This is a genomic window from Terasakiella sediminum (assembly GCF_033100395.1).
In the GTDB taxonomy this organism is placed as follows: Bacteria; Pseudomonadota; Alphaproteobacteria; order Rhodospirillales; family Terasakiellaceae; genus Terasakiella.
Window position 1 is genome coordinate 1 of sequence record NZ_JAWLVJ010000018.1, and the last position, 98,396, is coordinate 98,396.

Below are 98,396 nucleotides of genomic sequence, written 5' to 3' on the forward strand. Positions count from 1 at the left end.
AGCTTTGCGAGAAGGTGATATTGGCCTGGCGCAGATATTTACAAAGGGCGCGCAGCAACATCACCGGCCAGGGCTTGATGCCTGCCTGAATGACCAGACGGTTAAACCCGTCATTCTCCACAACCCCGTTCCAGACTTGACGGAAGGTTTCCTGAAAACTTTCACGAATGGCAGACAGATCAATCCCGTCACCTGTGGCTGTCACCAACCCAAAGTCATGGATCATAATGAGATCGACATCGGCATTTTCCGGCCGGATGGGATAAGGATGTTCATCCATCACCCGCAAGCCCATATTCTCCAGCATCGGCAGAACATGGGATAGCGGCACCGCACCACTGGGGTGGTACAGCTTGAAACGCACCACATTTTCAGAAGCTTCGATGGGGCGGTACAAGCTCAGCTGAAGTTCCCCGGTACGAACAACCTCATCCAGCTTGGCAATGTCAGAAACCGCAATCGCTGCGTTGTTGCCTTCGATATAGCCGGATGGAAAAGCGTTTGCATAGCGCCGGAACNTCATCCAGCTTGGCAATGTCAGAAACCGCAATCGCTGCGTTGTTGCCTTCGATATAGCCGGATGGAAAAGCGTTTGCATAGCGCCGGAACTGCTCCAGCCCCTTTTCCTCACCATTACTTGTGACCAACTGGTCCCGCAACTGATCCGACCAATTACGCGCCGCTTCGATTAGGAGGGTTTCAATTTCAAAGATATCGACGTTCTTTTTGCGTTTGCCGGGTGTTGAGACAATTACATGCAGGCGTGCTAGCGGGGCATCGCCGATTTGTGTGTAGAATGCCAGCACTTCGCCATTGTAGGCCTGTTCCAGAATACCCTGCATGGTGCGGCGCAGGCGGGTGGTCAGGCTGTCACGCGGGATATAGATCAGGCAGGAGACAAAGCGGGAGAAATCATCTTCGCGGATGAATAGCGCCACGCGCTGACGTTCCTGCAGATGTAGGATGCCCATGCACATATCAAAGAGGGCTTCATCACTGATCTGGAAAAGTTCATCACGCGGGAAGGTGTCAACAATATGGGCAAGTGCTTTGCGATTATGGCTGCCCGGTGCGAAACCTGCATGTTCCATAATCTTTGCACATTTCAGACGCATCAACGGAATGTCACGTGGCGCACGGCTGTAAGCGGCCGAGGTAAAGAGGCCGATAAAGATACGCTGGCCGATTGTTTTACCTTTGGCGCCATAGCGTTTGACGCAGATGACATCCATATAGACCGGACGGTGAACCGTGGATTTGAAGGATGATTTCACCACCATCAGCGGTTCAGCATCTTCAACGAACTTACCTTTGTCAGAAGCCGGGCTGGTCGCCAGTGAACAAATCTCATCTAAAATTTCAGACTTGGGCGTACTTAAAATACCAAGCGCACTGTCGGCAACGGGGACAACCGACTTTCCTTTCAGGTCAAAATCACATGCCCCCAACAGGGTGAAGTGATCATCATGAATCCACTGCATGAAATCACAGACTTCAATGGCGTCTTTGGATTTGGGCGCGGGTTGTTTTTTAGCCAGTTCGTTGACTGTGTTCTGGGCAAGTGTACGCATGTCCATCCAGTCACGCACTGCGGCGTTGCCATCTTCCAGGCAAAGGTTCAGACGTTCAATCAGTTCGTTTAATTGATCACCGCTGGATTGACGGTTCACCAGAAACAGCATGTAAGATTCTGCCTGACAACTGTCACCCCAAGATTTTGGGGCCTTTTGACCTTCATCCAGCGTATCCACCAAACGGCCTTTCTCATCGCGGCACAGTTTGATAACCGGGTGAATGGTCAGATAGATGGTCATATCCTGTTCGACCAGTTCTGATGCGATGGAATCCACCAGGAAGGGACGATCCGGTGTGCAGACTTCAACAACGGTATGGTCAGATTGCCAACCGTGTTCTTCAAGGTTGGGGTTGTAGACCCGAACCAGACTTTCCCCCTCGTTACGTTTTGCGGCAAACCGCCAGAACGCGAGGGCTGAGCCATAAATTTCTTCTTCCGCACGATTGATTAAATCCTGCGGGGGTACTTTTGCAAAAAACTGTTTGACGAATTTTTCTGCACTAGGCGCATCGGCCTTTGGCAAACGCTCGTTAATTAACTTAGCAACGCGTTTGATCAGATCAGCTTTTTGCTGTTCTGATTTCGAAAGCATTTTATTCATGCCTATCATCCCTGTTTCGCCCCAATTTTTGGGGTCGTTAACCATGAGGAAATTTTCTCCTCTCTAAAATGGTGAGGAGAAATTGCCTAACATTCAAGTAAATACACGCATTTTGTTGAAATATAGTAAAGATTCTGGTCTTACCACTTTTTTGGGGGAGGGAAATACCGTATTTCTACTTAATTCAGGAAAAAGACCCAGACGTCGAAATCCCTTATGCCTAAGACAGGAACGAATCGGTTTTCATGGCTGATAAACTCCTGAAATATGCAGTAGCCATCGACCCTGTTTCCAAGTATTGTCGCGGCAAAATTTCTTGTGAGCTTAAACTGAAAATTTGATGCGTATTCTGTTCATCACATCAACGCGAATTGGCGATGCGGTCTTATCGACCGGGATTTTGGATCATCTGATCAAAACCCACCCGAACGCCAAATTCACCATTGCCTGTGGACCCGTGGCAGCGCCCTTGTTTGAAGCGACCCCGCAGGTTGAACGCATCCATATCATGACCAAGAAAAAACGATCTATGCATTGGATCGATCTGTGGAAGGCTTGTGGCTTTACCTGGTGGTATCGCGTGATTGACCTTAGGAACGGTCCCATCACCTATCTGTTCCCGACGTTTCGCGGGCGTCATCTGCATCATGATGACAAATCCCTGCACCGCGTTGAGCTGTTTTCAAAGCTGATGAAACTGGAAGAGTCCAAAGGGCCCGTTCTTTGGACCAATGACAAGCATGAAAATGCTGCGGATGAACTGTTGCCAAAGGGCGAGAAGATCCTCGCCATCGGCCCAACAGCCAACTGGCATGGCAAGACCTGGCGCGCGGAATATTTTCTGGAACTGGCTTTACGTTTAACGTCCGAGGATGGACCTTTTCCCAAGGCGAAGATTGCTTTGTTTGGTCACATATCGGAACGTGAACCGGCAAAATTTCTGATCGATAATTTGCCCGAAGATCAGAAGATCGACCTGATCGGTGAACTTGACCTGCCAACCGTTTTTGCCTGTATCAAACGCTGCCAGTTCTATGTAGGTAATGACAGCGGGTTGATGCATATGGCGTGCGCGAGCGGCATCCCGACCCTGGGGCTGTTTGGCCCGACACAGGAAAAGCTCTATGCGCCCTGGGGGGAGCATTGTGCCACGGTACGTACCAAAATTCCGTTTCTTGATCTCTTTTGTGAAAATTTCGATCATGAAAAAACCGACAGTTTGTTGGACAGTCTGAGCGTGGATATGGCATATGAAGGGGCATGCCAGTTGTGGGACAAAGTAAATGATCGACCTTAAAGCCAAATTTGACGAATTTTCCAGCAGCATTCAGTTCCAGGATTTCTCACTGGAAATGATCCTTCTGCTTGGTCTGGGCAGCAGCATCTTCCTCCTGCTGTTACTTAAAGGTGCCTTCATCAGTTTCAGACGCACCGATGAGCGCGTCGCAAAAGAATTTGATCCCGAAGAAGAGGATTAAAAAAAGGGCGGGTATAGTACCATTCCATTTTCCAGACGCAGGAAGTTTTTAAATGGTGCTTCAATTATAGAATCTAGTTTGACGAGCCAATCGTACTACAATATCTTAGGTATACCCAAAGGTTGTTTTTAAAGGTCGTTTATCGTTGGAAAACGCATCAGATGATGATGAGGTAAAAACTGTTTCGCCAGAACGTGTAGAAGCAGCAAAACGAGGCATTTTGTATGTTTTGGGTCATTATGCTACTTTTTTAATTGCCTCGGTTTTAGGAGTTTTCCCTGCGTATCTTTTTAACGTGTTTTTTCAAGAAACCCGAGAGTTAACCTTTGCTACATATATCGTTTACTTTATATCTTCTGCTTTAATATTTATGCCTATTGATTACTGGTTGTTGTCTAAAGCAGAAGGCAGTCATGATGATCAAAAATCAACACAGCTTGAAAAAGAGTGAGTTTTAATTTTTTTTACCCATTAGGCTTATCTGTACAGATTGAAAACATTTAGGAATGTTGATTAAGACAGTAATTCTATCTTGGTTCATATCAGTAAGATGTCGATAGGTATTCTAAAAATCGCGCAGGAAAAAAGGAAACAGAATAAGCTGCTTCCTCTACAAAATTCCCGCACATATGGAAAATGGGACGGTTTAGAACCAGCCCCTTTATTTGTGTGATAGCTTAACGCTTCATCATCTCAATCATTTTTTCCACCGCGACCATATGTTCATCTGAATTGTGACACATGCCCTGGAAACAGGCGCAGAGATCAAGGAAGTCCGGCAGTTCCATACGTTGCCCCATCTTCATCAGACGTTTGGTAAAGCGCAGAGCCTGTGGTGGTTTGGCAGCCATTTGTTTGGCAAGGTCTTGTGCGCGTTCCATCAATTGATCCGGTTTCACCACATCCAGCACAACGCCGATTTCTTTGGCCTCAGCTGCCCCGATCACGCGCCCAGTAAAGGTCAGTTCCGCTGCTTTCTGGTATCCGATCAGGCGTTGCAGAAAGTATGCGCCACCATCACCCGGGATGATGCCCAGATTGACAAAGGTCTCCCCGAACTTGGCTTTGGATGAGGCAATGCGGATATCGCACATGTTCGCCACATCAAATCCCGCCCCCACAGCCGGGCCATTCACAGCAGCGATGATCGGGACCTCGCATTTGTTGATGGCAAGCGGGATGCGTTGAATGCCCTGGCGGTATCGGGTCTGGACTTCTTCCACATCGCCTGCAAAATCGCCTGCACGGTCCTGCATATCCTTGACGTTGCCGCCTGCACTGAAGGCGGCCCCATCGCCCGTCATGATCAGAACGCTGACGTCATCCTTGGCCTTATTTACCCAGTTGATGGTGTCGATAATATCGTCGATCAGGGCGGTGCCTGTCAGGGCATTTCGCACATCGTTGCGCATAAAGGTCAGGGTCGCGACTTTATTGTCCAGCGTCAGATCAGCATCTGAAAGGGTGGGCAGGTCGATCATGTGGGGGCTCCGATTCAAAAAAAATGCGGACACATTCTAGGGGGAAATGTCCGCATTTGAGTTTACTTACACCTCTAGGGAGTGCAAGGATCTTTCACATGATCTTTATACATAATGTTCGGGTTTCGAACATGATAAGAATTGTAAAGAAATGTTATGCAGGTAGCATTTCGCCAGCCTGTTTCTCTACAGCTTTTGGATCAGCGGAAAGACCGGCTTGCATTTCAAGGGCAACCGGGTCGGGGAAGACGTCTTCAACGCCATTTTCAACACCATCAAAGACTGCCTGAACAACGGCAGAAGGCGCGGTTTTATCCATGGGGAAGTCAGCCGCCATGTCTGTATCGACGGGCCCCGGATAAACGCCAGTGACTTGTGTGTTCTGTGCGGCGAGTTCAGCACGGATGCCTTGCGTTAGGGAATGAACCGCGGCTTTTGATGCGCTATAGGTACCGAGTACTGGGAAGTTCACGATTGAGGCAACAGAGGCCAGGTTCACAATCGCACCGCCACCATTGTTTTTAAGGGTCGGTGCAAAGGCACGCACCATGTTGAGGACACCAAAATAGTTGGTTTCCATTTCAGCGCGGGCAGACGAGATATCGTTTGCGGCAAGCAGGCCTGTGAAACCTGCGATCCCTGCGTTGTTGATCAATAGTTCGACATCTGTCAGGTCTTTTGCGATCTGGTTGATGTTGTCTTCGTTGGTGACATCCAGCTGAACGGCGATGACTTTGCCGTCAGCTTCTTCAACCAGGTCTTTCAACTGATCTGTGTTGCGTGCGGTTGCATAGACTTTGGTTGCGCCTGCCTTGATCAATTCCTGAACAAATGCACGGCCGATACCGCGGTTGGCGCCTGTGACGAGAGCTGTCTTATTTTGAATCTTACTCATGATATTTCCTGTTATTGGAGGGGGAAGATAATTAAATACCGATTGGTATTAAAATACGCGCTTGTTTCTGTCTGTCAAGCTGTTAAAATACCGATCGGTACTTTTTATTGCTTGGATAAAGAAAATGGCACGCGGACGCCCCCGTAAAATTGATCCGGAAATCGTTTTGGATAAAGCGATGTATGTGTTCTGGGAACGTGGATTTGAAGCCACATCGATGAATGACATTTCGGCAGAAACTGGTATGGCAAAGCCTGGGCTTTACGCAAATTTTGGCGATAAGGAACAGCTCTATTGTGCCACGCTGAAACATTATAACGCGAAATTCGGCTCCCAACCCGCCCGGGCACTGATGGCTGGTAAAGGCAGTCTGCGCGGAAGTCTTGAGTTGTTTTTGAAAACCACAGCGGATTTCGTTTTGGATTCTAAGCAACCCGGCGGGTGTTTTGTGGTGAACAACAATGTGGAATGCGCCAACAGCCATCCTGCAATCACCGAGATTAATCAGGATTTTGACGAACAATTGCGTGGTGTTTTTATCGAGCGTTTTGAGAAAGCAAAGGCAGATGGGGACCTTCCACAAGAGGCTGATATTTCCAGAACTGTTGACTTTTTCATCGGTCAAACGGTGGCTTTGGGGGTATTGGCAAAGCGCGGCTATGACAAAAAAGCCCTCTATAATCTGATTGAAATCGCCCTTTCCACATTACCGAAATGAGTGGGTTGACAGGCAAGTTCAAATATTGATATTAATAATCATTATCAATTGAGGAGCTTATCCTATGAAACCGACAACCTATTTTGATCCGGTCCAAACCTATGGATCAGCCAATGATACGACAGACCTTTGTCTTCTTGGGATTCTCTTTAATGATGCGCGCACGATCAAGGGATTGATTGCCGCTGTGCGCCAATTGGGTACCCAAAGCTGGCACCCCACTGCAGATGTAATTTCCATTGCCTTGGAACGACTGATCAAGGTCGGTCATGTGGTGAGCCTGCAGGCGGGGAACGACACCTATTATTCGATCACGGGGCACGGGATTAAGCAATTCTTTGTCTTGATGAAACGTCCATTGGGTTCCGGGTCCATGACGACGCAGAACACACTGGCGTTAAAATCCGCTTTTTTGGAAATCATCCCGACCAGAGTGCAGCGTCAAACCATTCAGGAACTGATCGATTATTATTCTTGCAAACTGAATTGCCTGAAAAAAGATTGCGAGAATTGTTTCTTTTACACGACCCGTCAGAAATTAAGTCAGGACCAGCAGATTAATGAGATCAGAACGGAATTGAATTGGCTGCAGGGATTAACGCATCAGTTGCCTAGTCAGAGCGCGCACTAAAAGTCCAAATCCGTGTAATGGCGTGCCGGCTGCAGGCCGGAGACTGTGTCTTTCAGAATTTCGCGCATGGAAGGGCGTGATTTAAAGCGCGCGTACCAATCGTGCGCACCGGGATGATCTGCCCAGGGAACGTCACCCAGGTAATCGACTGCAGAGATATGGGCCGCTGCCGTTATATCGGCCAAGGATAACTCACTACCTGCCAGCCAGTTACGTTGTTCAGTCAGGTAAGCGATATAATCCAGATGGTAGCGGATGTTCTGCTTGCCTGCGCGAATGGCGGTGGAATTGGGCGTGGCTTTACCGAAGAAGCGTTTCTGGATTTTTTCGCCTACCAGATTCTTGGTGACTTCCTGTCCAAATTTGCGGTCAAACCAGGCCATCAGGCGGCGTACTTCGGCGCGCATTTCAGCGGTATTTCCCAAGAAGTTGGTCTCTGGATAAACTTCTTCGAGATATTCGCAAATGGTGTGTTCATCCCACAGGGGCTTGCCTTCCGGTTCTACAAGGACGGGGACCTCACAGGCCGGGTTGAGCGCAAGGAAAGTTTCCCGGCGTTCCCAGATGGGTTCAATCTGGCAGGTGAAATCGAGCTTCTTTTCTGCAAGAAGCAATCTGATTTTCCGACTGGCCGGATCAAAGGGGAGGTGATAAAGGCGTCTCATGGCGTCCCGATAGAAAGGATAATGCACTGCACAAGAGCATCAGATAGCCTGTTTTGGCACATTTGAAAAGACAAAAAAAAGAGCGGAAAGTTCAAAAACTTTCCGCCCAAGTCTTGGTTAGGGATGAATACCGTTGCAGGTATTCAAGGGATTGAATGATCGTCCCTGATCAAACAATCCCGACAAACAAGTCACGAGAGACTGTAACTTGCTTTTCGGATGCCCCGCCTCGATCAACTCAGAACAGGGCAAATTCCTTTTAGGCAGACTTCTTGGCAGCCACTTCGTTGGTGACCGGAATCTCAAGCTTGTCGAGCATTTCCTTCGGTACAACCTGCCAGATCTTGCCTTTCTCCATTTCCCAATCCTGCAACAGGGTCTGGGCGAATTGAGAATGTGTTTCTTTCACGTGTTCCTTGATCAGACCTTTGAGCAGGTCTTCATAATGGTCAACTTCAACACGTTGCCAGACGACGTTTTCAGGGTTCACACGGTGTTCGAATGTACCGTCCACGTCATAGACAAAGGCCATGCCGCCTGTGAAACCAGCACCGAAGTTGGCACCGACATCACCCAGAACAACAACCGTACCGCCCGTCATATACTCACAACCGTTGGACCCGATGCCTTCGACAACTGCTGTCGCACCAGAGTTACGAACCGCAAAACGTTCACCACCCTGGCCGGATGCAAACAGCTTACCCGCTGTGGCACCATAGAGGCATGTGTTACCGACAATGGTGTTTTCGTTGGATTTCAGCGGGCTGGAAACCATTGGGCGAACCACGATGGTACCACCGGACAGACCTTTACCGACATAATCGTTGGCATCGCCAAAGATTTCCAGTTTCAGACCCTGTACGATAAAGGCACCCAAAGAGTTACCAGCAGAACCACGCATACGAACGGTGAGGTGATCCGGCTCCAGACCTGTCATCCCGTACTGACGGGTGATGATGGAGCTGGTGGACGTCCCCACAGAACGGTGTGTGTTTTTAACTGTGTAGAACAGTTGCATCTTCTCACCACCGTGCAGCGCGTTTTTCGCATCTTTGATGATTTGCGCATCCAGCGTATCCGGCACAGGGTTACGTTCTGTCAGTGTGCAGAAACGTGGTGTATCGCCTGTATCGGCTTGGGCCAGAAGCGGGTTCAAATCAAGGTCATCAAGGTTTTCACGACCACGGCCAACCTGTGTTAACAGGTCACAACGACCGATGACGTCTTCGAGTTTTTCATAACCGAGAGAAGCCAGAATTTCTGTGACTTCTTCCGCGATGAAGGTGAAGAGGTTCACAACCTTGGCCGCAGAACCTGTGAATTTCTTGCGCAGATCAGGATCTTGCGTACAGACACCCACCGGACATGTGTTGGAGTGACACTGACGCACCATGATACAACCCATGGCGATCAGGGACGTTGTCCCGATGCCGAATTCTTCAGCACCCAGCATGGCAGCGATGACAACATCACGACCTGTGCGGAAACCACCGTCTGTGCGTAGCTTGATGCGGTGACGCAGTTTGTTGAGTGTCAGAACCTGGTTAACTTCGGACAGACCCATTTCCCATGGCAGACCCGCATATTTGATGGAGGATTGAGGCGATGCCCCTGTCCCGCCGTCATAGCCGGAAATATGGATGGTATCTGCACCAGCTTTTGCAACACCTGCCGCAATCGTCCCGACACCGGAACGGGCAACGAGTTTCACACAAACGCGCGCATCCGGGTTGATCTGCTTGAGGTCATAGATCAGCTGAGCCAGATCCTCAATGGAATAAATGTCGTGGTGCGGTGGTGGTGAAATCAGGGTCACGCCTGGTGTGGAGTGACGCAGCTTGGCGATCTCAAGGGTAACCTTGAAGCCTGGCAGCTGACCACCTTCACCCGGTTTTGCACCTTGGGCGACTTTAATTTCAAGTTCCTGACAGTTGTTCAGATATTCCGCTGTCACACCGAAACGACCAGACGCAACCTGCTTGACGGCAGAATTGGCATTGTCACCGTTCTTGCGTGGTTTGAAACGTTCGCGATCTTCCCCACCTTCACCGGAGTTGGATTTCGCACCGATGCGGTTCATGGCAATCGCCAGTGTTTCGTGGGCTTCACGAGACAGCGCACCCACAGAAATCGCTGGCGCACAGAGGCGACGACGGATTTCAGTGATGGATTCCACTTTATCGATGGAGATCGCATCACGATCTGAGGCGAAGTCCAGCAGATCGCGCAGCATCATGGGTTTGCGGTTGTTTACGCCATCGGCATATTCACGGTATTTGGAATAGCTTTCTGTCGCAACCGCATCCTGCAGCTTGTGGATCAGCAATGGATCATGTGCGTGACGTTCGCCATTTGCACGGTAGCGGTAGAAACCGCCCTGTGCCAGTGGCTTGTCTTCTTCAAAGGCGCGATCATGCATTTCCATGATCTTGTCCTGCAGACCTTTCAGACCAATACCGGAGATACGTGACTGCATGCCCGGGAAGAATTCTGCAACAACAGAACGCGACAGACCCACAGATTCAAACGCATAGCCACCACGGTAGGAGCTGATAACACCGATACCCATTTTGGACATGGTTTTCAAAAGGCCTTTGTTGATGCCTTTTTTGTAGTTTTCAACAGCTGTTTCGAAACTGATGTCACCGTAGATGCCGCGGGCATGTTGTTCAGCAATGGCTTCTTCCGTCATATAGGCGTTAACGGTTGTTGCACCCACACCGATCAGAACGGCGTAATATTGAACGTCCAGTGCTTCCGCAGAACGCACGTTCAGCGATGTGAAGGTACGCAGTTGCTGGCGAACCAGATAGCTGTGAACCGCACCAGCGGCCAAAATCATCGGGATCGGGGCTTTGGCTTTGGAAATATGTTCATCCGTCAGAACGATATGTTTCTTACCACCGCGAACAGACATTTCTGCTTCGTGACGGATACGTTCGATGGACTCACGCAGTGTTTCTTTTTCTGGCTGGAAGGTACAATCCAGTTCAACCACATCATCCGCGAGATATTTCTTCAGCGCGTGGAATTCAGTTGAATTCAAAACAGGTGTTTCAAGCTGAACCACTTCGCACTGATCCGGACCTTCATCCAGAACGTTGCCGAGGTTCGACAAACGGGTGCGCAAAGACATCACACGTGTTTCACGCAATGAGTCAATCGGCGGGTTGGTTACTTGCGAGAAGGCCTGACGGAAGAAGTGGTGCAGACCACGGTACTGATCAGACAGAACAGCCTGTGGGGTATCGTCACCCATGGACCCTGTTGCTTCCTGGCCTGTTTCAACAAGCGGACGCAGGATCAGTTCCATATCTTCTTCGGTAAAGCCAAACAGCTGTTGCTGGCGGCGCAGTTCTTCCACAGGGGGGTTAACCGGCTTTGGCGCATCGGCTTTAAGGATTTCGTCAACCTTGACGATGTTTTTCACCCATTCGCCATATGGTTTGCGCTCAGCCGTCCAGTCTTTCAGTTCTTTATCGTGGAAGAACTGACCTTCGCGCAGATCAACACCGATCATGCCGCCTGGGCGTACGTGACCTTTTTCAACGACTTTGCTTTCGTCGATTTCTGACATACCAGTTTCAGAACCAACCAGCAGAATGCCGTCACCTGTGATGGTGTAACGCAAGGGGCGCAGACCGTTACGGTCCAGACCAGCCACAATCCAGCGACCATCTGTCCCACAGATCGCAGCCGGGCCATCCCATGGCTCCATCACAGAGTTGGAATAGGCAAACAGGTCTTCATGCGGCTTTGGCATTAGTGCGTTTTGACCGATGGATTCTGGAACCATCAAAGCTTTAACAGCCGGGGCCGGACGACCGGCACGCACCAGAACTTCCCAAACGGCATCCAATGCAGCGGAGTCAGAAGCCCCGTTCGGGATCAGCGGTTTGATATCTTCGATATTGCCGCCAAAGACCGGGGACGCCATGCATGTTTCATGGGCTTTGGTCCAGTTGATGTTCCCTGTAACCGTGTTGATCTCACCGTTGTGGGCGATCATACGGAAAGGCTGGGCCAGCTTCCATTCCGGGAAGGTGTTTGTGGAATAACGCTGGTGATAGATCGCAAAGTTTGAAACGAACAGCTCGTCATTCAGGTCTGGGTAGAATTCTGTGATTTCGCCGGCCATGAACATCCCTTTATAGATGACAGAACGACAAGACAGAGAACAGAAATAGAATTCAGTCAGATTTTCAGACAGACACTGGTTTTCAATACGACGGCGAATGACATAGAGGTCATTTTCAAACTCGTCGTTTGTTTTATGCAGCGTGTTGGCAATCATGATCTGTTCGATTTCCGGGCGCGTCGCGTTGGCTTTTTCACCAATCACTTCGATATTTACCGGAACCTGACGCCAGCCATAGATGCGGTAACCGAATTTCAGAACTTCAGCTTCCACGATACAGCGGCAACGTTCCTGTGCACCGAAATCTGTTTTTGGCAGGAAGACCTGACCAACCGCAATGGCGTTTTCTTCCGGTTCGTGACCTGTGCGACGGATGTGACGCTTGAAGAATTCCTGCGGGATTTGCACGTGGATACCGGCGCCGTCCCCTGTTTTGCCGTCGGCGTCTACCGCACCACGGTGATCAAGGGCGCGTGTCGCCTGGAACGCGTGTCGCAAAACTTCACGGTTTGGCTTACCATCGATGGAAGCCACAAGGCCGACACCACAGTTGTCACGTTCCAGGTTTGGATCGTACATGCCATTTTCAGCCAGGAACTGTGCGGCTTTTTGATAGTCTGATACGTAATTATTAGTCATTTTTATACTCATGCCCCCTTATTCAGCAGCGACGCCTGCGCGCAGCTGTGCACGGAGGTATTTATGAATTTCATCGGATGCTTCGCGTGCATCATTGATACAGCTGACGACCAGTGACGCACCGCGTTCAATATCACCTGCGGCAAAAACGCCGTCCAGGTTGGTCATCCATGTGTCTTCATCCACTTCAACTGTGCCCCAGCGGCTGACAGCCAGATCTGGTTCACCAAACAGTGTTGGAATGTCTTCTGGCTCGAAACCAAGCGCTTCGATCACGATATCGCAATCAAGCTCAAACTCAGAACCTTCGATCTCTTTGACGCTCTGACGGCCAGACCCATCCGGAACGCCCAGGTGCATTGAAATAGCTTCCAGCTTCTGAACCTTGCCCAGACCTTTAAAGGATTTTGGCGCTGACAGCCATTGGAAGTCCACACCTTCGCCTTCAGCATTTTTTACTTCCTGCTGAGAACCCGGCATGTTGGCACGGTCACGACGATAGAGACATTTAACAGATTTCGCACCTTGGCGGATGGATGTGCGCACACAGTCCATGGCCGTGTCACCACCGCCGATAACCACAACGTTTTTGCCTTCTGCATTCAGCGTGCCGTTATCAAAAGCTTCTACGTCATCGCCGAAGCCTTTTTTGTTACTTGCGGTCAGGAAATACATGGCCGGGAAGATGTTTTCCAGGTCTGATCCCGGAACATCCAGTTTGCGACCCGCATAGACACCTGTACAGATGATGACAGCGTCATGCTTTTCACGCAGTTCTTTAAGCGTTGCATCTTTGCCCACTTCGAAGTTCAGGTGGAACTGAACGCCACCGTCTTCCAGAAGCTTGTGACGACGCTCAACGATATCTTTTTCCAGCTTGAAGCCCGGGATACCATAAACCAGCAGGCCGCCGACACGGTCGCTGCGCTCATAAACATGGACTTCATAGCCTTTGCGACGCAGACGGTCAGCAGCAGCGATACCTGCTGGGCCGGAACCGATGATGCCAACGCTTTGGCCCAGTTCAGCCAGCGGCTGTGGTGGTTTCACCCAACCCTGATCCCAGGCGTTGTCGGTGATGAATTTTTCGATAGACCCGATGGTCACAGCGTTATGTTCGGACTGTTCCAGAACACAGAGGCCTTCACACAAACGGTCTTGCGGACAGATACGGCCACAGATTTCCGGCAGTGTGTTTGTTTCCTGAGATACCTGATAGGCATCTTCCAGACGGCCCGCAGCCACAAGGCGCAGCCAGTCAGGGATGTTGTTGCTTACAGGACAGGCAACGGAACAATAAGGAATGCCACATTGTTCACAACGTGACGCTTGTTCTTGTGCTTTCTCAATGGTGAAGCGCGCGTAAATTTCGTTGAAGTCTTCTTTGCGCTCTTCGGCAGTGCGTTTGTCGGGGTAGTCCTGCCCGATATTGACGAACTGCATCATTTTCTCAGCCATCTTTGTCTCTCCAATCCCTCTTTATTAAAAGAGTAACTTTTATTCTTAAGAGCCGGAGCGCTATATTTTGAAGCGCATCACAGCAGCGCGCCTTTCCCCATGAAAGGTGCGGTGAGGTTGATATGAGGGATTACGACGCAGAAATCAAGGAAAAAACGATAATTAGGTCAACTAAGCTGACCTATATTGAAAAAAACTTGAGGGAACAGAGGTTTTCGGCGGGGCGGTTTTTGTGTGCGACTGCGGAAACTAGTACCGAAAATGTACTATTTTAACTTTTGGGCCTCGAATCCTATCGTGTTATACAGAATGCAATTAAGAAATACAGTCTCACAGGGATTTCAAAAACGTGACTGAGCTCCATATTCTCGTCCTCGCACTCGTTCAGGGGATCACCGAATTTCTACCTATCAGTTCTTCCGGCCACCTCGTCCTCGTCCCCGTCTTTGGTGGATGGGAAGATCAGGGCCTGTTGATGGATGTGGCGGTTCATGTGGGCACGCTTGGCGCAGTCATGATCTATTTCTGGCGCGACCTCTGGAACATGTTTCGCGGTATCCTGCGTTTCACCAAAGGCAAACGCGACCCCGGTGCCAAACTTGCCGCCCTCGTGGTGCTTGGCACATTACCCGTGATTGCAGCCGGGTACTTTCTTAATAAGTATATCGGCCCGGAATTGCGCACGGTCGAAGTCATCGGCTGGACCACGCTGGGTTTTGGCTTTCTCTTATATATGTCCGACAAAATGGGCCTGACCATCCGCCGGGTTGAACATACCGGGATTATGGATGCCCTCATCATCGGTTGTGCCCAATGCCTCGCGCTCATTCCGGGAACGTCGCGCTCCGGCATCACCATCACGGCCGCGCGCTTCTTGGGATATGAAAGACTGGACGCCGCCCGCTTCTCCATGCTTCTCTCCATCCCCGCGATTTTGGGTGCCGGAACTTTGAAGGGGCTGGAGCTTTATGAAGCCGGAAACGTGCAGCTTACGAATGATGCCATGAGTGCAGCGGGCCTGGCTTTCGTCGCGGCTTTCATTGCGATTGCCATCATGATGGCGTGGCTGAAGCGTGCTTCGTTTACACCGTTCTTTATCTACAGATTGGTGCTCGGCGGTGGGCTTTTGTACTACGCTTATTATATGTAACTTCGTCATGCCGCGCTTGTTGCGGCATAATGGGGGAAGCCAGAGCTCCTGCCATTTCCCATTGTCCCGCAACTCGTGCGGGATGACGGTGTTTTGTTTAGTCGACCACCCGGACAGTCACCCTCACCATATCTCCCGCATCAATCTTTTCCTTCTTCCTGACATCCGCTTTGATCGGCAGTAAATAACTGTCCGACTCTTTAGAGGGAAAGACCGAGGTTTTCCACACGGTCTCGCCAATCGTCACGGAAACCCGCACGCTGCCGAAACCAGCTTTTCTCTCCCGTGTGAAACTGATCTGTGCCGCATCGTCCACAGGAAGTGTCACAAAATACCATGCCGCTTTTTCGGATTGCCATCGCCAGAGTTCAGCATCAAAGGTGAAGTTGAGATCGATCATTTGAGGTAGGTTTCAAGTTTGTCTTTCAGGTCAGCAGGCAAGGGCAGGGAGGTTTCATTTTTGGTATCCGCCCAGACCAGCACATTTTCAATGGTAGAAAAACAGGTGCCGTTGGTAAAGAGCCCTTGTTCCAGAACGACAGAGGAATTTCCGATGCGGCGCACGACGGTGCCGATCTTCACTGTGCCTGGATAATAAGCGGCAGCGAGGAAATTGACGGTCAGTTTGGCGATGACCCAACCGACGCCCGAACCGGACGTGCAGCCTGGGTCGAGATGTTCCAGAAAATCGACCCGGCCGCTTTCGGAATAGGTTGCGAATTTGACGTTGTTGACGTGATTGAGACGATCCAGATCGGCAAAGCGGATAACCTCGTCGGTCCAATAGGGGAAGGTCTCCGGATTTGTCAGGTCGATTTCAGTCATTGTTGGGTATCCTACATGTTTCATTTGAAATCTTTTTAGCAGATAGTGCGCTTAAGTGTATAGGTTCCAAAAAAGAGGGCTAAGATATTTTGAAACTTGGTTTCTCGAAAAAACTGACCAAATTGTACATTATTAGTGCGTTTTGTGGCTGGTCAAACCAGACGTTTTGAGCTAGTGTCCGGCCAAACGATTTCAATTTCATGACAACGCCGGAGACGAGACGTGAAGTCTATTAAACCTGTAATCATTTCTGGACGCGAAGTTCACCCTATTATCGAGGGGGGCAAAGGTGTCGCAGTCTCTAACGGGCGCAGCGCTGGCGCGTTTGCCGCAGCCGGCTGCGTTGGGACATTCTCCGGTGTGAACGCTGACTCTTACGATGACGCAGGCAACCCGATCCCGCAGGTTTATAAATCCAAAACCCGTAAAGAACGTTTTGAAGAACTGATCGCCTATGCCATCGAAGGCGGCATCGCTCAGGCGCGCATCGCCCATGAAGGATCCAACGGTCAGGGCCGTATCCACATGAATACCCTGTGGGAAGCTGGCGGGACCGAACGTATCATCCATGGTGTGCTTGAAGGCGCCAAGGGTCTGATCCACGGTGTAACCTGTGGGGCAGGGATGCCATATAAAATGGCCGAACTGGCATCAGCCTATAATGTCTATTATTACCCGATTGTGTCTTCCATGCGTGCGTTCCGCGCGCTGTGGAAGCGTTCATATTCCAAACATGCTGATCTCCTGGGTGGTGTGGTTTATGAAGATCCATGGAAAGCGGGTGGCCACAACGGTCTGTCAAATGCAGAACGTCATGATGAACCACAGGATCCATACCCACGGGTGGCTGAAATCCGTAAATTCATGAATTCCGTTGGTCTGAACGATGTGCCTGTGATTATGGCCGGTGGTGTCTGGTATCTGCGTGACTGGGAACAGTGGCTGGATAATCCAGAGATTGGCCCGGTGGCTTTCCAGTATGGGTCGCGTCCATTGCTGACACAGGAAAGCCCGATCCCGGATACATGGAAACAACGCCTGTTGAACCTGGTTGAAGGTGATGTGACGCTGAATAAATACAGCCCGACAGGGTTCTATTCTTCCCAGCTGAACAACGACTTCCTGAAAGAACTGGGCGAGCGCGCAGGTCGTCAGGTTCCGTTCTCCCGCAAGGCAACCGAAGAGCTGACAGGTGAAGTCAAAGTGGGTGCACGCGGTCGTTCCATCTTTGTGCCTGCTGATAAACAGGCAGATGTGGAAGGCTGGATTGGCGCAGGCTATACAGAAGGCATGCGTACACCGGACGACACCATGATCTTTGTCACCCCTGATCGTGCGCAGGAGATTCTGGCGGATCAGGCAGGCTGCATGGGCTGTCTGTCACAATGTGCCTTCTCTAATTGGGCAGATAACGAAGAAAATACAACGGGCCGTCTGGCGGACCCACGTTCGTTCTGTATCCAGAAAACACTGCAGGATATTGCCCATGGCGGGTCGGTTGAAAACAACCTGGCTTTCGCAGGACACAACGCTTTCAAGTTTGCAGGTGATCCACTTTTCCAATCTGGTCGTGAAGGCAAATTCCCAACTGTGGCACAATTGGTTGAGCAGATTTTGACGGGTGACTGAAGAAAAATCGCCAAAGTTTGACCTAAGTCAATTTTAATTATAGGGTTTTCTGACATATTCAGCGCAAAGTTTAAACGTTCTAATTAAAAACTAATCAAACGCTTCGTTGAATAAATGCTTGTAGTTAGGTGACCCAAATGGAAAAAGTACGCCCTTTCAGCCACGCACTGGACCGCTTACGCGATGCTGGCCTTCGTCCCACACGCCAACGTCTGGCGCTTGCGAAACTGTTGTTTGATGATTGCGATCGTCACATTACAGCCGAACAGCTCCATTCAGAAGCACTGGCTGGTAACATCCGTGTTTCTCTGGCAACTGTTTACAACACGCTGCATCAGTTTACTGCTGCGGGTCTGCTGCGCGAAATCGTTGTAGATGCGGGTCGTTCTTACTTTGATACAAACACAACAATCCATCATCATTTCTTTGATGAAAGCACTGGGATGTTGTCGGATGTTCCGGAAGGTCAGTTGCAGGTGAGCGGCATGCCAACACCACCAACTGGATCGGAAATTGAAAGTGTTAACGTCGTGGTGCGTATTCGCGCTGCGTCATAATTCGATCGAGCTGTCTCTTTCGAATTATAAAGCCGGGTTCTGGGGGGGATCCGGCTTTTTTCTTTTTTTGGGTTATTCGCTCTTGGGCGTGACTTCCATGCGCTGCAGGTTCAGCCGCGCGGTTTCTGCCGTGTCGCTTAATGGGTCAATCCCGATCACATCCAGCCAGTCGGTGCGGGCTTTTTCATCGCTGCCTTCGATGCGATAAAGCATCCCGCGTTCCAGCAGGGCTTCGGGGTGACTGGGATCAAGCGCGACAGCCTTTTTGATATCGCTCATGGCCTGATCAAATTTTTCTGTCAGGCGATAAATGGTGCCGCGAAAGATCAGCGCATCCACATTCAGATCATCCAAAGCAAGTGCCTTATCCAGATCACGTAAGGCATCGTCAAAGGCGTTTTGTGCACTGCGCATCTGAGCGCGATCCACATAAAAGTCAGCAACCGTTCCATCCAGGTCAATGGCCGTAGTCAGCACAGCACGGGCGCGATCAACCTCGTTTGCTAAAAACCAGCCTTGCGCGGCCTGGGCGAGAATCTGGGCTTTAAATTCTTTGGGTTTACGTGAAATATCAGCGAGCTTTTCCAGACGATCTGCGCCTGTGGCATAGCGTTTCATATTGATAAGGGCGGTTGCGATGCAATGTTCTGCTGCTTCTCCGCCGCCATAACTTTTCCAGGCCAGGCCCGCGTCAAAGGCTTCATCCGGAGCTTCGCGCACCAACGTCATGCAGGCTTCATACTGGTGCGCATGGTTGATGGTTTTGGCTTCCAGCACAGAAGGGGTGGTTAAAAGTGCAATTGCGACTAGAAATCCCTGACGTTTCACCTTAAATCCTTTAGACTCAATAGATATTTAATTTTGGGCGTTTGGGTAGATGAACACACTCTTTGTTTTTGGTCTAGGATATTCCGCATCTTTTTTCGCAAAGCAGGCGCTGGCCAAAGGCTGGCGGGTGACGGGCACCATGCGTGAAGTTCAGCAGATCGATGGGATCGAGGTTTTTTCCTTTGATGGGGAAAAACATTTTGAAGATTTCGCAGGGCGTCTGAAAGACGTCACCCATGTGCTGCACTCCATCCCGCCCCACAAAGAAACAGGCGATTGTGTTTATAATCTGCATCGAAAACACCTGGCCCGTCTGGAGAATCTGAAATGGATGGGTTATCTGTCCACCACCGGGGTCTATGGCAATGCCGATGGCGCGATGGTCGATGAAGATCATGAACGCAATCCTGGCAGTGCCCGATCGTGTGCCAGAAAAGCGGCTGAAGATGGCTGGCTGGGGACAGGCCTGCCCGTGCATCTGTTCCGTCTGGCCGGTATCTATGGGCCGGGCAGTTCCATGTTTGATCAGATCAGAAAAGGCCGCGCGCGTGCCATTGATAAACCGGGGCATGTGTTCTCGCGTATTCACCGTGAAGACATCGCGGGTGTGCTTTGGGCATCGATTAACAAGCCCAATCCACCCAGGGCCTATAACGTCTGTGACGATGATCCGTGTGAACCGATCCGCGTTCTGGAATATGCCAGCCAGCTGATGGGGCGCGATATGCCTGTTGTGAAAAGCTTTGAAGAAGCCGCAAAAGAAATGTCACCCATGGCCTTGACGTTCTGGCAGGACAACAAGCGCGTGGATAACAGCCGGATGAAGAATGAGTTGGGCTATCAGTTAAAATACCCGACCTTCAAAGCCGGGCTTGATGCCATCTGGGCAGAGGAAGAAGGCGCATGACCATGGATGCGATCTATATTCTTGGCATGATGGGGACGGCTGTTTTTGCCCTGTCTGGTGCCATGGCAGCGGCCCGTCAGGAACTTGATATTTTTGGTTTCATCATTGTTGCCCTTGCCCCGGCCATTGGTGGCGGTACCGTGCGCGATTTGTTGCTGAATGCAGACGGTGTTTTCTGGATGAAGGATTTGAATTACATCTACGTCTGTATCGCAGTCGCTGTGGTGTCATTTTTCCAAGTACACAGACTGGATGGTAAACGTTATCAGTTGCTCACCTGGGCAGATGCGTTTGGACTGGCGCTCTTTACAGTTGCTGGAACGCAGGCTGCGGTGACCTATGACCTCCATCCGGTCACCTGCGTTATTATGGGCATGATCACGGGCACCTTTGGCGGCATGATCCGCGACATTATCTGTAACGAAGTACCGTTTTTGCTGCAAAAAGAAATCTATGCCTTGGCGGCCATTGCGGGCAGTTGCGCTTACTTGTTGTTGATTGAACTGGGGCTGGATGAACAAGGGGCCATGACCATCGGCATTGCGACAACGTTCGTGGTGCGTGGTCTTGCAATTGCACTGCGTTGGAGCCTGCCGCAATATCGCCCGAAGAAATCAGATTAGGTTTGGTTCAGGTCGATTTTGGCCTTGATATAGGGGAGGTGCTTTTTAAAAAAGCGCTCCCCCCATGCGGAAAATCCGTTCTTCTGATAAAAGCCAAGCGCTTCTTCACGCGCATCGCACCATAGTGTCTTGTAAGACGTGTGGCGCAAGTGATCCTGCATGCCCTGCAACATCTTGCTGCCGATCCCTTGGCTTTGATATGCAGGCAGGATGGCAAATTTGCGCAGTCTGATTTTGTCCACACCATCGGGGAAGAGGGAGGCAACAGCGATGAGTTGGCCGCCAACCAATCCGCCAAAATGAAGGGCTGTGTCGTCTTCTGACAACATGCAGGCTTCAATGGGAAGGTCCGGCCACAAGACCTGATGACGGATGTCATAGGTGTCTTGTGCGTTTATTTTCTGAAAGGAAAAGCTCATTCCATTGGTTTGCGTGCAGAAAGGGCCGCACTTAGGGTGCCATCATCCAGATAATCCAGTTCGCCGCCTACAGGGACGCCATGGGCAAGGCCGGAAATGGTGACGTCGCAATTTTCCAGACAGTCTGCGATATAATGGGCGGTGGTTTGGCCGTCCACGGTTGCGCTGGTCGCCAGGATAACTTCTTTGATCTCCGGCTGTTCGGCCCGGTTGACCAAGGTATCGATCTTCAGGTCTTCCGGTCCAATACCATCAAGGGCAGAAAGGGTGCCGCCCAGCACGTGATAGCGCCCTTTATAGGTATTGGATCGTTCCAACGCCCAGAGGTCGGAGACATCTTGCACCACACAGATGGTGCTGTCGTCACGTTTGGGGTCCGTGCAGATGGTGCAGGGATCAAGTGCATCCAGATTGCCGCAAATCGAACAGGTCTTCACATTCTGATCCACGCGCGTCAGTGCCTGGGTCAGGGGTGTCATCAAAACCTCTTTCTTTTTCACCAGATGCAGGGCCGCTCTGCGTGCAGAGCGCGGACCCAGACCTGGCAGCTTGGAAAGAAGCTGGATCAGTTGTTCGATTTCCGGTGCAGCCAAGAAACTGTATTCCGCTTTGGTGCGGAATCTCCTTTAAAAGATCCCGGCCTTCGCCGGGACACACAATTAAAATGGCAGGGACATACCAGGGGGCAGTTGCATGCCGCCTGTGATTTCGCTCATGCGTTTGTTGACCTCGGCTTCCATTTTGGATTTTGCATCTGCCATCGCTGCAACGATCAGGTCTTCCAGAACTTCTTTATCTTCCGGATCAACAAGCGATGGATCAATGTCGATTTTCTTGAGATCAGCTTTACCTGAAATCACAACATTCACCATGCCGCCACCAGATGTGCCATAGATTTCCAGTTCATTCAGGCCGTCCTGAAATTCCTGCATCTTGGATTGCATCTTCTGCGCTTGTTGCATCATTTTAGCCATGTTTTTCATGGGACTTACTCTTCTCCGTCATTATGGTCGGGATCACCGGGTGTTGCTTCGATCTGAATGGCAGCGTCCGTTTGATCCAGTTTGATTTCATGTACTTTTTCAACAACACTTCCGGGGAAACTGGTGAGAATTTCGTTCACCAGCGGGTGTTGGGAAACTTCCTGTTTGCGTTTGGCAACTTCTTCATCGCGCACCTGGGCAAGAGTAATGTCCCCGGCAGCGTGGCGCGAGACACCAACCGCCCAGGTGCGATTGGTGTGGGTATCCAGAAACTTTTTGAGGTTCCCTGCCAATGTGTCAGGCGCATGGTCACCGGGGCGAAATTCGATCTTGCCCGGTTCGAACGAGACCAGATGCAGGTTATGCATCAGGTTTGTTTTCAGGACGATGTCGCGTTTTTCGTCTGTCAGATCGACGACTTCTTTAAAAGTCTGCGGGTCGGCCTTGATTTCCTGTTGGGTCTGGACCTGCACGTTGGGCTGGGTCAGCCCGCCATTGACCACGCGCATGGCCGTTGGCGCGCTATTGGGCACGTTACCCCCGCCGCCCATGGTCGGGGCACCGACGGCCTGCGCCATCTGACCACCGCCACCACCGGATGGCACACTACCGCCCGGACCGCCCGAAGGCGCAGGCGGGTTGTTCTGCATCATCTTGATGGCGTCTTCCGGTGTCGGCATATCGGCCACATAACACAGGCGGATAATGACCATCTCGGCAGCTTGCTGCGGATGCGGTGCGTTGCGCACTTCGCCCAGACCTTTCATCAAAATCTGATAAGCACGCGCCAGTACGGACATGGCGAGTGTGTCTGACATTTCCTTGCCGCGCACTCGCTCCATTTCTGAAACAACAGCATTTTGCGCTGCATCCGGCACGACCTTAACCCGGGTCAGCCAGTGCGTCAGTTCCAGCAGGTCCTGCAGGACCACACTGGGGTCTGCCCCTGCGGCATAAAGGGTATCCATGACGGCGAGGGCTGCGGCCGCATCACCTTTCATGATGGCATCAAACAGGTCAAACGTGCGGCCACGGTCGGCCAGACCCAACATATCGCGCACCTGTTCTTCGCCCACTTCACCATGGCAATGGGCAATGGCCTGATCCAGCAGGCTGAGACCGTCACGCACAGACCCGTCTGCGGCACGTGCAATCATAGCAAGTGCACTGTCATCAACCTTGGCACCTTCTTTTTGCGCCACGTTGTTGAAGTGACTGGCCAGAAGGTCCTGATCAATGCGACGTAGATCAAAACGTTGGCAGCGTGACAGCACGGTCACAGGGACTTTACGAATTTCGGTCGTTGCGAAAATGAATTTCACGTGTGCAGGCGGTTCTTCCAGTGTTTTCAACAGCGCGTTAAACGCACCTTTGGACAGCATGTGCACTTCGTCAATGATGTAGATTTTATAGCGTGCAGACGTTGGGCGATAGCGCACCGATTCGATCACTTCACGGATGTCATCCACACCGGTTCTGGATGCCGCATCCATTTCGATCACATCAACATGACGGTCCTGGGCGATGGCGACACATTGTTCACAGACACCACAGGGCGTGATGGTTTCTGTACCCTGACCGTCTTCGCCTACACAGTTGAGTGCACGCGCCACCAGACGGGCTGTTGTTGTCTTACCGACACCTCGGACTCCGGTCAGCATAAAGGCTTGCGCCAGACGGCCGGATTCAATGGCGTTGGAAAGGGTGCGAACCATGGCATCCTGACCGATGAGTTCTTCAAAGGTCGAGGGACGGTATTTTCGGGCGAGGACGCGATAAGCGCCTTGATCTTCGGTGTCGGTCATGCTGGCCAAATGTGATTAGAATCTTGTTGGTCACAAGTTAGCAGGGCTGAGCGCGACATGCCAGTGGGGATGTGAAAAAAGAAGGGGGAGATTGTGCCTGGCTGGGAGGCATTACCTTTCGGCCAAGCTGCGCATGGCCTTTCGGTTTTCGATCAAACTGCGTTTGATCTTAGGTGAGAGGTTGAATACGACCCGAGCCGGTAAACTCGTTACGGCTGCTTCCTTCCGGACCTGACCGGGTTGGCGAGGAGCTCGTCCGCACCAACCTCTCAAGTGCGTCTTCTATACCTTGAAGACGTTGACTTCAAGGGAAAAGTGACCGTAGCATAACGAAGAAAAAGAAATCCAAATCAAGGATACCTAAAAAATGGTTGATGCCGTCGAAATCTATATCTGTAAAAAAGGTCAGAAAGTCGAAGAAGGACAGATGGTTATGTCCAATGATATCGACTGTAAGGAAGCGGCCGAAGAAGATGCCATCAAACGCTGTAAGGTCGTGACTTCCATTGAACGTATCGTCTATTATGATGTGTCCATGGGCGGCTTTAAAGTGCTTTATTCCTACACCAATCCCAACTGCAAGGAAATGAAGGGTGCAGGTCAGCGTCGCACGGGCGGCGGTGGGCCGATGCCTAAGAAAAAGAAAAAAGCCCCGGCTAAAAAGCAAGGGCTTTGGCAAAAGGTCAAAAAGACGTTTGGCGGCTGACTATTTTACAATAAAGACACCAAATGTGCCATTAATTGTGCCGAACCCCCAAGGGGCGAAGTGCCAGCGATCTGCCATGAATCCAGGTGACGCGTCTTCAAATTCGTATTTGCCTTCTTTGACAGGGACGAACTTAAGGGTCCGTTCGCCTTTGGCAGGAACGACAAAAGAAACCAGAAGCGGTTTTTGCATGCCGGATGCATCATCAATATCGGTGTTTTTAGCGCTGAGTTTCAGGACGCTGGAACTTTCGAAGAAATCGACCGCACGAAAAGAGATGGCTTCTGCATCCTTGTTGACGATTTTCAGTTTGTACGGCGTTTCGCGTTTCAGATGAACCACCATAGGGGTGAATTCACGTTCTTCAACGTTAAGCGTGATCTCTCTGGCCGCGTCCCAGTTGGCTTTGGCGGCGATTTCACCTGATGCGTCTTCATAAGAGGTGCTGCCGTCAAAAAGGCCTATGTTGATAATGGGGGAAGGGCCAGTTGTGATATCAAGATTAGCACAGGCACTGAGCCCGAGTGCTGCAACAATAGCCACCCCAAAACGAAATTTCATAATCTTTGCCCTAATCCCTTGTTCGCGCACATAAACGCCCCTAGGTTAACAATCTGGTGGATACTCTATCGTCAGAAAGTTAAGGCTACAATAATTTCTTAGGAAAAAAGGCGTTTTTTGGATGTCATTTGCATCAAGTGAGCTCTATTACTCAACATCTTTGGTTGATCGTCGTTCCATTGATCGGCCAAATGAGGAGAAAGTCCATCAGGCACTGGTGTCGGAATATGCACGATTCGTCATCCTGTCTGAGAGCCGGAACTTGTTTGAAATTGTTGCAGGCAAGTATCTGCCTGTCTTTTTGAACTTTCTGGAAGTACAAGACTATATCGCTGATCATCCTTGGGCCTATCTGGGGCATTATGATGAAAAGCACTTGTTTGTTCTGGATGCAACAGCCCTTAAAGATCAAGTGTTTACTGATGAAATTCGCCCTGAAAGCTGTTTTGAAGATTTAAGACGGGCAGGCCCGTTGCAGCAACGCACCGAAGCGTCGCAACTGGCCTATGGACGCGGGTTGATGTACTGGCATCAACGTCATCAGTTTTGTGGCGTGTGCGGATCACCCACTGCAATGCGCGATGCCGGGCATGTGCGGCACTGTCTCAACCCGGAGTGTGGTGTTGATCATTTTCCCCGAACCGACCCGGCGGTGATTATGCTGATCCATCACGGCGATAAATGTTTGCTCGGTCATCATAACCGATTGAAGGAGGGGATGTATTCCACATTGGCCGGATTCGTTGAGCCGGGGGAAACCCTGGAAGATGCCGTGCGCCGCGAAGTGATGGAAGAAGCAGGCATCAAGGTGGGCAAAGTGACTTATGCAGGATCGCAGCCCTGGCCGTTCCCGACCGCCTTGATGGTTGGCTTTTATGGGGAAGCAGAAACGACAGATATCTCGTTTCTGGATGACGAACTGGAAGATGCCCAATGGTTCAGCCGCGATGAGCTGAGGAATTTCAAGGAAATAGGCAAAAGCCTGCCCAGCCATGACAGTATCGCGCGCAATCTGATTGAAAAATGGCTTGTGGATTAAAGCGGGGTGAACTGCTGGGCGGCTGTTTCTTTGATCACATCGGCCATAGCCTGTGCGGCACGCGTCAGTGGATAATCCTTTGACCAGACGAGGCTGGAAATCCGTTCAATCTTCGGATCAACGAGCGGCAGGGCGATGAGGCGATCCGCTTCGATATGGGATGTGCAGGCTTCATAAGACAAGATGGTGCTGCCAAGCCCGCGACAAACCAGTTCGGTATGAACCACCAGCGATTCAGCTTCCACCACCACATTCAGGGAAGCGCCGATTTTGCTTGCCTGCTTTTCGATCATATCACGCAGGCCATGTTTGGGGCCGGGCAGGATGAAGGGTTCATTGAGTGCTTCCTGCAGTGTGATCTTGTTGCGCCCCTCCCATCGGTTTTCTGGTTTGGTGATAAAGAACAGGTTTTCTGACCAGAGCGGCTGGGCGCGCAATAGCGGACTGACGTTTCCTTCAAACAGAATCCCAATATCCAGACGACCATCCAGCAGACTGTCCTGCAAAGCACCGCTGAGCAACTGGGTGACGCGCAGTTTCACATTTGGATAATCGCTGTGAAACCTCTCCACAATCGGGCCTGCCAAAACGGTGCCGACACTGGGTGGCAGACCTAAGCGAACCTCACCTGTGACTTCCCCTGCAAAGGTGGTCATGTCCATTTTAAGCCGTTCCATTCCTTCGGCCAGAATGCGCGCACGTGGGATCATACGGTGCCCTGCTTCGCTTAAAATCACGCCCCGGCCCGTGCGGATAAATAACGGCACGCCCGTATCTTCTTCCAGCAGGCGGATTTGTCGGCTAAGTGCAGGCTGGGTCACATTCAGCCGTTTTGCAGCTTTGGAAAGAGAGCCTGTTTCGGCCACATGCAGGAAGGTTCGCAGTTGTTTCAGGTCCATGTTGCACCATAGTTATAACAATATTTTATATCTTTTAGAATAATATTGAATTTGGCTTATGTCATGGAAAAGCGTAAGACTGGCCGTAGATTTACTGAAAGTGATCTTATGAGCGACCAACACACATCAGACCCTACAGCGATTATTTTCGTCTTCCTGGCGACGGTTGCGCTGGCCTTTAAAGGGGTATTTGCCAAGTTTGCCTATCTGGCGGACATGAGCGTTGATGCGTTGTTGTTGTTGCGTTTTGGGATTGCAGCGCCGTTGTTCTGGGTTGGTGTTTATGTGCTGGCACGAAAATCCGCGTCTCTGAGCTGGGCACAATGGAAGGCCTGCAGCTTTGCTGGTCTGATGTTTTTCTTTGCGACCTATTGTGATTTTACCGCCATTTCCAAAATCGGTGTCAGTGTATCGCGTTTGATCCTCTTTACCTTCCCCATGATCGTGATGCTGATTAATGCGGTTTTATCCAAACGTATGCCGAGCTTGCATCAATGGATCGTGTTTGCGGTGACTTACTTTGGTATCCTGCTGGTCATGGCACCAACCGGGATGGACGCACTGGACGGGTTTGACTGGAATGGCGCGGCCTGGGCCTTAGGGTCAGCGGTAACCTATGCGGTCTATCTGGTGAGTTCCCAAGAGATCATGAAGTCTATCGGATCGGTGCGTTTTACCGCAGCATCCGGTACCATCACCCTGGCAGTCATGCTGGCGGTGATCCCCATCAGTGCCGCATCCGGCAGTCTGATCTTTCCGACAGATGGTGTGTTCTGGGGGGCACTGATTGCTATTTTCTGCACCGTCTTGCCGTTCTTTATGTTGTTTGAAGGGATCAAACGCTGCGGGGCAACGCAGGCCAGCCTGATCACCTTGTCCGGTCCGATCCTGACGGTGATTGCCGCCTGGTTGATCCTGGATGAAACTTTAAGCTCTATTCAGATTGTCGGTGCGGTGATTACAATCGCGGGTGTCAGCAGTCTGAAAGCAGCCTGGCTGGTCAATTCAATACGTAAAATCTTTTCCAGGGAAAAGATGCTGAAATCCTTCTAGGCTTACAGAGAAAAAGCCGGATGAAAAACATCCGGCCTTTTAAAGGTAATCTATTGTTATGATTACATGTTTGGATAGTTCGGGCCACCCATGCCTTCTGGTGTTGTCCAGTTGATGTTCTGGGTTGGATCCTTGATATCACAGGTTTTGCAGTGCAGGCAGTTGGCGAAGTTGATTTGTAGTTTAACATCATCACCTTCGCCGACATATTCATAAACACCAGCTGGGCAGAATCGGACTTCGGGGCCAGCATATTTTGCCCAGTTGGTCGAAACTGGAACACTGTCATCCAGAAGTTTCAAATGGCACGGCTGGCTTTCTTCATGTGCTGTGTTTGAAATAAACACAGAAGACAGTTTATCAAAGCTGATCTTGCCATCCGGTTTGGGATAGTCGATCTTTGGCTGACTGGCCGCTGGTTTCAGTGCATCGTGATCTGTGTGCGGATATTTCAGCGTCCATGGTTCACGTCCACCTGTCAGATAGGTCGTGAAACCGGAATACATCAGACCACCGAAGAAACCCCATTTAGCAAAGCTTGGGCGGATGTTGCGCACTTTGTAAAGTTCATCCCAGATGTAAGATGCTTTGATGTTGGCGCTATATTGTGTTGGTTCAACCGGCGCGTCTTCCTGCATACAGAGATCGAAGATGGCGTTGGCCGCTTCGATACCGGATTGCATGGCGTTGTGTGTCCCTTTGATTTTCGGAACGTTCAGGAAGCCAGCCCCACAGCCTGTCAGACAGCCGCCCGGGAAAGTCAGTTTTGGCAGAGACTGGAACCCGCCTTCGGCCAGTGCACGTGCACCGTAAGACACACGACGACCGCCTTCAAAGGTTTTGCGAATTTCAGGATGTGTCTTGAAACGCTGGAATTCATCAAACGGGGACAGGTGTGGGTTTTGGTAATCCAGACCCACAACAAAACCAACGGCAACCTGATTGTTGTCCAGGTGATACAGGAAAGATCCGCCGTATGTTTTTGTGTCCAGTGGCCAGCCTGTGGTGTGGATGATCTTGCCTTCGGAATGCTTTTCAGGTTCGATTTCCCACAGCTCTTTAATGCCGATCCCATAAGTCTGGTGGTCTGCATCTTTTCGCAGGTCAAACTTTTCCATCAGTTCTTTGGTCAGGGACCCGCGCACACCTTCTGAGAAGATGGTGTATTTGGCGTGCAGTTCCACACCGGGTTCAAAGTTCGGACCTTCGGAGCCATCTTTTTCACGACCCATGTCCCCTGTCGCGATCCCTTTAACGGAACCATCTTCGCGATAGAGCACTTCGCAAGCCGCAAAGCCGGGGTAGACTTCCACGCCCATTTCTTCGGCCTGTTCACCCAGCCAGCGACAGACGTTACCCAACGACACAATATAGTTACCTTTGTTGTGCATCTGTGGCGGGGTTGGCAGTTTTCTGGACCCGGTTTCTGTCAGGAAAAGGAAGCTGTCTTCTTTGGCTTCAACGGTCAGCGGTGCGCCCTTCTCTTTCCAGTCCGGGAAGAGTTTGCTTAGAGGACCTGTTTCAATGACAGCACCGGACAGGATATGGGCGCCGATTTCGGATCCTTTTTCCACGACACAGACAGTTAGTTCTTTTTCATTTTCCTGTGCGAGTTGGCTTAGCTTGATGGCCGCAGACAGACCAGATGGTCCACCCCCTACGATCACCACATCAAATTCCATGGATTCACGTTCCATAGTCCGGCTTCCTTCCTAAATATTTCCAGTAGTATTGTTCATGTTGCGAACATTATTATCACTTTTATGCGTCGCAACATAGAAAAAATGCACAAACTTGTGAACCTTTCTGTTCAAATAAAACGAACTTTGCTAGTTATTCAGCATGAATGAGCAGTCAAACACCACTTATAACGATCCTTTTGACCCCGTCGCCCTGCTGAAATGGTATGTGGAGATGGGCGTGGACGAATGTATCACGGACGAATCCATCGACCGTTACGCCCTATCTGCAGAAATGCTGGCGAAAAAACAAGCTGCCCAATCCGCACCCGCTCCGCAAGGCAAGCCGATGGGGCAGCAGCAAGCCGCACCTCAGCCTCAGCAGGTTAAGGCCACCGATGAAATGGTGCAGCAGGCCGTATCCATGGCGGGCAAGGCGGAAAATATCGATCAGTTAAAAGAAGCCGTTATGGCCTTTGAAGGCTGCCATCTCAAAAAGACGGCGATGAACACGGTCTTTTCCGATGGTAATCCAAAGGCTGAGATCATGTTTATCGGCGAAGCTCCGGGCACAGAAGAAGACCGTGTGGGCACACCTTTTGTCGGGCCGAACGGGGAATTGCTGGATAAGATGTTGCAGTCCTGCGGGCTGGAAAAAGAAATTGGCGATCGATCCAATGTCTATCTGACCAACGTCCTGTTTTGGCGACCACCAGGCAACCGTCCGCCGACCTTAAGTGAGATTGCGGTCTGTCTACCGTTTGTGGAACGTCACATTGAATTGGTGGATCCGAAAGTCGTCGTCTTGTTGGGGGGCGCAGCGGCCAAAGCGGTGTTGGGCCATCACGAAGGGATATCACGTTTGCGCGGGCGCTGGTTTGATCATGCATCGCCCAAGTTGTCTCGCCCGGTGCAGGCAACGGCGCTGTTTCATCCTGCTTATTTGTTACGTTCGCCTGCACAAAAAAGACGGGCCTGGGGGGATTTGTTAAAGATCGTTGAAAAACTTCAATCTTTATAAAAGCCGCAGATTCTTGCGGTTTTTGTAAAAATGTATTACTTTGTTGCAGTTGCGTTGTAAAAACTGAACAGCCTTTTGAATCAGATCCTTAGGGCTGTTTTTTAATTTAACGCTATATATAGTGTATGAAGATAGATTTGCTTAATAGATATGGTATTTGACTTTACGAAATGGATAGCGGCTTTTGCCTTGGGGGCTATCCTGATCAGCACGACACCGTCGGTTGCAGATGATGTCCAACTGGCCTCTTTGCCGGATGGGGGTGAACTGTCACTGGACCTGCCAGAAGTGCTGGATGACAAGAACCTCGCGCTCTATAAGCAGATTTTCGAGGTGCAGGAACGTGGTCGCTGGAAAAAGGCGGATAAGCTGATCAAGCAACTGACAGACCAGACCTTGATGGGCCATGTGCAGGCGCAACGCTATCTTCATCCGACCAAATACCGTTCACGCTATAAAGAACTACGCCGCTGGTTGGTGAAATATCACGACCACCCGCAGGCCAAACGCATCTATGATCTGGCGAAGAAACGCCGCCCGAAAAATGCCCTTAACCCGAAGCGCCCCTCTGGGCAATATCTCAGTGGGTCGGGCTATGATGCAACGGGGCACGCCTCCAAGGTCTATGCACCGCGCAAACGTTTAAGCAAAGCCAAGGCACGCAAGGCGGCTGGCTATACCCGCAAGATGCGCTACTACACCCGCAAGGGCTGGACCAAATCGGTCAAACGCTTGCTGCGTACAAAAGAAGTGCATCAACTTTTGCATCGTGGACAAATAGATCAGGCACGTACTTGGCTGGCGGCTGGTTATTATGCCGATGGGCGTGACCAATGGGCCTATGACTGGGCACAAAAAGCGGTCAAGCGATCTGGCAAATATATCCCGACGGCACATTGGGTCGCGGGTCTTGCATCCTGGCGCATGGGCAAACGCGAACAGGCGGCCCATCATTTTAAACATGTGACAGAATCAAAATATTCATCTGACTGGATGGTGTCAGCAGGTTCTTACTGGGCCGCACGGGCTTACTTGCTGGAGCGTAAACCTGAACAGGTGAATTACTGGCTGGCGAAGGCTGCCGAACATCCGCGCACTTTTTATGGGTTGCTGGCAAACCGCGCGCTGGGGTATGAGGCTGTCTTTGACTGGACCTATCCTGAAATTGATGCAGATGAACTGGCTGACCTGACCACCCATAAACCGGGTCGTCGTGCGCTTGCCTTGTTGCAGTTGGGGCAGGATGAAACGGCTGAAAAAGAATTCCGCAAAGCCTACAGCAAGGCAGATGTGGACGGGCGCAAAGCTATGTTGGCCATTGCCATGCGCAGCAATATGCCGTCTTTCAGCATGCGATTGGCATCACAATTGGCGCGTTCTGGCGTGGATGTGCCGGACGGCGCGCTTTATCCACTGCCGAAATGGCAGCCAAAAGCTGGTTTTAAGGTGGACCGGGCTTTGATCTTTGCCTTGATGCGTCAGGAGTCAGGTTTTAACCCCAAGGCAAAATCTTATGCTGGGGCCAAAGGGCTGATGCAACTGATGCCGGGTACCGCAAGTTTTGTGGCGCGCGATCGTCGTATGCGTTGGAGTAAAAAACTGTTTGAGCCGGAAACCAATATTCATCTTGGTCAGAATTACATCAATATGCTGTTGGAAGAAAAGTACATCGGTGGTGATCTTTTTCATCTGACCGCCGCCTGGAATGGTGGGCCGGGGAATCTGAATAAATGGAAGCGTGGGGTCAAACATGAAGATGATCCACTTTTGTTTATCGAAAGTATTCCATCGCGTGAAACCCGGATTTTCATTGAACGGGTGCTGACAAATTTCTGGGTCTATCGTGACCGGATGGGACAGGAAGCGCCAACACTTGACGCCATCGCGTCCGGAACCTGGCCGATGTATGAAAGTCAGGACAAACATTCTGTCGAACTGGCAAAAAATTAAGCTCCATTGATTGGGCAGACTAAAGGGTGATTGACCATCCTCAATTTCTGTTCCATCTAATGTGTCTAGGTTTGCCTGACTGTTTATATAAGAGGAAGTTTCATGTCCAAGATCGAAGGGGAACGCGAGTTCCAGTCTCTGAATATCGCTATTATCACTGTGTCTGATACCCGCACCTTTGAAAATGACAAGTCGGGCGATACGCTGGTCGGTCGTATTGAAGGGGCAGGGCACAAAGTTTATGAACGTCTGATCCTGAAGGATGAGGCCGATGCCATCGCAGACCAACTGCGCGCCTGGGCGGATAATTCAGAAGTGGACGTTGTCATCACGACAGGTGGCACAGGTGTGACCGGTCGTGATGTAACGCCGGAAGCTTTCAAGCAGGTGATCGAAAAAGAAATTCCGGGCTTTGGTGAAATTTTCCGCATGCTGTCTTATCAGAAAATCAAAGCTTCCACCATTCAGTCACGTGCGATGGCGGGTGTGGTGAATGCGACATATATGTTTGCTTTGCCCGGTTCCAGCGGGGCGGTGAAAGACGCTTGGGATGACATCCTGGAGCATCAGCTGGATGCACGCACACGTCCGTGTAACTTTGTTGAACTGATGCCACGTTTGAACGAACATTTACGTTAATTTCTAGTGCTTCGCTGTATTATTTTGAAATATTCAAGTTCTTGCAATTAAGCAGGAAATTCATGATGATAGGGTATGTCAGTACATCGTCATGAAAGTAATGCGGGTGGCAAATCCCCATTGGGGGAAGATATGTCAAAGCTGCAGGCCATTTTGGAAAAAGGGCCTGCCATTCTGTATCATTGCCAATCTTACTGGGAATTTGATTTTATCAGTCCCAACGTAACTGATCTTCTTGGCTGGTCTCAGCAGGATTTGATGGATCGTGCCTTTTTTATGGGAGAGATCGTTCATCCTGATGATGTGGAACGTGTCCGCCTGGAAATCCCGAAACTATTTGAAACAGATCAGCATGTGCTGGAATATCGCCTGCGCACCAAGGCTGGGGACTATATCTGGATTCGGGATGAAGTGCGTCATATTGTGGGCGTGGAAGAATGTTCAGAAGGGTTCGTCGGTCAAATTAGTGATAATGCCAAACGTAAGGCGGCTGCCCTGTCGCTGACGGAAAGTGAACTGAAGTACCGGGCAATCTTTGAAACTGTGCTTGAAGGGGTCATCACCATTGACTGGCGCGGGATCATTCAGGATGTCAACCACGCAGCTGTGGAAATTTTTGGCTATAGCCCAGAAGAGATTATTGGCAAAAATGTATCGGTTTTAATGCCCAAACCGTATGCTCAGGAACATGATGGTTATTTGGCAAATTACCATAAGACACATCGCACAAAAGTGATCGGGGTTGGGCGATCGGTCAGTGGAAAGCGTAAAAATGGGGAGGTGTTTGACATGCACCTTTCTGTCAGCGAACTGGACCTGCCAACGGGGAAATGTTTTGTCGGTTGTGTGCGCGATACATCTATGCGCACCCAGGCAGAGCAGGCCCTTCGTACCAGTCAAGAACGTCTGCGCATGAGCCAACAAGTCGGCAAGATCGGCACCTGGGACTGGCATTTGGTGGATGACGTCCTTTATTGGTCCGATCAGGTGCCTCCCTTGTTGGGCTTAGCCGTCAATCAATCGGAAGTGCGCGGTGAACGGCTGGTGGACTGGGTCCATCCCGATGATCTGGCGCGTGTAAAAGCAGCTGTTCATGACTGTATTAAGAATGGCACTGAATTTAAGCAGGAACATCGCGTGCGCTGGCCGGATGGCACGGTACGCTGGGTTCTTGAACATGGCAATATCATTCAGGACGACGCAGGCCAACCTGTTAGAATGATTGGTGTTATTCTGGATATGACAGAAACCAAAACCCGTGAAGACGAATTGCGGGTGGCACGTGAAAATGCGGATCAGGCAAATAAAGCCAAGTCAGAGTTTTTATCAAAAATGAGCCACGAATTACGCACGCCCTTAAATGCGATATTGGGGTTTGCGCAATTATTGGGTATCAGCCGCAAACATGCTTTGTCAGATCGACAGCAGACGCAGGTCGATCAGATCGTTCAGGCCGGGCATCATCTGCTGGAATTGATCAACGAAATTCTGGACCTTTCCCGTATCGAAGCGGGACGTTTGAACCTGAATTTGGAAAATATCTCTTTGCAATCCGTTGTAGATGACTGTCTGCCGCTGGTGGAAACGTTGGCACGGGAACAAAAGGTTCATCTGAATTGTGAAGGCGATATGGAGGTGCAGCTTTGTGTGGACCGTACCCGTCTGAAGCAGGTTTTGCTGAACCTGCTTTCCAATGCCATCAAATATAACAAAGAGGACGGACATGTCTGGCTGGACGTTCGTCGGAAAGGTCAGGGCGTGATCCGGATTTCCGTGCGTGATGACGGGATCGGTATTGGAGAAGAATATCAGGATGAATTGTTTAAACCGTTTCATCGCCTGGGCGCAGAAGTGGGTGATGTTGAAGGTACCGGGGTCGGCCTGACCCTGACCAAGCAACTGGTTGAAATTATGGGCGGGATCATCGACTTTGAAAGCCAGCAGGGACATGGTTCGCGGTTCTGGATTGAACTGCATGTGGCAGATGGTGCTGTTGAGGAACCCATGATTGCTGAAAATTTCGCCCTAAAGGAACAGAAAAAATTGCTCTATCTCAATGATCATTCTGATAATGTGGATATGATGTCACAACTTGTCCGGATGGTGGATGGGGTGGAGCTTGTGTTGAAAAAAGAATGGCTGAACTGGAAAGCCGTACTGGAAGAAATTGAACCGGATGTTCTGGTTCTGGATGTGCGAATGGATCGTTTGGACAATTTATCTGTCGTCCAATCCATAAAAGAAGATGAAAAATACAAAAAAATCCCAATTTTGGGGGTAAGCAGTGAAACAGATCAGGGAGTCGTCATGAAGGCTGAAGAGGCTGGGGTTGATGAATGTTTTATAAAACCTTTGAATCTCTCTTCATTTGTTGAAAAACTGAAAGCCTTGTAAGACGGAAAGAAAAATAATGGTCAAAGATTTACGTCAGTCTAAAATTCTGGTGGTGGATGATAAACCGGCAAATGTGTTGTTGCTGGAACAGTTTCTGGAAGAAGAAGGCTATGAAAATGTCATCTCAACCACGGACTCACGCGAAGTTGTTAATCTGTATGTGACTGAAAAAGTCGATATGATCCTGCTGGATATCCGTATGCCTTATATGGACGGTATCCAGGTTATGGAAGCTTTGAAAGAAGTTATCGGGCCAGATGACTATCTGCCGATTCTGGTGCTGACGGCACAAACGGATATGGAAACCCGCCAGAAAGCCTTGGCAATGGGGGCACGTGACTTTTTGACTAAACCGTTTCAGCCTTGGGAAGTTTTTCAACGTATCCACAACCTGCTGGAAACCCGCTGTTTCTATATGTCGCAGCGCAGCCGGGCCAATATTCTGGCTGATGAAGTTTTTAAACGCACACAGGAAATTCAGGAAACCCAGCTGGAAGTGGTGCGCCGTCTGGGGCGCGCGGGCGAATATCGCGATAACGAAACCGGTGCCCATGTGGTACGGATGAGTAAAAGCTGTGAGCTGCTGGCGCTAAAAGCCGGGCAGGATCGGTTGTTTGCGGAACTGATCTTACAAGCCAGCCCCATGCATGACGTGGGCAAGATTGGTATTCCGGATAATATTCTTTTGAAACCCGGGCGTCTGACGCCAGAGGAACGGGGGGTGATGGAAACCCATGTGGAAATCGGGGTGGATATTATTGGTAAGTTTGATAGCCCGATGTTGGGGATGGCGCGTCAAATCGCAGCCACGCACCATGAAAAATGGGACGGTTCGGGTTATCCAAAGAAATTAAAAGGCGAAGATATTCCTTTGGCGGGACGAATTGCCGCCATTTGTGATGTTTTTGATGCGCTGACGTCCGAACGTCCCTATAAAGAGGCTTGGCCGCTGGAAAAAGCTGTCAATTTCCTTCAGGATAATGCAGGATCACATTTCGATCCTACTCTCATTAAATTATTTATTGAAATCATTCCTGATGTTGTTGCCTTGCGTGAAAAACATCCGGATGAGGAAGAATAAGGACATCCCCCCAGATGAATTTTAAAGCTGTTATGCTGGCATGTGTCGTTGCGGTTGGTTTTACGTCGGCGCAGTCTGTGCAGGCCAATGATGAATTTCGTCATACGATCCGTATTGTCGGGTCTTCTACAGTCTTTCCGTTCGCAGCCTTTGTCGCAGAAAAATTTTATCGCAAAAATGGTCAGCAGTCCCCGGTTGTGGAATCCACCGGTTCCGGTGGCGGGATCAAGATGTTTTGCGGCGGCGTCGGGACCAATCATCCTGACATTGTTAATGCATCACGCCGCATGAAGGTGTCTGAACTGCGCCTGTGTGCTAACAACAATGTTAGCGCGATCACTGAAGTGATGATCGGCTGGGATGGGATCGTTTTGGCGACAGCGAAAAACGGCAAAACCTTTAATGTGACCCGCAGACAGCTTTGGAAAGCCTTGGCCAAACGTCTTCCATTTGATGGTCAGCTGGTGGAAAATCCGCATAAGCTTTGGTCTCATGTGGATAGTGATCTGCCCGATAGCCCAATCCAGGTCTTTGGTCCGCCTCCAACATCAGGCACGCGCGATGTATTTGTGGAAGAAGTCATGGCAAAGGGGTGTCGCGGCTCTGACTATATTGAAAATCTGGATGAAGAAAAACGCAAAGTTATCTGCGGTGAAATGCGCGAAGACGGTGTCTATGTGGAAGCTGGTGAAGATGACGACCTGATCGTGCGCCGTCTCAACAACAATCCAAAAGCCGTCGGGATCATGGGCTATAATGCGGTGGAACGCCGTTCTGCCTATATCAAGGCGATGAGTATTGATGGGATCGAAGCTACCTTTGAATCCATTCAGGACGGGGTGTATCCATTGGCGCGTCCCTTGTTCCTGTATGTGAAGGATGAGCATCTGCAAATCCTGCCCAGTATCAAGGTTTTTCTGGCCGAATTTACCAGCGAGACGGCGATTGGTGACGAAGGTTATTTGGTCGATAAAGGTCTGATCCCGTTGTTGGACAGTAAAGGTCTGTCGGTCAAGGCCCAGGTGACCAAACTACAGACACAGTAAATCGTCAGGATTTCTGTTTCGGTGGATGTGCTTTCTGGGCTTGTTCCCACAGGCCCAGCTTTTTAAGATGTTTCGCGATGGCAGAGCCTGCAACGGCAATCCCTTCTGAGGTGCCTTTTTTAGTGGTGGCGACGTGAATATAGGCAATTTTGATCTCCCCATTTTCTGCTTTATAGAAAATGGGTGAGCCTGAATCACCGCTGACCGCATCACAGGTATGAACGATGATGTTGAGCATCCGGTTGTAGGATTTCATCGGGCATTTTTGGTTTACACTCAGGATATGGGCTTTGTCCTGGCTATATCCAGCCTGCACAAAATTGGTCTTTTGCTGGATTAATTTTTTAAAAAGGGTCTTGCCCACGGGGGCAAGAGCAATGGTTCCTACCAGTTTGCTCATATCCTTATCGACTTCGATTAGGACCCAGTCCTTGGCGGCCACGGATAGAGTTGTGCCTCTTTTGGGGTTGTAGGTGGGGGAGAGGTGAAACTTTACCCCTTTGGCGTGATCAATAAAGCTGCCACGACGATACCCGGCCAGAAAGTGAATAGTGTGTGGTTTTAAAAAAACTTTGCGTTTTTTGTTCCAGACACAGTGCGCGGCAGTCAATACCAGTTTTGGTGCAATCAGCGTACCGGTGCAAAATCCGCCGATTTCTTTGTTGATCCGACCGATGGCGCTCCAGGGGTATTTGTATTTTTCAATCAGGATGCGGTCATCTTTACCCTTAATGCCGCGAAGTTTTGGTTTATCGACGGCTGAAGCTGTGCTGATGGAAAAGGCAAGAAGGACAAGAGCTAGAAAAAATCGCACGATAAAATACCTAAGTATGTGAAGACAGGTCAGTAATGGTCGGCTTATCACCGCACAAAGGGCATCCCGCATCGCGTTTGACTTTCACGTTGCGAAATTCATTGTGAAGCGCATCATAGATCATAAGTGTACCGGACATGGATTGTCCAACACCCATTACTTCTTTTAAGACTTCGGTTGCCTGCAAAGACCCCATGGTCCCGCAGATAGCCCCCAACACACCAGCTTCGGAACAGGTCGGCACCTGGCCTTCTGGCGGGGCTTCGCGGAAGATGCAGCGATAGCACGGCTTGTCATCGCCTTCTTCATGAGCCTTATAGGTGGAAAGCTGACCGTCAAAACGCAGAATAGCGGCGGAGACCAATGTCTTTTTTGCAAGATAACAGGCATCGTTCAGCAAAAAGCGCGTGGCAAAGTTATCCGTGCCGTCAGCCACCACATCATAATCCTTGATAATGTCCATGATATTGTCAGCATTCAGGCGGGTCTGATAGGTGGTGATGTCCAGATGCGGGTTAATCCCCAAAAGCCGTTCTTTAGCGCTTTCTACCTTGGGCACATCAATGGTTTGTGTGGTATGGATGATCTGGCGCTGCAGATTGGACAGGTCCACCACATCGTCATCTATGATGCCAATTTTTCCGATCCCGGCGGCTGCCAGATACATTAGAACCGGGGCACCTAATCCGCCTGCACCGACTACGAGAACACGCGCGTTCAAAAGTTTTGCCTGACCATCACCGCCAACTTCGGGCAGCAGGATGTGGCGCGCGTAACGGTTGAGTTGTTCTTCTGTGAAATCCATTGGTCTGACCCTGTTTATTCGATTGCATTCTTGTCCCACAGTGGGCGGGTTTCTGCAAGTTATCAAGCTGGAAAAAAGTCTAGGTCTTGTTTTATCCGTAATAATCCTTAAGTGTGAATACAGTTTTATTAATTGGGTGGTTTAATTAATTTGCTAGTCTCAATTGTTTGCGATAAGAACAATAAATGTGCCTAAAAATTGAACTATTGCATAAATATTACAAGCTATTATGCCAAAGGTAAGATTTTTGGAATAGGATAAAAAATAAATACGCTGTGCTGTCATATAATTTGCATAAAAATTAAGCAAAGGTGGTGGATAACGAGATGCTGAGAAACATTGAAATTGCAAAAAAGCTGCCCATTGTTATGGTGGCGCTGATGGTTATGACTGGGGTTTTGCTCAGTTCCATCATTCTATTTAAAGTTAATTCCGGGTTTGATGAGGCTGCAAAAAGCAAGTTGGTCTCGATGGTTGCGGCTCGCAAATCGGAATTGTCCAATTACCTGAATATCATCCGCAGTGATCTGAAGGTTCAGTCCCATAACCCCGTGGTGGCTGAAGCGCTGGATGAATTTCAGGCGGCCTGGGCGTTGGTGGAAGGTGACAAGCTTTTAAGTCTGCAAAAAACCTATATCACTGACAACCTCAACCCGCTGGGTGAAAAACACAAGCTGACGGCAGGTGATACGGGTTCGGCTTATGATAAGGCCCATAAAAGGTTCCATCCTTATTTTCGCACACTTTTGGAAGAACGTGCTTACTACGATATTTTCCTGATCGATAAGGAAGGCAACGTAATTTATAGCGTCTTTAAGGAACTGGATTACGCAACCAACCTGAATACGGGGAAATGGGCTGATACGGATCTTGCCAACGTCTATAAAGATGTGATGAAGAACGCCAAGCTGGATTACACTACCTTTAAAGATTTCCGCCCCTATGCACCAAGTTATGATGCGCCAGCGAGTTTCCTTGGCATGCCTGTCTTTGATGATGCAGGTGGCTTCCATGGTGTCCTGATTTATCAAATGCCAATTGGCGAGATCAACCGCATCATGCAGGCTGCAGAAGGTATGGGCGAAAGTGGGGAAACCTATATCGTTGGTAAAGACAATATGATGCGCAGTGATTCGCGTTTTTCTGAAGAAAGCACTATTTTGAAAACCAAGGTCACCGGGGCAACTGTTGATGGCGCACTGGATGGCAAGACAGGTGTGGAAGTCGTAGCTGATTATCGTAACATTGATGTGGTTTCTGCCTATACGCCGCTGGATTTTCTTTCCACCCGCTGGGCTATTCTGGCAGAGGTTGATCTGTCTGAAGCCATGCAGACATCAAACAGTGTGCGCAACATCAGTATCGTGATCGTACTTGTGGTATCTGTCATTGGGGTCGGGATTGCCTTGATGTTTGCCAAGTCCATTACTGCGCCCATGAAACGCATCATCGCAGCCATGGATGTGCTGGCAACGGGCGATACCACGGTCGAAATTCCCCATAATGATTATGGTGACGAGATCGGAACCATTGCACGTTCTTTGCAGGTCTTTAAAGAAAACAGGATCAAGGCAGATGATCTGCAGGCCCGCCAAATCGCGCGACAGGAAGAACGGGCAAAACGGGTCGAAGTCGTTGACAGTCTGATCAATGTGTTCCGCGATGAAGTGACTGAAGCCTTGGATGTGATGAAAGATCAGGCCACCGGGCTTGAACAGAATTCACAGGCCATGTCAGCAACATGTGAACAAACGTCCAAACAGGCAACAGCTGTTGCCGCAGCGTCTGATCAGGCAGCCGCCAATGTGGAAACGGTTGCCGGGGCGGCAGAAGAACTTTCTGCCTCTGTTTCTGAGATTAATGTTCAGATCGATGAGAGTTCGCGTATTACAGAAGAAGCCCGTAACAAGGTCGAAGATGCCAATGAACTGGTTAACAGTTTGAACGAGACCGTGTCGCGCATTGGCGAAGTGGTTAAGCTGATCAATGATATTGCTGAACAAACCAACCTTCTGGCTTTGAACGCCACCATCGAAGCGGCGCGTGCAGGCGATGCCGGCAAAGGCTTTGCGGTTGTGGCATCTGAAGTGAAAAACCTTGCCAACCAGACAGGCCGGGCCACCGAAGAAATCTCTGCCCAGATTAATGCGGTTCAGGCGCGCACCAGCGATGCGGTTTCTGCCATTCATGAAATTTCAGATGTGGTGAACCGCGTCAGTGCGATTTCCGGTTCCATCGTGACCGCACTGGAAGAACAAAGCGCGGCAACCATGGAGATTTCGCGCAATGTGCAGGAAGCCTCACGTGGTACACATGAGGTTTCATCCAACATCACCGGGGTCAGTCAGGCAGCAGATGATGCCGGGCATTCCGCAAGCGATGTTCTTGATTCAGCCAAAAAAGTGAATGAACAGACCATCACGCTGCGCGAAAAAGTGGATGTGTTCCTGACCAACGTGCAGGCGGCTTAAGAACCGCTTTCTCGTTTCTCAGTATAAAAAAGCCCTTCAGCCAGTTTGGCCGAAGGGCTTTTTAGTCTTCGCTTTTTATTGACGCGTAGGGTGATGCGCTTTAGTCACCGACAATGCCGTCAAACAGGGCTGTGGACAGGTAACGTTCCGCAAAGGAAGGCAAAACCACCACGATGTTTTTACCTGCAAATTCGTCACGTTGGCCAAGCTCAATCGCTGCAGCAAGGGCCGCACCGGAAGAAATACCAACCGGAACACCATCTGTGTGAGCAACTTGACGAGACGTGGCAAATGCTGTTTCGTTCCCGATTTTCAGCACTTCATCAATTACACCTGTGTTCAGGATATCCGGGATAAAGCCAGCACCGATGCCCTGAATTTTGTGGGGACCTGGGACGCCACCGGAAAGGACCGGGCTGTCTTCTGGTTCTACGGCGATCACTTTGATGTCAGGGCGTTGTTCTTTTAACGCACCACCAGCACCTGTGATGGTTCCGCCTGTGCCAACGCCGCTCACGAAAGCAGCGACTTCACCGTTGGTGTCTGTCAGGATTTCGTGTGCTGTTGTACGGGTGTGGATCGCCGGGTTGGCTTCGTTTTTAAACTGCTGTGGCATAAAGGCATCAGGCAGTTCCTTGATCAGTTCTTCAGCGCGTGCAATCGCACCGGACATGCCTTTGGCTGCCGGGGTCAGTTCCAGTTCCGCACCCAGAAGCGCCAGCATTTTGCGGCGTTCTTTGGACATGCTTTCCGGCATGGTCAGGATCAGGCGGTAGCCGCGTGACGCACAAACGAATGCCAATGCGATCCCTGTGTTGCCAGATGTTGGCTCAACCAATACAGTGCCTTGTTTGATCTTGCCCGCTTTTTCAGCAGCTTCGATCATGGCAAAACCGATACGGTCTTTTACAGAGGCAAGCGGGTTGAAAAATTCACATTTACCGAGAATGTTGGCCTTCACACCATGTGCTTTTGCCAGACCGGACAGATTAACCAAAGGCGTTGCACCGATGGTGTCGATGATGCTGTCATAGATTTTGCCGCGTGTCGGCGCGTCGGATGTAGATTGTTCAGACATGTCCACTCTCTTTGTACGGATATTGTTTGTTAATTAGGTAAATTCTATCTACTAAAATGTATGGAACCGCTGAAAGGGCTTGTCAACAGAGAAAGAATAAATGGCAGGGAAATTGGGAAAAATTTACACCTGCCAGTCGTAATATGGGAAATTAGATGGTGAAATCCAGGTTCTGACGCCCTTCGCTGACCAGCCCTGCCTGATTGGCACGGGTGCAAAGATCATCAATGCTGACTTCATCCAGTTCGACCATCAGCTTTTCCTGCATTTCGGTCCAGACCGGGCGCACAACCTTGTGGCCGAGCTCTGAACCCGCTGGATCATTTAGCGGATCTTCTGCGGTTTCCATCTTGCGAACGATGCGAACGATTTCGCCAACGGTAATGCGGCGACGTTCACGTGCCAGACGGTATCCCCCACGGGGGCCGCGTACGCCAACCAGAACGCCGGCGCGGACCAGTTGTTGCAGGCCTTGTTCCAGGTACCGGCGCGGGATGCCTTGGCGGCGGGTGATTTCGCGGCTTTGGACAGGTTGTCCGCCGCTGTGGTATGCGATATCCAGCACAGCTTCAATCGCAAAAAGCATTTTCTTGGAAAGTCGTAACATGAGGGGGTCCTTGCCTTATAAGCGGGTTATTTTTTGTTTAAGCCTGTTGATCCAAAACCGCCTGCGCCACGTTCTGTGTCAGGTAGGCTATCGGTTTTCACCCAGGAAATGGTTGTGACTGGGGCAACAACCATCTGGGCAATGCGCATGCCGCGCTCAATTTCAAAAGCATCTTCACCCAAGTTGACCAGAATAACCCCGACTTCGCCGCGGTAATCTGCATCAATGGTGCCCGGTGCATTGGCAACGGTAACGCCATGTTTGGCCGCAAGGCCGGAACGGGGCCGTACTTGCGCTTCATATCCTACAGGCAGTGCGATGGAGAGACCCGTTGGCACAATCGCGCGCTTGCCGGGTTCCAGTGTCAAAGGTGTATCAATCGCGGCCATCAGATCCATACCGGCGGCATGTTCGGTGGCGTAATGGGGCAGGTCCATATCTGCGCCATGGGGCAATTGAACGACACTTACATCTACAGTGCTCATGCTTTTTCTTCTTTCAAATGTTCTGCAATTTGTTCTGCCAGTTTTTTGGCAACGTCTGATTTTGTCAGTTTTGGCCAGTCCACGCATTGATCATTCGCAATGAAATGAACCGTATTGTCATTGCCGCCAAAGGTCCCGGCGGCGGGTGACACATCATTCGCGATGATCCAGTCGCATTGCTTGCGCGCCCGTTTGGCGGTGGCATGCTCTATGACTTTTTCCGTTTCAGCCGCAAAGCCAACCACAAGGGTTGGACGCTGATCTGGATGTTGGCTAAGGGTTGCCAGAATGTCCGGGTTTTCTGCCAGTTTCAGATCCGGCATATCGCCAGAACCATCTTTCTTCAGCTTCTGGTCAGCCTCAATATCCACGCGCCAGTCCGCAACAGCTGCCGCACAGACAGCAATGTCAACGGGCAGGGCAGTTTCGCAAGCGGCCAGCATGTCACGCGCCGATTCAATATTCACCACATTGACCCCATCCGGGTCCGGCTGTTGTGTGGGGCCGGAAACGAGCGTCACATCGGCACCAAGGGCAGCCAGCTGGGCAGCGATGGCATGACCCTGTTTGCCCGATGATCTGTTTGCGATATAGCGCACTGGATCAATCGGTTCATGGGTCGGCCCACTGGTGACCAGGGCTTTCTTGCCTTTAAGCGGGCCGTCCTGGTCAAAGAATTTACTGACGGCAGCGACAATGTCCATCGGGTCCGACATACGGCCAAAGCCATATTCCCCACAGGCCATATCGCCTTCATCGGGGCCAATCATGGTGACGCCGCGATCTTTCAGCGTTGCCACATTGGCCTGGGTTGCCGGATGGTCCCACATGCGCACATTCATGGCAGGCGCCATCATTACGGGCTTGTCGGTTGCCAGCAAGGTGGTGGAGGCCAGATCCGTTGCCAGACCATTGGCTGCTTTTGCCATGATATTGGCGGTGGCTGGAGCAACGACCACAAGGTCGGCACTGCGTGACAGTTGGATATGACCCATTTCAGATTCGTCATCCAGATCGAACAGGTCATCATAGACCTTATCGCCACAGACGGCAGACAGGGCCAACGGGGTTACAAATTCTGATCCTGATTTGGTCAGAATGCAGCGCACTTCGATGCCGCGTTCGCGCAGGCGTCGCACCAGCTCGGGCGTTTTATAGGCGGCGATACCACCAGTGATGATGAGGAGTATTCTTTTCTTCTTATACACGATGGGTTCCAGATCGTAGTACGCATAAAATTTGTACATAACCTACGCATAGCTGTGTTGCAGTGCAAGCAAATAAGTAGGTTTATTCAATAAAAAAGCCTAAAGCACTGATTTTATTATACGAAGATATATAAGAAATTAGAAATGTGCGGTGAACCCACCATCAATTGTAAGCACTTGCCCGGTCATATAGCTGGCGGCACTTGATGCCAGGAACACGCAGGCCCCGCCAATTTCTTCTGGTTTGCCCCAGCGTTGTAAGGACGTGCGTCCTTCCAGAAAGGCTTTGATATCCGGGTTATCGACCATGGCTGCATTGGCTTCGGTCGCGAAATAGCCCGGCGCAATGGCATTTACATTGATGCCGCGCGGACCCAGTTCAGCGGCTAATGCGCGCGTCAGTCCGGTCAGCCCAGCCTTGCTTGCCGTATAAATCGCATCACCTGCCCGCGCAATATCACCCGCGATAGAGGTGACATTAATAATACGTCCGCCTTTGTTCATTTTATTGACGGCCAGACGGGATAGCTCGAACGGGGCAATCAGGTTACTGGACAGCAGATTTTCCACGTCCTTGATGGCGAATTCATCAATGGTACGACGATCACGCCCACCAACGTTATTGACCAGAATGTCCAGTTCGCTGATGCCGTTGAAAATATCGCCCAGACGATCTGTCTGGCTGACATCAAAGATACGTGGTGTTGCGTTTGGGAGGTTTTTGCAGGCTTTGATGAGCGCAGTTTCATCGCGCCCGTTGAGATAGACGTGAGCGCCCGCTTCACTTAAAGCCTTTGCCATTTCATAGCCGAGACCACGTGTAGCCCCTGTAACAAGGGCAGTTTTACCGGAGAGATTGAAAGCCTGGGTCATGATCTAACTTCCTGTCATTCCTGCGCAGGCAGGAATCTGTTTTCATGAGATCCCTGCCTTCGCAGGGATGACGTTTAGTTTATATATTCAACCACCAAAGCCACGGCCAAACCAGCGGCAATCACCCAGCCGAGCCAGCCAAAGCCTATACGGCCATTGCCATTTCTGCGACCCGTATCCAGTTTCAGTCCGTTCTTGGAAACATCATCCAGTGTCTCTTCAATATTGGCGATGATGCGGGGCAGGCGCATGACGGTGTCACGTGTTTCTGTGGCTGCTGCTTTAACACGTGCCTGTGGACCCAAATTCTCGCGCATCCATTTTTCAATGAAGGGCTCTGCCAGGAACCACATGTTCACATTCGGGTTCAGGTTACGCCCAACCCCTTCGGCGATCAGCATGGTTTTTTGCAGTTGGATTAGTTGTGGCTGCGTTTCCATGGAGAAATATTCGGTCACTTCGAACAGTTGAGCGAGTAAACGAGCCATGGAAATTTCATTCTGCGGCAGGCCCATGATCGGTTCTGCAATGGATCGGGCGGCTTGAGTGAACAGTTCCACTGACTGGTTCATGGGGACCCATCCGGCCTCGAAATGCACATCGGCCACACCTTTGTAATCCCGTGTGATAAAAGCCAGCAGTAATTGGCCCAGATGGCGTTGCGTGGTGTAGTCCAATCGGCCCGTAATGCCGAAGTCAACAGCCGCCACCCGGCCATCATCCATCACAAACATATTGCCGGGATGCAGGTCTGCGTGGAAGAAACCGTCACGGAAAACCATGTTGAAAAAGGCGGTGGAGGCATGTTCTAGAATTGTATTCGGGTTATGGCCCGCATCAATCAGTTTTTGTGGTTCATCAACGTTTAGCCCATGGATACGTTCCAGCACCATGACGCGCTTGGCACAATAAGGCCATTTGACTTCGGGGATGTAGAAATAGTCATCATCCTTGAAGTTTTCGCGCATCTCATCAGCAGCGGCCGCTTCAAAGCGCAGGTCCATTTCAAAACGAACGGTATCTTCCAGCGTCTTGACCGATTCCACCATTTTCAGGCGTTGCAGATCGGGACGTGCACGTTCCACCCATTCTGCAATGGTTTCCATCAGGCGGAAGTCGGCCTTGAAATCGCGGCGGATATTTGGGCGTAGAACTTTGACAGCCACTTCTTCGCCATCCACCGTCTTGGCAAAATGCACTTGTGCGATGGAGGCCGCGGCGACCGCTTCGTCATCAAATTCAGAAAAGAACTGTTCAATCGGACCGCCCAGGTCTTCTTCAATAATGCGGCGCGCTTCACGACCGGAAAATGGTGGCAGGCGATCCTGCAATTCGGTCAGGTCTTCGGCAATTTCTTCGCCCATCACATCAGGTCGGGTGGAAAGGGCCTGTCCCAGTTTAATCGCTGTGGGACCAAGGTCATGAAGGGCGCGGGCCAGTCGCTGACCCGGGCGCATCTTTTTAACACCGCGCGCACGGCCCACCGGGATTAATCGGGCCAGAAGTACAATACCGGGGGCAATGCCCATACGTTCAAACATGAACAATACGTCATAGCGCGCAAGTGTAAGTGCCACACTTAACAGACGTTTCAGGATGGTGAGTGATCGCAACATCAGATGTTCCATCCTGTATGAATGGCGGCGATCCCCCCTGTGAGGTTGCGGTAGCTTACATTTTCAAAGCCCGCTTCACGGATCATTTGTGCAAATTTTTCCTGCGGCGGGAATTTGCGGATGCTTTCGGCCAGATACTGGTAAGAATCGCGATCTTTTGCCACAACCGCCCCAATTTCCGGCAGCAGTTTGAAGGAATAAAGGTCGTAGATTTTATCCAGCACTGGCATCACGACTTCAGAAAATTCCAGACACATAAAACGACCGCCCGGTTTCAGCGTGCGTTTGGCATCACGAAGGGCAGCTGGGATGTCGGTGACGTTACGGATACAGAAAGCAATGGTGTAGGCATCCATGGTGCCATCGGGAACCGGAAGCTTTTCAGCATTCCCGCACAGCCAGCTCAGACCTTGTAAGCGATTGGCGTCAATGGCACGGGCGCGCCCGACTTTTAACATTTCGTGGTTAATGTCGGTGACGGTGACATGGCAGTTGCCGCCTTTTTTGGCCACCCGGTCCTGAATGCGAAAAGCGATGTCCCCTGTGCCGCCACCCACATCCAGCGTGTTCCAGCCGTTTTGCGGGTTCAGCCAATCGACCATCTGATTTTTCCAGAGACGGTGAATGCCTGCACTCATCAGGTCATTCATAATGTCGTAGCTGGAAGCAACGCTATCGAAAACGCCGCGAACCATTTTTGCTTTATCGTCTTTTGCAACCGTGCGAAAACCGAAATGTGTCGTATCTTTATCGGACATGGCCTAAATTCTTTCTTGTAAGAGTTGCCAGAAAATAGCCTAAGCTGTTTCATTAGGCTAGCCCTAAAGGAGATGAACTTGCCCGAATTGCCCGAAGTCGAAACTGTGCGTCTTGGATTGCTGCCTGCCCTGAATGGTCAGGTGATTACCGATGTGATTGTGCGCCGTCGTGATCTGCGCACACCCGTTCCCGAAGATTTTGAAGATAGGGTGATTAATCAGAAGGTTTTGGGCCTTGATCGTCGATCCAAATATGTGCTGGTGCATCTGGAAAGCGGGGAAACCATCATCATCCATCTGGGCATGTCAGGTCGAATCCGCATTGAAGAGGGTAACCCGCCTGAACCGGACAAGCATGACCATATTGAATTCATTACGCAGAATCGCAAATGTATCCGTTTTGGCGATCCGCGTCGCTTTGGCTTTGTTGATCTGATCGAACCGGACGGGATCGAGATTTATCCGGCGATTGAAAAGCTGGGACCAGAGCCGTTAAGTGATGATTTTGATGCGGCCCTCTTAATAAGCAAGCTGAAAAACAAGACCACTTCGATGAAAGCGGCTCTGATGGATCAGCGCATTGTTGCAGGTCTTGGTAATATATATGTCAATGAAGCGCTCTATCGCGCAGGTATTTCACCCACCAAAAAAGCAGGCAAATTGACTAGGCCCAAAGCGGCCAAGCTGGTTGAGGTCATCAAAGATGTTTTAACCGAAGCCATTGCTGCAGGCGGATCATCATTGAAAGATCATCGCCAGACCGATGGGGAACTTGGGTATTTCCAACATTCTTTCAAAGTCTATGGACGTGAGGGTGAGCCTTGCACGGCGTGTAATAAAGGCACCATCAAACGCATTGTTCAGCAGGGGCGGTCCACTTTTCACTGTTCTGTTTGCCAACAATAAGGTATGAGCATAGGTATGTTGAACGCTTTACGCATAGGATTGTTGGCGGTCTCTTTGTTGTTTGCCCAAAAGGCAATGGCACAGGATCAGGTCTTTTTATCCGTATTGGACGATGTTCCGCTAATGGCTGGGCTGACCGAATCTCCTGATGATTCGGTGCGCTTTGATACGCCGGGCGGGCGCATTGTGGAAGCCTATGCGCTGGGCGTTGTCACAAAAGCTTCCGTTTTATCTTACTATAAAGACAGCTTACCCTCTTTGGGGTGGAAGCGAACAGCGCATGGCCACTACATGCGTGAGGGTGAATATTTAACCGTTTCGGTCAAGATGGAAAATCAGACAGCCATTGTGCATTTTTCATTGTCGCCAAACGCAAACTAAACGTCACAAGAATTCAAACAAGATCAGATTAGGATTAGGGATATGGCATACGAACATATTATCGCTGAAAAACGAGGCCGCGTTGGCCTGATTACGCTCAACCGTCCAAAGGCACTGAACGCTTTGTGTTCTCCGCTGATTGCGGAACTGGGCGCGGCACTGAGTGAATTTGACAGCGATGATGATATTGGCGCAGTGGTACTGACAGGCAGCGAAAAAGCATTTGCCGCAGGTGCTGATATCAAGGAAATGGAATCGAAAGATTTCAACGATGTCTATTCCAACGACTTCATCACAGGTGACTGGGAAGTGGCTGCAAACTGCCGCAAGCCTGTAATCGCTGCTGTGGCTGGCTATGCGCTGGGCGGTGGCTGTGAAATGGCTATGATGTGCGATTTCATCATTGCGGCTGAAAACGCCAAGTTCGGCCAACCTGAAATCACCATCGGAACCATTCCGGGTGCTGGTGGTACACAACGCCTCACACGTGCGGTAGGAAAGGCCAAGGCCATGGAAATGTGCCTGACCGGCCGTATCATGGATGCAGAAGAAGCAGAACGTTCCGGTCTGGTGACGCGTATTGTCCCTGTTGAAAAGCTGGTTGAAGATGCGATGGAAACAGCCGACAAGATCGCTAAATTGTCCATGCCTGTTGTGATGATGGCGAAAGAATCGGTCAATAAAGCGTTTGAAACAACGCTGGCAGAAGGCGTGATGTTTGAACGTCGCGTCTTCCATTCCACCTTTGCTTTGGAAGATCGCAAAGAAGGTATGGCCGCTTTTGCAGAAAAACGTTCCCCGAACTTCCTGCATAAGTAAGCTTTGTGAACCCCGGTGTTTCGGGGGGAACGCTGGAATGTATTGGGTAAATCCCCGCGATTGTGGGGATTTGCTTTTTAGAGGATTGCAATATTTCTGCAATTCTTTCTTGACGAGGTTGGGGCGAGCCCTTATAAGCCCCCAACCGATTTAGAAATTAGCTTTTTCAGGAAAACCGATGGCTAACACACAGAACGCAAAAAAACGCGACCGTCAAATCCAACGCCGTACTGCTGTAAACACAGCACGTGTTGGTCGTATCCGTACCTTCATCAAAAAAGTTGAAGCTGCGATCGAAGCTGGTGATAAAACAGCAGCTGCGGAAGCTTTTAAAGTTGCAATGCCTGCTATGCACGTTGGCGTCTCTCAAGGCGTTGTGCACAAAAACACAGCAGCACGCAAACTTTCCCGTTTGTCTGCACGCATTAAAGCTCTGGCTTAAGCGTCACACGAATTCGGGATTCGAATTTCTGACAAAAGGGTCGCAAGCACTTGTTTTGCGACCCTTTTGTCGTGTCTGAACCCTAGGGTTTCCCTATGTTCAGGCTATGTTTCGTCAAGGGATTTTTTTACAGTTTTTGTAAATGAACCTGTAGACTCTTGGACGACACATGGATAAAGTTATCCACAACCTTGATCGGGTCACAAGCGGCCAATTCTTAATGTGTCGCATCTAAAATAAAGACCGGATCTGTCATAAAAATGCGACTCCTTTTCAAGTCGTTTCTCTTTTGTGGGAAAAGAACTGTTCAAACGGCATTTATGCTGTTTGAAGGGGCGTTTTTTGTGATGACGCAAACGAGAAACATATAGGGCACAAGACTGTCGCGGATCATGATCCTTAGGGCGGATGATGAAGCTGTGACAGAGAATCGGGTTAGGATTGAAGGAAAGTATGTCTGACGTAATGAACGCATCTGCCATTGATGGGGATTGGGCACAAGTCTGTTCGCATATGCGCGATGAAATTGGCGATGCCGCTTTTGACAGCTGGTTCAAGCCTATGTCCGTTCGTTCCGTTGATGCCGGTGTGGCGACGATTTCTGTACCAACCCGTTTTATGCGCGACTGGGTAGCGAATAACTACCTGGAACAGATCCGTGGTCTGTGGTGCGCCATCAACAAACAAATCATCAATGTGGAAATCAGCGTCGGCAACGCACATGGCGGCGGGATTCTCTCGCAAGCCAGCTCCAACGCGCAGAAACAACAGGTAGCGCCGACCGCAGCGCCTGAGGCTGCGCCTGTCGCTCAGGTAAAAGCCCCACAGGTTAATCCGGCAGAACAATTGGGTGCACCGCTTGATCCCCGCTATACCTTTGACGGGTTCGTGGTCGGAAAACCCAACGAATTTGCCCATGCGGCTGCCAAGCGTGTCGCCGAAGCAGATGTACCGCCCTTTAATCCGCTGTTTATGTACGGGGGCGTCGGTCTTGGTAAAACCCACCTGATGCATGCCATTGCGCATCATATGCGCGAAGTACACCCAAACCGCACAGTGGTTTATCTGTCTGCTGAAAAATTCATGTACCGTTTTATCCGCGCCCTGCGCGAACAAAAGACGGTGGATTTTAAAGAGCAGTTCAGAAGCGTTGATATGCTTTTGATCGATGATGTGCAGTTTATTGCAGGCAAAGATTCCACCCAGGAAGAATTGTTCCATACCTTTAACGCGCTGGTGGATCAGGGCCGTCAGATCGTTCTGTCTGCCGATAAATCTCCGTCCGATATTGAAGGACTGGAAGACCGTCTGAAATCCCGCTTGAACCACGGGCTGGTGGCCGACCTTCATGCAACAACTTATGAGCTGCGCCTTGGCATTTTGCTGTCCAAAGCAGAACAGTTGGGTGTGGAGCTGCCAACCAAGGTCACCGAATTCCTCGCACACAAGATTGCGTCCAACGTTCGGGAGCTGGAGGGTGCATTAAACCGCGTTGTGGCCCACTCACAGTTGGTTGGGCGGCCTATCACGCTGGAAACATCTCAGGAAGTGTTACACGACCTGCTGCGCGCCAATGATCGTCGTGTGACGATTGAGGAAATCCAGAAAAAAGTTGCCGAACATTTCAATATCCGTGTAGCAGATATGCATTCTGCGCGTCGTGCACGTTCTGTGGCACGCCCGCGCCAGATCGCCATGTTCCTGTCCAAACAGCTGACCTCTCGCTCTTTGCCGGAGATCGGGCGCAAGTTTGGTGGACGCGATCATACAACCGTGATGCACGCGGTTAAAAAGGTCGGTGAATTGACCCTTCACGACCAGGATTTTGCAGAAGATGTTGAGCTTTTGCGCCGCATGCTGGGCGGTGTGGGCTAAGCTTGTAAAAAACCTGCAATTTTTCTCCCTAAAATAGGAAAAAAGCTTCGATTTCTCGCAGGCTTTGTTATAATGGCGAACCGAATTGGCGGGGCTATTGCTAATGCTTTGTAATTCCTTACGAATTCGGTTTTCTCGGGGTAGGCCAAAAACCATTTTCGAAACCATATTTGAAACGATAAGAACGTCATGAAGATTACCATCGAACGCGCAAGCTTAATGAAGTCCCTGGCTCACGTGCAAAGTGTTGTGGAACGTCGCACCACTATTCCGATTTTGAGCAATGTAAAACTGGACGCACATGGCGGTCGTTTGTCCTTGAATGCGACCGATATGGATTTGGATATTGTGGAAACGGTTGAATGCGAAGTTGTCACCGAAGGGGCGACAACAGCTCCTGCACATATGCTCTATGATATCGTGCGCAAGCTCCCTGACGGATCGCAGGTCGAGCTCGATAACGGTGCGAATGAAGAATTGCTGACGCTGCGCGCAGGTCGTTCCAAATTTACCCTGGCGTGCCTTCCCACCATGGACTTCCCCTTGATGTCCGGTGGCGATCTGGATCATAACTTCGCGCTTCCGGCAGGCGAACTTAAAGGCATTATTGATCGCACGCGCTTTGCGATTTCCACCGAAGAAACCCGTTATTACTTGAACGGTATTTACGTTCACGCCGGGGAAAACAATGGTGTGCCGGTTCTGCGCTCCGTTGCAACAGACGGTCACCGTCTGGCAAGCGTTGAAGTGCCACTGCCGGAAGGCGCTGCGGAAATGCCGGGCGTGATTGTACCGCGCAAAACCGTTGCTGAAATTCGCAAGCTGATTGATGAAACAAACGATGATGTTTCCATCTCGCTTTCTGATACAAAAATTCGCTTTGCCTTTGGCGATGTGGTGCTGACCTCAAAACTGATTGACGGAACCTTCCCGGATTACGAACGCGTGATCCCAACAGGTAACGACAAGATGATGGAACTGGAATGCAAGCCATTTGCAGCCGCTGTTGATCGTGTGTCTGCAATCTCCACCGAAAAATCCCGTGCCATCAAGCTGGAAATCAGTGCAGGCTCCCTCGTTCTTTCTGCCAGCAGCCCGGATGCGGGCAGCGCGCGTGAAGAAGTGGAAGTGTCTTACGCAGCAGATGCCATTGAGATCGGCTTTAACTCCAAATACCTTCTGGATATCGCTCAGCAGGTAGAAGGGGAAACTGCGCAGTTTATGCTGTCTGATGGCGGCTCACCTACCATCGTGCGCGATGCGTCTGATGCGTCGGCCCTGTACGTTTTGATGCCGATGCGTGTGTGACGGACTGATTAACCAAGGTGCGAAGCGACAGTGAAAATTCTGCTGCCAGTAACGCCATTGCCGTTGCTGTCACCAGACTGACTCTCAGTAATTTTCGATGTTACGACTTTCAGCGCCTTGATCTGGATACGCGCCCGGTTGTGCTTTTTGGCAATAACGGGGCGGGAAAGACAAATATCCTCGAAGCGGTGTCGTTGCTGGCACCCGGTCGGGGGATGCGGCGCGCCAAGGCGGCAGAACTGGCTAGGCGCGACGTTGGATGTGAAGAAGACAGTGGCCGTCCCTGGGGGGTGGCTGCAACCGTTGAAACGGTAGGTGGCCCGGTCGATATCGGCACGGGGCGCGAAGAAAGCGGATTGAAGGGCACGCGCGAAAGGCGGGTCGTTCGTATCGAAGGCGAAACCGCACGCGGACAATCTGTTTTGGCAGATTATGTGGATGTGGTCTGGCTTTTGCCGCAGATGGATCGGTTGTTTCTGGATGGATCCATCGCCAGAAGACGGTTTCTGGATCGATTGGTGTTCGGGTTTGATCCCAGCCACGCGACCCGGATGAATGCATATGAGCATGGGCTGCGTGAGCGGGCCAAACTGCTCAAGACCGGGCGAAATGATGATCGCTGGCTGTCCGGTCTGGAAGAACAAATGGCTACAAAGGCCGTCGCGGTGGCCGCAGCACGAAAAGACATCGGTGCGCGGCTGAATATCCTGGCGGTTGAAGGCTGGGGGCCGTTTCCAGGGGCGCAATTGACGCCGACGGGCTTGGTAGAAAGCTGGTTGGATGAGTTTAGCGCGCTGGAAGTTGAAGATAAGTTTCGCGACTTTCTGGCACAGCATCGCGATATTGATGCGAAGGTCGGTGGCGCGAAAGACGGGGTGCATAAAAGCGATCTGCTGGTGCGCCACGTTCCGAAGGACCAACCGGCAGAGGTTTGCTCTACCGGGGAACAAAAAGCCTTGTTGACTGGCATGGTGCTGGCCAACACAAAAGCATTGGCACTGGATCGGGGGCGCATTCCGCTTCTGCTTCTGGATGAGGTGGGGGCCCACCTTGACGAAGATCGCCGCAAGGCGTTGTTCGAAGCCATCTGTGCTTTGGGGGCACAAGCCTGGATGACGGGGACGGATATGGCATCATTTCAGCCATTGAAATCCCGGGCCAATTTCTTTGATGTGGAAAATGGCAACGTCAATCGGGTGAAATGAAGAATTTGAAAGTGAAACCTGGGTATCGACCATGAGTGAAGAAAACCTGAATAACGGTGAAAACGGCGAAGAATACGGCGCGGATTCCATTAAAGTCCTCAAAGGGCTGGAAGCTGTGCGTAAGCGCCCCGGTATGTATATCGGTGACACGGATGACGGCACCGGCCTTCACCACATGGTCTATGAGGTCGTGGATAACGGCATCGACGAAGCCTTGGCCGGGCACTGTGACATTCTGGTCGTCACGCTGAATGGTGATGGATCCGTCACTGTTTCCGATAACGGTCGTGGTATCCCGGTTGATATCCACCCGGAAGAAGGTGTTTCGGCGGCAGAAGTGATCATGACCCAGCTGCACGCAGGTGGTAAGTTTGACAGCAATTCCTATAAGGTCTCCGGTGGTCTGCACGGCGTAGGGGTGTCGGTTGTAAACGCCCTTTCTGACTGGCTGGAACTGAAGATTTACCGTGATGGCAAAGAACATAAGGTTCGCTTTGAAAATGGGGAATCGGTTGCACCGCTGGAAATCACAGGCGATGCACCGCTGAAAGAAGACGGCACACCAGAGACAGGTACATTCGTAACCTTCCATGCCTCTGACGAGATTTTCGCGATCACTGAATATGATTATGGCACGTTGGAACATCGCCTGCGCGAACTGGCGTTTCTGAATTCCGGTGTGCGCATGTTGCTGCGTGATGAACGTCATGCCGAAGCCAAAGAAACACCGCTTCATTATGAAGGCGGCCTGATCGAATTTGTGAAATATGTAGACCGTTCCAAAACCGCGATTCTGCCTGAACCTGTCTTTATGGAAGGCACCAAGGCGGATAACAACGGGGAAGAAGTCGGCGTGGAAGTCTCCATGCAGTGGAACGACAGCTACCATGAAAATGTCATGTGTTTCACCAACAATATCCCGCAACGCGATGGCGGCACACACTTGGCGGGTTTCCGTGGCGCGCTGACCCGTACGGTTAACGCTTATGCCCAGGAAAGTGGCTTGGCGAAAAAGATGAAAGTGACGATCTCCGGGGAAGATATCCGTGAAGGTCTGTCAGCTGTTGTCTCTGTAAAAGTGCCGGACCCGAAGTTCTCCTCACAGACCAAAGACAAGCTGGTGTCTTCTGAAGTGCGCCCGGTTGTGGAAAATCTGGTTGGTGAAGCGCTGAAAGAATGGTTTGAAGAACATCCAAACGAAGCACGCCAGATCATTGGTAAAATCTGTGAAGCCGCAGCCGCACGTGATGCCGCACGCAAAGCGCGCGAGCTGACCCGTCGCAAAGGCGTGATGGATATTTCGAGCCTGCCGGGTAAACTTGCTGACTGTCAGGAACGTGATCCTGCCAAGTCTGAACTGTTCATCGTGGAGGGTGATTCCGCAGGCGGTTCTGCAAAGCAGGGCCGTGATCGTAAAAGTCAGGCTATCCTCCCGCTCAAAGGTAAAATTCTCAACGTGGAACGTGCCCGTTTCGACAAGATGCTCTCCTCGCAAGAGGTCGGCACATTGATTACGGCGATGGGTACTGGCATTGGCCGCGATGACTTTAATATCGAAAAATGCCGCTATCATAAAATCATCATTATGACCGATGCGGACGTAGATGGATCGCACATTCGGACCCTGCTTTTGACCTTCTTCTTCCGTCAAATGCCAGAGATTATCGAACGTGGCTATCTCTATATCGCACAGCCTCCGCTTTATCGTGTGAAGCGCGGCAATTCTGAAGTTTATCTTAAGGATGAAAAAGCTTTAGAAGACCATCTGGTGAATCTGGCAGTGGATGATTGTATCCTCTCGCTTCATTCCGGGGATCAGATCGGCGGCGAAGACCTGCGCAACCGTATTAACAACGCACGTATCGTCAAAAATCAGCTGGCAAGCCTTGCTGGTAAAGTTCCTTCGGACATCCTAGAACAAGCAGCCATCGCGGGTGGTCTGAATGTGGAACTGCTGCAGGATGACGCCAAGGCACTGGAAGTCGCCAAAACAGTTGCAGCCCGTCTTGATGCGATTGAAACTGATCTGGCCCGTGGCTGGGAAGGCTCCGTTCTGGATGACGGCAGCCTGGCCTTCAGCCGCACATTGCGTGGTGTCACCGAAACCCACGTTCTGGATCATGGTATCCTGCGTTCAGCCGAAGCGCGCAACCTGCATGCTTTGTCAGAAGAATTGAGCGAGAGCTTTGCCCATGTGGCAACACTGAAGCAGAAAGAAAAAGAATTCCCCGTTAACGGCCCGGTTGCTTTGGTCAACACCGTCACCGACCTCGGAAAAAAAGGCATGAACGTACAGCGCTATAAAGGTCTGGGCGAGATGAACCCGGAACAGCTGTGGGAAACCACCTTGGACGAGAGTGTGCGCTCGCTGCTGCAGGTAAAAGTCAACCATACAGACGAAGCCGAAGAGGTCTTCTCCACCCTGATGGGCGACGTGGTAGAACCGCGTCGAGACTTCATTCAGGACAATGCGTTGAAGGTGTCTAATCTGGATGCTTAATCATTTATGATTTGACGAAAAGCGCCCCGGTGAGTGATTGCCGGGGCGTTTTTACGTCAGTTTACAAAAATTATAGTAATTTACTTATGCTTATCAAACTCTGCTAGGCACTGTTCGGGCGGGAGAGGAGACCATACGTGAGCACCGTTTCTTACATGCCTGGGGCAAATACGCGAAGCCGGGATTGTAAATCCCTTTGGTAGACCCTTGGGTGGGATGTCTTGCCAAAACCAAACATTTTTAATCTGTTCTTGCGTCAGATTTTTTACTCCTGAAAAATCGGCCTTAGAAATGTTTGAATTGTTGAGGCTGGCCCCTTTAAAGTCTGCATGTATGAAGGTTGCATTATATAAACTGGCTTCATCCAAATTGGCATTTGTGAGATTGGAATATAAAAAATCCCCGCCTGACATTGAGGCACCCGTGAATTTTGCACCGCTTAAATCACTTTTTTGTGCGAGAAGCCAGCCGTTCATATTTGAAAATGAGAAATCGGCATTTCTTAAATCAGAAAAGCGCATCGAGGTGCTTCTGAACTCGGCGTGTGAAAAATCAGCATTTCTGAGGCTGGAATGGTTAATATCTGCATCATTGAACCGTGCCTGTGAAAAATTGGCCTGATCTAATTGAGAATAATTGAGTGAGGATGTGTATATCCAGGCATTGGCGAACTCGGCCTTCTTCGCATTCGTCAATACCATGTTACTATCAGTGAAATTGAAGTGTGCAAATTTGGCACCTTCCAAGTTGCCTTGTTCAATGTTGCTTTTTCTCATTGAGAGAGAACGAATATTTAAATTTCGGAAATTAGGGCGTCTAAAAAGCGAATTTTGAACCGTAGTGTCACTGAAAAAATCTTTTTTTAGCTTTAAGTCCCGAAAATTTGCCCCTTTTGTGGCGTATTTTTTAAAGTTTGTGAGGGTGGGCTTCGTCCATTTTATAGTTTCATCATCTTTAACAATGGGTTTCGGTGTGGTTTTTGGTTGATAGAACTCTGGAAAGATTCCATCCCATGTGCTTACGAAATCTATATTCACAGGTTGTGTTTTTTTAACACCAGACATTTCCAATTGTCGGATGAGTTTCGGTATCCAAGGCAAAGTGCTTCCGAGTTTTTGGGCTTTTGTCAGGTCGTTATAGGCTTTCTGTTTTTCCTGCATTAAAGAATAGAGTAATCCTCTATGCAAATGAGCGTGACCAAAGTTCGGGTCAAGGGATAACGCATGAGTGTAGTATTTAATTGCTTTTTTATAATGACTGCTTCCTGAATTTTCCCAAGCGTGGCCTAACAAGACAAACATTCCTGGGTCTTTAGGGGCTAATCTGACAGCTTCATTGAAATCACTAACTGCCTTATCAAAACGTTTCAGCTTTATATAGGCCAACCCACGTGTTCGATGAGCGATAATCAAACTTTGTTCCGAAATTCCAACGTTTTTCAGGCAAATATCTATCAACCCGACAGCGGCAACAAACTCATTTTCCTTATATTTACGATGTCCGAGAAAACAAAGAATGTCAGGTTTCTTTTTGGAAGTCTCGCTATTTGTTTGAGCCGTTTTTTTCTCTTGAATGGGTAACTTATATTGTCTCATTCGGTTAATTAAAGCAGGAATGCGCAGGCCAAGGGTATAAGCGATTTTATAGTCAGAAATAGCTTTTTTGCGGTCACCTAAACGTTCATAAACGATGCCTCGATCATAAATTGCTGTCGCGTAATTTGGCTTTAATTCGAGAGCTTTTTTAAGGTCATTCAACGCGGAAAAGTAGTCGCCTTTATTGGAGTAGTGAACTCCTCTTGTTTTATATTTAACTTCTAAATCTGAGGGGTTGAGGCTAATCGCTTTTGTCTGGTCTTTAATTGCCTGACCTAGGTTCCCTTTTCTTGAATAGACAACACCACGGTTTTCATATGCTTTTGCCAAGTTGTCGTTGGTCAGTTTCCCTGTTTTAATGCATTGATTAAGCAGCGAAATGGCTTTGTCATGGTTGCCAATTTGGGTCTCATCCCACCCTTTTTGGCATTGGGTAATATCTTCTGCATATACAGGAGCCGTCTTTAGAAGAACGCAAATGACAGCAAGAAGGAGAATAGGAACTGGTCGTGCTGAACTTTTTTTAATGATGAATGTTGTGAGAATGGACGATGACTCAATTTTTTTAAACAAAAGGGTGTCCTCTAAAAGCGTGAAGATAAATATCTAAATTATTCATGACTATAGGGTACTTTTGAGAGGATGTTTAGATACAATTTATTTTGGTACATATGTTTTGGTTAACACGTTTGTGTCTGCGAACTGGACTCTTTGTTTAATCAAAGCTGGTTCTGTCTGGCATTAGGGGGATGGGATAAATTTATTCCTTGAGAATTGAACCTTTAAAAGGAATGCCTCTATGTCCATGCCCGTGCGTGTTATTGATTTTGCTGACCCATCCCACCCTGTTTCCGAGCGCCGTTTGAAAGACCTACCGGACCGTGTGGTGGAAGGGGATCCCCATCACAAATCAACCCAGTGTTTTGTGAATGAGGAAGGTAACCTTCGCGCCAGTAAATGGACCAGCACGCCGGGCAAATGGCATGCCTTTACCGATAAGGATGAATTCTGCTACATCGTGGAAGGCCATGTGCGTCTGATCGGCGAAGATGGCCATGCCCAGACCTTTAAGACAGGCGACAGCTTCATGATCCCCAACGGCTTTCGTGGCTTTTGGGAAGTGGTGGAAACAACCACGAAACACTGTGTTGTCTATGACTACAAGATTGAGGGATAAGCTTATCCTGTGGGTCGAATGACCTTGTAAATCTTTGTCAGTTCCTCCTTATTCAGATCAATATCGAACAGGGTCTCAAGCTGTATCTTGAGGCCTTGCTCACTTTCTATCGTCTGATCATGGCGATGACCGTCGTGCACTGTCGTCAGGGTGTTTTGGGCCATGAAGGTGGTGTTGTCCGCCCCCTTCAGGGAGATCACCAGTTCATTGACGAATTTGGATGCGGGGTGGCAGTTGGTATAGAAATTCGCCATTTTGAAATCCGCATCGGTGTAATTTGCCAGTTCGAAGCGATAGAGGATGAAGAACGCTCCGTCCTTGAATAGCTCCAACTGATAGTGGCCGTCCTGGTTTTGCTGGATGCGATAACGCTCCCCATTGGGGCAGTAGACCTCTTGGCCGGATAGTGAAATGGGCGCAGACGGTGTATAAGGTCCAAAACCCACATCCAGTAGATATATATCATTGCTGATGTTGACGATGCTGACACGATGGGTTCTGGGGAAGTCGCCTTCGCGGTTATAGATCACGCGGGCCAGTTGGGCTGAAGTCTCAAACCCCAGTTCCTCCAATACATGAAACATCAGTTTGTTATGTTCAAAACAATAGCCGCCCCGGCCCCGATCAATGATTTTATCAGCAAGGTCGTCGGTTTCCAGGGATAGGATGTCACCGGGGTTGAGCAACACATCAAGATTGTTGAAGCTGAAGGTTGCAAGATGTTTTTGTGCAAGCGCGTACAGCAGTTCCAAAGGGGACTGATCGGGATTGATATCCAGTTTGTTCAAATAGCGGGCGGTGATGTTGTTCATATTAAATCCTTCAAAGTAAATCTTAAAACCCCGATTGGAATGGTTATAAACAAACCCGTTGGGCGTTTCCTTTACATATGTTGAGAGATTTAAAGATTGTGTTCTTTTCTGATCCGGCTGAGCTGTGTCGGGGTGATGCCCAGACACGAGGCAATATGATGCAGCTTCACCCGGCCCACCAGATGGGGGTTCTGCGCCATGAAGTTGCGATAACGCTGCAGGCTGTCCTCACTCATCAGGCTGATTTCGCGCGGGCCCTTGGCTTGTATCCAGTTCATCTCGATATACTGGATGTGATAGGACTTCAGGTCTTCAAACTGATCAAGAAGTGATCGATATTTCGCATGATCAATGACGATGAGGTCACTGTCTTCCAGGGCCTGAAGCCCATAGGCAGACGGGGCCTGTTGCAGCAAGGCGATGACACTGGCGGGGAATTTGCCTTCTTCAAAAAAATTTTCCGTAATCTCTTTGTCTTGATCTTCACCACCCAGCGTATAGGTGCGCACCAGCCCCTGACAGATGAAGTAGAAGCTTTTGGGTACATCGCCGAAATGGAGCAAATGCTCGTTTTTCTTTACAGTGGTGGTATGGCAGATGTCTTTAATGGCGTCAAACGTGGCGTCCGACAAGACCCAATATCTGCCCATCGCGGCTTTTAATTTTGAAAAGGCAACTTCGCGCTTCACTCTGGCTTTCCTTTAATTCTAAGATGGGGGAAACTATATCGTGGATTTGTGCGCAAGGCCCCTTTTTTAATGATCAGAGAAACAGATTTATATGCGCCCGTTAAACAGTTGCTGGAAAGCCTGAATTATCAAGTCAAGGCAGAGGTGAAAGACTGCGACGTTGTCGGTTTGCGTGATGACCAAATGGTCATTGTGGAGCTGAAGCTGAGCTTTTCAATCGATCTGTTGCTTCAGGCGGTGCAGCGTCAAAGCTTGTCTGATCTGATCTATATGGCTATTCCCGCACCGGATACACCGACAAAGCGCAAGAACTGGCGGGCGCGTCAGCGCGGATATCTGAAACTGTGCCGCATGCTGGGGCTGGGATTGATCTTGGTGAAATCTGAAGAAAAAACAGAAATCCTGCTGGATCCGACGGAATATAAACCGCGTAGAAACAAAAGAAAAACCACTGCCCTTTTAAAGGAATTCAACCAACGACTGGGCGACCCCAACGTCGGCGGGACCACCGGGAAGAAGATCATCACGGCCTATCGTCAGGATGCCTTGCGGTGCGCCCTTGCCCTGGCAGGAAAAGAGCGAATGAAACTGTCTGACATTCGAAAAGAAGCAGGCGTGGAAAAGGCATCATCCATCCTGCAGAAAAATTATTATCATTGGTTTGAACGTCTGGATCGCGGCGTCTATGGGCTAACCGATTTGGGGCGTGAAGAGCTTAAGAAATATGATGATGTGATCAAAATTATGCAATCATAATGATTTGTTTATTTTAGGAGGTCCTATGTCTGATCTGGATAAAAACAAGGAAAATGCCGTTGCTTTTTATGATCTGATGTTCAATCAGTGTAAGCCACGCGAGGCGATAGATCGTTATGTCGGGGATGTTTATATCCAGCACAACCCACACGTTGCAGATGGCAAGGATGCTTTTATTGCTTATTTTGAAGAGATGGCGCGGGACTATCCGGGTAAGAAGGTGACCTTTAAAAAGGTATTGGCGGATGGCGATATGGTCATTCTGCATTGTCATCAGGAATGGCCCGGGGACGAAGATTACGCCGGGATTGATATCTTCCGCTTTGATGACAGGGGGAAGATTGTGGAACATTGGGATGTGTTGCAGGTGATCCCGGCTGAAATGGCGCATGACAACAGCATGTTTTGACCGATGGGCTGGCGTCTGCGTGGGCTTGAAAAACAATGGTCGCGATGCTACCTTCAGTATCAACAATAAAGGATAAAAAGTGGGCGCGACTGAATGGCTGTTCGCGCTGCTTTGTAGGTTATGGCGCATATGAAATATTTATTCCTCGGCTTGTTTTTGGTTTTGACTGCCCCTGTCTGGGCGGATGATGAAGATACTTTCCGTAAATCCAAAGGCGATGGCTTCTATAGCGATGCTGAACTGCAGAAAATCGTTGCAGATAAAGTGGCTGAAAAATTTGAAGATTCCGGCGCTGTCGTGAATGTGGAAGTAAAAGATGCCCATGTGATTTTCACCGGGACGGTGGTCACGGCCGCACAGCTTTACGTTATCCGCAGCTTGATGCAAAAAACCAAAGGCGTTAAAAGCTTCGAAAATAACCTAGAGGTCAAATAGTCTCAATCTGAAATATCATTGGCATTGTCCTAATGGCTGTTGTAGTTTCCTATGAAAGTGCAGCTGCGCATTTGGGGGAATGATGGATGCCGACAACACTTGTTGTTGATAATGATGCCGGGTTTGAGGAAATTTGCCGCAATTGTCTGGGGCAGAGCACCCCTATGGGCGAACATGATTTCCTGTTTGCTAAAAATGATGCAGAAGCTATCAATATAATCGAATCAAAACCGGAACTGGACCTTGCGATTGTGTCGATTGATGGCGGCAATATTTCCGGCATGAACCTGTTTCGCCAGTTAAAAAGCGTGCGCCTGCGTGTACCGCGGATTGCCCTGACAGCCGGCAGTGATTTATCCAATATCCGCAAAGCCATGAATGACGGGGCAGCTGATTTTCTGACCAAGCCTGTGCAGTCCGATGATCTGCTGGTGACCGTGGATAAAGTCTATAAAGATTGTGAAGCACGTCGTGAAGCCTGGCGCAACGAAGCGCAATTATCGGCCATTCAACGCGAATTGGATATTGCTGAAAATATTCAGCGCCAGATTTTGCCGTCCATCTTTCCATCACGTGAAAAGCTGGATATCTCTGCCCATCTGACACCTGCCAAACGTATGAGCGGGGATTTTTACGACACGTTTGACCTGCCTGATGGCAAGATCGGTCTGGCGGTTGCCGATGTCTCGGGCAAGGGCATTCCGGCTGCCTTCTTTATGGCGGTGGCACGGACCTTGTTGCGCGCAACAGCCATGAACAGCCCGTCGCCCGGGGCCTGTCTTTACAGTGTGAACAATATGCTGTGCCAGCACCAGATCACATCCATGTTTGTGTCGATCTTTTACTGCACGGTTGATCCCAAAACCTGGGAAGTGGTCTATAGCAATGGTGGGCATTTGCCGCCATATCTGATCCATGGCGATGATGCCAAGGGGGCAACCGCTCTTGAAGGTGGAGAGGGAATTGTGCTTGGCGTGCAGGAAGATATGCCCTTTGAAGAATCAAGCTATATGCTGGGTCATCACGATGCCTTGTTCTTTTACACGGACGGGGTGACAGAAGCCTTTGATCCGCAGAAGAACCAGTTCTCGGATGAACGGCTGATCGACTATCTGCTGAATAATCGAAGCCTTTCCGCCCATGCCTTGTCTGAAAATCTGTTTGCCTTTGTGAATGATTTTCGCGATGGGGCAGAACAGAACGATGATTTCACCAGCCTGGTGATCAAGCGTTTTTAGGTGGCTCTTCGTCTGTGGCGACAGGCGTTGCAGGGGCTTCTTCTGAAACCTGTTCTTCGTTGACGGTTAATCCTGCATCAAACCCATCATCTGTTGCAGCTTCTTTCACGGGGGCAGCTGCGGCGATGTCAGGGGCCACGCCTTCGGTGGCCACCAGTTCAATCTTGCCTTCTTCCCCTTCTTCAAGCGTGTCCTTACCTTCTTCTTCATCCAGATATTCAATCGGTGGGGCGGTCCAGTCGATCTGATAAATCTGCTGGTCTTCTTCAAATCCTTTTAAAGACTGGGGGCCGATATCCATGAAGGTATAGACGGGCTGTTCCCCAAACAGGTCTTTGAAAAATTGTGAGACACAGATGGAATCACTGGGGGTGAAATCACACAGACGCGCGGCCAGCTGAACCGAGGTTCCAAACAGGTCGTTGTTCTTTTTAATGGGTTCACCTGCATTTAACCCGATGCGCACATGTAACGGAAATTCGGGGCCGGACTTGTTGTTGCCTTCCACCCGTTTCTGGATTTCGATCGCGGCCTGCATGGCCATATCATGGTCTTTGAAAGACGCCATGATGCCATCGCCCAGATGTTTGATCTCTGTGCCCTCCAGATTGGTTAGTGCCGTGCGCACAATCAGGTCGTGGGCCTTCAGGACTTCCTGTGCTGCAAAATCACCATGTTTGGTCGTAAGGTCCGTTGATCCCACCATATCGGTGAACATAATGGTCAGAAGGTTCGGATTGATGGTTTCGTCAATTTTCGGTTTCCAGTTGACCCATTCTTCGATGGTTTCACGGATAAACAGGGGCGCGGACTGATCGCCATTGCTGTAGCGTGCAGCAATTTCGCCTGCATCGTTAAACAATTCTGCATGGCGGGGATCGGCCAGGTATTTTTCATATTCAGCGGCAAAGCGCTCGGCCTGTGCTGACTTTGCCCCCAACATTTCCAGAATGCGGCGCAGGATGATGTCAAATTCATCCTGAGTCAGGTCATGGTCTTTTGCGATGCGCGCAGTTGCGCCAGTCATAAAAAGGTTTAGCCCAAAACGGTTGAGGTTTTGGGCTTTGGCGTCTGGGCCTTTTAAGGCGCCCAGGCTGGTGCCTAAGAAATTGACCATGAACATCTTCTGTTTTTCCGCTTCTTCGGAAAATTCGATGCTTTCATCCGGTTCGGAAATTTCCAGCTTTTCAAGCTCATCAAAGATGTTGAACTCTTCTTCGGGTTCCTGGGTGACTTCGACGGTGGGCATTTTATCAATGGCTTCAGCAGCCTTTTCCATCTCTTTGGAGATTTTGGATTTCTTCACCACAGGCTTTTTCTTTTCCTTCTTCTTAAAAGGATTGAGATCAAACCGTGTGGTGTAGTAACTGAGCGATGAAAGGGAGGCGATGAGAAAGACCGTGACAAACATCCCGATCAGCAGGGCTTTTTCGATATGGGCCTCAATACTGACCCCAAACCCTTTAATCAATAAGGCGAGCAGTCCTGCAGCCGCCCCGCCGGAACCCACACCAATAACCAGGATGGTTGAGATAATGGCGAGAAACATCCGTGCGCTGACTTTGGCCTTGGGCCGTTCTATCTCTTCAAACGGGTCGTCATAAAGGAAGTCATCCACATCATCGCGGGTATAGCCCACACGGCCATCACTGGACACGGCCATATCTGCCCAGCTGGTGCTGGACTTTGCACGTCCCTTGGGTTTGGCTTTTGTGGGTTCCAGTTTGTTGCGATAGACCAGAATTTCGTTATGGCGTCCGGTCTTGTCATTATATTCTTCCATAATGACGCGCACCGGATGGCCCTTGCGTTCTATGTCCAGTTCTTTGGCTTCACGCAAGGCAACAGCACGTTCATGAAAGGCATATCGGGCATGGACCTGCCAGCGTCCATGGTGATGGACTTGAACTTCATAGTTCTGGTTGTCGTGTGTGCCCATAACAGGTCCTCATTGTTTTCTTCTAAGATGACTTAAGATTTCATCTTTGAAAAGAGGGACTTGTATTAAAAATGCAAATTGTTCAATCGAACAGGGCGTCAATGTCGTTTTGATCCATAACAACTTCTTCTTTCGGCTCTTCAATCCCGCTAAGATCGGCAGTGCCGTGTACAATCGCACTTAAACGCTCGGTCAGGCGGTGAATGCCTTGTGCCGATTCGCCGATTTTAAAGCGCAAATAGTCCATGTCCCCGGTTGCAATGGCTTCTTCTGCATCAGCCACCGCCTGAAAGATCGCCATATCCACCTGAGAGACCGTATCTTCAAAGGCTTTTTTATAAAGCGGGGGGACATGATCATAGACTTCAACAGCCAAGTCTTTATCAGCAATGGTACTGTCGCGGAAATGGTCTTTATAGGGTTTGGGTTCCCATTCTTTGACCATGTCCAGGCAGTCAGGCATGTCCGGCAACATGTCGATCATCATGACCACTTCGTTGAAATGGTTGAGATAATCGGTCGCCAGTAATGTTTCTTCGTTGATGTTTGTACCCCGGACCTGTTCTTGATAGGCCTCAAATTCGGGGCTCATACCCTCATCCACGCTCGTTCCTCGCTGTTTTCTTTTTCTTTGTTAAAAGATTATTACAACTTCTATTGTTATTGATACAAAAATATAAGGCGTTTTTAAACCCCTTAACCTAAAATACGTATAAAAAATCAAGGAAGGCTTGAGAAACTCGCGAAAATTTTGCATTCTCCGGCACCAATTCGAATTGAACGGATACACACAATGACCAACGATAACAGAGTCTATCTTTATGATAGCACGTTGCGCGATGGCGCACAGACACAAGGCGTGGATTTTTCAGCAGCAGACAAGGCTGCGATTGCCATTGAACTGGATCGTCTGGGCATTGATTATATTGAAGGCGGCTGGCCGGGGGCAAACCCGACAGATGATGCCTTTTTCGCCAATCCACCCAAGATGGAAAAGGCCATCCTGTCTGCCTTTGGCATGACCCGCCGCCCGGGCCGCAGCTCGGATAATGATCCGGGCCTGAACGGGCTGGTGAATACGGGTGTGAAAACCGTGACGCTAGTGGGCAAAAGCTGGGATTTTCAGGTAGATGTCGCTTTAGAGATCGAACGCTCTGAAAATATCGCCATGATCGCTGATTCCATTGCTTATGTGAAAGACAAAGCCGGCGAAGCTATGTTTGATGCGGAACATTTCTTTGATGGCTACAAAGCCAACCCGGAATTTGCGCTGGAATGCTGCAAGGCCGCTTATGAAGCAGGCGCGCGCTGGATCGTTATGTGCGATACCAATGGCGGCACGCTGCCCGATGAAGTCGAAGCCATCGTCACCGAAGTTTCCAAACATATCCCGGGCACGCACCTTGGTATCCACTGTCATGATGATACGGGCAATGCAGTTGCAAACTCTCTGGCGGCGGTACGTGCTGGGGCGCGTCAAATTCAGGGTACGCTCAATGGTCTGGGTGAACGTTGCGGTAATGCCAATTTGATCTCCATCCTGCCGTCCCTGATGCTGAAAATGGGTTATGAGACAGGGGTCAGCGAAGACGGGCTGAAGCGTCTGGTGCATGTTTCGCGCATGTTGGATGAACGTCTGAATCGGGCACCGTCTCGCAATGCAGCTTATGTGGGTGAATCTGCTTTTGCGCACAAAGGTGGCCTGCATGTTTCCGCCATCGAAAAAGATCCGAAATGTTATGAACATGTGAACCCGGAAAGTGTCGGCAACCAACGCACCATCATCATGTCCAATCAGGCGGGGCGATCCAATCTGGTCGCCAAGTTCCGCGAAGTGGGCGTCGAGGTTGATCCGAAAGATGCCAAGGTCAATGCCCTTTTAGATGAGATTAAAGAACTGGAAAGCAACGGCTATTCCTATGATGGGGCGGATGCTTCATTTGAATTGCTGGCACGTCGCAAGCTGGAAAATGTGCCGGAATATTTCCGTCTGGAAAGTTTCCGTGTGATCGATGAACGTTCCTGGGACAAATCCCACGTGCTGAAAAACACCATGTCGGAAACCACAGTCAAACTGTTTATCGGTGGGGAACGTAAAATGGATGTGGCCGAAGGCAATGGTCCGGTCAACGCACTGGATGCGGCCCTTCGTAAAATCCTGATCCCGTTTTACCCGGATGTTGCCAACCTGCATCTGGTGGACTTCAAGGTGCGTATCCTCAATGGGGATAAGGCAACCGAAGCCATCACGCGGGTTATGATCGAAAGTGCGGATGACAAGGGCAATACCTGGACCACAGTCGGCATGTCGTCCAACATCATTGATGCGTCTTACGAAGCCTTGCGTGATAGCTTGATCTACAAACTCTATAAATCAGGTGTTAAGGCCCATGGCGGGAACTGATCGTCGTCGTAAATCAGAAGCGGTGGAATTCTGCCGCGATGATGCCCCGGCCGTCATTTTGGTGGAACCGCAACTGGGCGAAAACATCGGCATGGTGGCGCGTGCCATGCTCAATTGCGGCCTGAAAGATTTGCGTCTGGTCAACCCGCGCGAAGGCTGGGACCGTGACCGGGCTGAACGGGTTAGCTCTGGTGCCGTGATGGTGCTGGATAGTGCGCGTATTTATGACAGTACCAAAGAAGCTGTGGCTGACCTGGAAACGGTCTATGCCACAACAGCCCGTGTGCGCGACATGGTGAAACCGATGGTGACGCCGCGACAAGCTGCGACAGAAGCCGTGGCCCTGGCGGCTGATGATCGCAAGATCGGTATTCTGTTCGGTAAGGAAGCCAAGGGGTTGAACAATGATGATGTTGCGATGTCTGATGCGATTTTGCACCTGCCGCTGAACCCGGCCTTTGCCTCGCTAAACCTCGCCCAGGCTGTCTTGCTGGTAGGCTATGAATGGTTCACCATGAATGACGACACCGAAGGGCGTTACGTTCATAAAAGCAAAAGCAAATCGGCACGACCTGCTACCAAGCAGGAAGTCATCGGTTTTTACGAACATCTGGAAGAAGAACTGGATAAATCCGGTTTTCTGCGTATCGAAGAAAAACGCCCTAATATGGTGCGTAACATCCGCAATATTTTTGCGCGCATTGAACTCACCTGGCAGGAAGTCCAGACCCTGCGCGGAATTGTCGCTTTTCTATCGACGGGGCGCGGTGGTGGCCCTGGCAAGGGGAGGGAGTGAGAGGAAGGGGATTTTTTACCTCTCACTTTTCCATACTCGAAGGTTTTATTTTTGAATAACCCGTTGATGAAAGTAATTGGTTATATTGCTTGATTGTGGCGAAGCATGTGCGGGAAATACCAGATCTCTCTTGCTCCTTACGCTGCAAGCGCTGCTTCAATCTCCTGAATAACATCTGAGACGGCAGAGGCTACGGCATTTTCGCCCATGGCAAGTCCATTTGCCTGCAACAAAGTCACATCTGTAATCCCAATAAAGCCCATTACGGTTTTTAAGTATGGCAGCACAAAATCCATCTGAGGATAACCGTTTTCTGAATAATCGCCACCACGTGTGCCGATCACATATACAGGCTTGTCTTCAATTAGACCAACCGGGCCGTTTTCAGTGTATTTAAATGTTTCTCCTGCACGGGCGAAATGGTCGATATAGGCTTTGAGGCCAGATGGTACACCGAAGTTGTGCATCGGCGCACCGATTACAATCACATCTGCATCCTTGATGGCCTGCACAATCGCGTCAGAGCGATCCACATGGGCCTGTTGTATGGCATTTCGTTGATCCTCAGGTGTGAAGTAAGCACCTAGAATTTCACCATCCGCATGAGGCAGTTCCATCGCAGAAGTATCATGTTCAATCACTTCAACGTTGCCTGACTGGCTGGCCTGGTATTTTTCAACGAAGGAGGCAGTGAGTTTGCGAGAGACAGAATTTTCGCCCATCGGGCTGGAATTGATGACGAGAAGTTTTGACATGTTAGGACCTCTTAAACTGAAGAATGAGTTATCTGAGAAAGAGAATGCCCAGTTTCGCAAAATTTGATAATGGGTGCATTTTGAAAATGATTGTTTCGTATTTTATGCCAATATATCAGAAAACTCCATTTCACCATGAGGGGAAGACATGATAGCTTTACGCCCTATAGGAAATAGGATGGCCCATGAGCGAAACAGATTACACACATTTGAATGAAGGCGACAAACTGCCAAGTGGTGACGTGATCACCCAAATCATTTCGGCAACTGACGCCTTTATTGTTTATATCGATGAAGACGATGAACTGCGTTATGTGGCCGATGGCTTGCCCAAATCGCAAAAGAGAAATGATATTTTCAATACCTATAGCAAATGCCGTTTTGCCATCAATACGCGGTTTAATGGTGCAAAAAACATCCAGCTCAAATACTTTTTAGGGCGCGCCTATTCTGCTGCCCTTGATGACCTTTTGCTCAGTAATGAAGCGCCCAAAGGCATGCAATATATGCAAAATGCTGAAAATTTTATTCAAAGCCAGAAGACAGAAGAAGAGGCCATTACCTACTTCACGTCTATCAGCATCGGGCTGACACTGTTCAGTACCCTTGTTTTTTCAGCCCTTCATTTCAACGTTACTGGTTTGCATCAAGTTGAAAATGTCTTTCTTGCCATCGTCTTTGGAATTGTTGGTGCGATGACTTCCATCATCCACCGCAGCAGAACCATTCAGCCGGAGAAATTCAGTAAGGCCCGTTATCATTGGCTTCAAGCAACTATTTTTCTATCATTTGGGGCAATAAGTGGCCTTCTGTTGTTCCTTGCGGCAAAAGGGAATCTTATCCTGGGGGCTTTTGCCACTGAGCGTGATGCTCTCATGGTGTTCTGTTTTATTGCGGGATTTAGTGAACGTTTCTTTGATAGTTTGGTTGCGAAATTGGAAACAAAAATCTCATCATGATCAGAAGGGATCGGGCCGGTAGTATTTATGGGTCAACCAATGTCATCAGCTTTGATGAGCTAAAAAAAATACCCCGCCTGATCAGATCAAGCGGGGCCAAGTCACGGGTCGTTCGGTTTATTCAGCAGCTTGCTGTGAGATCTTGTGAAGTGACAGGCTGCTGACCAGTTTGTTCAGCTCGTTGGCGGTTTTGGAGATTTGTTCCGCCTCGCCTTTCAGGTCGGTGGCTTGCGTGCGGCTTAGGCCCGCAGCCATTTTTACGTCGGAAATTCCCTCGTTCAAGGCCCCAGTCTGGTTGGCGGCTTGTCCGGCAACCGTAGACGCTTCATGTGTATCGGCCGCCACCCGGTTAATTTCCTGGGCGACATAAGACGTCATATCTGTCATTTCGCCTAATCGTCCGGTGATGCGATCAGCTGCTGTGGATTGCTGGGAAACCGCATTGTTTATGCCATCTGCCGTTTCATTCACATGTTCCACCAGGCCTGCGATTTTCTCCATCACAGAAACGGCTTCGGTGGCCCCGCTTTGCATGGTGGAAACACGGCTTTCAATATCCGCAATGGCTTTAGCGGTTTGATCAGCCAAGTTCTTAACTTCGCCTGCCACAACCGCAAAGCCTTTACCTGCCGCGCCACTGCGTGCTGCCTCAATTGTGGCATTCAGTGCCAGCATGTTGGTCTGGTTGGCAATATCACTGATCATGGAGAGAACCGCACCTGTGGCTTCGGCAGCTTCCCCCAATGCTTTCATTTTATCGCGCCCATCACGCACTTCACCAACCGCATCTTTCAGCAAAGTCTGGGTCTGTCCGGTGGAGGATGAAATCTCATCAATGCTGCTGACAACCGATCTAATTTCGTCGGCGACATTCTGCACGGTGGATGACATCTCATCCGCATTCTGCGCGATGTTTTTCGCCAGTTGTCCGGCTTCGCCCACACCATTTGCCATCTGATCCATATTGCCGGAAACAGATTGGGTCGTGCTTTCCAGCTCATGGGCGCGGGCCTGTGTTTGTTCGGCCTGCGCACTTAATCCTGTGGACATGCTGGAAAGATTGCGCGACGCATTGACCAAAACGGATGTCGTCTTTTCCATACCTGAGACAAGGGAGGCATTGCGTTTCATCAGGCGTTGAAAGTAAAAGGCGATTTCATCTGCTTCATCTGCGGCAACAAAATTCGCGTGTGGTTCATCTTCTGCCACACCGCCAAAGACATGTTCCATTTCACGCAGCACGTGAGATGCGCCCATTGTGGCTGCATGTTCGGCAAAGTTCAGGCCATTGAGTTCGTCCTGTTCAGACACCCGCATGCCGCCATCAAACATCTTATCAACGATTTTCAGGATCATGTAGGGCAGGATAAAGGCCCAGACAAAAGCAGCGCCCACACCAACGGCCTGTACCAGAAACTGGGTCCACATGCCGTTGCCGCCGAAGGTTTCAACTGGGGCTACAAACGCCAAAGCCAGCGTGCCAAACGCACCTGCGACACCGTGCACGGATACCGCACCGACAACGTCATCGGCCTTCAAAACTTTTTCAAGGAAGTCAGCCGCGATCACAACACAAACAGCCGCACCACCACCGATGAAGATTGCCCCCCACAGGCTTACCACATCACAACCGGCTGTGATCCCGACCAGACCACCAAGCACACCGTTGATGGAACGGTCCGGACGATAGTGTCCGTCTACATAGCGACCACAGACCAGACCGACAAGGCCCCCAATGGCACCCGCCACAACTGTGTTGGCGATGATATGAGCAAAGGCAGGTGTACCAGCGGTGGTTGATCCACCGTTAAAACCAATCCAACCGATCCACAGAATGATACAGCCGAATGTCGCCAGAACCGGGCTATGGCCGTTAATTTCTACAGGCTTACCGTTTTGATCATAACGACCCAGGCGCGGACCAATTACCAGAACAGCCGCCAGGGCAACCCAGCCCCCGACGCTATGCACAACGGTAGAGCCTGCAAAATCAATAAAACCAAGAGAGGTCAGGAAGGTTTCATTGTCCGTATTCAGCAAGTTCCCCCAGGCCCAGTGACCAAAGACAGGGTAAATCAGCAAAGCGATCAGCAGTGTTACCGCAAGGTAGCCGCCGAACTTCATCCGTTCCGCCACGGCCCCTGAAACAATGGTTGCTGCCGTTCCGCAGAAAACCACCTGGAAAATGAAGAAGGTAAAGGTCCAGTCTTCCACCTGATCAAAAGCCAGCAGATCAAGATCAAGCCCGATCAAACCGCCTGCAGATGTACCAAACATCATCATGAACCCCACCGCACCAAAGCAAACGGTTGCCAGGATAAAGTCAGCAATATTCTTTTGTGCCACGTTGATGGAGTTTTTGGAGCGCACAAGGCCTGCTTCTAAAAGCAAAAAACCCCCTTGCATAAAAAACACAAGGCAGGCGGCCATCATGGTCCAGATATGATCGATATTGACCTGTTTTTGGGTCAGTTCATTTTCAAGAAAGGTTAAACGCTCTTCCAGCATTTTCGCATCCATGGCCAGTGCCTCGGTGCCTGCGACGATCAGGCTAATTGCGAAAATGAAGATAAACAGGATCGCCATTGATCCCCGCTGCATACCATCATTGGTACTCTCCATTTTTTGTTTTTTGCCGATCTTTTTGATCAGCATCTGTTTTGGAGAATTGCAAGGTGAATGCCAAACAATTGACACGAGCCTCAAGAATATGAAATTATTAGCTTTTTTAAAAAATACGTAGATATACATAGTGCTCATGATTTAGTCATGCTTATTTTCTAGGCATAAAAAAAGAGCGTCTGTACAAGTTTTGTGCAGTGCAATATAGAACTTAAGTACTTGTTTTATAAAATGAATAATGATTCAGGGTTATATCCATTTGGATAGATAGTGTGGCTTAGCCTTGTATAAAAAAGTGGCTAACGGTCTTCTTTGTTTGGGTGCCATCTTTCGCTTGTGGCTTGCTGACCTTTTATCCGTTCAACTCTTCTACCATCATTTCCAGTTCCAGCCAGCGTTCTTCGCTTGTTTCCAGTTCAGTCTGAACTTCTGATAAGCGATCACTGATTTTCTGGAATTTATCTGGATTTTTGGTGAACAGGTTCGGGTCTGCCATTTCCTGTTCCAGCTTTTCTTTTTCAGTCGTCAGGTCTTCCATTTTCTGCGGCAGCATGTCCAGTTCGCGTTGGTCTTTATAGCTGAGTTTGCCTTTGGGCTTTTTCGCCTGTGGCTTCGGTTTTTCAACCACCTTTGCTTTAACAATCTTGGCTTCCTCAGCTACCTTGCGCTGGCTCAGGTAATCTTCATAGCCTCCCGGATATTCCTGCACATCGCCCATGCCTTCAACGGCAATGGTGGAGGTTACAACCCGGTCCAGAAAATCACGGTCGTGGCTGACCAGCAGCAAGGTGCCGTCATATTCAGACAAGACTTCCTGCAGCAAATCCAGTGTTTCCATATCCAGATCGTTTGTCGGTTCGTCAAGCACCAGGAAATTGGTCGGACTGGCCAGCAGCTTTGCCAGCATCAATCGGTTTTTCTCTCCACCTGAAAGCGCATGAATGGGCTGGCGGGCCTGGCGTTCCTCAAACAAAAAGTCACGCATGTAGGTGACCACATGTTTTGGTGTGCCATGGACCATAATTTCGTCCCCGCCCGTATCGGCCAGATAGTCCCAGCAGGTCACATCCTGTGGCAGGTTGTCGCGTTTCTGGTCGAAATAGGCCGCTGTCAGATTTGTGCCGATGCGGATCTCGCCGCTGTCCGGTTCAATCTGTCCGGTGAGCATTTTCAACAGGCTGGTTTTGCCCGCACCGTTCGGCCCGATCAGACCGATCTTGTCGCCGCGCATGACGCGTGTGGAAAAGCCTTTGGTGATGACTTTTTCGCCGAACGCTTTGTGTAGATCAAGCGCTTCGATCACCAGCTTACCGGAATTCTCCCCGCTTTCAATCTGCAGGTTGGCCGTGCCCTGTACCTTGACGCGGCCCGCCTTTTGTTGGCGCAGGTCAGCCAATTTTCGAACGCGGCGCATGTTGCGTTTACGACGTGCCGTCACGCCTTTCAGCATGTAACGTTCTTCTTCCTTGATTTGGATATTGATGCGGGTGAGTTCCTTTTCCTCTTCCGCCATCACATGTTCAACCCATTCATCGAAGAATTCATAGCCCTGATCGGTGCGACGCACTTTTGATCGATCCAGCCACATCAATTGACGTGACAGTTTGCGCAGGAAGGTCCGGTCGTGACTGATCATCATCATGGCACCACGGAAAGATTGCAGCTCTTCCTCCAGCCATTGGATGGTGGGCAGGTCCAGGTGGTTGGTGGGTTCATCCAGCAACAGGATATCCGGTTCAGACACAATCGCGCGCGCAATGGCTGCGCGGCGTCCTTCCCCACCCGATAGCGTTCCCGTATCACGCTCCCCATCAAGTTTCATGGCATCCAGACACATGGCGACGCGATGATGTTCATCTTCATGACGAAGGCCCGCATGGACATAATCATGCACCGTCTGACCTTTGGGCAGAACCGGGTCCTGGGGTAGATAAGAAACCGTGATGCCGAGCTGAAGAAACACTTCGCCGTCATCCACATCTACAAGACCAGCCATGACTTTCATCAGGGTCGATTTCCCCGACCCGTTACGCCCGACCAGACAGATGCGGTCATTGGGCTGAATATGACATTCCACCCCTTCAAAAACGGGACGCCCGCCAAAGGTAACATGCACATCACGAAGGGTCAGAAGAGGAGGGGCCATGGGATCAGTCTTGTCTCAAATTACAGCAGTGCCCATGTCTTACTAGATTCCCGGCGTCGCGGGAATGACGAAATTGAATATTTTTTGAATCCTTGTTCCGGGCGTCATTCCTGCGAAGGCAGGTTTTTTTTCGTTAAACAGAAATTTTCATCCCGTCGAAGGCGACCTGGTGGGTGATTTTGTTTTGGAGCTCAAATGCCGTGGGGCCGAGGTGGGTGAGGACGGTGTGTTTGGCGTTTAATTCTTCGCGTTTTTCTTTGATGGTGTCGAAGTCCAGGTGGAATTCGCATTTTTTGTCGTAATGAAAGGATTCGCAGATAAAGAGGTCGGCGTTTTTGGCCGCAGGCAGCAGTTCTTCTGTCCAGCCTGTATCGCCGCTGTAGGTAATCACCTTGTCATCCACATCAAAGCGCAGGATGAAGTCATTGCCGTCCTGCAAATGCTTGGCGCTATAGGGATGAACGCCGACGCCGTTTAGAACCTGGCGGCGCCCCTTTGTCAATTCGACAAACAGGACTTCGAAATCCACGCCTTTATCCCAGCAGCCCGGGTAAAGCACGTTCATGGTATCAATGATGCGCTTTTTGACCCCTTTGGGTCCGGCGATCACCAGGGGTTTTGTGCGGGCCGCAAGGTAGCGTGCATCCATTAAGAAGAAAATGACCCCTGCAAAATGGTCGCCGTGGAGGTGGGTGAGGAAGATGGTATCAATAGAGTTGGGGGCCACATTGAATTTTTTCATTGCCACCATGGAGCTGGCCCCGCAGTCGATCAGGAAGGAATTTTTTGATCCTTTGACATGAAAGCAGGTGTTGAAGCGGCCGCCCGTACCAAAGGCATCCCCGCATCCAAGAAATTGAACATCTACCAAACTCATTAAGTTTCTTTCCTCATGTAATGGTTTCTAAATCGAGCATGGCTCAACCTAGAAGTCAAATGTTTCTACGCGGTAATGCCGACTTGTTCTTTTTTATTTCACCCCCTAAAATCGGTTTCAAATGAAATGATACCGGGATGTGAAAAGACAATGGGTAACCCATACGGCATTATCGATGCAGATTTCCTTGCTACGTTAAAAGTGCTGACGGCGGAGGATCGGGTTTCGACCTCGCAAGCACTTCGAGAGCAACATGGAACAGATGAGTCTTACCACAAAGCCAAGGCCCCGGATGTGGTGGTGTTCACACTTTCCACAGAAGAAGTTTCTAATATTGTTAAATTATGTGCGGAACATAACGTTCCGGTGATCCCCTATGGGACAGGGACCTCTCTGGAAGGGCATATCGCGGCCCTTCATGGCGGGGTCTGTATCGACCTTTCGCAGATGACGGAGATTATTGAGGTCCGCCCGCAGGATCTGGATGTGACCGTACAAGCAGGCGTCACACGCAAGACCCTGAATGAATATCTGCGCGATACCGGCTTGTTCTTCCCCATTGATCCGGGCGCGGACGCATCCCTTGGCGGGATGACGGCGACGCGCGCATCGGGCACGAATGCAGTTCGCTATGGCACCATGCGTGAAAATGTCCTGTCCCTGACCGTGGTGACCCCGACAGGCGAGATCGTGAAGACCGCCTCACGTGCAAAAAAATCTGCTGCCGGGTACGATCTGACCCATCTCTATATCGGGGCGGAAGGCACGTTGGGGATTATTACTGAGGTCACCTTGCGCTTGTATGGCATTCCGGAAAGTGTGACAGCCGCCATCTGTCCGTTTACCAGTCTGGAAGAAGCGGTCAATATGGTGATTACCACCATTCAGTGCGGGATCCCCATTGCACGGATTGAACTGTTGGACGAAAATCAGATGGATGCGGTGAATCAATATTCCAAACTGAATTATCAAGTCTCTCCAACCCTGTTCTTTGAATTTCATGGCTCCCCTGCCGGTGTGGCTGAACAGGTGGAGATGGTGAAAGATATCGCCGAAGATTTTGGGGGGACCCATTTTCAATGGGCAGAAAAGCAGGAAGACCGCGACCGTCTGTGGGCGGCACGTCACAATGCCTATTATGCCGCGCTTGCCATGCGCCCAGGTTGCAAGGGTGTATCATCTGATGCCTGCGTTCCGATCTCAAGGCTGGCCGAAGCCATTGTGGAAACCAAGGCTGATATGGAGGAAAGTGATTTGTATGGCACTATCGTGGGTCATGTGGGTGATGGAAATTTCCACGCCCTGTTCGTCTTTAACCCGGACAATGAGGAAGAACTGAAGGAAGCAAAACGCTTAAACGCCCGCATTGTGGAACGTGCCATTGCCTTTGAAGGCACCTGCACCGGGGAACACGGCATTGGTCACGGCAAGATGAAATATCTGGAAGATGAATTTGGCGAAGCCGGGCTGGATATCATGCGCACGTTAAAACGCGCGATGGATCCGCAGAATATTATGAACCCCGGGAAAATTGTAGCTCTATAGTTTCTTCGCCGTTGACTGTCTCACTTGCGAACTTGACCAGCATCTGCACGATCTCGTTGCTTTGACGCAGCATGGCTTCGTTGGCATAAGAAATGATTCGGAAATCCATGCTGTGGGCATCACGTCCATTGGCGGCCGATAGCATGGTTGCACGGGCGGCCTGCCAGTTGGATTTGGTCTCAACCAGTTTTTTGTGGATTTCTTCGCTGGGCGCAGGCGGGATATTTTGCGCCGGGTTGCCATCACGCAGATCATCCAGGGCCTGATCAAACATGCGGATGCTGGTTTTCAGGTTCTTTTGATTTTCTTTAACGTTCAGACCATAAGACAGCAGGCAAAATTCCTTGGCAGCTTTTTGTGTCAGCATGCGTTGACGTCCGGCAATATTGATGGCGCGCACCAGGCCTGCGTTCAGCGTTTCGTCCTTGCTGTAGACATTTTCCATAAACTGCACGGCCATATTGGCCTGGCGCAGGACGGGCAGGTTAAATTCTGCGATCAGGTCCATATCCACACCGGGAAAGGTCGGCATATCCAACAGGGATTTTGCGCCGAATTCCAGGAGATGCCAGTTCTTGTCAATCTTTTGTAGTTCACGCAGGATCGATACATTATCTTCTTTGGGCAGTCCCATGGATGGATCACCAAACTGCAGGGCGTAATGGCTTTTTTCAAACAGGTCAACGGCCTTTTTCAGGGCATCAATTTGCATATCCACATCACTATAGGTGCTGATATAGCATGCGGCCTTGGCGATACGTTGAGAAAGCATGCGCTGTCGCCCTGCAATATCAATCTTTAGGGCCTGCACACTGTCATCAGCTGCTAAATCATGATCACTGGTGAAGCTGAGAAAGAAAACAAGGAAGACAAGGAGAAGGAAACGCATGGGTGAAACTCTTTGAAAAAGGCGACAGGTGAATGAGTGCAATTTTAAGAATGTACGGTGTTAATAAGTCATATAAACGACCACCACATCTTTGGTTCCGTCAAAGTTAAACCAGACATCTTCAAATTCCGGCATGCCAAAGGTCAGGCGCGGGTCATTGGTATAGCCCACGCCTTCTTCGCCCATGCCGAACTGGTTGGTGTTAAATTCATTATCCTGATTGTCATCATGGTGCACAATGATGGCATAGCGCCCCTTTTTAAGCCCGGTGATATGATGGACCATATCGCCTTCCCGTGGCTTCAGTTCCATATAAAGCAGGGCTTCTTCTTCCAGGGGGTAGCTTTGTTCGTTATGGATGAAAAATCTGAGCTTGCCGCCATAGTCACTGACATCCCCGATGATGACTTTTAAATCAGAAGCCGCCATCGACGGGCTGAAAAAGGACAGCCCCAAAAAAAGGGTGAGGAAGGCAAGACGCAGCATGAACCATAATCCAATAAAAGACGGTCAGTTTTTTCTTTTAATTATAATCTGTATCTATTTGGATTGAAAGGCTATTCACAGCTTTTACGGGTTAGTCCCTAGGGGGAAGCACAAGTCTGGCGATCCATAAAAACAGCAAGGCCATCAGGATTGGCCAGGCAATGGTTTCAAAAGTGAAAATGGTGATCAAGGTAATCACCCGATCCGGTACGTTGTTGAGCATCCCGACAAGTTTATCTGAATTGGCCAGTCCTTTGACCGTTTCCCAATCCGGCAGCAAAAGAGTATCGTGGGTATCCTGTGGTGTAGGGGAAAAGACAGAGGTGTCTTTCGACCCGGTTGTCAGGGACGGTAAAGGCTGGGTGTTTTTAGGTTTTACCCCGACGGCTTCATTGGTCTTTTCGCGCACCGTTTCCACATGATGGATCGCCTGATCATAATCCGGTTTTAGATAAGTATTGGAAATGACCTGTCCGCCAAGGGCGATGGTAGGGATCAGCAGACGGGTGGCAATTACACTGACGATCAGAACCGTACCCAACCGATTTAGCCGTGCTTGATAAGATTTGGTAAAAGGCGCGATGAGGAGAGGCAGGAGCGCAAGCGGCAGAAGATAGGTCCAGCTTATATCACCCAACACGGCGATCAGGATTTCCTGCACCCCGACGCTTGCGAGCGCAATGAGCATGAGATCAGAAAACTGTTCGATCATGTCATTGATGGGCTCTAAAATTTGTCCCGGCTGGATGCTGACCACACCCACCCCTGCATCCACCGATTCCAAAAGGGATATGGTGGCGTTTAGGGTGCGTGCTGCAGCATAAGAATAAGCCGCGCGTTCACGGATATCGGCCAGATAATCACTGGCTTCCTGTTCAAAAGCGGGTAGGGGAGTGAGGTGATAGAGCTTGTCAAACAGGCCCGTCAGGCAAAGGGCGATGAGAGCACTGATGAGGAGGGATTGTCGAAGCTGGCTTGGCATAAAAACACCCTTGTCATCCCGGCCCTTGTGCCGGGACAATCCGTTAAAACAAATATACTTTGTCCAAGGATTGTCCCGCAACAAGTGCGGGATGACAATGGTTATTTTAGATCAAGGCCTTAGGCAAAAGCTTCGTCCCAGGTGCCTTGGGTGGCGGCTTTGGAATATTCTGTTGCGCGGTTTTCAAAGAAGTTGGCATGTTCAACCGCGTTCAGCATCGCATCCAGCCACGGCAGTGGATTGCGATCGATATTATGTTGGGCTTCCAGCCCCAGTTGTTCCAGACGGCGATCGCCGATGTAGCGGATATATTGTTTGACTTCATCCGCTGTCAGACCTTCAACTGCACCCATTTCGAAACAAAGATCAATGAAGGCATCTTCATGTTCGATAATGGTGGCACAGGCCTCATAAAGGCGCTTGTGCAGTTCTTCGATGTCGATGTCCGGGTTTTCTTCCAGGAAGGTTTTATAGAGCTTGATGATGGAATTGCAGTGAAGCGTTTCATCACGCACTGACCAGGTCACGATCTGGCCCATGCCTTTCATTTTATTCAGGCGCGGGAAGTTTAGCAAAATGGCGAAGCTGGCAAACAATTGCAGCCCTTCGGTAAAACCGCCAAATACAGCCAGCGTGGTTGCGATATCAATTTTGCTGTCGATGCCGAATTGCTGCATATAGTCGTATTTGTCCTTCATTTCCTTATATTTAAGGAAGGCGGCATATTCTGCTTCGGGGATACCAATGGTATCGAGCAAGTGCGAATAAGCCGCGATATGGATGGTTTCCATATTTGAAAATGCCGCCAGCATCATCTGCACTTCGGTTGGCTGGAACACGCGTGTGTAATGACGCATGTAGCAGTTGTTCACTTCGATGTCACTTTGGGTAAAGAAGCGGAAAATCTGGGTTAGCAGGTGACGCTCTGCCTCTGTCAGGTTTTTGTGCCAGTCTTTGACGTCATCGGCCAGTGGCACTTCTTCAGGCAGCCAGTGCACCTGTTGCTGGGTTAGCCAGGCTTCGTAGCACCAGGGGTAGCGAAACGGTTTATAGACGGGGTTTGCGTCCAGAAGTGACATTGGTATTTTCTTTCTTTTAAGTCGTCACCCCTGCGAAGGCAGGGGTCTTTTTCTGTTTAAATGAGATTCCTGCCTTCGCAGGAATGACGATTTCTATCTTACTGACAGGCCAGACATTCTTCGTATTTGTCGGCGTCATTATCGGCCAGTGGCAGGCGCGGATTATCCGGCGTTTCCACTTTTTCCAAAAGCGCTTTCAGGCTGTCCGGCATATGGTCTTTGGTGGCGACCACTTCGGCGCGTTGAATGGATTTGGAACGGCAGTAATAAAGGCTCTTGAGCCCACGTTTCCAGGCCTGATAATGCAGCTGGTGCAGGTCACGTTTGTGAATGTCAGCGGGCAGGAACAGGTTGACCGATTGCGCCTGATCGATAAATGGTGCGCGATCTGCGGCCAGATCAACCACCCAGATTTGATCCAGTTCAAACGATGTCTTGAAGACATCTTTCTGATCGTCTGTCAGGAAATCCAGATGTTGAACAGAGCCTTCATTCACCGTGATGGATGTCCAGGTGTCTTCGTCATTGCGGCCATGTTCTTCCAGCACTTTTTCAAGATACGGGTTACGCACGTTGAAAGAACCGGAAAGGGTTTTGTGCATATAGCTGTTGGCGGCAATAGGTTCGATCCCCGGGCTTGAACCGCCACAGATGATGGAGATTGATGCCGTCGGTGCAATCGCTGTTTTGCAGGAGAAACGGGCTTTGATGCCATATTCTTCCGCATCCGGGCAGGACCCGCGTTCATCGGCCAGAACTTCAGACGCTTCATCCGCCTTTTTCTGGATATGGGCAAAGATGTTGCGGTTCCAGGCTTTGGCGAGTGCAGATTCAAACGGCACACCGTTTTTCTGCAGCAGGGAATGGAAGCCCATGGCGCCCAGACCGACACTGCGTTCACGCATGGCAGAATATTTGGCGCGGGCCATTTCGTCCGGGGCTTTTTCGATAAAGTCATCCAGCACATTATCCAGGAAGCGCAGGATATCTTCGATAAAGCGTGGATTGTCTTTCCAGGATTCATAATTGGCAAGGTTGACAGAAGACAGGCAGCAAACGGCAGTGCGTTCTTTACCATGGTGATCCGTCCCTGTTGGCAGGGTGATCTCCGCACACAGGTTCGATGTCTTGACCGTCAGACCTGCCAGCTTGTGATGTTCCGGCAAAGATGTGTTCACATGGTCAGAATAGATGATGTACGGCTCACCCGTTTCGATACGTGCTGTCAGGATACGGATCCACATGTCACGGGCACTGACGGTGCGCATAACCGTGCCGTCATGAGGGGACAGCAGTTTCCATTCTTCATCATCTTCAACCGCGCGCATGAATTTGTCAGATAGCAGAACCCCATGGTGCAGGTTTGGTGTCTTGCGGTTTGGGTCACCCCCTGTCGGGCGGCGCAGTTCGATAAATTCTTCCAGTTCCGGATGGTGATCCGGCAGGTAAACAGCGGCTGAGCCACGGCGCAGGGAGCCCTGGGAAATCGCCAAAGTCATGCTGTCCATGACACGCACAAACGGGATTACGCCGGAGGTTTTACCGACACGGCCCACAGGTTCGCCGATGGAACGCAGGTTGCCCCAGTAAGACCCGATACCGCCGCCTTTGGCTGCCAGCCAGACATTTTCCGTCCACAGACCGACAATGCCATCCAGGCTGTCGTTGGCTTCGTTCAAAAAGCAGGAAATGGGTAAGCCGCGTGTGGTGCCGCCATTGGAAAGCACAGGTGTGGAAGGCATGAACCACAGGCGGCTCATGTAATCATAGATGCGTTGGGCATGGGCGTCATTATCCCCATAAGCCGAGGCCACACGACCAAACAGGTCCTGATAGCTTTCTTCCGGCATGAGATAACGATCTGCCAAAACAGATTTGCCGAAGTCGGTCAGATGACTGTCGCGTGCATGATCCACATGGACCTGACAGCCCCCTTGTACCTGAACAACATCAAGCATACTAGATTCCACTTTATTACGCCTCCGATTAGCGGTTTATCATTTTGCAAAATAAGACACACCGATGGACGAAAGTGCCTGTCATCCATTTCGTTTCTTATTTCGCTATTTCAAGAGTGGGACAGTCCGAAAGCTGGCCCTTATTTATGGTGTAAAGTGTCCGATTTGGTGTCTGGATTCGCGCATCGACCGCCTACCCCATATTTAGAGAAGACGGTCGTCAGAACAAACGAGATTCGATTTCGTCTGTGGGCAGAAAAACTGATAAAATCGGCGGAATTTATAGCGTTTCCTGCTGCTTGCGAGCCCATAAATGAACGTGCCTTACCCCTAGATATTGTGGGTAGGAGGGGCTGCTGTCAACAAATTATAGTGGGTTATTGCATTTTTTTGACGGCTAAAAGATTCCGCATCTGAAACGGTGTGCAGTTTCGTTGAACTTTTCAAATTCTACTGTCAGGACAAGAATAAAATGGCACGATCAATGCCGTCAGAAACGCATTCCAAAATCTCTTCACCCAGAAATACGCCTTCTTCTTCCTGTTGTGCTTTAAAGTTGTTGATGTCGTTAAAGATATTTAGCACTTCTTTCAAGACATTCTGTGTTGGACCATCCATTTTTTCCGCCTGACGCTTGATCAGATTTTCAGATGCCTGAATCCGCTTGCCAACCTTGGAGGCATGGATGGTTTCATGGACATGGAAGTAATCGACCAAGGCCTGTTTGACCGTATCCTTATCTTCACCATCTTTCAGGGTGGCGATGATGCGTTTGGCATGTTCCATCGGGCGACGGCGTAACTCGTCCATGGTCAGCGGCAGGCGGTCAACCACAAAGTTCTGCGACATACAGGCGGCCTGCAGCATATTAATGTCAAAGGCGTTTTTGCGCTGGAACAGGACCAGGATGACGAGGTCGAAAAAGATATTGTCGTAAAATTTATAAAGACGCGACAGGTTGGTGATGACCGGACCCACATCGGGTTCTTCCTGTTGGTTTACGATCTGGGCAATACATTCATATTCTGTATCAAATTGTTTTTCGTTCAACTGGATAGCATAGGAAATCATGCTGTAGCTGAAATGCTGCGACAGGCTGAAGACGCCTTTGTTTTCCAAAGCCTGCCATTCCTTATGGACTCGGATTGGTGTTCTGTCCGGAACATTGGCCACTTTGGTTTTGGTGGTTTTCTTTTTGTCTTTCTTGCCACCAAAAGAGAAAACTTTTTTCAGGCTGGAACCGATCCCGCCACTTGCTTCTTCTTCTTTTTTCTTGGGTCCCAGGACTTTAATTTCTTGGGGTAAGCCAGCACCTGCAATGCCAGCACGCGCGACTTCGCCCGACCAGTCATCAAAGGCAAGCGCCAGGATGCCATCGATGTCGCGGTGATAGGTTTCTGCATAAAGTGTACGTACCTCTTCATCGCTGTCATCTTTGTCCGTATGGATATAAATCCGGCGCGACAGAAGATCGCGTTTTTCTTCGATCAATTCTTTAAAGGCGGGTTCCAGAATTTTCGGGAAATCGGGACTGATCAGGAAGAAGGGGGGGACGCCATCTTCGTGAATGCCGCTGACCAGAACAGGTTCGCCCCGGTCCGCCTTGAAATGATCACCGCGCAGGAACGCCAGGCGTTTGCTTAAACGTTCAAAAGCATATTCAACAAGAATTTTTTCTTCGCGTGGATAAGGGAAGGCTTTTGGATCAAAAGGTTCTTCTTCTTCCGGTTCTTCTTCCTTGGCTGCCGCAGGGGCTGGATCAGGTTTAGGTGCGGCTTCTGATTCAATTTCTGCTTGGGCTGGTTCTTCTGCAACGGGGGCAGGTTCCGGCTCGGGCGCGGGTTCTGGTTTTTTGGCCTTTTCGGTGATGCGCGCCAGTGTGTTGGAAAGTGCCATCTGCACTTCGTTGGCGCGTTTCTTTGCGAAGCTTGTGAATTCTTCATCCTTGAAGGCCAGGCACTGTTCCAGGAAAGTCAGGGAGGTCTGCACTTTTAACAGCAGGTCACCGGGCAGTTCCCCTTTCTCGTGGTTGGTCAGTTCAGAGACAACAACATTCACTGCACTGTCGATTGTGCTGATCAGGGTATTTTTATCGGTCCCGGGCGGCAGGCTTGCCAGGCGTGCAAAAGCGGTGCTGTCTTCTGACGGTGCGCCGATCATATCATCGTTTGGCGGTGTCGTTTGCATCAAGAGTCCTAGCCAACTATTCCTGTCTGATCTCGGGTCTTTCGGTGAAAGAATTGGATATTGTTTTTGTCCAGGCTACGTTGGCCTGAAAGTTGGGGTAAATTATGAGGGGTTGAACCTAGGATATCAAGGGTTACCTGATGAAAAGTGAAGTAAAATCAATGATTCAATCTTAATTGATCTGATATTTTGATGTAATATGACGCCAGAGGTGTTAGGTAATGAGGGGTGAGCCTTGGCTGGCGGGTCAGGGCGCGATCTTGTTTTCTTGTAAATTGACATTCGATCAGGTGATAAAAACGTGAAGAAAATCCTTATCGGCTTTACTGTCTTTGTGGCAGTTCTTATTGCTGCAGTGCTTGTTGTGCCGGGCTTTATTGATTGGTCCGGTTATCGCGCAGAAATTGCACAGAAGGTCAAGGAACTGACTGGCCGTGATCTGGTTGTTGGTGGCGATATCGTCTTTCGTCTGGTGCCCAGCCCAACGTTAAGCGTTGGCGATATTCGTTTTGCCAACGCTGATGGCGCCAGCCAGGATGATATGGTAGCGATTCGCCAGCTGGATGTTCAGGTCGCGCTGATGCCGCTGATCGCCGGAACGGTGCATGTCAATTCCATCCGCATGATCGAACCTGTTATCCGCCTTGAAATGTTGCCAAACGGACAGGGCAACTGGGTGTTGGGCGAACAGGCAGTGGCTGATCCTGTACCTGACACGCCTGCACAAAGTACAGAACCTGAATTTAAAGTGGATGACACACCACAGGATACTGCGCTTCCGATTCAGATTGATGATTTCATCATTGAAAAAGGTCATCTGGTTTATATAGATGCAGCCAGTGGCGTGCGCGAAGAAATTACCGATCTCAACAGCCGCTTTGCCATCGCGGCGTTAAATGGCCCGTTCGAAGCCGTCGGTACCATGAAACTGCGCGGCATTCCGGTTGGATTTGAAACAACAGTTGGTCAGATTGTTCATGGCAGGACAGCAAGCTTTGCCACACAAATCAATTTTGCCCATGGGGAAACCTCAGCCCGGGTCAATGGTACCCTTGTTCATGTCTCTGAAGGACCGAAGGTTAAGACCCGCCTGGATGTTAAAGGCAAAAGTCTGGCAGGTCTGCTAAGTGCATTTTCTGAAAGCGAGACCTTGCCCGGTGGGCTTGATCGCTCTTTTGCCGTAAGCGGGGATGTGTCCCTGACCCAACAGGGTGTCGTGTTTGAAAATGATGGTCTGGATATCAGCCTTGGCGATGACCGTGGTCGCATTGCGCTGGATGTATCTATGGCAGAAAAGAAAGTGATCAAGGCAGCCGCTAATTTCAGCAAGATCGACGGGGATCGCTGGATGACGGCTGAACCCTACAAAGTTGTTGAACCCGAACCCCTGGCGCTGGTGATTGAACCAAGCGAGGCCAAGTTAAAGCCATCAGGTCGCAGTGTATCTGCTGCCTTAAGCCCACTGCCATCGGATACCAACAAGCCAGAAGCGGCAAATGACAACACGGTACAGCCGACCATTCCCAAAGATATCGACGCCACCGTTTCATTGAATGTGGATGCCATTGTGGTGAAGGGGCAACCCATCCGTCAATTGCAATCCAGCCTGTCTGTTGTCGAAGGTGAAGTCGCCCTTGAACGACTGTCTGCGATCCTTCCCGGTGCAGGCGAAGTTGCGGTTGTTGGTGTGGCGGGGGAACGTAATGGGTCGATCCAGTTTGATGGATCCATGGATGTGAATTTTGCCCACCTGCGCGGTGTGTTTCGCTGGTTAGGGATTGATGTGGGCCCGGTGCCGACGGATCGTTTGCAGCAGATGATGATGCAGACACAAATCAGCGCGACACCCGAAGCGATCAGTCTGGTTGATCTGACCGCCACGATGGATGGGTCTACCTTAAATGGGGCTGCGACCATCGCACTTCGCAGCCGACCTTCTTTTGGGGCGAACCTGTCGCTGGATCGGTTTAATGCTGACGCCTATCTGGTTAAGGGATCAACAACAAGGCCCGCTGCTGATCAGCAGTCTTCAACGGGTGAAACGGAAGCCGCGACTGCGAAGAAAGCACCTGCGGCCAACCCAGTTGACCCGTTGGATGCGCTGGCGGTTCTGGATGCGTTTGATGCGAACCTTGATCTTTCCGTTGGGCAACTGACTTATCAAAAACGCAATATCCGCAATGCCAACGTTAATGCCCTGATCTATAATGGTGATCTGGATATCAAACAGGCAAGTGTTGCTGATTTTGCAGGATTAAAACTGGGGCTGAGCGGGAAAATTGCGCGCACCGACAAGGGCGTGCTGGCCGAAAACCTCTCCTTCAACGCCAATGGTGAGAACCTGACAGGGGCAGCTAAAATTGCCGGACTGGGCAATCTGCTGAATTGGCAAAAACTGGGGCCTGTTTCTGTTTCAGCCACCTTAAATGAAAATATTCTTGCGCCTGAAATTGATGTTAGTCTGGATGCGTTAGATGCAAGCGTGATTGTCGCCGGACGTGCGGATCTGTTTCCGCTACCAAAACTGGATGCAACAATCAGTGCGCAGATTGCCAACCTGCAGCGTGTGACGCGGGGTCTTGGGCTTTCTTATAAGCCACAGGGTAATCCAGGTGCGATTGAGGTTAATGCCGATATCGCCTACAGCGTCAATAGTGTCAGCCTGAAAAATGTCACCGGGCAAGTGGGCAAGATGCCTTTGTCCGGCAGTGCCCTTTATAGGATGGGTAAACGCCCCTATGGGGAGCTGAATATCGAAACGGGCCATGTCCGTCTAGATCCCTTTATGCCAGCCGGATCAAAATCAACTGCCGCGACATCTTCGAAGAAAACTTCGGCCAAGACAAGTCGCAGTCCTGCCAAGTCATCCTCGCAAACGCCAAGATGGTCGCGCACACCCATTGATGTGTCTGTCTTAAAAGAAATGGACGGCAAAGTGCGTATGAGTCACAAGGCGGTTTCGTACGACAAGATCATCGCGGAAAATGTGAAACTGGCGGCAGATCTGAAAGATGGCGTTCTGCAATTGTCAGATGCCGCCGGGACCTTGTTTGGCGGGGCGATCTCGGCCAATTCAAATTGGTTATTAGGCGATACGCTTGATCTGAAAACAGATTTAAAAGTATCCGGCATGCAGTTAAAAACGCTGTTGCAGCAAACCGGAAATTCGGCGCTTGCCGATGGTGGTATTAACCTGAATGCTGCGCTTGCCAGTAAAGGGGTGAGTGAATTTGATTTGGTCTCCAACCTCAACGGGACCGCCGGAATGGATTTGACCAAAGTGTCTGTGGGGTCGAAAAAGGGGCAGGATGGGTCCCTCCTGGATCTGTTGAAGTTCCTGGCTTTCTTGTCGGGCAGTGATCCGTCCAAAAGTCTGGCTGATGTGGTGTTTGCCTCTACCATCACCAATGGGGTGGCAAATCTGGATCAGGCGAAATTAACCTCCAATATTGCCAGTGGCAATGCCAGCGGGACGGTTGATCTGCCCCGATGGAATATGGATGTGGCAGGGGTGATGAGTGTCAAACAAAACGCACTGATTGGCCTGCTTGCCCAAAAAGCCAAGATGAAATCGGAATATCCTTTCACCCTGAAAGGCCCGATTGACGCGCCAAATGTGAAACTGGATACGGGCGGGTTGTCTAATGGCGGCGGGCTGATTATTCCACTGCCCAACAAGCTGGAAAAGAACGGTGTCGGTACCTTGCTGCGCGGTATTCTGGGCGCAACAGGCGGTGGATCCAAATCGCCTGCACCTGTACAGCAACAAGCCCCTGCGCCTGCCCCGGTTCCGGCAAATGACGGAACTATTGCACCGCCACCACCGCCACCAGGGGGCAGTTCATCGACCCAACAACAGCAACAGCAGCAACCGTCTGTTGAACAACAATTGCTGCGTGGGCTTGGTGATCTTTTAAAGAATAGATAAAGTGAAGTGTGCGCCCTTAGCGGCGCATGTTTTCCAGAATGAAAACACGGATCGCGCTGGACAGGTTGCCGGTGCGTTCTTTGTCGATTTCGGTAATCATGGCATTCATGGAAATGCCGCGATCTTCCGCCAGGTCTTTCAGTGCATCCCAAAAGGCATTTTCAAGTGAGACGCTGGTGCCGTGACCTGCGATCGTTACTGACCTTTTGCGAAGTGATAATTTTTCCGTCATTAATGGTACGCTCATTCCGCGATGTTCCCAATACATGTTAACGGCTTCTGCACTCTGTGTCAGCATTTCGAATACTTCCCTGTAAAAGATTTTGTGTGGTTTTTTGTTTTCTTGTTAACCCCATAAATATGCCTTTCCTTTGCAGCGAACAAACGATAAGATTTCATCAAATAGATGAATAAAATTCATGTGATGATATGGTAAGACCACTTCCTCCTCTGCCGCAGCTTCGATCATTTGAGGCTGCGGCCCGACTTCTAAGTTTTAAAAAAGCCGCAGAAGACCTTAGTGTTACGCCGTCTGCGGTGTCTCATGCGGTGCAGTCGCTTGAAGATTATATTGGCGTGAAACTATTTCATCGGGTGAATAAGGGGAAACGAACGGACAATGCCCTGATCTTAACGGATGCGGGTAAAATATTACTGCCCTGTCTTTCCAGATCATTTGATGAAATCTCAGAAGTCGTGACATCGGTAATGGCGCAAGGCGCGGGCGATATCCTGACTGTGGCCACGGCACCGATTTTTGCAAAATCCTGGCTGATGCCGCGCCTGCATCGATTTGTAAGCGCGCATCCGGATGTGAATATCAGGGTGAATTCCACGCTTAATCCATCTGAAAATCTTTCCGGGCGATTTGATGTGGGGCTGATGTATGGTCGGGGTGTGTGGCCGGATCAGACTTCGCAGATGCTGTTTCCTGAAACCATGGTGCCGATTTGTTCGCCCGCGCTTATTCAATATGATCGTCCGCTGGATCAGCCTGAAGATCTTGCCCATCACACTCTCATTCATAGTGAGGCCCGACTGGTCAACTGGTCCATGTGGCTGGAAAATGCAGGGGTGCGCGGTATCAATCCTGCCAAGGGCCTGCATTTCAATCGCGCGACCTTAGCTATTGATGCGGCCATGAACGGCCTTGGCGTTGCCCTGGAAGGAAAGACGGCGGTACAGGACGAATTGGATGCGGGCACCCTGATTATCCCGTTTGAAGCTCCAGACCTGCCCGATCAACGCGATGGCTATTATCTGACGTATCCTGTAGGGCGCGGCGAAGTGCCCAAGGTTGCCCTTTTTAAAGAATGGGTACTGGAAGAAGCTGGTATGCAAAATCCGTAAGGCTGTTTATGAAAACCGTCATTTGGGAATATGTAAAAAATCATATATGATGCGATTATAGTCAATGAGGGGGGCTCATGACCTATATTCGAAAAGAAGATGGATCACCATCTTCGGTGTCTTTGCCGGATTACCTGCAAAAGACCTATACCTGGGCATATCTTAATCCAAAGACGGTGCCATTGCTCAGTTCTGCGCCTGTTGTAGCTGCGATTTTGTGGGGCAATGCCAATCGGTTGATCCTTATGACGACGGCAGAGATTATACCGGGCCAGCGTGTCTTGCAGGCTGCCGCCGTCTATGGACGTTTTTCAACGGACCTTGCAAAAGCGGTCGGTCCGACAGGGAAGCTGGATGTCATTGATGTGGCACCCATTCAAGTGGAAACCGCGCGCAAGCGGGTTGAGGGGTTTGATCAGGCAAGTGTCCGATTGGGCGATGCCTCTGTTGTGCAGACCAATCCTTATGACACCGTCATCTGTTTCTTCTTGCTGCATGAAGTACCGGAAGAGATGAAGGGGAAGATCGTGAACGCGCTTTTGGCCTCGGTCAAACCCGGTGGTAAAATCGTTTTTGTCGATTACCATAAGCCCGTCTGTCACCATCCTTTAAAACCGATTATGAGCAAGGTTTTTGATTGGCTGGAACCGTTTGCAAAAGGTCTCTGGCAGAAAGAAATTCGTGATTATGCGATAGATGCAAATCAATGGTCATGGTCCAAAGAAACCATCTTTGGCGGGCTTTATCAGAAAGTCGTGGTGACTAATACCAAAGATCGGATGGTTTGACCCATATGATCGGTTAAAATTTTCATTCTGGTTAGGAATGGCTTGTGAAGTTGTGTCATTCACAACAAACAAGACATGACGACATCCAGGATGAAAATTTTCCCGGCCTTACGGTGGCTTTGAGTCAAACCATCCGACCTTGGTATAAATCAGTGTAAGATCAGGTGTTCCCACAACATCAGGGCAGCGAAGAACAACAGGAAAGCGCCCGTTGAGGCATTCACCGTTTTCTGTACACGTGGACGCGACAGCCAGTTGCGAATGGCGTCGGCTGCAAAGGCCAGCGGGGCCTGCCAGATGACGTTGATCAGGATCAGCACGGCAGACAGGATCATCAGCTGTATGGTTACACTGCCCCGTTCCGGATCCACAAAGTTGGGCAGCAGGGCCAGAAACAGGATGATGACTTTGGGGTTCAACAGGTTACAAAGTGCCGCATCACGAATGGCTTTTCTTGACGTGATGGCCGGACCATCTGAATCAAATTTTAGCGTGGTACCGCGAAAGCCCTGAATACCGATCCATGCCAAGTAAGCCGCCCCCAAAACGGCAACCGATTTAAACAAAAATGGGCTGGAGGCCACAATTACGGAAATCCCTAAGATGGCGAGCAGCGTATGGCCGATCAGCCCGACCTGCACACCAAAGACGGTCGCCAGCCCCACATTGCGCCCGGAATTAAGCGAATATCTGAGGATCAAAACAGTATCCGGCCCCGGCGATAAGACAATCGCCCCGGCGGTCAGGACAAAGGCTAGCAGGGTGGCTGCGTCCATAATCATGCGGCTGCTTTTTCTTTGAGCCAGGCGGCCAGTGCAGCGATGGCTTCTTCCTGATTTTCGCGCATGGTGCGCCCGGAAAGGACACGGGGTTTCAGGTCGTGATCGCCATCATCGGCCCAGTGGAAATCGATGGTGTCGGGTAGGCCATATTCCACGACCTCATCCCACCAGCCCATAACGTCACGCGCACCCTGGCAGATCAGCGTCGGTGTTTTAAGTTCCATCAGATGTTCGATACGCAGATATTCGGCTTCTGATTTTCCGATGGGGTGGAAGGGATAGCCCGTCACGCAAACGCCGCGCACGGGTGTTTCTTCGGCTTCCAGTTCAGCAGCAATCATGGTGGCCATACGTCCGCCCAAGGATTTGCCACCGATGAAGATTTTGTCTGCACCGCCCAGGTCGTTGATCACTTCACGCCAGGCTGTCAGCAGCTTTGGCGTGCGGTCCGGCGGGCGTTTTTTGCCTGTCTCGCGGCGTTTCTGCATATAGGGAAATTCAAAGCGAACCACCTTGATCCCTTGTTCACCCAGACCAACGGCCACGCGTTCCATGAACTTGCTATCCATATGGGCACCTGCACCGTGGGCGAAGGCGAGAATGATGTCAGAATTTTCGGGTCCTGTGATAAGATAGTCCATGGTTTTTTCCTTATGCATTTGCTATGGATATATGAACTTAATTTTTCAGGGACGCAAGTGATGCTGAACGCAATTGACGCTATTCGTATTTTTTCCGGTGATTTTGCCGAGACAAAGCAATTCTTCGTGGAAGCTTTGGGGTTTGAAATCGGGTTTGAAGGCGAAGGTGTCTGTGTCTACGATCTGCCCGGTACCAAATTGATCCTGGAAGAGGTAGACCTGAGCGAACCTGAAACAGCAGGCATGGTCGGGCGTTTTACAGGCGTGTCTTTTGCCGTTGATGATATCAAGGCGACCTACAAAGAACTGAAAGCCAAAGGTGTCAATTTTGAAGGCAAGCCGGAGATGGAAGAATGGGGCGGGGCGCTCGCGCATTTCCGTGATCCAGCCAATAATGTCTTTACCATCGTTCAATATCCAAAACAGAACTGAGCCTTTTCTTGAGACGTGCCGTCCACCAGTTTCTGATCCTTTGCACCGCCCTGATGATGTCATCGGTTGCGGTGGCACAGGATCGTGGCCCCGTGCTTGCAACCATTCAGCAAATTCCTTATAGCTTCATCGACAAAAATGGCCGGGAAGCAGGTTATCTTTATGATGTTGCAAAGGCGATTTTGCGTGAGGCAGGCTATGTGGATGATGTCCAGATGCTGCCGCTAAAACGCATGCAGAATGAATTGCAGCGCGGTGATGTCAGCTTTGGCATTCTGGCAAGTACGCCATATGTGGTGAAACATTATGATGTGGTGGAACCGCTGGGGTTGAATCTGGATGCCGGGGTTTTGCCGCGTGCCGGGGTTGAAGTCTATTCTTATGAGGACTTAATGGGTCTGAGGATTGCCACGCCCTTCGGCCTGAAGATCAATGATCGTTTTGATAATGACAGCACGCTCAGTAAATTTGAAACCAAAGACTATAATCAAAGCACCATCATTATGAAACGTGGCCGGGTTGATGCGATCGCAGGTGGTGTGGAAAGCATCACCTATAATGCCCGTATCAACGGTTATGATGTGGACGGCATGTTTGGCACACCGCTGATCTTTCAGGATTATGAGATTGCGCTGATCAAGCAAAAGAAATTTAGTGATGAAAAAGTGATTGATCGTCTGCGCATCGCTGTACGTCGTCTGCGTGATGCTGGTGTGTTTAAAGAAATCCATGCGGACTTTATAAAGAACTAAAAATCACAATGTCCGAAAGTGGCGGGTTTTACTGGAAGCAGGGGCCTAAGATTGTCATATGACGATTGAAGGAGTTTTTCATGGAAACGCAAATGCGCCTGACCGACTGGATTTTACTGATCCTGCTCTCTCTGATCTGGGGTGGATCTTTTTATTATGCTGAAATTGCGTTGCGCGAAGCCAGCCCACTGGTCGTGGTCTGGGGTCGGGTTGCCGGGGCTGCGGTGATCCTGTTGCTGGTTCTGCGCATCAAAGGAATTCCTTTTCCGAAAGGGCAGGGGCTCTGGATAGCTTTTTTTGTGATGGGGCTGTTAAACAACGTGATCCCTTTCACACTGATCGTTTGGGGACAAACCGCAATTACCGGATCGCTGGCTTCGATCTTTAATGCCACTACCCCCTTGTTTACAATCGTCCTGGCGCAGTTTCTAACGCAGGATGAAAAGATCAATCTGTTGAAAGTCGTTGGCCTCTTGCTTGGGTTTGCTGGCGTGATCGTGATGGTCGGGGTTGAGGCATTGTCCGGTCTTTCCGGTGTGGTCCTGGCGCAAATAGCGGTTTTGGCAGCCGCCATTTCCTATGGCTGTGCGGCGATCTGGGGCAGGCGCTTTAAAGGGATTAATCCGATGGTGACAGCGACAGGGCAGGTGACCTGTTCCGGCTTTGTCATGACACCGATTGCCTTGTTCTTTGGTTTCCCGGATGGATATTTCGTCCCGACTGGCGAAGTGCTGTTTGCCATCGGTTTTATGGCACTGGTCTGTACGGTGTTTGCGTATATTCTCTATTTCAAAATCCTCGCCACATCCGGGGCAACCAACCTGATGCTGGTGACCTTTCTTGTACCGCTCAGTGCCATTGCGCTTGGCAGTTTGTTTTTGGGGGAACAGCTGAGCACGGATCAACTGATCGGGATGGGACTGATTCTGTTTGGTTTGTTGATCATAGACGGGCGCTTGTTCAAAAGACCCTAAGCTTTGCCGATGGGGGCGAATGTGCCTCGTGTCAGGTCTTTCAGGTCAGTCGGTGACAGTTCAATTTCAAGTCCGCGTTTTCCAGCACTGACAAAGATGGTGTTCTGAGTTTCGGCAGATGTATCAATCAGGGTGGTCAGTTGTTTCTTTTGCCCCAACGGGCTGACCCCGCCCAGCACATAGCCAGTAGTGCTTTGTACTTTTTTGGCGTCCGCCATGCCTGTCTTTTTGACTTTCAGGGCTTTGGCGACCTGTTTCAAATCCAGCATGCCTGCGACAGGCACGACACAGACGCAGAGATCGTTTTTTTCTGTTGCGACCACCAGGGTCTTGAAAACCTGATCCAAAGACAGTCCCAGCTTTTCTGCGGCCTCTTCTCCATAAGACTCTGCTTTAGGATCATGTTCATATTGATGAATGTGAAAAGTGATCTTTTTCTTTTTTGCCAGATTAATTGCGGGGGTCATTCAACTTTTCCTGTGTACTTTTGATCTATGCCAAACCGGAGATTTTTAAATCAGCTAGAGTATAGCCAGAATTTAAAGAAATAGTTCAATATTCGGGGAATAGTGAAGATGAAGAACGTTTTAGGGAGAGTCCTTATTATCGGTGCGGCGCTGGTTTTGTCAAACCAGGCCTTTGCTGATGGGGCAACTGTTTATGAAGATACCTGCAGCGGCTGTCACGGGGAAGACGGTCGCGGCGCTGAAGGAATGGAAGGTGTGCCGGATTTTACCAACGCACCAGCCATTTGGGCAAAAGATGATGCGGCGCTGACTCAGTCATTACGGGAATTGAGAAACCGGGCGCAGAAATTGCCATGCCACCACGCGCGGGTGACGATGAATTAACAGATGCACAAATCAAAGACGCTGTGATGTATATCCGCAAGACATTTGCGAAATAAGCACCTCAGTACTGATGAGGGGGGCGACGCCTCGGGCCATTGATCCGGGGCGTCATTTTTATTACCATTCAAACCGTTCGATCCCGTCAAAGGACAGCTCGGATCCATCGGATAGAATGATTGTGCCTTCGGCATCTTCGGACAGTTCCAGATAGCCATCGGCCTGTTCTTCGATGGACCCGGAGGTCAGCTCGATGGTCCAGTCATCTTCTGACATGGCAACACCATCATCATTGCCTTCCAGATAAACCGTATCGGTCCAGCCAGCCCCGCCATCTACAGTGTCTGATCCGGCGCCTTCACCAAAGAAGAATAGATCGTCGCCTGATCCGCCTTTCATGACATCGTCACCAGCACCACCGTCGAAGGTGTCGTTGCCTGATCCTCCTTTCATGACGTCGTCACCGTCACCGCCGGAAAGGCTGTCGTCGCCTTTACCGCCCAGCAGAATGTCATTTCCATCGCCACCATCGAGGTTGTCATCACCATGACCACCGGACAAACGATCATCGCCTTCGCCACCGGATAAAGTGTCATTCCCGGTACCGCCTTCCAGCTTGTCGTTTCCGGCACCGCCCATCAGGACGTCATCGCCGGAACCGCCTTTCAGGACATCGTTGCCATCGCCGCCGTCCAGTGTATCGTCGCCTGCGCCGCCGACAAGTTTGTCGTTGCCGGAACCACCGTTCAGGACATCGTCGCCTTTACCACCGTTCAGGATGTCATTACCGGAACCACCATTCAGCTGGTCATTGCCATCACCACCATGGAGCTTGTCGTTTCCGGCGCCACCATTGAGAACATCATCACCCTTGCCACCGGACAGGACATCTTTGCCTGCACCGCCTTCAAGGATGTCGTCCCCGGAACCACCGGAGAGGC

89 protein-coding genes, 1 other RNA gene and 1 pseudogene are annotated in these 98,396 nt (G+C 50.1%); 44 read left to right on the plus strand and 47 right to left on the minus strand.

The genetic code is table 11. The features are described 5' to 3' along the window. Both RYZ26_RS13945 and RYZ26_RS13950 read right to left on the minus strand, forming a co-directional pair. A pseudogene (locus tag RYZ26_RS13945) lies at positions 1-523 on the minus strand (NAD-glutamate dehydrogenase domain-containing protein); the annotation flags it as partial. After that, complete coding sequence (locus tag RYZ26_RS13950) at positions 447-2,222, minus strand: hypothetical protein (protein WP_465245937.1); 1,776 nt, start codon at positions 2,220-2,222, stop codon at positions 447-449. The pseudogene RYZ26_RS13945 and the gene RYZ26_RS13950, both read right to left, overlap by 77 nt. A gap of 295 nt (positions 2,223-2,517) precedes the next feature. On the opposite strand from RYZ26_RS13950, the gene RYZ26_RS13955 reads away from it, so the two are divergent. The 3 genes from RYZ26_RS13955 (at position 2,518) to RYZ26_RS13965 (ending at position 4,106) form a co-directional block, all read left to right on the plus strand. Further along, positions 2,518-3,474, plus strand: coding sequence for a glycosyltransferase family 9 protein (locus RYZ26_RS13955; protein WP_317683840.1), 957 nt, complete (start codon positions 2,518-2,520; stop codon positions 3,472-3,474). Beyond that, positions 3,461-3,655 carry a hypothetical protein gene (locus tag RYZ26_RS13960; RefSeq protein WP_317683841.1) on the plus strand — a complete coding sequence of 65 codons (195 nt, stop codon included), beginning with the start codon at positions 3,461-3,463 and terminating at the stop codon, positions 3,653-3,655. The genes RYZ26_RS13955 and RYZ26_RS13960 overlap by 14 nt, the downstream gene beginning before the upstream one ends. Before the next feature lie 145 nt (positions 3,656-3,800). Then, positions 3,801-4,106 (plus strand): hypothetical protein, encoded by a 306-nt coding sequence (locus tag RYZ26_RS13965; RefSeq protein ID WP_317683842.1) that lies wholly within the window; start codon positions 3,801-3,803, stop codon positions 4,104-4,106. A 226-nt stretch (positions 4,107-4,332) separates the two neighbouring features. On the opposite strand, the gene RYZ26_RS13970 is transcribed toward RYZ26_RS13965, so the two are convergent. Further along, a complete protein-coding gene (locus RYZ26_RS13970) occupies positions 4,333-5,136 on the minus strand; it encodes an enoyl-CoA hydratase-related protein (protein ID WP_317683843.1) in 804 nt (267 codons plus the stop codon). Positions 5,137-5,290: 154 nt separating this feature from the next. Next, a complete protein-coding gene (locus RYZ26_RS13975) occupies positions 5,291-6,031 on the minus strand; it encodes an SDR family oxidoreductase (protein ID WP_317683844.1) in 741 nt (246 codons plus the stop codon). A gap of 124 nt (positions 6,032-6,155) precedes the next feature. Between RYZ26_RS13975 and RYZ26_RS13980 the strand changes: the two genes are divergently transcribed. Continuing rightward, positions 6,156-6,749 (plus strand): TetR/AcrR family transcriptional regulator, encoded by a 594-nt coding sequence (locus RYZ26_RS13980; RefSeq protein WP_317683845.1) that lies wholly within the window; start codon positions 6,156-6,158, stop codon positions 6,747-6,749. Between the two features lie 64 nt (positions 6,750-6,813). Further along, positions 6,814-7,380: a hypothetical protein gene (locus RYZ26_RS13985; RefSeq protein WP_317683846.1), complete on the plus strand. Its 567-nt coding sequence runs from the start codon at positions 6,814-6,816 to the stop codon at positions 7,378-7,380. On the opposite strand, the gene RYZ26_RS13990 is transcribed toward RYZ26_RS13985, so the two are convergent. The 3 genes from RYZ26_RS13990 to RYZ26_RS14000 all read right to left on the minus strand — a co-directional run bounded on the left by RYZ26_RS13990 (position 7,377) and on the right by RYZ26_RS14000 (position 14,280). After that, the gene (locus tag RYZ26_RS13990; protein WP_317683847.1) at positions 7,377-8,045 is read right to left on the minus strand and encodes a glutathione S-transferase family protein; all 669 of its coding nucleotides are present in this window, start codon (positions 8,043-8,045) and stop codon (positions 7,377-7,379) included. The genes RYZ26_RS13985 and RYZ26_RS13990 overlap by 4 nt on opposite strands. A 259-nt stretch (positions 8,046-8,304) precedes the next feature. Further along, positions 8,305-12,822 (minus strand): glutamate synthase large subunit, encoded by a 4,518-nt coding sequence (gene gltB, locus RYZ26_RS13995; protein ID WP_411576873.1) that lies wholly within the window; start codon positions 12,820-12,822, stop codon positions 8,305-8,307. Between the two features lie 18 nt (positions 12,823-12,840). Continuing rightward, the gene (locus tag RYZ26_RS14000; RefSeq protein WP_317683848.1) at positions 12,841-14,280 is read right to left on the minus strand and encodes an NAD(P)-dependent oxidoreductase; all 1,440 of its coding nucleotides are present in this window, start codon (positions 14,278-14,280) and stop codon (positions 12,841-12,843) included. Between the two features lie 349 nt (positions 14,281-14,629). Between RYZ26_RS14000 and RYZ26_RS14005 the strand changes: the two genes are divergently transcribed. After that, the gene (locus tag RYZ26_RS14005; protein ID WP_317683849.1) at positions 14,630-15,430 is read left to right on the plus strand and encodes an undecaprenyl-diphosphate phosphatase; all 801 of its coding nucleotides are present in this window, start codon (positions 14,630-14,632) and stop codon (positions 15,428-15,430) included. A 97-nt stretch (positions 15,431-15,527) separates the two neighbouring features. Here the strand turns inward: RYZ26_RS14005 and RYZ26_RS14010 are convergent, their stop codons facing one another. Next, positions 15,528-15,830: a DUF1905 domain-containing protein gene (locus RYZ26_RS14010; RefSeq protein WP_317683850.1), complete on the minus strand. Its 303-nt coding sequence runs from the start codon at positions 15,828-15,830 to the stop codon at positions 15,528-15,530. Beyond that, positions 15,827-16,255, minus strand: coding sequence for an acyl-CoA thioesterase (locus RYZ26_RS14015; protein WP_317683851.1), 429 nt, complete (start codon positions 16,253-16,255; stop codon positions 15,827-15,829). The genes RYZ26_RS14010 and RYZ26_RS14015 overlap by 4 nt, the downstream gene beginning before the upstream one ends. A gap of 222 nt (positions 16,256-16,477) precedes the next feature. Here RYZ26_RS14015 and RYZ26_RS14020 point away from each other — a divergent pair, with 222 nt between their 5' ends. Both RYZ26_RS14020 and irrA read left to right on the plus strand, forming a co-directional pair. Beyond that, positions 16,478-17,884 carry an NAD(P)H-dependent flavin oxidoreductase gene (locus RYZ26_RS14020; protein ID WP_317683852.1) on the plus strand — a complete coding sequence of 469 codons (1,407 nt, stop codon included), beginning with the start codon at positions 16,478-16,480 and terminating at the stop codon, positions 17,882-17,884. A 137-nt stretch (positions 17,885-18,021) separates the two neighbouring features. Next, the gene (gene irrA / locus RYZ26_RS14025; RefSeq protein ID WP_317683853.1) at positions 18,022-18,441 is read left to right on the plus strand and encodes an iron response transcriptional regulator IrrA; all 420 of its coding nucleotides are present in this window, start codon (positions 18,022-18,024) and stop codon (positions 18,439-18,441) included. A gap of 72 nt (positions 18,442-18,513) precedes the next feature. Here the strand turns inward: irrA and RYZ26_RS14030 are convergent, their stop codons facing one another. Then, positions 18,514-19,269: a tetratricopeptide repeat protein gene (locus RYZ26_RS14030; protein WP_317683854.1), complete on the minus strand. Its 756-nt coding sequence runs from the start codon at positions 19,267-19,269 to the stop codon at positions 18,514-18,516. A 49-nt stretch (positions 19,270-19,318) separates the two neighbouring features. Between RYZ26_RS14030 and RYZ26_RS14035 the strand changes: the two genes are divergently transcribed. Together RYZ26_RS14035 and RYZ26_RS14040 are read left to right on the plus strand one after the other, a co-directional pair. Next, positions 19,319-20,176: an SDR family oxidoreductase gene (locus tag RYZ26_RS14035; protein WP_317683855.1), complete on the plus strand. Its 858-nt coding sequence runs from the start codon at positions 19,319-19,321 to the stop codon at positions 20,174-20,176. Further along, positions 20,173-20,799: a trimeric intracellular cation channel family protein gene (locus tag RYZ26_RS14040; RefSeq protein ID WP_317683856.1), complete on the plus strand. Its 627-nt coding sequence runs from the start codon at positions 20,173-20,175 to the stop codon at positions 20,797-20,799. Before RYZ26_RS14035 ends, RYZ26_RS14040 begins: the two co-directional genes overlap by 4 nt. Here RYZ26_RS14040 and RYZ26_RS14045 read toward each other — a convergent pair. From RYZ26_RS14045 to ffs, 5 genes are all read right to left on the minus strand, one after another. After that, positions 20,796-21,218, minus strand: a complete 423-nt coding sequence (locus RYZ26_RS14045) for a GNAT family N-acetyltransferase (RefSeq protein WP_317683857.1) — start codon at positions 21,216-21,218, stop codon at positions 20,796-20,798. The two genes, RYZ26_RS14040 and RYZ26_RS14045, sit on opposite strands and share 4 nt — an antisense overlap. Further along, the gene (gene recR / locus RYZ26_RS14050) at positions 21,215-21,811 is read right to left on the minus strand and encodes a recombination mediator RecR (protein ID WP_317683858.1); all 597 of its coding nucleotides are present in this window, start codon (positions 21,809-21,811) and stop codon (positions 21,215-21,217) included. Before recR ends, RYZ26_RS14045 begins: the two co-directional genes overlap by 4 nt. Positions 21,812-21,877: 66 nt before the next feature. Then, the gene (locus RYZ26_RS14055; protein WP_317683859.1) at positions 21,878-22,201 is read right to left on the minus strand and encodes a YbaB/EbfC family nucleoid-associated protein; all 324 of its coding nucleotides are present in this window, start codon (positions 22,199-22,201) and stop codon (positions 21,878-21,880) included. Positions 22,202-22,206: 5 nt separating this feature from the next. Then, on the minus strand, positions 22,207-24,006 hold the full coding sequence (locus tag RYZ26_RS14060; protein ID WP_317683860.1) for a DNA polymerase III subunit gamma/tau: 1,800 nt from the start codon (positions 24,004-24,006) through the stop codon (positions 22,207-22,209). 171 nt (positions 24,007-24,177) lie between these two features. Beyond that, positions 24,178-24,278, minus strand: an RNA gene (gene ffs, locus RYZ26_RS14065) — signal recognition particle sRNA small type. A gap of 95 nt (positions 24,279-24,373) precedes the next feature. On the opposite strand from ffs, the gene RYZ26_RS14070 reads away from it, so the two are divergent. Continuing rightward, complete coding sequence (locus RYZ26_RS14070) at positions 24,374-24,712, plus strand: hypothetical protein (protein WP_317683861.1); 339 nt, start codon at positions 24,374-24,376, stop codon at positions 24,710-24,712. Here RYZ26_RS14070 and RYZ26_RS14075 read toward each other — a convergent pair whose 3' ends face one another. Further along, a complete protein-coding gene (locus RYZ26_RS14075; protein ID WP_317683862.1) occupies positions 24,713-25,273 on the minus strand; it encodes a cupredoxin domain-containing protein in 561 nt (186 codons plus the stop codon). Positions 25,274-25,394: 121 nt separating this feature from the next. On the opposite strand from RYZ26_RS14075, the gene nudC reads away from it, so the two are divergent. Continuing rightward, the gene (nudC, locus tag RYZ26_RS14080) at positions 25,395-26,312 is read left to right on the plus strand and encodes an NAD(+) diphosphatase (RefSeq protein WP_317683863.1); all 918 of its coding nucleotides are present in this window, start codon (positions 25,395-25,397) and stop codon (positions 26,310-26,312) included. Here the strand turns inward: nudC and RYZ26_RS14085 are convergent. Continuing rightward, entirely contained in the window at positions 26,309-27,211 is a 903-nt protein-coding gene (locus RYZ26_RS14085; RefSeq protein ID WP_317683864.1) for a LysR family transcriptional regulator, read from the minus strand. The genes nudC and RYZ26_RS14085 overlap by 4 nt on opposite strands. 108 nt (positions 27,212-27,319) lie before the next feature. Between RYZ26_RS14085 and RYZ26_RS14090 the strand changes: the two genes are divergently transcribed. Beyond that, positions 27,320-28,264: a DMT family transporter gene (locus RYZ26_RS14090; RefSeq protein ID WP_317683865.1), complete on the plus strand. Its 945-nt coding sequence runs from the start codon at positions 27,320-27,322 to the stop codon at positions 28,262-28,264. 62 nt (positions 28,265-28,326) lie between these two features. On the opposite strand, the gene RYZ26_RS14095 is transcribed toward RYZ26_RS14090, so the two are convergent. Next, the gene (locus RYZ26_RS14095; protein ID WP_317683866.1) at positions 28,327-29,961 is read right to left on the minus strand and encodes an electron transfer flavoprotein-ubiquinone oxidoreductase; all 1,635 of its coding nucleotides are present in this window, start codon (positions 29,959-29,961) and stop codon (positions 28,327-28,329) included. A 145-nt stretch (positions 29,962-30,106) separates the two neighbouring features. On the opposite strand from RYZ26_RS14095, the gene RYZ26_RS14100 reads away from it, so the two are divergent. From RYZ26_RS14100 to RYZ26_RS14125, 6 genes are all read left to right on the plus strand, one after another. Continuing rightward, positions 30,107-30,964 carry a uracil-DNA glycosylase gene (locus RYZ26_RS14100; RefSeq protein WP_317683867.1) on the plus strand — a complete coding sequence of 286 codons (858 nt, stop codon included), beginning with the start codon at positions 30,107-30,109 and terminating at the stop codon, positions 30,962-30,964. A 150-nt stretch (positions 30,965-31,114) separates the two neighbouring features. Beyond that, entirely contained in the window at positions 31,115-32,914 is a 1,800-nt protein-coding gene (locus RYZ26_RS14105; RefSeq protein WP_317683868.1) for a lytic transglycosylase domain-containing protein, read from the plus strand. 102 nt (positions 32,915-33,016) lie between these two features. Then, on the plus strand, positions 33,017-33,553 hold the full coding sequence (gene moaB / locus RYZ26_RS14110; RefSeq protein ID WP_317683869.1) for a molybdenum cofactor biosynthesis protein B: 537 nt from the start codon (positions 33,017-33,019) through the stop codon (positions 33,551-33,553). A gap of 75 nt (positions 33,554-33,628) precedes the next feature. Continuing rightward, the gene (locus RYZ26_RS14115; RefSeq protein ID WP_317683870.1) at positions 33,629-35,947 is read left to right on the plus strand and encodes a hybrid sensor histidine kinase/response regulator; all 2,319 of its coding nucleotides are present in this window, start codon (positions 33,629-33,631) and stop codon (positions 35,945-35,947) included. A gap of 16 nt (positions 35,948-35,963) precedes the next feature. Next, positions 35,964-37,028, plus strand: coding sequence for an HD domain-containing phosphohydrolase (locus tag RYZ26_RS14120; RefSeq protein WP_317683871.1), 1,065 nt, complete (start codon positions 35,964-35,966; stop codon positions 37,026-37,028). Between the two features lie 14 nt (positions 37,029-37,042). Next, the gene (locus RYZ26_RS14125; RefSeq protein ID WP_317683872.1) at positions 37,043-38,074 is read left to right on the plus strand and encodes a substrate-binding domain-containing protein; all 1,032 of its coding nucleotides are present in this window, start codon (positions 37,043-37,045) and stop codon (positions 38,072-38,074) included. A 4-nt stretch (positions 38,075-38,078) separates the two neighbouring features. On the opposite strand, the gene RYZ26_RS14130 is transcribed toward RYZ26_RS14125, so the two are convergent. After that, complete coding sequence (locus RYZ26_RS14130; RefSeq protein ID WP_317683873.1) at positions 38,079-38,888, minus strand: trypsin-like serine peptidase; 810 nt, start codon at positions 38,886-38,888, stop codon at positions 38,079-38,081. Positions 38,889-38,898: 10 nt separating this feature from the next. Next, positions 38,899-39,693, minus strand: coding sequence for a HesA/MoeB/ThiF family protein (locus tag RYZ26_RS14135; RefSeq protein ID WP_317683874.1), 795 nt, complete (start codon positions 39,691-39,693; stop codon positions 38,899-38,901). A gap of 326 nt (positions 39,694-40,019) precedes the next feature. Here RYZ26_RS14135 and RYZ26_RS14140 point away from each other — a divergent pair, with 326 nt between their 5' ends. Further along, entirely contained in the window at positions 40,020-42,164 is a 2,145-nt protein-coding gene (locus RYZ26_RS14140) for a methyl-accepting chemotaxis protein (protein ID WP_317683875.1), read from the plus strand. Between the two features lie 100 nt (positions 42,165-42,264). On the opposite strand, the gene cysK is transcribed toward RYZ26_RS14140, so the two are convergent. The 7 genes from cysK to ubiE all read right to left on the minus strand — a co-directional run bounded on the left by cysK (position 42,265) and on the right by ubiE (position 48,789). Beyond that, on the minus strand, positions 42,265-43,242 hold the full coding sequence (gene cysK, locus RYZ26_RS14145) for a cysteine synthase A (protein ID WP_317683876.1): 978 nt from the start codon (positions 43,240-43,242) through the stop codon (positions 42,265-42,267). Positions 43,243-43,393: 151 nt separating this feature from the next. Further along, entirely contained in the window at positions 43,394-43,849 is a 456-nt protein-coding gene (locus tag RYZ26_RS14150; protein WP_317683877.1) for an RrF2 family transcriptional regulator, read from the minus strand. A gap of 26 nt (positions 43,850-43,875) precedes the next feature. After that, positions 43,876-44,334: a dUTP diphosphatase gene (gene dut / locus RYZ26_RS14155; RefSeq protein ID WP_317683878.1), complete on the minus strand. Its 459-nt coding sequence runs from the start codon at positions 44,332-44,334 to the stop codon at positions 43,876-43,878. Further along, positions 44,331-45,581: a bifunctional phosphopantothenoylcysteine decarboxylase/phosphopantothenate--cysteine ligase CoaBC gene (gene coaBC, locus RYZ26_RS14160; RefSeq protein ID WP_317683879.1), complete on the minus strand. Its 1,251-nt coding sequence runs from the start codon at positions 45,579-45,581 to the stop codon at positions 44,331-44,333. The genes dut and coaBC overlap by 4 nt, the downstream gene beginning before the upstream one ends. A gap of 99 nt (positions 45,582-45,680) precedes the next feature. Next, on the minus strand, positions 45,681-46,415 hold the full coding sequence (locus RYZ26_RS14165) for an SDR family oxidoreductase (RefSeq protein ID WP_317683880.1): 735 nt from the start codon (positions 46,413-46,415) through the stop codon (positions 45,681-45,683). 74 nt (positions 46,416-46,489) lie between these two features. After that, positions 46,490-48,031, minus strand: a complete 1,542-nt coding sequence (gene ubiB / locus RYZ26_RS14170) for a 2-polyprenylphenol 6-hydroxylase (RefSeq protein WP_317683881.1) — start codon at positions 48,029-48,031, stop codon at positions 46,490-46,492. Continuing rightward, positions 48,031-48,789 carry a bifunctional demethylmenaquinone methyltransferase/2-methoxy-6-polyprenyl-1,4-benzoquinol methylase UbiE gene (gene ubiE / locus RYZ26_RS14175; RefSeq protein WP_317683882.1) on the minus strand — a complete coding sequence of 253 codons (759 nt, stop codon included), beginning with the start codon at positions 48,787-48,789 and terminating at the stop codon, positions 48,031-48,033. Before ubiE ends, ubiB begins: the two co-directional genes overlap by 1 nt. A gap of 78 nt (positions 48,790-48,867) precedes the next feature. Here ubiE and mutM point away from each other — a divergent pair, with 78 nt between their 5' ends. From mutM to gyrB, 8 genes are all read left to right on the plus strand, one after another. Beyond that, a complete protein-coding gene (mutM, locus tag RYZ26_RS14180; protein WP_317683883.1) occupies positions 48,868-49,695 on the plus strand; it encodes a bifunctional DNA-formamidopyrimidine glycosylase/DNA-(apurinic or apyrimidinic site) lyase in 828 nt (275 codons plus the stop codon). A 15-nt stretch (positions 49,696-49,710) separates the two neighbouring features. Further along, the gene (locus RYZ26_RS14185; protein ID WP_317683884.1) at positions 49,711-50,076 is read left to right on the plus strand and encodes a hypothetical protein; all 366 of its coding nucleotides are present in this window, start codon (positions 49,711-49,713) and stop codon (positions 50,074-50,076) included. A 42-nt stretch (positions 50,077-50,118) separates the two neighbouring features. Then, complete coding sequence (locus tag RYZ26_RS14190) at positions 50,119-50,895, plus strand: enoyl-CoA hydratase (protein ID WP_317683885.1); 777 nt, start codon at positions 50,119-50,121, stop codon at positions 50,893-50,895. Between the two features lie 178 nt (positions 50,896-51,073). Beyond that, positions 51,074-51,337 (plus strand): 30S ribosomal protein S20, encoded by a 264-nt coding sequence (rpsT, locus tag RYZ26_RS14195; RefSeq protein ID WP_317683886.1) that lies wholly within the window; start codon positions 51,074-51,076, stop codon positions 51,335-51,337. 453 nt (positions 51,338-51,790) lie between these two features. Continuing rightward, a complete protein-coding gene (dnaA, locus tag RYZ26_RS14200; protein ID WP_317683887.1) occupies positions 51,791-53,212 on the plus strand; it encodes a chromosomal replication initiator protein DnaA in 1,422 nt (473 codons plus the stop codon). Between the two features lie 189 nt (positions 53,213-53,401). Further along, positions 53,402-54,520 carry a DNA polymerase III subunit beta gene (gene dnaN, locus RYZ26_RS14205; protein WP_317683888.1) on the plus strand — a complete coding sequence of 373 codons (1,119 nt, stop codon included), beginning with the start codon at positions 53,402-53,404 and terminating at the stop codon, positions 54,518-54,520. 17 nt (positions 54,521-54,537) lie between these two features. Further along, on the plus strand, positions 54,538-55,725 hold the full coding sequence (recF, locus tag RYZ26_RS14210; protein WP_317683889.1) for a DNA replication/repair protein RecF: 1,188 nt from the start codon (positions 54,538-54,540) through the stop codon (positions 55,723-55,725). Positions 55,726-55,756: 31 nt separating this feature from the next. Then, entirely contained in the window at positions 55,757-58,225 is a 2,469-nt protein-coding gene (gene gyrB / locus RYZ26_RS14215) for a DNA topoisomerase (ATP-hydrolyzing) subunit B (RefSeq protein WP_317683890.1), read from the plus strand. Between the two features lie 80 nt (positions 58,226-58,305). Here the strand turns inward: gyrB and RYZ26_RS14220 are convergent, their stop codons facing one another. Beyond that, positions 58,306-60,393, minus strand: coding sequence for a tetratricopeptide repeat protein (locus RYZ26_RS14220; protein WP_317683891.1), 2,088 nt, complete (start codon positions 60,391-60,393; stop codon positions 58,306-58,308). 226 nt (positions 60,394-60,619) lie between these two features. Here RYZ26_RS14220 and RYZ26_RS14225 point away from each other — a divergent pair, with 226 nt between their 5' ends. Beyond that, positions 60,620-60,997 (plus strand): cupin domain-containing protein, encoded by a 378-nt coding sequence (locus RYZ26_RS14225; protein WP_317683892.1) that lies wholly within the window; start codon positions 60,620-60,622, stop codon positions 60,995-60,997. Between the two features lie 2 nt (positions 60,998-60,999). Here RYZ26_RS14225 and RYZ26_RS14230 read toward each other — a convergent pair whose 3' ends face one another. Both RYZ26_RS14230 and RYZ26_RS14235 read right to left on the minus strand, forming a co-directional pair. Next, complete coding sequence (locus tag RYZ26_RS14230; protein ID WP_317683893.1) at positions 61,000-61,809, minus strand: arylamine N-acetyltransferase family protein; 810 nt, start codon at positions 61,807-61,809, stop codon at positions 61,000-61,002. An 89-nt stretch (positions 61,810-61,898) separates the two neighbouring features. Continuing rightward, entirely contained in the window at positions 61,899-62,498 is a 600-nt protein-coding gene (locus tag RYZ26_RS14235) for a Crp/Fnr family transcriptional regulator (RefSeq protein WP_317683894.1), read from the minus strand. A 69-nt stretch (positions 62,499-62,567) separates the two neighbouring features. Here RYZ26_RS14235 and RYZ26_RS14240 point away from each other — a divergent pair, with 69 nt between their 5' ends. From RYZ26_RS14240 to RYZ26_RS14255, 4 genes are all read left to right on the plus strand, one after another. Continuing rightward, complete coding sequence (locus RYZ26_RS14240) at positions 62,568-63,254, plus strand: DUF2161 domain-containing phosphodiesterase (protein ID WP_317683895.1); 687 nt, start codon at positions 62,568-62,570, stop codon at positions 63,252-63,254. A 25-nt stretch (positions 63,255-63,279) separates the two neighbouring features. After that, a complete protein-coding gene (locus RYZ26_RS14245) occupies positions 63,280-63,663 on the plus strand; it encodes a nuclear transport factor 2 family protein (RefSeq protein ID WP_317683896.1) in 384 nt (127 codons plus the stop codon). Between the two features lie 129 nt (positions 63,664-63,792). Further along, positions 63,793-64,098, plus strand: a complete 306-nt coding sequence (locus tag RYZ26_RS14250; RefSeq protein ID WP_317683897.1) for a BON domain-containing protein — start codon at positions 63,793-63,795, stop codon at positions 64,096-64,098. A gap of 86 nt (positions 64,099-64,184) precedes the next feature. After that, positions 64,185-65,336 (plus strand): PP2C family protein-serine/threonine phosphatase, encoded by a 1,152-nt coding sequence (locus tag RYZ26_RS14255; protein ID WP_317683898.1) that lies wholly within the window; start codon positions 64,185-64,187, stop codon positions 65,334-65,336. Here the strand turns inward: RYZ26_RS14255 and RYZ26_RS14260 are convergent. Further along, on the minus strand, positions 65,323-67,275 hold the full coding sequence (locus RYZ26_RS14260; RefSeq protein WP_317683899.1) for an adenylate/guanylate cyclase domain-containing protein: 1,953 nt from the start codon (positions 67,273-67,275) through the stop codon (positions 65,323-65,325). The two genes, RYZ26_RS14255 and RYZ26_RS14260, sit on opposite strands and share 14 nt — an antisense overlap. An 82-nt stretch (positions 67,276-67,357) precedes the next feature. Next, positions 67,358-67,867, minus strand: coding sequence for a hypothetical protein (locus tag RYZ26_RS14265; RefSeq protein WP_317683900.1), 510 nt, complete (start codon positions 67,865-67,867; stop codon positions 67,358-67,360). Between the two features lie 201 nt (positions 67,868-68,068). On the opposite strand from RYZ26_RS14265, the gene cimA reads away from it, so the two are divergent. Together cimA and RYZ26_RS14275 are read left to right on the plus strand one after the other, a co-directional pair. Beyond that, a complete protein-coding gene (gene cimA, locus RYZ26_RS14270) occupies positions 68,069-69,679 on the plus strand; it encodes a citramalate synthase (RefSeq protein WP_317683901.1) in 1,611 nt (536 codons plus the stop codon). Further along, positions 69,666-70,475 carry an RNA methyltransferase gene (locus tag RYZ26_RS14275; RefSeq protein ID WP_317683902.1) on the plus strand — a complete coding sequence of 270 codons (810 nt, stop codon included), beginning with the start codon at positions 69,666-69,668 and terminating at the stop codon, positions 70,473-70,475. Before cimA ends, RYZ26_RS14275 begins: the two co-directional genes overlap by 14 nt. A 137-nt stretch (positions 70,476-70,612) precedes the next feature. Here the strand turns inward: RYZ26_RS14275 and RYZ26_RS14280 are convergent, their stop codons facing one another. Continuing rightward, positions 70,613-71,230, minus strand: a complete 618-nt coding sequence (locus RYZ26_RS14280; RefSeq protein ID WP_317683903.1) for an FMN-dependent NADH-azoreductase — start codon at positions 71,228-71,230, stop codon at positions 70,613-70,615. Positions 71,231-71,472: 242 nt separating this feature from the next. Here RYZ26_RS14280 and RYZ26_RS14285 point away from each other — a divergent pair, with 242 nt between their 5' ends. Continuing rightward, complete coding sequence (locus tag RYZ26_RS14285; protein WP_317683904.1) at positions 71,473-72,189, plus strand: hypothetical protein; 717 nt, start codon at positions 71,473-71,475, stop codon at positions 72,187-72,189. 117 nt (positions 72,190-72,306) lie between these two features. Here RYZ26_RS14285 and amt read toward each other — a convergent pair whose 3' ends face one another. From amt to RYZ26_RS14300, 3 genes are all read right to left on the minus strand, one after another. Continuing rightward, the gene (gene amt / locus RYZ26_RS14290) at positions 72,307-74,811 is read right to left on the minus strand and encodes an ammonium transporter (protein ID WP_317683905.1); all 2,505 of its coding nucleotides are present in this window, start codon (positions 74,809-74,811) and stop codon (positions 72,307-72,309) included. Positions 74,812-75,163: 352 nt separating this feature from the next. Next, positions 75,164-76,957 (minus strand): ATP-binding cassette domain-containing protein, encoded by a 1,794-nt coding sequence (locus RYZ26_RS14295; RefSeq protein WP_317683906.1) that lies wholly within the window; start codon positions 76,955-76,957, stop codon positions 75,164-75,166. A gap of 133 nt (positions 76,958-77,090) precedes the next feature. Continuing rightward, positions 77,091-77,834 carry an MBL fold metallo-hydrolase gene (locus tag RYZ26_RS14300; RefSeq protein WP_317683907.1) on the minus strand — a complete coding sequence of 248 codons (744 nt, stop codon included), beginning with the start codon at positions 77,832-77,834 and terminating at the stop codon, positions 77,091-77,093. 150 nt (positions 77,835-77,984) lie between these two features. Between RYZ26_RS14300 and RYZ26_RS14305 the strand changes: the two genes are divergently transcribed. Continuing rightward, entirely contained in the window at positions 77,985-79,379 is a 1,395-nt protein-coding gene (locus tag RYZ26_RS14305) for an FAD-linked oxidase C-terminal domain-containing protein (RefSeq protein ID WP_317683908.1), read from the plus strand. Here the strand turns inward: RYZ26_RS14305 and RYZ26_RS14310 are convergent. The 6 genes from RYZ26_RS14310 to RYZ26_RS14335 form a co-directional block, all read right to left on the minus strand. Then, positions 79,348-80,268, minus strand: a complete 921-nt coding sequence (locus RYZ26_RS14310) for a type IV pili methyl-accepting chemotaxis transducer N-terminal domain-containing protein (protein WP_317683909.1) — start codon at positions 80,266-80,268, stop codon at positions 79,348-79,350. The two genes, RYZ26_RS14305 and RYZ26_RS14310, sit on opposite strands and share 32 nt — an antisense overlap. Positions 80,269-80,328: 60 nt before the next feature. After that, a complete protein-coding gene (locus RYZ26_RS14315; protein WP_317683910.1) occupies positions 80,329-80,754 on the minus strand; it encodes a DUF2141 domain-containing protein in 426 nt (141 codons plus the stop codon). A 91-nt stretch (positions 80,755-80,845) separates the two neighbouring features. After that, positions 80,846-81,736, minus strand: coding sequence for a hypothetical protein (locus tag RYZ26_RS14320; protein WP_317683911.1), 891 nt, complete (start codon positions 81,734-81,736; stop codon positions 80,846-80,848). 119 nt (positions 81,737-81,855) lie between these two features. Next, complete coding sequence (locus tag RYZ26_RS14325) at positions 81,856-82,815, minus strand: ribonucleotide-diphosphate reductase subunit beta (RefSeq protein WP_317683912.1); 960 nt, start codon at positions 82,813-82,815, stop codon at positions 81,856-81,858. A gap of 98 nt (positions 82,816-82,913) precedes the next feature. Further along, positions 82,914-84,773, minus strand: a complete 1,860-nt coding sequence (locus RYZ26_RS14330) for a ribonucleoside-diphosphate reductase subunit alpha (protein ID WP_317683913.1) — start codon at positions 84,771-84,773, stop codon at positions 82,914-82,916. A 456-nt stretch (positions 84,774-85,229) separates the two neighbouring features. Next, a complete protein-coding gene (locus RYZ26_RS14335) occupies positions 85,230-86,960 on the minus strand; it encodes a hypothetical protein (protein WP_317683914.1) in 1,731 nt (576 codons plus the stop codon). A gap of 301 nt (positions 86,961-87,261) precedes the next feature. Between RYZ26_RS14335 and RYZ26_RS14340 the strand changes: the two genes are divergently transcribed. Then, positions 87,262-90,888, plus strand: coding sequence for an AsmA family protein (locus RYZ26_RS14340; protein WP_317683915.1), 3,627 nt, complete (start codon positions 87,262-87,264; stop codon positions 90,886-90,888). A gap of 16 nt (positions 90,889-90,904) precedes the next feature. Here the strand turns inward: RYZ26_RS14340 and RYZ26_RS14345 are convergent, their stop codons facing one another. Continuing rightward, positions 90,905-91,120 (minus strand): ribbon-helix-helix domain-containing protein, encoded by a 216-nt coding sequence (locus RYZ26_RS14345; protein WP_317683927.1) that lies wholly within the window; start codon positions 91,118-91,120, stop codon positions 90,905-90,907. A 197-nt stretch (positions 91,121-91,317) separates the two neighbouring features. On the opposite strand from RYZ26_RS14345, the gene RYZ26_RS14350 reads away from it, so the two are divergent. Both RYZ26_RS14350 and rquA read left to right on the plus strand, forming a co-directional pair. Further along, on the plus strand, positions 91,318-92,238 hold the full coding sequence (locus RYZ26_RS14350) for a LysR substrate-binding domain-containing protein (RefSeq protein ID WP_317683916.1): 921 nt from the start codon (positions 91,318-91,320) through the stop codon (positions 92,236-92,238). A 77-nt stretch (positions 92,239-92,315) separates the two neighbouring features. Then, positions 92,316-93,026, plus strand: a complete 711-nt coding sequence (gene rquA, locus RYZ26_RS14355) for a rhodoquinone biosynthesis methyltransferase RquA (RefSeq protein ID WP_317683917.1) — start codon at positions 92,316-92,318, stop codon at positions 93,024-93,026. Positions 93,027-93,175: 149 nt separating this feature from the next. Here rquA and RYZ26_RS14360 read toward each other — a convergent pair whose 3' ends face one another. After that, entirely contained in the window at positions 93,176-93,808 is a 633-nt protein-coding gene (locus RYZ26_RS14360) for a LysE family translocator (protein WP_317683918.1), read from the minus strand. Further along, a complete protein-coding gene (locus RYZ26_RS14365) occupies positions 93,805-94,449 on the minus strand; it encodes an alpha/beta family hydrolase (protein ID WP_317683919.1) in 645 nt (214 codons plus the stop codon). Before RYZ26_RS14365 ends, RYZ26_RS14360 begins: the two co-directional genes overlap by 4 nt. A 60-nt stretch (positions 94,450-94,509) precedes the next feature. Here RYZ26_RS14365 and RYZ26_RS14370 point away from each other — a divergent pair, with 60 nt between their 5' ends. The 3 genes from RYZ26_RS14370 to RYZ26_RS14380 all read left to right on the plus strand — a co-directional run bounded on the left by RYZ26_RS14370 (position 94,510) and on the right by RYZ26_RS14380 (position 96,607). After that, positions 94,510-94,881, plus strand: a complete 372-nt coding sequence (locus tag RYZ26_RS14370; RefSeq protein ID WP_317683920.1) for a VOC family protein — start codon at positions 94,510-94,512, stop codon at positions 94,879-94,881. An 8-nt stretch (positions 94,882-94,889) separates the two neighbouring features. Continuing rightward, on the plus strand, positions 94,890-95,633 hold the full coding sequence (locus RYZ26_RS14375; protein WP_317683921.1) for a substrate-binding periplasmic protein: 744 nt from the start codon (positions 94,890-94,892) through the stop codon (positions 95,631-95,633). An 80-nt stretch (positions 95,634-95,713) separates the two neighbouring features. Then, positions 95,714-96,607, plus strand: coding sequence for a DMT family transporter (locus RYZ26_RS14380; RefSeq protein WP_317683922.1), 894 nt, complete (start codon positions 95,714-95,716; stop codon positions 96,605-96,607). Here the strand turns inward: RYZ26_RS14380 and ybaK are convergent. Beyond that, positions 96,604-97,074, minus strand: coding sequence for a Cys-tRNA(Pro) deacylase (gene ybaK / locus RYZ26_RS14385; protein ID WP_317683923.1), 471 nt, complete (start codon positions 97,072-97,074; stop codon positions 96,604-96,606). The genes RYZ26_RS14380 and ybaK overlap by 4 nt on opposite strands. A 108-nt stretch (positions 97,075-97,182) precedes the next feature. Here ybaK and RYZ26_RS14390 point away from each other — a divergent pair, with 108 nt between their 5' ends. Then, on the plus strand, positions 97,183-97,458 hold the full coding sequence (locus RYZ26_RS14390) for a c-type cytochrome (RefSeq protein WP_317683924.1): 276 nt from the start codon (positions 97,183-97,185) through the stop codon (positions 97,456-97,458). Between the two features lie 117 nt (positions 97,459-97,575). Here the strand turns inward: RYZ26_RS14390 and RYZ26_RS14395 are convergent. Continuing rightward, on the minus strand, positions 97,576-98,396 hold an 821-nt coding region (locus RYZ26_RS14395), incomplete at its 5' end, for a calcium-binding protein (RefSeq protein ID WP_317683925.1).

Excerpts from the sequence above, each read along its gene's own strand:
- RYZ26_RS14250 (WP_317683897.1), top strand. The coding sequence starts at position 63,793 with ATGAAATATTTATTCCTCGGCTTGTTTTTGGTTTTGACTGCCCCTGTC.
- nudC (WP_317683863.1), top strand. The coding sequence starts at position 25,395 with ATGTCATTTGCATCAAGTGAGCTCTATTACTCAACATCTTTGGTTGAT.
- RYZ26_RS13970 (WP_317683843.1), bottom strand. The coding sequence starts at position 5,136 with ATGATCGACCTGCCCACCCTTTCAGATGCTGATCTGACGCTGGACAAT.
- RYZ26_RS14280 (WP_317683903.1), bottom strand. The coding sequence starts at position 71,230 with ATGTCAAAACTTCTCGTCATCAATTCCAGCCCGATGGGCGAAAATTCT.
- RYZ26_RS14045 (WP_317683857.1), bottom strand. The coding sequence starts at position 21,218 with ATGAGCTTTTCCTTTCAGAAAATAAACGCACAAGACACCTATGACATC.
- RYZ26_RS14295 (WP_317683906.1), bottom strand. The coding sequence starts at position 76,957 with ATGGCCCCTCCTCTTCTGACCCTTCGTGATGTGCATGTTACCTTTGGC.
- RYZ26_RS14300 (WP_317683907.1), bottom strand. The coding sequence starts at position 77,834 with ATGAGTTTGGTAGATGTTCAATTTCTTGGATGCGGGGATGCCTTTGGT.
- RYZ26_RS13980 (WP_317683845.1), top strand. The coding sequence starts at position 6,156 with ATGGCACGCGGACGCCCCCGTAAAATTGATCCGGAAATCGTTTTGGAT.
- RYZ26_RS14120 (WP_317683871.1), top strand. The coding sequence starts at position 35,964 with ATGGTCAAAGATTTACGTCAGTCTAAAATTCTGGTGGTGGATGATAAA.
- RYZ26_RS14350 (WP_317683916.1), top strand. The coding sequence starts at position 91,318 with ATGGTAAGACCACTTCCTCCTCTGCCGCAGCTTCGATCATTTGAGGCT.
- RYZ26_RS14245 (WP_317683896.1), top strand. The coding sequence starts at position 63,280 with ATGTCTGATCTGGATAAAAACAAGGAAAATGCCGTTGCTTTTTATGAT.
- RYZ26_RS14335 (WP_317683914.1), bottom strand. The coding sequence starts at position 86,960 with ATGCAAACGACACCGCCAAACGATGATATGATCGGCGCACCGTCAGAA.
- irrA (WP_317683853.1), top strand. The coding sequence starts at position 18,022 with ATGGAAAAAGTACGCCCTTTCAGCCACGCACTGGACCGCTTACGCGAT.
- gltB (WP_411576873.1), bottom strand. The coding sequence starts at position 12,822 with ATGACTAATAATTACGTATCAGACTATCAAAAAGCCGCACAGTTCCTG.
- RYZ26_RS14165 (WP_317683880.1), bottom strand. The coding sequence starts at position 46,415 with ATGACCCAGGCTTTCAATCTCTCCGGTAAAACTGCCCTTGTTACAGGG.
- RYZ26_RS14365 (WP_317683919.1), bottom strand. The coding sequence starts at position 94,449 with ATGGACTATCTTATCACAGGACCCGAAAATTCTGACATCATTCTCGCC.
- RYZ26_RS14255 (WP_317683898.1), top strand. The coding sequence starts at position 64,185 with ATGCCGACAACACTTGTTGTTGATAATGATGCCGGGTTTGAGGAAATT.
- RYZ26_RS14035 (WP_317683855.1), top strand. The coding sequence starts at position 19,319 with ATGAACACACTCTTTGTTTTTGGTCTAGGATATTCCGCATCTTTTTTC.
- RYZ26_RS14015 (WP_317683851.1), bottom strand. The coding sequence starts at position 16,255 with ATGACTGAAATCGACCTGACAAATCCGGAGACCTTCCCCTATTGGACC.
- ubiB (WP_317683881.1), bottom strand. The coding sequence starts at position 48,031 with ATGTTGCGATCACTCACCATCCTGAAACGTCTGTTAAGTGTGGCACTT.
- RYZ26_RS14305 (WP_317683908.1), top strand. The coding sequence starts at position 77,985 with ATGGGTAACCCATACGGCATTATCGATGCAGATTTCCTTGCTACGTTA.
- RYZ26_RS14140 (WP_317683875.1), top strand. The coding sequence starts at position 40,020 with ATGCTGAGAAACATTGAAATTGCAAAAAAGCTGCCCATTGTTATGGTG.
- RYZ26_RS13960 (WP_317683841.1), top strand. The coding sequence starts at position 3,461 with ATGATCGACCTTAAAGCCAAATTTGACGAATTTTCCAGCAGCATTCAG.
- RYZ26_RS14000 (WP_317683848.1), bottom strand. The coding sequence starts at position 14,280 with ATGGCTGAGAAAATGATGCAGTTCGTCAATATCGGGCAGGACTACCCC.
- RYZ26_RS14190 (WP_317683885.1), top strand. The coding sequence starts at position 50,119 with ATGGCATACGAACATATTATCGCTGAAAAACGAGGCCGCGTTGGCCTG.
- RYZ26_RS14085 (WP_317683864.1), bottom strand. The coding sequence starts at position 27,211 with ATGGACCTGAAACAACTGCGAACCTTCCTGCATGTGGCCGAAACAGGC.
- RYZ26_RS14390 (WP_317683924.1), top strand. The coding sequence starts at position 97,183 with ATGAAGAACGTTTTAGGGAGAGTCCTTATTATCGGTGCGGCGCTGGTT.
- dnaN (WP_317683888.1), top strand. The coding sequence starts at position 53,402 with ATGAAGATTACCATCGAACGCGCAAGCTTAATGAAGTCCCTGGCTCAC.
- gyrB (WP_317683890.1), top strand. The coding sequence starts at position 55,757 with ATGAGTGAAGAAAACCTGAATAACGGTGAAAACGGCGAAGAATACGGC.
- RYZ26_RS14055 (WP_317683859.1), bottom strand. The coding sequence starts at position 22,201 with ATGAAAAACATGGCTAAAATGATGCAACAAGCGCAGAAGATGCAATCC.
- RYZ26_RS14275 (WP_317683902.1), top strand. The coding sequence starts at position 69,666 with ATGGCGGGAACTGATCGTCGTCGTAAATCAGAAGCGGTGGAATTCTGC.
- dnaA (WP_317683887.1), top strand. The coding sequence starts at position 51,791 with ATGTCTGACGTAATGAACGCATCTGCCATTGATGGGGATTGGGCACAA.
- RYZ26_RS13985 (WP_317683846.1), top strand. The coding sequence starts at position 6,814 with ATGAAACCGACAACCTATTTTGATCCGGTCCAAACCTATGGATCAGCC.
- RYZ26_RS13975 (WP_317683844.1), bottom strand. The coding sequence starts at position 6,031 with ATGAGTAAGATTCAAAATAAGACAGCTCTCGTCACAGGCGCCAACCGC.
- rquA (WP_317683917.1), top strand. The coding sequence starts at position 92,316 with ATGACCTATATTCGAAAAGAAGATGGATCACCATCTTCGGTGTCTTTG.
- RYZ26_RS13955 (WP_317683840.1), top strand. The coding sequence starts at position 2,518 with ATGCGTATTCTGTTCATCACATCAACGCGAATTGGCGATGCGGTCTTA.
- RYZ26_RS14345 (WP_317683927.1), bottom strand. The coding sequence starts at position 91,120 with ATGACGGAAAAATTATCACTTCGCAAAAGGTCAGTAACGATCGCAGGT.
- RYZ26_RS14010 (WP_317683850.1), bottom strand. The coding sequence starts at position 15,830 with ATGATCGATCTCAACTTCACCTTTGATGCTGAACTCTGGCGATGGCAA.
- RYZ26_RS14040 (WP_317683856.1), top strand. The coding sequence starts at position 20,173 with ATGACCATGGATGCGATCTATATTCTTGGCATGATGGGGACGGCTGTT.
- coaBC (WP_317683879.1), bottom strand. The coding sequence starts at position 45,581 with ATGTACAAATTTTATGCGTACTACGATCTGGAACCCATCGTGTATAAG.
- RYZ26_RS14310 (WP_317683909.1), bottom strand. The coding sequence starts at position 80,268 with ATGCGTTTCCTTCTCCTTGTCTTCCTTGTTTTCTTTCTCAGCTTCACC.
- RYZ26_RS14240 (WP_317683895.1), top strand. The coding sequence starts at position 62,568 with ATGATCAGAGAAACAGATTTATATGCGCCCGTTAAACAGTTGCTGGAA.
- ubiE (WP_317683882.1), bottom strand. The coding sequence starts at position 48,789 with ATGTCCGATAAAGATACGACACATTTCGGTTTTCGCACGGTTGCAAAA.
- dut (WP_317683878.1), bottom strand. The coding sequence starts at position 44,334 with ATGAGCACTGTAGATGTAAGTGTCGTTCAATTGCCCCATGGCGCAGAT.
- moaB (WP_317683869.1), top strand. The coding sequence starts at position 33,017 with ATGTCCAAGATCGAAGGGGAACGCGAGTTCCAGTCTCTGAATATCGCT.
- cysK (WP_317683876.1), bottom strand. The coding sequence starts at position 43,242 with ATGTCTGAACAATCTACATCCGACGCGCCGACACGCGGCAAAATCTAT.
- RYZ26_RS14260 (WP_317683899.1), bottom strand. The coding sequence starts at position 67,275 with ATGGGCACACACGACAACCAGAACTATGAAGTTCAAGTCCATCACCAT.
- RYZ26_RS14315 (WP_317683910.1), bottom strand. The coding sequence starts at position 80,754 with ATGCTGCGTCTTGCCTTCCTCACCCTTTTTTTGGGGCTGTCCTTTTTC.
- RYZ26_RS14320 (WP_317683911.1), bottom strand. The coding sequence starts at position 81,736 with ATGCCAAGCCAGCTTCGACAATCCCTCCTCATCAGTGCTCTCATCGCC.
- RYZ26_RS14265 (WP_317683900.1), bottom strand. The coding sequence starts at position 67,867 with ATGAGCCCCGAATTTGAGGCCTATCAAGAACAGGTCCGGGGTACAAAC.
- RYZ26_RS14360 (WP_317683918.1), bottom strand. The coding sequence starts at position 93,808 with ATGATTATGGACGCAGCCACCCTGCTAGCCTTTGTCCTGACCGCCGGG.
- RYZ26_RS14105 (WP_317683868.1), top strand. The coding sequence starts at position 31,115 with ATGGTATTTGACTTTACGAAATGGATAGCGGCTTTTGCCTTGGGGGCT.
- RYZ26_RS14325 (WP_317683912.1), bottom strand. The coding sequence starts at position 82,815 with ATGTCACTTCTGGACGCAAACCCCGTCTATAAACCGTTTCGCTACCCC.
- cimA (WP_317683901.1), top strand. The coding sequence starts at position 68,069 with ATGACCAACGATAACAGAGTCTATCTTTATGATAGCACGTTGCGCGAT.
- amt (WP_317683905.1), bottom strand. The coding sequence starts at position 74,811 with ATGGAGAGTACCAATGATGGTATGCAGCGGGGATCAATGGCGATCCTG.
- RYZ26_RS14185 (WP_317683884.1), top strand. The coding sequence starts at position 49,711 with ATGTTGAACGCTTTACGCATAGGATTGTTGGCGGTCTCTTTGTTGTTT.
- RYZ26_RS14225 (WP_317683892.1), top strand. The coding sequence starts at position 60,620 with ATGTCCATGCCCGTGCGTGTTATTGATTTTGCTGACCCATCCCACCCT.
- RYZ26_RS14330 (WP_317683913.1), bottom strand. The coding sequence starts at position 84,773 with ATGCTTGATGTTGTTCAGGTACAAGGGGGCTGTCAGGTCCATGTGGAT.
- RYZ26_RS14100 (WP_317683867.1), top strand. The coding sequence starts at position 30,107 with ATGAATGAGCAGTCAAACACCACTTATAACGATCCTTTTGACCCCGTC.
- RYZ26_RS14380 (WP_317683922.1), top strand. The coding sequence starts at position 95,714 with ATGGAAACGCAAATGCGCCTGACCGACTGGATTTTACTGATCCTGCTC.
- ybaK (WP_317683923.1), bottom strand. The coding sequence starts at position 97,074 with ATGACCCCCGCAATTAATCTGGCAAAAAAGAAAAAGATCACTTTTCAC.
- RYZ26_RS14150 (WP_317683877.1), bottom strand. The coding sequence starts at position 43,849 with ATGTTACGACTTTCCAAGAAAATGCTTTTTGCGATTGAAGCTGTGCTG.
- RYZ26_RS14090 (WP_317683865.1), top strand. The coding sequence starts at position 27,320 with ATGAGCGACCAACACACATCAGACCCTACAGCGATTATTTTCGTCTTC.
- RYZ26_RS14060 (WP_317683860.1), bottom strand. The coding sequence starts at position 24,006 with ATGACCGACACCGAAGATCAAGGCGCTTATCGCGTCCTCGCCCGAAAA.
- RYZ26_RS14230 (WP_317683893.1), bottom strand. The coding sequence starts at position 61,809 with ATGAACAACATCACCGCCCGCTATTTGAACAAACTGGATATCAATCCC.
- RYZ26_RS14115 (WP_317683870.1), top strand. The coding sequence starts at position 33,629 with ATGTCAGTACATCGTCATGAAAGTAATGCGGGTGGCAAATCCCCATTG.
- RYZ26_RS14125 (WP_317683872.1), top strand. The coding sequence starts at position 37,043 with ATGAATTTTAAAGCTGTTATGCTGGCATGTGTCGTTGCGGTTGGTTTT.
- RYZ26_RS13990 (WP_317683847.1), bottom strand. The coding sequence starts at position 8,045 with ATGAGACGCCTTTATCACCTCCCCTTTGATCCGGCCAGTCGGAAAATC.
- RYZ26_RS14370 (WP_317683920.1), top strand. The coding sequence starts at position 94,510 with ATGCTGAACGCAATTGACGCTATTCGTATTTTTTCCGGTGATTTTGCC.
- RYZ26_RS14070 (WP_317683861.1), top strand. The coding sequence starts at position 24,374 with ATGGTTGATGCCGTCGAAATCTATATCTGTAAAAAAGGTCAGAAAGTC.
- rpsT (WP_317683886.1), top strand. The coding sequence starts at position 51,074 with ATGGCTAACACACAGAACGCAAAAAAACGCGACCGTCAAATCCAACGC.
- RYZ26_RS14095 (WP_317683866.1), bottom strand. The coding sequence starts at position 29,961 with ATGGAACGTGAATCCATGGAATTTGATGTGGTGATCGTAGGGGGTGGA.
- RYZ26_RS14075 (WP_317683862.1), bottom strand. The coding sequence starts at position 25,273 with ATGAAATTTCGTTTTGGGGTGGCTATTGTTGCAGCACTCGGGCTCAGT.
- RYZ26_RS14135 (WP_317683874.1), bottom strand. The coding sequence starts at position 39,693 with ATGGATTTCACAGAAGAACAACTCAACCGTTACGCGCGCCACATCCTG.